This window comes from Haloarcula hispanica ATCC 33960, from assembly GCF_000223905.1.
Lineage (GTDB): Archaea > Halobacteriota > Halobacteria > Halobacteriales > Haloarculaceae > Haloarcula > Haloarcula hispanica.
In genome coordinates this window covers 109092-219492 of sequence record NC_015948.1, presented here as the reverse complement: position 1 = coordinate 219492, position 110401 = coordinate 109092, and the positions used below count along the sequence as shown (strand labels likewise).

Below are 110401 nucleotides of genomic sequence, written 5' to 3'. Positions count from 1 at the left end.
TGTCAGTGGTCGTTTGACCTCCCAGTAGACGAGCTCTCCGTTCTGGGTTGATTCGACGGAGCGATACTGAACAAACACGTCAGCCGAGGCCGTAAGGTCGCTTTCGTTGCTGGCGCTGTACGTGTACGTAAACGCGCCGTCCAATACGGGGGCGACCGTCCGGAGATACACAGGTTGATCTTCGAGCACTTCACCCTCTGGAAACGCCGAGGTACCGTTGCGAACTGTCGCATTGTGGGAGAACGATCCGGACGACTGCCACGACGACACCTGACGCGTAGTCGTGTCCGTTCCCGGAGCAACGTGGCCCGTATACGTGAGATATCCGCCAACCGCAGCGATGGCGATCAGACAAATCAGTAGCAGTTCGTAGTTGTCGACGACTGTCCGCCGTATTTCCCGTCCCAACAACCCCATTGCAACTGTAATACTGGTGCCGACAAATAAGAGTTGATACCGGGTCAGCAGCGTCATCCATCTTTCTCCGCCGCCCCCATCTCCGCTAACTCCAGCTTCGAATGTCCCGGGAACCAGTTTGTGGCCGTACACTATAGTAACAATCGAAACGATTTACACACTGATCGCACGACGGCAGTGCGATCAGGTGTGCATTGATTTTCAATGGCTACTATAGTTCGTGCGACCCCGATAGGTCGGGCGTTGCCCCGTCGAAAGCGGATTCCATGAGCGGCCTGCCCGTACTGTATTCTTCGATAGAGTCTTGATTCTGTGTGCAACCGTTTTCGAGCAACAGTTCACAACGTCGAGTCTATAGAGAAAGGCAGGTAACAGTTACGTACCGGCACTTCTCGGGGGTGTAAGAGACGAGGAAGCCAAGGGCCGGATTTGAACCGGCGATGGGCGGCTCTGCAGGCCGCTGCGTTAGGCCAGACTCTGCCACCTTGGCGCGAATAGAGGTAGTCAACTCGGTCGTTTAAGCGTAGCGAATTCGATTAGCCATTACTCTCTGCCTGATCCAGATCACCGTTCCCTCGACCGGGATAGTACTGTAGATTGATGATTGTCCCCGTCCAAAGAACCAAACTGCTCGCGTTGGCAAGTAGTGCGACCCGCGGCGGAATTAACGGCATACACGAGCCGTACATCGTCAAGATCCGCTCGGACCATCTCGACAGACAGCAGGTGCGACACCGTCGAGGAGTGCTGTGAATTCGTTCAATTCGACTTCACAAGTCTGCGAACTCTCGATCCAGCCACGTAGCTCTCGGTTTGTACAAATACAGAAAGCCCACTCGGGAGAGATACCTCTCCTGAGTGGGCTATGTAAGTATGAATGGTGGCGGCGAACCGCGTTTCCCAGAGGCTCGCGCACTCCAGTACTCCCCGGAACGCTGGTGGGCTTATCTTCCGTGTTCGGGATGGGTACGGGAGGCAACCCCACCGCTGTGGCCGCCTAACGTCGAGTCGTGGAATCGAACCACGAAAGTACCAGTCTCGATCGGGTCCACCGTCTGTCCGTGCGATCCAGTTTGCGCCTGGACTCGTTCAGCGACGAGTAAATCGTCGGTGAATGAGTCACAGTGCGTATGAATGATGGCTTTGGTCTGTTAGTGCTCGTGGGCTTAACGTCTCGTTACCTCGACGCGCACACCCCAAGTCTATCGACCGCGTCTTGTACGCGGGACCTCGGCGGTGTCTCTTTTCCAAGTGGGTTTCGAGCTTAGATGCGTTCAGCTCTTACCCCGTGCGGCGTGGCTACCCGGCACGTGCTCTCTCGAACAACCGGTACACCAGTGGCCACCAACCGTAGTTCCTCTCGTACTATACGGTCGTTCTTGTCAGACACCATAACACACCCAGTAGATAGCAGCCGACCTGTCTCACGACGGTCTAAACCCAGCTCACGACCTCCTTTAATAGGCGAACAACCTCACCCTTGCCCGCTTCTGCACGGGCAGGATGGAGGGAACCGACATCGAGGTAGCAAGCCACTCGGTCGATATGTGCTCTTGCGAGTGACGACTCTGTTATCCCTAGGGTAGCTTTTCTGTCATCAATTGCCCGCATCAAGCAGGCTAATTGGTTCGCTAGACCACGCTTTCGCGTCAGCGTTCCTCGTTGGGAAGAACACTGTCAAGCTATCTTTTGCTCTTGCACTCTTCGCCGGGTCTCTGTCCCGGCTGAGATAGCCATAGGGCGCGCTCGATATCTTTTCGAGCGCGTACCGCCCCAGTCAAACTGCCCGGCTATCGGTGTCCTCCTCCCGGAGTGAGAGTCGCAGTCACCGACGGGTAGTATTTCACTGTTGACTCGGTGGCCCGCTAGCGCGGGTACCTGTGTAACGTCTCCTACCTATGCTGCACATCGGCGACCACGTCTCAGCGACAGCCTGCAGTAAAGCTCCATAGGGTCTTCGCTTCCCCCTGGGTGTCTCCAGACTCCGCACTGGAATGTACAGTTCACCGGGCCCAACGTTGGGACAGTGAAGCTCTGGTTAATCCATTCATGCAAGCCGCTACTGATGCGGCAAGGTACTACGCTACCTTAAGAGGGTCATAGTTACCCCCGCCGTTGACAGGTCCTTCGTCCTCTTGTACGAGGTGTTCAGATACCTGCACTGGGCAGGATTCAGTGACCGTACGAGTCCTTGCGGATTTGCGGTCACCTATGTTGTTACTAGACAGTCCGAGCTTCCGAGTCACTGCGACCTGCTCCGTTCCGGAGCAGGCATCCCTTCTTCCGAAGGTACGGGACTAACTTGCCGAATTCCCTAACGTTGGTTGCTCCCGACAGGCCTTGGCTTTCGCCGCCATGGACACCTGTGTCGGTTCTCGGTACGGACACTATGCTCGTCTTTTCATGGGCCCCAGGTTGAATCACGTTTCCCTATACCGCCGTTCGTCCGCTTCGTACCATTACGGTTTCCACGGAGTTGGACGGTTCGACCGGGCGAAAACCCGGCGTGATCGACCCCAGGGCGTCAACTTTCACTGCATAGTGGCACGGGAATATTAACCCGTTTCCCATTTCGTCATAGTCGAGTTGCGGTATGACTTAGGACCGGCTAACCCTCAGCTGATCAGCAGTGCTGAGGAACCCTTATCCATTAGGCCGTCGGGGTTCTCACCCGACTATCGCTGCTACTATGGCCAGGATTTTCGTCACTAATCGGTCCACAGGAGCTCTCGCCCCCGCTTCCATCCAATTAGAGCGCCAATCTACTCGATTACCAGTATGAGTGGTACGGACAGGTCTCGGTGGTGGATTTGAGTCCCGATCATTTTGGGCGCCTCAAACCTCGGCCGGTAAGCTGTTACGCTTTTCTTAGAGGGTAGCTGCTTCTAAGCTCACCTCCCGGCTGTCTAGGGCTCGAGACCACCTTCAGAGGATTACACTTAATCCACACTTGGGGACCTTAACCTATCTCTGGGTTGTTCCCCTCCTGGTACACAGGCTTACCCCGCGCACCGGAATCCCCGCGTCAAACAGCGTCTGTAGGTTTGGAGTTTGACAGGTGTGCCGACTCCTCTCGGAGGCGGACACACCAATCGGTCGCTCTACCCCACAGACTACCTCGGCGGAGGTCATGCTTCGACATGTTTCGATTGGAACCAGCTGTTGCCGGACTCGATGGGCCTTTCACCCCTACACATAGATCACGAGAGGGTATTGTAGGACACCAACTCTAACAGACTTCCACGTGCCTTTCGGCACGCTTCATCTTGTCCATGCGTAGATCGTCCGGATTCGGGTCGTGTCCACATGGCTCCCCGCCCTTGAAGACGGCGGCCCTCGGGCAAAGCCCTGCGGCCATGTCGGTTTCCCTGTGCCTCCCCGGATGCTCCGGTTAGACTTGCCATACAGACACACTCCCTGGCTCGTTTTTCAAAACGTACGACAGAACATCGGCTTCCTGTAAGTCTTACTGGACGCTCGCGCGTCGGTCATTCGTTACAGGACCTTGTATGCCCTGTCGCTCGATCGCCAACTGATTTCATGCTCTATTTCGCCTCCCTTCTGAGGGTACTTTGCAGCGTTCGTTCACACTACTTGTTCACTATCGGTCTCAGGTTGTGTTTAGCCTTCGCAGTCGATGCCTGCGTTATTCGCGAGGGATATCCAACCCCCGCTACTCTGGCACTACCGCACAGCGTACTGGTCTTCAGTACGGGGTTGTCACCCTGTATCACGCTCTATTCCAAGAGACTTCGTGAAGACGGTCGGCTGATGAGAGGTAGCCCGGACACCACATTGCCCGTGAGGGCTTCGGTTTGGGCTGTATCGCGTTCACTCGCGGTTACTAACGACATCACGTTGCGTTTTCTTTTCCTCCCGATACTGAGATGTTTCAGTTCTCGGGGTTCCTCATTGCGCGAAGCAATTGTTAGAGAGATTCTCATTCGGAAATCCATGGTTCTTCGCCTCCGTGCGGCTCCCCATGGCTTATCGCAGCTTGGCACGTCCTTCATCAGCGCCTGAGCCGAGCAATCCACCAGCTGGCATAGTAGCCAACGTCGTTGTGACCCGTTCAACTGAACGAGTCCAGTGGACGCCTGGATCGCACGTACACACGGTTTCATATTCGCCCCCAAGGTGGAGATGGTGGGCGAATCGACCCTTCCCAGGCTCGGTTTCACCCGGCCTGGTGCATCTGTCGTCGTACCATATCCCATCGCCGTCCCACACTTAAGGGGCACGGTTCGGGGCTGGCACGTCGTATGGACCCACTGGGATTTGAACCCAGGGCCTCCGCCTTGCAAAGGCGGCGCTCTCCCGCTGAGCTATGGGCCCGGCAGATCCGCACGGTTGTTAGCCCTGATAGTTCATAGGTGCCCGGTCGACGGAGTTCTCGAACACCGAAAGGTGGGTCAGGCCAGAGGCCTGATCCCGATCAGTAGGAGGTGATCCAGCCACAGATTCCTCTACGGCTACCTTGTTACGACTTAAGCCCCCTTGCGGAGCCCAGATTCGACCGTCGCATGACGGCCTCATCCGGACCCCACTCGGGTGCTTTGACGGGCGGTGTGTGCAAGGAGCAGGGACGTATTCACCGCGCGCTTCTGACACGCGATTACTACCGAATCCAGCTTCATGCGGGCGGGTTTCAGCCCGCAATCCGAACTACGACTCCGTTTGGAGATTAGCGTCGCCTCTCGGCGTTGCATCCCACTGTCAGAGCCATTGTAGCCCGCGTGTTGCCCGGTCCATTCGGGGCATACTGACCTACCGTTGCCCGTTCCTTCCTCCGCTTTAGCAGCGGCAGTCCTCCTAGTGTACCCAACTACCTCAAGGGTATTGCTGGCAACTAGAAGTGCGGGTCTCGCTCGTTGCCTGACTTAACAGGACGCCTCACGGTACGAGCTGACGGCGGCCATGCACCTCCTCTCAGTAGCGTCGGGTAAAGTCGTCAACCTGACCGTCATTACTACTGTCGGGACCGGTGAGATTTCCGGCGTTGAGTCCAATTAAACCGCAGGCTCCTCCGGTTGTGGTGCTCCCCCGCCAATTCCTTTAAGTTTCATCCTTGCAGACGTACTTCCCAGGCGGCTCGCTTCTCGGCTTCCCTAGGGCGCAGCGCAGGCTCGTAGCCTACGGCACACCTAGCGAGCATCGTTTACAGCTAGGACTACCCGGGTATCTAATCCGGTTCGAGACCCTAGCTTTCGTCCCTCACCGTCGGGTCCGTCTTCCTGAGGTGGTTTCCCCATTGGTGGTCCGTCCAGGATTACAGGATTTCACTCCTACCCCGGACGTACCCCCCAGGTCTTCCGGCCCCAAGCCGGACAGTTTCCGCTGGACGCCGACGCGTTGAGCGCGTCGATTTCCCAACGGACTTGTCCGGCCGGCTACGGACGCTTTAGGCCCAATAATATCGGCCATCACTTGGACTGCCGGTATTACCGCGGCGGCTGGCACCGGTCTTGCCCAGTCCTTGTTCCTGTACCACCTTACGGTACAGAAAAGCGAGGGCTATATGCCCTCGCACTCGGAGTCCCCCTATCGCACTGTCGTGCAGTGTAAAGGTTTCGCGCCTGCTGCGCCCCGTAGGGCCCGGTATCTTGTCTCAGATACCGTCTCCGGGTTCTTGCTCTCACAACCCGTACCGATTATCGGCATGGTGGGCCGTTACCCCACCATCTACCTAATCGGCCGCAGCCACATCCTACAGCGCCGGAACGTTTCTAACTCTCGGCACTCCAGCCTGAGAGTTATATCCGCTATTGGCCTCAGTTTCCCGAGGTTATCGCGGTCTGTAGGGTAGTTTGGCCACGTGTTACTGAGCTATATGCCACGGGTCTAAGCCCGTGCGACTAGCATGGCTAAATCGGACTCCGATAGCAATGGCCTCCGGCAGGATCAACCGGAATGTATCCCGGCACAATGCCGGGGGGTTAGGCGGGATCACACCCATATAATGGGTGTGGTCGCTATCGAAGGGTGTTCGAGGACACCCGTCGACCGAGTGTCACCGAACTATCAGGGCTAACATCAGATCCCATCTTGACGGCGGACCGCAGGGGTGGAATCCTCATTTCTTCGGACCTGATTGTTGTCTCGAAGCCACCATAAAGGCTTCGAGTTTCGTTGGCGAGTCGATCCCGCCTGGTCCGTGTCGGCAGGGGTTCAACACCCCGACCGAACGTCGTTCGCGTTCATTCCGAGTGCCCTATTACACTTAAGGGCATCGGATGGGGCTCGCGTCGAACCGCACGACGCGAGCGACCTTCGCGTTCATTCCGAATGCCCTGTTACACTTAAGGGCGTCGGAACGAGTGCGTTCGTTCGGGGGCGTCGGCCCCTGTCCGCGTTCGCATTTCATTCCGATGGGTGAGCCACACTTAACCCCGTCGAAGGGAGTCGCCTACGGGACAAGATTACACGGGGGAGAGTGTTGCACACGACTGCAGACGGTCAGTACGGCGTGTCGGGAATGGGACGCCGAAACAGACGTCGACTCCGCGCGCGCACGAACAGTTACAGCAGCCGCTACCGGCCGGGCGTTGCACCGAAAATGTCGGGAATGCGACCTAGATCTCGTCTAGGTGTTCGACGCCCTGCTTCGAGACGTTCCCTTTCGTGATGTCGCCGGGCATCCAGTCGGGTTTGTCGTCGGGTGCTTCCTCGACCCATGCCCACGCCTCGTAGATGTGGACTTTGTGGGTTCCTTTCTCCCGTAGTCGTATCTCCTCAGGGTCAGCCTGATCTTCACCGTCGGCCGGCTCGAGTCGACGTGCTGCCTTCAGCGCAGCCTGTCGAGGTGTTCCGCCCGAGAAGACGCTCGATTCGTCACCGTCTTCGCGCAGTGCGAAGTTGCGCTTGTCACTGTCGGGTGCCATGGATTTCACCGCTCCATGCCAATTCAGCACATGGCAGAACATAAATATACCCCCCAATCCGCCCTCCGTCGGGGGGTACCTTTATAAATTGAAGCCATCACGTACCGGTTCAAACCAGCAAACCGGCCAGTTCAAGCCGAATATTCGGGTCGAAATCGTCACGCGCGTCCACAAAACCACCAGCCAGCGGCCGGCGGCACGGTAGACTTAAGTGTATCCTGCGGTGAAGTGCGGAGTAGGATAGCGCGATGGTGCGAAAGAAGAAGCTCAGCCCGAGTGGCGCCAAAGATGAGGACGGCGAGTACCACAACGTACATATCAACATTCACGAAGACGAGCTGGCCGTGGCCGGGATGGAGATCGGCGACGAGGTGTTCGTCCGCGTCCGTGACAACAAGATTATCATCCAGAAGGCCGACCCCGAAGAGGTCGAACACGACTTTTGAGGCACCATCGACGGTGACACAGTGCCACCGGGCGGAGATGCCGGAGCCATCGCCCGATATCAACCGGTCACCACTGTTTTTCGGGCCAACCGGACTACCATCACAATGAGACCCTACGATATCGCGAAACCACTCCTGTTTTCACTGCCAGCCGAAACTGCCAACCGGAGCGTCCACCGACTGCTGGAGGCAGTCGACGGAACGCGGGTCGCCGAGGCGATGGCCGACCGCTACACCGTCGCTGACGACCGACTCGCAGTGGAGGCGTTTGACCAGACCTTCGACAACCCAGTTGGGGTCGCGGCCGGCTTCGACAAGAACGCGACCATCCCCGGAGCGCTGGCGTCGCTCGGCTTCGGTTTCGCCGAGGTCGGCGGCGTCACGGCCGAGCCACAGGCCGGCAACGCCCGCCCGCGGATGTTCCGGCTCAGGGAGGACGAGGCCATCATCAACCGAATGGGCCTGAACAACGACGGGGCCATCGTCATCGGCGAGCGACTGAAGAACGTCGATGCGCCGTTCCCGGTCGGCGTCAACATCGCCAAGACCGAACACGTCGGAACGAGCGAGGCCCCCGACGACTACCGGACCACGTACGAACGCGTCGCCGAAGGCGGGGACTTCTTCGTCGTCAACGTCTCCTGTCCAAACTCGGAGGGCTTCGAGGAGCTCCAGAACCGCGACGCGATGGAAGCGATCCTCAGTGAGCTACAGGACGCTGGCGCGGCCCCGCTGCTCGTGAAGCTCTCGCCGGACCTCCCCGAGCCGGCAGTTGAGGATGCACTTGATCTGGTGACTGAACTCGACCTAGACGGCGTCGTCGCGACCAACACGACGACGGAACGGCCCGCCAGTCTGCGCTCGCCGAACGCGGTCGAGACGGGCGGCCTCTCGGGGAAGCCGATCGAGAACCAGGCGACCGAGATGGTCCGGTTCGTCGCCGAGCGCGTCGACGTGCCCGTCGTCGGCGTCGGCGGCGTCTCGACGGCGGAGGGTGCATACCGGAAGATTCGGGCCGGGGCTTCACTCGTCCAACTGTACACCGGCCTAGTGTACCGCGGCCCGTCCATCGCCCGCGAAATCAACGAGGGGCTGCTCGACCTGCTCGCGGAGGACGGCTTCGACTCGGCCGAGGACGCCGTCGGCGTGGACCTGTAGCCGGCGAATCTTGAAGTACAGTTACGGCGAACCGCCAGCATGGATGACAGTCCCCGCACCCTGCACATCGCCGCCTGGGACGACCGCTTTCTCGCGTGGCTCCTCGACATCCTGCTCGTCGGTGCCGTCCTCTCCGCACTTGGCGAGACCGCTGGCGTGTTCTCTCTCCTGGCCGGCGGCCTCTCGGGTACCACTCCGGTCACCGGCCTGAACGGGCTCGGGCTGTTCGTCTACTGGACAGTGCTCGAAGGCCGGCAAGGGCAGTCGGTCGGGAAAATGGTGATGAACATCGCCGTGACAGACGAACGCGGCAACGCCATCGATTACGGCACGGCAGCCATCGAGAGCTTCGGGAAGGCGTTCCTGCTCCCCATCGACATCCTCGTCGGCTGGCTTGCCTACGAGGAAGAGGGCCTGCGGCTGTTCAACAAGCTCTCCTCGACCATCGTGGTCGAAACCGACGAAGAGGCCACAGGAAAACCGAGCGACGTAGAGTACGTGTACCCGAGCGACAAGTAGAGCAGCGCGGAGAGAATTGGACGCTCACTCCGCTCGCAGTCGAAGCTATTCCAGCGCGTCCAGCCGGAACTCGAATGCTGCGACCGGCAGCTCCAGGTCGTGCTCGACGAGCACTTTCGGATGAATCTCGCCGATGACACCGGCCGATTCACCGTCGAGGACGACCTCGGCGGCGCGGCCGCCGATGAACGACGGATGCGTGGTTGGTGGCGTTTCGAGGTCCTTGTCGAAGGCGTCGGCGAGCGCCTGCAGGCGGGCCTTCGCGTCCTCGTATGAGGCGTCCGTGCGCGCGAGCGCGGCGGCAACAGTGCGGTGTTCGGCGACGCCGGTGTTCTCCGAGTCGTCGAGACCGGCGGCCAGCCCGATTTCGGCGAGGTCCTGCGGGTAGCTCCGGTGGGTGTTGTTTTCCAGCACCATCATGATGGACGGGAGCGCCCACGTCCGGAGAATGGTGTAGTCCTCGCTGTAGGGCTCCTGAATGGTGACCGGGTCGGTCTGGCCGACGACATCCCCGTCCGGGTTGTCGGGGTCAAGGCCCATTCGCTCGAAGTTCTCGGCCTCGTTTATCATGTGGAAGTTCAGCAAATCCTCGAAGCCCAGCCCGACCAGAGCGTCGCGGGCGGCGTCCTCAAGCCGAGACCGTTCATGCCGACCGCCGACCGTCGACACGTCGGGGTAAGTCGGTTCGAGGCTGTTGAATCCGAGCGCCCGGCCGATGTCGTCGATGATGTCCAGCGGGTGGATGACATCGACGCGGTACGGTGGGACCTCAACGTCGTATGCCACACCGTCGTCAGATTCAGTCTCGCTCGCGTCGAGGCCAGCGCGCTCGGCGTAGTCGATGACCTCGCGGCTATCCAGCGAGACGCCGAGGATGGACTCGATGCGGTCGTGCGTGACCGTCTTCGTCCGGACGGAGAAGTCCGGCCGTTCCAGCGTCTTGCCGGCGTACTCTCCGGGCGCGTCATCAGCGTAGGACACGTCGACCTTCTCGACCTGGCCGCCGCGGGCGGCGAGCGCGTAGCAGACGATATTACACATGTGGTCGATGGTCCACTGGTCGGTCCCGGTCATCTCGATGAACAGGTCCCGGGAGTCGACGCTGACCTCGGTCCGGCGGCCGTTGATGACCGGCGGGAACGAGAACAGGCCGATTGCGTCGTAGATGGCCGGGACGCGGTCGAAGTCGGCCACGAGGTCACCGTAGGTCTGGCCGGTTTCGTGAGACGCCATGACCTCGCTGGGGGTCATCTCCGCGTCGGCGTCCAGCGGGACGAACGTCGCCTCGTCCGGGTCGGCGCTGGTGTAGGTGATAGACTTGCCAGTCTCGTCCGTGACCGAGTCGCCTTTCAACATCGTCAGGTCGTGAACCCCAATCGCGCCTTTCGCCCGCTTGCGGCCCATCGTCGCGTGGAGCTTCTCCTGCAGTTGGATGAGCGACTCCAGCGCCGCTTCGTCCATATCCAGGCCGCGGACGATAGCGCCGGTGACGTAGGGACGCTCGTCGGGCTGGTCCTCGACCTCGATGCTCCAGTCGGCGCTGTTCGTGTTGGGGACCTCCACGCCGCGGTCGTCGCCGTAGTGGTAGCGCAGCGACCGCGCGACCCCCTCGACGGAAAGGCGGTCGAGTCTGTCGGGCGCGAACTCTAGCTGGAACTCGTCGTCCTCGGTCCAGCCCTCGAATTCCAGCCCGAGATTGAACAGGTCCGACTTGAGTTCGTCGTCGTCTTTTTCGTCGTGCCCAGTCAGATACCGTAGTTCATCGGGGTCGACGTCGACGACCGGCATCAGCGCATCACCTCCGTCTCCCGCAGCAGTTCAAGATCACAGAGCGTCCCGTGCACGTCGCGGATGTCCTCGAAGCCATACATGAGCATGAGTAGTCGTTCGAGCGAGAGGCCCCACGCCATCACGTCGCAGTCGACGCCGAGCGGCGTGAGCACCTCGTCGCGGAAGATACCGGAGTTGCCGACCTCGACGACCTCGCCGGTCTCGGGGTGGGTGCCGAACAGTTCGAAGCTCGGCTCCGTGTAGGGGTTGTAGTGGGGCTTGAATTCCAGATCAGTGATACCGAACTGTTCGTAGAACTCCGTAAACGTCCCCATCAGGTCCCGCACGGAGAGGTCCTCGGCCATCACCCAGCCTTCAATCTGGAAGAACTCGAGCAGGTGGGTCGGGTCGAGCGTGTCGTTGCGGTACACCTTCTCGACGCTGAAGTAGCGTTCGGGCGGGTCGAGTTCGCCGACCTGATGGCCCGAGAGATAGCGCATCGACAGCGAGGTGGTGTGGCCCCGTAGGTCCATCCCGCGGGCGATGTCCTCGGTCCACGGCGAGTGGTACCCCTCGCCGTCGGGGCCGACGCCGTCCCTGTGGGCCGAGCGGACCCGCTCGACGAGGTCCGGGGGGAGGTGGCCGATCTCCTCTGGCTCCTCCAGGGCGAACTGGTCCCAGTGGGTCCGCGCCGGGTGGTCCTGTGGCATGAACAGGCAGTCGTTGATCCAGAACTGGGCGTCGGCGTGGGGGCCCTCCATCTCGGAGAAGCCCATGCCGACGAGCGTGTCCTTCACGCGATTGGCCGTCTGGCGGAGGATGTGCTCCTTGCCGTGGCTCACGTCCTCGGCGTCGGCCTCGACGTTGTACTCGGTAAAGGCAACGTCCTCCCACTCGCCGCTGGTGAGCATCTCGGGGGTGAGCTGGTCAACCGTCTCGGCGGCTTCGACACCTTCCATCAGCGCGGTGACACCGTCGTCGGTGAGCTGGACCGAGCGGACGGTTTCCTCACGCACGTCGAGGAGCCCACGCCGTTCCAACTGCTCGAGCGCGTCCGCATCGGCGTCCTCGACACGCCCGTCTGCGACGGCCTCCAGTGCCAGCATCTCGGGGTCGGACCCGGGGTCGGCGTCTTGGTTGGCCGTGATTTCGCCGCTGTCGATCTCACCGTAAGCCTTGCGGGCGTAGTTCGAGAGCGCGATGTCGACCGCGCCGCCTTCGAGGCCAGACGCGCCGATGACCTGTCCCATCTGGACCGGACCATCAGCTGCGCCGGCGTCGATAGCTGCCTCGTAAAGGTCCTGTTCGGGCAGACTCTCGCGGACGTACTGGTCGCCTTCCTCGGTGAGTTCGTAGTGTTCCAGCGTCTCCTCGGAGACGGCAAGCAGTCCGTCGGCTTCGAGTTCGAACGCCGCTCTGGTGGCCGCTTCCGGCTTGAGGTCAGCCTCCGCAGCCACGTCGTCGATACGCCTGTCTTCCTGTGCGTCGGCGGCCTGCAGGACGGCCACCTGTGCCTGTGGTCGTTTCATACGGGTGTCTCGGTCTTGTGGGGATAACCGCGGGTCGCTCAGTTAACGGTTCTCACTTCCTGTTCGCGGTTTCGTCTGACCACGCCTCTCGACGCCGTCAGAGTCCACACACGATCAGGCAGCGAAGAAGAAGCCGAACCCCGGACTGTCGAGTGGCTGACGAGCGACGCCTGGGTGGGATTCGGGTGCCATATCTGAGCGATTGTGATTAGCGGCTAAAAGCGTTGTGCGTGTACTCGTCTCGACACGAAACATGTGTGGCGGCCCGGTTCTCAGTCCGCGCTCGTCGGCGCGCGGTCGGAGTCGAGGTCGATGTCGAGTTCCTCGAGCCTGTCTTCCCACTCAGCGCGTTTCTCCTGATGCTCTTCGAGGAACTGCTCCATCAGCTCGGCGGCCTGTTCTTTGCAGCCGCCACAGAGGCGTTCACCGCCGACGCACTCGTCGTAGACCTCTTTGGCGAACTCGTCGTCGTCGCCCGAGAGCAGATACGCGTACAGTTCATACACCGGGCACTCGTCGGCTTTGCCGCCTTTCTCCCGCTGTTCCTCGGCCGTGGAGCGACCGCCGGTAGTCGCCGATTTTACCTTGTCGTAGCCGTCCTCCGGGTCGTCCAGCAGCGAGATGTGGGAGGCTGGAATCGACGAGGACATCTTGCCGCCGGTGAGGCCGGTCATGAACCGGTGGTAGATCGAGGACGGCGGCTGGAAGCCGTAGCCGCCGTTGTCGAGTTCGACCTGGCGAGCCAGCTCCTCAGCCTCGGCGTGGTCCAGATCGAAGGTGTCGATGTGCTCGTCGTACACCCGTTTCTCGCCGTCGATGGCTTCGATGAGGGCCTCGAAGGCCGCCTCGGTGGCGTTGCGGTCGAGGAACCGGATTCGCGGGCGGAGCGGTTCCTTGCCCGCCTCGGCGAGTTTGGCGACGACGGACTCGCGGGCGTCGGCGGGCGCTGGCTGGTGGTCGCGCAGCCAGTCGGCGGCCTCGCCACACCGCGGCCGGTCGACGTCCTCGGCGTACTCCTCCCGAGCATCGTAGGCCTGCCGGAGCAGCGTCCGCTCGACGGCGTCGGCCTCGAAGCTGGCGAAGGCCTCCGTCACGCCGAAGAACCGCATCCGCGCGGCGAGGTCCCGGGCCAGCCGCATGTGCGGGTCCTGGTCCGGGCCGACGGGGATGACCGTCGGCTTCGGCCCGTCCAGTTGCGGGTAGAGGATGTCCGCCATCTGGGTGACGACCGACTGCATGTGGGAGACGTCCGTCTCGCCGTCGAAGTCGTAGATGGCCTGCAGTTCCGAGAAGTTCGCCTCCGCGCCGAGTTCGAACGCGAGGTCCTGCACCTCGCGGTTGTCGGACTGGCGGTACAGCGTCCCCTCATCGGGGTCGAATCCGAGCGCAAGCAGCGAAAGGACGTAGTCCGTCGCGTGCTCGTCGATTTCGTCCCAGGACAGCCCGCGGGCGCTGTGAGCTTCGAGGTCCGCGATGAGCGCATGTGCGTCCCCGCCCTGCTGTTGATGCCAGATGATTTCGTCGAAGACTAGCTTGTGGCCGATGTGGGGGTCGCCGGTCGGCATGAACCCCGACAGCGCGGCGAAGGGGTCGTCGTTGCGCATCGCTTCGGCGACCGGTCGGTAGTCTCGGTGGCCGAAGATGACGCCCCGCCGCATCAGGTAGTGGGGATTGGGAACTTCGGGGAGCACCTCGTCGAACGCCTCGATGCCGAACTGCTCGAACAGTTTGCGGTAGTCGGCGATAGTCGAGGAGCCCCAGGGGTCGAGCGTCGCCTCGTCGGCCCCTTCGGCCTCAGTGCCGCCGTCCGGTAGCACCGACTCGCCGCCGGAGCGGGCGTCAGGCTCCCGCCACGTTCCGCCCGACTGGCGGCGGTCCTCGTCGGGCGATGCGTCGTCGTGGTGGGAATCGTCTGTCGTCATGGATGTGCTCGGCTCGCGGTGAGCCACGTTACAGGTGCTTTGGTTCCGGTCGGCGCAAAAAGGGTTCGTTTCGGTGCGCCACACAGAGCGGCGTATCAGGGAACAGATGAATGACCACCGGCCGGTGAAGTGGCGACCAGATCAGGGCGTCAGCCGCTCGACGGCGATCCACTCGAGATCGTTGCCGTTGCCGCTATCGCCACTACCGTCGCCACCGTCCGCCGTGAGAGCGAACACCATCGTCTTCCGGACGCCGTGGGCCAGGCGAACGTCCAGCGCGAGGTCCCGCGGCTCGAAGCGGTGGTCGGCCGGCAGCACCCGCACCAGTAGCTCTGAGTGCCCAAGGTTCTCGGCACTTTCGACGTCGGCGTAGGTCCGGAAGTCCGCGCCGAATTTGAAGCCGGTCTTTGGCGCAACGCCGCTCGCTCGCAGCGCCGTATAGACGGCCAGCCGGCGGTCGAAGCGGTCGCCCTCGACCTCGCGACCCCGCCCGACGACAGCGTCGGCCCCGCCATCGACCGTGAGCAGCCCCTCCTGTGCGAGATACGCGGCCTCCACGAGCGAGAGCTGGACCGCGCCGTCGTCGCCAAGTTGCTGCCCGTAGAATGCCTGATCGTACAGCTCCGCCGGCGGTTCCCAGCACACCACCCGCTCTCCGAGCAGTTCACCCGCCGTCGCTGGGACGGCGGCGTCGCTGGTCCCGGAGACCTCGCGTCGGTCGGTATCGAGGTACGTCACTTCGCTCTCCTCGTCGACGACCGCCAGCACGCAGCCGCCCAGGGCCGTCGCGTCGACGGTATCACGCTCGCCGATAACCCGGACGCGGTAGGCCACTTCGTTGTCCCACGGCCCCTTTCCCCGCGGGTAGACCACGAAGTCCGCGCCCGCGGCGTCGTCGACCCATCCTTCGCGGGCGGGCGTGAGGTAAAAACCGCGGTCCCGCAGGTCTTTGTAGACGGCGAAATCGACCTCGGAGACGGCCGCCGACCCGAGGAACGCGCGGAAGTCCATCCCGTCGATGCTCTCGATATCTCCGCGGTAGAGGAGGTGTGCGGCCTCCACCGGGGACAGGTCGATGTCGCCGTTGCGGACCTTCCCGTAGCCGCGCGAGTCGTAGAACCGCTCGCGCGCCTCGTAGCCGGCCCGCACGACATCACCGTCGAGCGTCAGTTCCATGCTCTGACGTGGCTCCCGCGGCGACAAAGCCCCTGCGGGTCAGGTCTGTTTTCACAGTCGCGGACACAAAGGGCCAGAAAGCCCCGAGACGCTGGAGTCGGGGGCAGGTCTGCGCGCCTCGCTTCGCTGCGGTGCTTGAACCAGCCGCCTTCCGCCAGCGTCTCGCCCCTTTCATTCCCACCCAGTGTCGGTTGGGCAACACTGGCTAAGTAGACTCTCAGGAGGTTCAGAACTGTACCCCCAGCAAACACAGTCTTGAAACCTCACCCCAATTCCGAACAGGAGCTGTCCAGACACCGCGTTCCCCCGGCAGTTTCGAACAGCGGCAAGCCACAGTCACAGTCGCCGACGACGACGCCTGACGGGATCGAGAAGCCGGTGTCGCAGTCGGGGTAGTGCTCACAGCCGGCGAGCAGGCCGCCGCGGCGGAGCATCAACAGGTCACCGTCGCAGTTGGGACAGTCCCACTCGCGGTCGAAGGCCGCGGTGACAGCGTCGTCCAGCGAGTCACAATCCCGGTCAAGGCACAGTTCGAACGCCCGCCCGCGTTCCACCCGAAGCGTGGGGAGTCCGCAGTCGTCACAGCGGCCGCCGGTGACCGCGGCATCGCTCGGAATTCCGTAGGCGGCGTCACAGCCAGTACAGGTGACATCGCTTCGGGTGCGGACCAGCGTTCCGGCGCAGTCGGGGCAGTCACGCACCGGGACACCAGCGTTCGAGGCCGGATAGCGGGCACTGCCGTGTTCCTCGTGAGGGACCACCCGGAGGAGTTCGTCGCCGTCGCGGGCGGTCACCGCCCCGTCGTCGATGGTGACGCTTTCGGCGCGCGTGAGCCACGCGACCGGCTGATACCCTTCAGCATCATGAACGAGGACGGTATTGTCCGGCTTGACGACGACGAGCACGTCGCCGCGCTGCTCCCGCTCGCGCGTTCCCTCGAAAACGGTCGTACATTCGCCAGCTATCACACGGGTTCCGTCGTGCATGGGCCAACCTGGCCGGGTTCCGGTACTTAAACCCTCAGTCGGCGACAGGGCCCCGTCGAACGGTCACCGCTGCCGGAGTCGGAACAGCCAAAGCCGTCGCCGAGCGACAGGGGGGCAATGAGCGAACCACCGGCTGCAGTCTGTTTCGATATGGACGGCGTGCTCGTCCAATCCGAAGAGCACTGGGTCCGTGCCCAGCGCGAGGACATTCTTCCGACGGCCGCACCGAACGACGACATCCCTGTCGCCGCCATTACCGGTCGGAACTACCGGGAAGTGTATCCGGACCTCGATGCCGAGTACGACCTCGAAATCAGCCGTGAGGTATTCGAGAGTCTGTTCGAGAAACACGGCGAGCGGATTTACGGCGAAGAGGCGACCGTCCTCGACGGGGCACACGAGCTACTGGACGACCTGCGGGACGCTGGCGTGGCGCTGGCGCTGACGACCTCCGCGCCGTGGGCCTGGATCGACGTGGCCGACGAGCGCTTCGACCTCCTCTCGAAGTTCGACGTCGCCATCAGTGCCGGCGACATCGACGGCCCCGGCAAACCGGAACCGGACATCTACGAGCGAGGCGCGGCAGAACTCGGCGTCGCGCCCGAGGACTGCTGGGCCGTCGAAGACTCCACCGCGGGTGCACGCGCCGCCGTCGCCGCCGGGATGACGACCGTCGGATTCCGGGGCGACGGCGATGAGACGGACCTGTCGATGGTCCACGAGATCGCGGACGACGCCGCGACACTGCACGAGGTGCTGTTAGGCGGTGTATAACAGCCGAGTATAGTCTGTTTGCAGGGGCGGAGAGAGGGCAGACTCATACTCCGGCTGTAACTATTTCAAGAGATTCGCCACCCCGAAGTGACGATATTCGTCACAGACGTACAGCCGGCAGTATCAGGAGCGGTGGGTAATAGCGATCCGATACAGAACTGGGCCGGAGACCGGGAAGCGATACTGTTCGGGTATTAGTACGGTGTGCAGAGATTCGAGCGTCACGAAACAGCGTGAAATGCCGGCGTGGAGGGGAAAGACCCGGCCAGGTCAGGCGGGGTCACCGTATCCTCGGCCTGCCAGCAGGCCGAAGACGTTGAGGGCAACGACACCCACGAAGATGAGGAAGCTCTGACTGTCCAGCCCGCCCAGCAACAGCGGCGGATATGCCAGCGGCGTGACGATAGCCAGCCAGAACGCGATGAATTGCAAGGGACGAGTGAGTGACCGGAGGATGAGGCTACTGGGGGCGGCTTCCATCGGGGAACGGAAGGGCGATGCACTGGACATTGTGGGCTTCCTCACTTCTTCGTAAGAACCCATACCCCCATATAAACGCCAGACCCTTGGGGATAATTCGTGCTCTTTTCGGAATGTTAACCGGATTTCAGCACCTTTCAACGATATTTCACGGAGCGCTGTAACGCTTTTAGATTGCTTTATAAATTTTATCGAGCTATCTGATCGAGTTTCAGAGAGACAGTCGAAACGTCGATTACCGGACCAGCACGGATCGGGTTTCGGTAATCGTCGGGAGCGGTAGCGCGGGGAACGCGACTTCGACGGTGAACGTGAGTTCGTCCGCGTCCGCGCCGAAGACGGCAACCGGAAGCGTGGCCTCGCCGAGATACGACGGCTTGGCGGTCATCTCGCGCCCGTTAACCGTCACTCGCAGGCCCGCGCGGGCGCTGCCGCCGGTGTTCCTGACCGTCACCTCCCGCATGTCGTTGTCGCCGGGCGCGATTGTCCCGGGGAAATCGCCCCAGTCGATACTGATGACGGGGAGTTCCCGCGCGTTCGCGAGCACCTGTTCGGCGACGCCGTCCGAGAGTCCGGCACGGACGAGGCCGTCCTCGCCGGCTTCGACCACGTCGGCGGGCGACGTGAGCCCGGCGGCGGCGAGTTTGCCCGCTCGGCCGCTGCCGACGCCGTCGATGGCCGTCAGCCCCACCGCGTCGGCGCTGATGCCGTGTTCGACTCTGGCTTCGACCCGGCAGGCCAGGTTCGCGTAGCGGGCCGGCCCCAGCGTGTCGACGAACTCCCGCATCGCCGCGAGCAGGCGAAGGGCGTTCTGCCGGATGACCCACGCGTCGCTTTTGAGTTCCGTGGGCGTCGTCCCGGTCATGCCCGAGCGGAGGATGGCAAGCACCTTCCGCTGGCCGGCGTCGAGACTGTCGTCGACACTGTCTCCCAGCACCGCGTGGACAGCGTCCTCCTCGTCGGAGCGGGCGCTGACGCTGTCGAACTCCGTCGCGCCGGCCACCGCGGTCAGCAGGTCGTCCGCGTCAACGGAGACAGCGGAGTCCGGGTCGGCGGCGTCCTGACACCGTTCGGCGACATCCGCGAACCGGCGCGCGGTCGAGAGCCGGAGGTAGAACTTCGAGGCTAGCTGCCCGAGCCGCGTCGGTTCGACGTTGAGACCGTCCTGTTCGACGAAACCCTCGTCGACGAGTGCGGAAAGCGTGTCACTGACCCGGTTTCGGAGATCGCTGCCGGCGTCATACTCGTTGGGGGCCGACTGCGAGCGAGCATAGTAAAAAGTCGTGGAGAGCCAGTCCATCACGTCGTCCACGTCGTCGATGGTCCCGAGCGCGATTTCGGCGTTCAGGTGGGCGTCGAGTTCCGCCGCGAGCCGTGACTCGATCTCCTTGCCGTCCCGGAGCAGGCGGCGGTACTTGTCGGCGTCCGAGCGGTCACAGACGACCCAAGCGTAGCCCATGTCGTCGTAGCCGGGCCGACCCGCGCGGCCGAGCATCTGGAGCACGTCGAGCGGGCTCATGTCGACCTCGCCTTCAAGCGGGTCGTGGAGCTTCGTGTCCCGGATGACGACACAGCGGGCGGGGAGGTTCACGCCCCACGCGAGCGTCGAGGTCGAGAAGAGGAGCTGAATCTTCCCTTGCTTAAACCACTGCTCGACTTTGTTCTTGTCCTCGCGCGCGAGGCCGGCGTGGTGAAAGCCCACGCCGTCCAGCACGGACTGGCGGAGCGTGTCGTTCGAGAGGTCGGCGGCGTCGTTGTGGAAATCGTAGTCCCCGCGTGCGCCCATCGGAATATCCCGCTCGACAATTTCGTCACGGGCCTTCTTCGCGGCCTGGACCGTGTCCTGACGGGAGGAGACGAACACGAGCGCCTGGCCCTCCTCCCGGATGTGTGGCTCGGCGAGGTCAAGTGCCCGGTACAGCCGACGGTACTTGTCGGCAAAGGCGTTCTCGCCGTGGGAGTAGGTCTTCACGTCGGCGTTGAGTGGGACCGGTCGGTACTTCTCGCCGAAAGCAAAGGTCGTCTCGTCGGGAGCATCAAGCCAGTCGGCCACGTCGTCGATGTTCGGCATCGTCGCCGACAACGCCACGACGCGCGGGTCACAGAGCCGGCGGAGCCGCGAGACGGTGACTTCGAGCACCGCCCCCCGGCGGTCCGAGTCCAGCAGGTGGACCTCGTCGATGACACAGCAGTCCACGTCAGTGATGAACGAATAGCGGCTGGTCTCGTGTTTCCGGGTGGCCGAGTCGGCCTTCTCCGGCGTCATCACGAGGATATCGGCCCGCTCGGCGCGGCGGGGGTTCAGGTCCCGTTCACCGGTGACGACGTAGACGGAGTAGCCCATCTCCTCGAACCGCTCCCATTCGCTTTCCTTCTCGTTGGTGAGCGCGCGCAGCGGTGCGAGAAAGAGCGCGGTCCCGTCCTCGGCGAGCGTCTTGCAGATGGCCAGTTCCGCCAGCGCGGTCTTCCCGCTGGCCGTCGGCGCGCTGACGACGACGTTGTCGTCGCGGTTCAGCAGGGCCGGCAGGGCCGCCGACTGCATCCGGTTGAACTCCTCGAACGGGAAGGCATCGGCAAACTCGGGGAGCACCTCCGCGACCGCCACAGTCGGCTCGCTGTCGGTTCTGGATGACACGTCACAGTCGCGGTTCCGCGACGGCAAAGGCGTTTCTATGGGGGAGCGAACGTGTGTGAAAAGCGGATGCATTCTCTGGCTTCGCTGTGCAGTTCATCGGTGTGAGTGTCCAGCACACCTGGCAAAAAATTAACTCAGCTGGCTGATAGTGCGCAGGTGTGCCTCTCAGTGACCCCGAGGACTATTACGACGAGAACGACGAGAGCGAGTGGGACCGCCTGACAGCCACGCTACACGGGCAGTTGGAGTGGTCGGGGACCGTTGCACAGCTCGAAGCGAACCTCCCCGACACGGGACACGTTCTCGACGTGGGCGGCGGTGCTGGCCGGTACGCCGTCTGGCTGGCCGAACAGGGATACGATGTCACGCTTGTCGACCCCAGCAAGGGCCAGCGAGCTATCGCACAGGAGAAAATCGCCGAGCACGGGTACGAAGAGCGGGTGGCCGTCGAGGCGGGCGACGTGCGCGACCTCGGGTTTGACCGGGACGTATTCGACGCGACGCTGTGTCTGGGTGGGCCGCTTTCGCATATACTCGACGCTGACGAACGGGCAGCCGCCGTGCGGGAGCTTCACCGGGTGACGAAAGCCGGGAGTCCGGTGTTCGCCTCCGTCATGGGGCGGCTCAACTGGCTGGTGCTCTCGCTGGTCGGCGAGTCGGAACACCTCGTCAATGCGGCCGAACTCGCTGAGACGGGCGATTACGACCGCCCGTTCGTGGCGCAACTCGGGCACGACGCGGCGTTCACCGAGACCCATTTCTTCCGCGCCGATGAGTTCGAGGCGCTGTTAGAGGCGGGCGGAGTAACCGTCGAGACGCTGGTCGGGCTGGAAGGGCTGGCGTCAGTACTCGCCGCTCCATCGCTCCGAGAGACCGCTGCCGACCTGTCGGCACACGAGCGGGCCGGTGTTCAGGCGCTCGTAGACGAACTCCGGACGGACCGAACTGTCGTGGATATGTCCGCACATATGCTTGCGGTCTGCCGTGCCTGAGGTGGGCACGCGGGCAGTAGCGTTGATGTCCCTGAGTGCGCAGGTGGCGGTCGGTTCGGCTGAGCCGCCTAACCGCCCGACTGGCCTTCAACAAGGGATGTGACAGAGGACATGACCCCCGCACGTTTTTGACCGACCCAACCTAACTGCCGGTAATGAGTCGTTCGCGCAAGCCTGACTGGCTGAAGATGCGGCCACCGTCGGGCGAGCGGTTCACCGATATCAAGCAGACGCTCCGGGACCGCAACCTCAACACGGTCTGTGAAGAGGCCAACTGCCCCAACCTCGGAGAGTGCTGGAGCGGGCGCGACGGACCGGGGACGGCGACGTTCATGCTGATGGGCGACCGCTGTTCGCGGGGCTGTAACTTCTGTGATGTCGAAACCGGTGGGATGGACCCGTTAGACCCCGACGAGCCACAACAGGTGGCCGACGCCGTCGCGGAGATCGGGCTGGACTACGTGGTGCTGACCAGCGTCGACCGCGACGACCTGCCCGATCAAGGCGCGGGCCACTTCGCCGAGACGATCCGGGCCATCAAAGAGCGTGACCCGTCAATCCTCGTCGAGTGTCTCATCCCCGATTTCCAGGGCGAGCCGGAGCTCGTACGAAAGATCATCGACGCCGATCCGGACGTCATCGCGCACAACATCGAGACGGTCGACCGGCTCCAGTGGCCGGTCCGGGACCGCCGGGCGGGCTACGAGCAGTCCCTCTCGGTGCTTCGGCAGGTCGACCGCGAGAGCGATTGCTACAGCAAGACCAGCCTGATGCTGGGCGTCGGCGAGTACGCCCACGAGGTGTACCAGACGCTGTCGGACCTCCGGCAGGCCGGCGTCGACGTGGTCACCTTCGGCCAGTACCTCCAGCCTTCCCGCTCGCATCTGGAGGTCTCGGAGTACGTCCATCCGGACGCCTTCGACACCTGGCAGCGGGTCGCCGAGGAGGAATTCGACTTCCTGTACTGCGCCTCGGGACCGATGGTCCGGTCGTCATACCGGGCCGGCGAACTGTTCGTCGAGAGCGTCCTGCGTGAGGGCCAGAGTGCAGACGAGGCGCGGGCGAAAGTGCGCGCTGACAACTGATACATCGGAGTTATCACTAATAAATTGGGCAGATTTTAAACCGACTCAGAATGTCTTAGGCACCCATATTCCCAGTAATACCTACGTCGGAGATGTTTTTCAGCCCCGCGAAAGCTCTAAAGGTAGTGCGAGTGAACAGTCGTCGTATGCCACTTCGACGGAGGCGGTTTCTATGAGTGTCCTCCAGCGCGACCCAGCGGACAGGGTACAGATTCTCGATGAAGACGGGACAGTGGTCGACGGCGCAACGGTGCCGGACCTCTCGGACGACGAACTGGTGGAGATGTACCGGTATCTCAAACTTGGCCGGCACTTCGACCAGCGGGCGGTGAGTTTGCAACGACAGGGCCGGATGGGAACGTACCCCCCCATGTCGGGACAGGAGGCCTCGCAGGTCGGCAGCGCCTTCGCGCTGCGAGACGGCGACTGGGCGTTCCCGAGCTACCGGGAACATCTCGCAATGTACGTCAAGGGATGGCCACTGTCGGACGACCTGTTGTACTGGATGGGGTCGGAGTCGGGTAATTCGCCGCCGGAAGACGTTCAGGCGTTCTCGTTTGCGGTCCCGATTGCGACACAGATCCCGCACGCGACCGGGGCCGCGTGGGCATCGAAACTCAAGGGCGATGACACCGCTGCCCTCGTGTACTTCGGTGACGGTGCGACCTCCGAGGGCGACTTTCACGAAGGCCTGAACTTCGCTGGCGTGTTCGATGTGCCAGCGGTGTTTTTCTGTAACAACAACCAGTGGGCGATTTCGGTGCCACGGGAGCGCCAGTCGGCCAGCGAGACGCTCGCCCAGAAGGCCAACGCCTACGGCTTCGACGGCGTCCAAGTCGACGGAATGGACCCGCTGGCGGTGTATCAGGTGACCCGCGAGGCCGTCGAGAAGGCACACGACCCGCCCGAGGACGGGCTCCGCCCGACGATGATCGAGGCAGTGCAGTACCGCTTCGGCGCGCACACGACCGCCGACGACCCGTCGGTGTACCGCGACGACAGCGAGGTCGAGCACTGGAAGCAGAAAGACCCGATTCCGCGGATGGAGGCGTTCCTCAGAGACCAGGGCCTGCTCGACGACGAGCGGGTCGACGCCATCGACGAATCGATTCAGGAGGAGGTGGCCACAGCTATCGACGAGGCAGAGGCGACCGAGCGACCGGAACCGGAGGAGATGTTCGCGGACGTGTACGCGGAGATGCCACAGCGACTCGAACAGCAACTGGACTACCTCGAAGACCTGCGCGAGCGACACGGTGACGAGGTGCTACTGGAATGAGTACACAGAACGCAGACACACAGAGTTTGACGCTCGTACAGGCCGTCCGTGACGGCCTCTACGGCGAGATGGAACGGAACGAAGACGTGGTCGTGATGGGGGAAGACGTCGGGAAGAACGGCGGCGTCTTCCGAGCGACACAGGGGCTCCACGAGGAGTTCGGTGACGACCGGGTCATCGACACACCGCTCGCGGAGGCCGGCATCGTCGGGACGGCTATCGGCATGGCCGCCTACGGGCTCCGGCCGGTGCCGGAGATGCAGTTTTCCGGGTTCATGTACCCCGCGTTCGACCAGATTGTCAGTCACGCCGCCCGACTTCGGAACAGGAGCCGCGGCCGATACAATTGCCCGCTCACCGTTCGCGCGCCCTACGGCGGCGGCATCCGCGCGCCGGAACACCACTCCGAATCCAAGGAGGCGTTCTACGTCCACGAGGCGGGGCTGAAAGTCGTCGTCCCGTCGACGCCGAAGGAGACGAAGGGGCTACTGACGGCGGCCATCCGGGACCCGGACCCCGTCATCTTCCTCGAACCGAAGCTCATCTACCGGTCGTTCCGCGAGGAGGTCCCCGACGACCCCTACACGGTCGAACTGGGCGAGGCGAAGGTCCGTCGTGAGGGGAGCGACGTGTCCGTGTTCACCTGGGGCGCGATGACCCGGCCGACGGTCGAAGCCGCCGAGGAACTGGCCGAGGAGGGCATCGACGCAGAGGTGATCGACCTGCGAACGCTGTCGCCGATGGACACTGACGCCATCGTCGAGTCGTTCAAGAAGACCGGGCGAGCGACTGTCGTCCACGAAGCCCCCAAGACCGGTGGGCTGGCCGGCGAGATTATCGCCACCATTCAGGAGGAAGTCCTGCTGTATCAGGAGGCCCCCGTTACGCGGGTGACCGGCTTCGACGTGCCCTACCCGCTGTACGCCTTAGAGGACTACTACCTCCCCGAACCCGCCCGCATCAAAGACGGTATCAGAGAGGCAGTGGAGTTCTGACGCATGTTCGAGTTCAATCTCCCGGACCTCGGTGAAGGGGTCGCAGAGGGTGAGGTGCTGACCTGGCACGTCTCGCCGGGCGACGCCGTCACCGAGGATCAGGTCCTCGCGGAGGTAGAAACCGACAAGGCCGCCGTCGACGTGCCGTCGCCGGTCGACGGCGTCGTGCAGGAACTGCACGCCGAAGTCGGCGAGATGGTACAGACCGGCGAGGTGCTCATCACTATCGACGAGGCGGGCGATGCCGAAGCGGCCGACGCGGCGGCTGGCAGTGCGGCCGACGCCGAATCGGCAGAAGCTACCACAGAGGCAGTAGCCGACGACACTGCGAGCGAAGCCACAGCGGCCGATGCGTCGGACCAGTCGGACGCAAGCACGGCCGACGGCCGCGTGTTCGCCTCGCCGAGCGTTCGCCGACTCGCCCGTGAGAAGGGGGTCGACATCGCGGCCGTCGACGGGAGCGGGCCGGGCGGTCGCGTCACCGAGGGGGACGTCGAGGCGGCCACGGCGTCAGCCGATGAGACGGCTGACAGTGACGACGGCCCCACGTCGGTCGTTTCGGAGGCGTCCGACGACGGGGACGGCCCGACCACAGCAGTTTCGCAGGTCGACGATGCGGACACAGACGACGGGAATGCTGTCAAGTCAGCCGTCAGAAGTGTCTCCGGTGACGGACAGGCGGCCGCCAATCGCGACCAGACGCTGGCGACGCCGGCAACCAGAAAGGCCGCCCGCGAACTCGACGTGAACATCGACGCCGTCCCGACCGACCAGACCCGGGACGGCCAGCCCTACGTCGACGAGTCGGCCGTTCGGACGTACGCGGAGGCACAACAGGCCGCGCAGGCGGCTGATGCCGAAGCCGTCAGCGCCGAAGGTGGTGCGGCGGGAACGGCAGCCGAGGCGGGCGGCGCTGGGGCCGAAACGACAGCCGTCGAGACAGGCGACGGCGAGCGCCGCGAACCGTACCGTGGCGTCCGTCGGTCCATCGGCGAACAGATGGCTCGGTCCCGGCGAGAGGTGCCCCACGCGACCCACCACGACCAGGTCGACGTGTCCGGCCTCGTCGAGGCACACGAGCGACTACAACCGCTCGCCGAGGAGCGCGACGTCACGCTGACGTACACGCCCTTCGTGGTGAAATGCGTCGCCGCGGCGCTGGACCAGCACCCGGTGCTCAACACCGCGCTTGACACCGAAAACGAGGAAATCGTCTACAGGGACGTCCACAACATCGGCGTGGCGGCAGCGACCGACCACGGACTGGTCGTGCCGGTCGTCGACGACGTGGACGGGAAGTGCCTGGTCGAACTCGCAGACGAGATCAACGACCTCGTCGGGCGGGCCCGAGAGCGTGACATCGAGCGGTCGGAGATGCAGGGCGGGACGTTCACCGTCACGAACTTCGGGGCCATCGGCGGCGAGTACGCCAGCCCGATAATCAACGTCCCAGAGACGGCGATTCTCGGGATCGGGGCGCTGAAGGAGCGGCCGGTGGCCGAAGACGGCGAGGTCGTCGCAAAACCCACGCTCCCGCTCTCGCTAGCAATCGACCACCGCGTCATCGACGGGGCAGACGCCGCACGCTTCGTCAACACGCTCAAGGAGTACCTGACGGACCCGACGCGACTCCTGTTAGAGTAGCCACTCGGGTTCGCAATCGAAACCGAAACGGGTCACTGGAACGACAGGGCTGGTGATGCCCTCCACGAGAGACACATGGGTCTGGTACGGATTAGCCGCGCTGTTCGTCTTGCCGCCGGGGTGTATGGCCCTCTCCCGGCTGTCGATGGACCTGTTCATATCGTCAGGGTCGGCCGGTGAAGCGAGTCTCGGAACGTTCCTCGGCGCGTTTGCTCTGACCGTCCTCGCCAGTTGGGCGAGTGTGCTGTTCAGCCTGCTTCTCACGGTCGGCCTCTTTCTCGACAGTCGACAGCTCCGGCGGACCGACGGCGACTGGTCCCCGACACCGCTGTATGCCCTCGCCGGCATCGTCCACGGGGTGGGATCGACACTGCTCGCGGCGTTTGCGGTGTCGGTACCGGTCGTCGGCTATTATCTGTATCGCCGGCGCACGCGAGACACGACAGCGAGGTGAAGGGCGATAGCTTTTCACGGACCCGGACGAGGCACCGGTATGGTCGTCGGAGATGTCACTACGGGAACCGAACTGCTTGTTATCGGCGGCGGTCCGGGCGGCTACGTCGCCGCGATCCGGGGCGCGCAACTGGGACTGGACACGACGCTCGTCGAGCGGGACGCCTACGGCGGGACCTGCCTGAACCACGGCTGTATCCCCTCGAAAGCGCTCATCTCGGCCTCGGACGTCGCCCACGACGCCCGGCAGGCCGAATCGATGGGTGTGTTCGCGGACCCGGCCGTCGACATGGCCGGGATGACAGAGTGGAAAGACGGCGTCGTCACACGGCTGACACGGGGCGTCGAGTCGCTGTGTGAGAGCGCCGGCGTCAATCTGGTGGAGGGGACCGCCGAGTTCATCGACGACGGGACGGTCCGGGTCGCCCACGGCGGCGATGGGCAAGGCTCGGAGTCGCTGTCGTTCGAACACGCCATCGTTGCGACAGGGAGCCGACCGATGGCGGTCCCCGGCTTCGAGTTCGACGGCGGGCACATCCTCTCTTCGAAGGACGCGCTCGCGCTCGAATCGGTCCCCGAGAAGCTGCTCGTCGTCGGCGCGGGCTACATCGGCATGGAGCTCTCGACGGTGTTCGCGAAACTGGGCGCGGAGGTCACGGTCGTCGAGATGCTCGGCGACGTGTTGCCCGGCTACGAGGACGACGTCGCGGCGGTCGTCCGCGACCGCGCCGAGGACCTGGGTATCGATTTCAACTTCGGCGAGGCGGCCGACGACTGGGACGAGACAGAGGAGGGCATTCGCGTCCAGACCGTCGACGAAGACGACGCGGTCACCGAGTATAACGCCGAGAAATGTCTTGTCGCGGTCGGGCGCGAACCGGTCACGGACACGCTCGCGCTGGAGAACATCGACCTCCAGACGGACGAGAACGGCGTCATCCCGACCGACGACCAGTGCCGGACGGCGTACGAGTCGGTGTTCGCAGTCGGCGACGTGGCCGGCGAGCCGATGCTTGCCCACAAGGCGATGGCCGAAGGCGAGGTCGCTGCGAGAGCCGCCGCCGGCGAACCCGCCGCGTTCGACCATCAGGCGATTCCCGCCGCAGTGTTCACCGACCCCGAAATCGCCACCGTCGGGATGACTGAGAGCGAGGCCGAGGCGGCGGGCTTCGACCCGGTCACTGGGCAGATGCCGGTACGGGCCAACGGCCGCGCGCTCACGGTCAACGAGAAGGAGGGCTTCGTTCGCGTCGTCGCTGATGCTGACGAGGAGTTCCTGCTCGGAGCACAGATCGTCGGCCCGGAAGCGTCGGAGCTTATCGCCGAACTCGGGCTGGGTATCGAGATGGGCGCGCGGCTTGAAGACATCGCCGGGACGATCCACACGCACCCGACGCTCTCCGAAGCGGTCCACGAGGCGGCCGCGGCGGCACGCGGCGAAGCCGTTCACACGCGCTGAGAACGTGTGGGGCTGGTTCACGAAGGCCCAGTCAAACACAACTCTGTGGGTGTTTACTGACAGAGAGACAGAATCTTGCGCCGTGCAAAAGGGTTATATTGTGGATTGAGTAAACTGTCGGTGACTAGGAACCGGTAAGATATGTCTACTGACTCAGAGCCCGACGATACCATCGCCCAGGCGATCATTTCGGGGTCGACGTACGAGCGACTCCGTTATGAACGCCACTCGTATCTCAGACAGACCGTCCCGCGAACGCTCGCACTCCAGAGCGCCCTGCTTGGTGCGCTGGCACTGTTACTACCGATCTACGGTCTGTATCCGGACAGCACCGCGGCGTTTCTCCCGGCAGTTGACCCCGCCGTCGCCTCGCCGAAGGTGCTGTTGCTCGGGCTGTTCGGCGGGTTCTTGCAGTTGTTCGGTGCGACGTTGCTCGTCGGGTCAGTCCTCTACCGAGTCCGGCTTGCCCCGCTGACTGAGCGACAGGCGCACGCGGCGCTCAACGCCGAGGACTTCGCGCGCTACGTCGGCCTCGGGACCGGCGGACTGGCAATCGTGCTCTCGCTTTGCCTGTTCGCTGTGGGGCTTGGCGGCGGTGACGCAGTGTCCGCATACGTCGCGTTCACGGGTCGAAACCCGTTCGTCGACTCCGGGTTCGGCCTGTCGGTTGCAACGGTCTCGCTGCTCGCCTTCGTCGCCAGCGTGACGGTTTTTTACGCCTCGCGATACCTTCTCGTTCACCTCGCGCTGTTCCACCGTAGCAACGAGTGAGGAGTGTCACCGGTAGCGATACAGCAGTGGCGAAATTCCACGTCCGTGAAAAGTCGAGGACGCCGTCAGTTAGTCGCAACGTCGTTGATACCTGACTGTATCAAGAACCACGAAATGGGACCGAAGACGACGAACAGCAGGAACAGGACCACACCACTCTGGTCGGTGACGGCTTCCGCCGCGTTTGAGATCTGCCAGATCCCGATGATGTTTACGAGAGGAATGACTGCCAAGATAGGAGTCAGGTTCTGGTCTGTCCCTGCATCGAGTTGCTTGGCGGTCTTGTACAGCCAGTACAGGCCATAGAGCGTTCCAGTCACGACAAACAGGACGACCTGCAGGCCGAGCGATCCGTCTTCGAACGCGGTTGCGTCAGTCACTTGCGGTGATGCTGACATACAGTCGCTATTCGCTCACGCTTGCTGAAAAAAGTACACCCGCTGTAGATTCGCAAGCAGTCGGACGGGTGCCTGTCTGGCACGGCACTGACGAGGACCTGGCACGGTTGTCCTGAACGGCGGCTGACGCCACCGAGACAGCGTCAGACGGATACCGCGACCGCCCCGGCACAGCGCTTGCCGATGACCACGGTTCTTTTGGTTCCCACCGCTGTACCCCGGGTATGACCACTGTTACCCTGGGTCCCGAGGGGACCTACTCCCACCGCGCCGCACAGGCAGTCACCGACGACGAGATATCCTTCTCCGAGTCGGTGACCGCCATCGTCGAAGCCGTCGCCAGCGGCGAGGCCGAGCGCGGCGTCGTCCCCGTCGAGAACAGTATCGAAGGCTCCGTCACCGAATCGCTCGACGCCTTCGCGGAGTACGACGTTGCCGTCGTCGAGGAGATTATCACGCCGATCCGCCACGCGCTGCTCGCACAGGACGAGTCGTTCTCGCTGGTGGCCAGCCACGCCCAGGCGCTGGCCCAGTGTCGCGGCTGGCTCGACGAGCACTACCCCGGCGTCAACGTCGAGGCCGTCGCGTCGACGGCCCGCGGCGTCGAACGCGCCCGCGGCGACCCGGACATCGCCGCTATCGGCCACCCCGAGAACGCGACCAACGGGACCGAACTGAAGGTGCTCGCCGAGGACATCCAGGACCGGTCCTCGAACGCCACCCGCTTCGTTGTCGTCGCCCCGAAGAGCGAGCGCAGCGAGGCCGGCGGCAAGACCTCCTTCATCGTCTACCCCGACGTCGACTACCCCGGCCTGCTACTGGAACTGCTGGAGCCCTTCGCCGACCGCGACATCAACCTCACCCGCGTCGAGTCCCGGCCCAGCGGCGAGCGCCTGGGCGACTACGTCTTCCACATCGACATCTCGGCCGGCCTCTACGAGCAGCGCACGCAGGACGCCCTCGCCGACATCGAAGACATCGCCGAGAAGGGCTGGGTCCGCCGGCTGGGGTCGTACGACTCGCAGACGGTCGTCAACTGAGTCAGCGGGACACCGCCGGCCCCGTTCAAGCGTTAAGTCCCGGGCCCGTGTACCCCCGTGTATGTCTGACCGCGATCCGTTCAGCGAGATCGAGCGCGCGTTCGATATGCTGGGAGAGCAATTCGGCGTCGACATGGGCGCTATTCCAGTGGATGTCGTCGACGAGGGCGACGCTTTCGTCGTCCACGCGGACCTCCCCGGCTACGAGAGCGAGGACATCGATGTCCAGCTCGTCGAGGACCGCAAGCTCACCATCAGCGCCACGTCGAGCCAGGAGCGGGAATCGACTGACGGCCAGTATGTCCAGCGCGAGCGCCGCCAGCAGTCGATGAGTCGGTCCGTTCCCCTCCCCGAAGCCGTCGACGACGATGAGACCACCGCGAGCTACGACGACGGCGTCCTCACCGTTCGGCTGGCGAAGGTCGGACACAGCGAGGACGATAACGGGACGGATATCCCCGTAAACTGACGATGGTACTCGAACCCGGCACGGACGTGCCGACGATCAGGGCGACGAACCAGCACGGAAACCCGGTCCAGCCCAGCTTCGAGCAGCCGACAGTGCTGTACTTCTATCCGGCGGACGACACGCCGGGGTGTACGACGGAGGCGGAGCAGTTCGAGGAGCACGCAAACCGGTTCGAGGACGCCGGCGTTTCAGTGTACGGCGTCTCGACCGACGGCGTGGAGAGTCACCGTGACTTTGCGGAAAAGAACCACATCAGTTTCGATCTGCTAGCCGACCCCGAGGGACGGCTGTGTGAAGCGTTCGACGTGCCGCTGGTCGACGGGCGGTGCCAGCGGACGACGTACGTCATCGCGAAGGAACGCGTCGTCGCCGTCTACGAGCGGGTCGGCCCCGACGGCCACGCGGCGAGCGTCTTCGAGGACCTCATTGACACCGGCCTGGTCAGGGCCGAGTAGGGCTCAGAAAGCGATAGCACGCCGACGGGCTACTCGTCGATGTCGATGGCCGGGCGACCGGGACCGGCTTTGCCGACGAGGTCGGGGTCCGCTTCCGCTGGTCCCTGCACGACCACGTCAGCGCCGAACTCTCGTTCGACGAGCCACGCGGCACGTTCGAGCGCCGCCTGTTCGCGCTCGGGTGGCAGTTGCTCGTCCAGCGACTGCGCGCGGCCGGCCAGTTCCTTGGCGAAGTCCGCGGCCGCCTCGCCCTGCTCGCGCAGGTCCTCGTCCTGCATGACGGTGCCGACGACGTTGCCGTCGGCGTTCCGAGCGAGGTCCAGCACGCGGTGCTTCCACTCCGGCGCGACCGCGAGCGTGATGGTCTGTGGGTCCTCGATGCCGACCGTGTCGACGATATCGCGGATGTCCTCGCGGGTGTTCTCGACCAGCCGGCGCTCCATCTCGTAGTCTTCGGGGGCTTCAGCAGCCGGCCACTCGGCCTCTGCGATGAGGTCGTCGTGGCCCAGTTCGGCCCACATCTCCTCGGCGGCGTGGGGCGCGACCGGGGCGAGCAGTTTCGCCGCCGTCGCCAGCCCGCGCTCGAAGGTGTCGGCGTCGGGGGTGGTCGCTTCCTGATAGCGGCGCAGCAGCGACACCAGTTCCCGCACGGCCTGGAGCGCGTGGTTGAAGCGGAAGTCCTCGAACTCGACCGTCGCGTTCGCCGCGGTGGCGTCGATTTCGCGGGCGACGTAGTCCGCGATGTCGTCACCGTTCGCCAAGTCTGTGGCTGTCTCCGCCTCGCCGTTGGCGTATTCCGAAACCAGCGTGTACACGTTCTGGAGGAAGCTATGAGCAGATTGGACACCCTCAGGACTCCAGGCGAACTCCTTCTCTGGCTGGGCGGCCTCCATGATGAACAGCCGGGCCGTGTCCGCGCCGTACTCCTCGATGATGCGCTGGGGTGAGACGCCGTTATCCAGGCTCTTCGACATCTTGTTGCCGTCCTCGCCCAGCACCATCCCCTGGTTCGTGAGGTTGGTGAAGGGTTCGCGGACGCCGTCGACCATGTCGAGGTCGTCCAGCACCTTCGTGAAGAAGCGGGCGTACAGCAGGTGCATCACGGCGTGTTCGATACCGCCGACGTACTGGTCGACCGGCATCCAGTCGCTGGCCCGCTCGGCGTCGAAGGGGGCATCCGCCATCTCCGGCGAAGTGTATCGCAGGAAGTACCACGAAGAGTCGACGAAGGTGTCCATCGTGTCCGTCTCCCGCACCGCGTCGGCCCCGCAGTCGGGGCAGTCGACGTGTTTCCACTCCTCGGCGGCGTCCAGCGGATTCCCGGTGGTGTGGACGAACTCCGGCAGTTCGACAGGGAGGTCCTCATCGGGGACCTCGACGTAGCCGCAGTCGTCGCAGTGAATCATCGGAATCGGGGTGCCCCAGTAGCGCTGACGGGAGATACCCCAGTCGCGGAGGTTGTACTCCGTGCGGTGCTCGCCGTCGAACTCCTCAACGAAGCGGTCGCGGGCTTCGTTACTACTGAGCCCGTCGAACTCGCCGCTGTTGACCAACAGGCCGTCTTCGGGATACGCTGCCTCTTGCACGTCGATGTCCTCGGGGTCGGCGTCGGCGTCCTCGGTGGGTTCGACGACCTGTACGATGTCGATGTCGTGGGCCTCAGCGAACTCGTGGTCGCGCTCGTCGTGGGCCGGCACGGCGTACAGCGCGCCCGTCCCCACATCGGTCAGCACGTAGTCCGCGACGTAGACCGGAATCTCATCGCCGGTAGCAGGATTGACGGCGTACTCGCCGGTGAATACGCCGGAGGTCACGTCGAGTTCGTCCTCGTCGGCCTGTTCGGCCGTTTCGATGTACTCCGCGACTTCATCGTTGCCCTCGGCGATTTCCTGTGCGACAGGGTGGCCCGGAGCCAGCGAGAAGAACGTCGCCCCGTGGATGGTGTCCAGACGGGTCGTGAAGATGTCGACCTCGCCGTAGTCGCCGACCTCGAAGGCGACGCTCGCGCCCGCCTGCTTGCCGATCCAGTTGCGCTGCATCTCCCGGACGTTGTTCGGCCAGCCGTCGAGGTCGTCTAAGTCCTCCAGCAGTTCCTCGGCGTAGTCGGTGATGGTGAAGAACCACTGGTCCATCTCGCGGGCCTCGATGGGCGTGTCACAGCGCCAGCACAGTTCTTCCTCGCCCTCGACCTGCTCGTCGGCGAGGACAGTCTCACAGGAGGGACACCAGTTCAGCTCGGCGGCCTGTCGCTCGACCAGCCCCGCCTCGCAGAACTGTTTGAACAGCCACTGGTTCCACTGGTAGTAGTCGGGTTCACAGGTCGCGAGTTCGCGGTCCCAGTCGTAGCCAAAGCCCATCTCAGTGAGCTGGTCGCGCATCGAGTCGATGCACTGCATCGTCCAGTCCCGCGGGTTGGTGTCGCGTTCCTCGGCGGCGTTCTCAGCCGGGAGGCCGAAGGAGTCCCACCCCATCGGGTGGAGGACGCTCTCGCCGCGCATCCGCTCGAAGCGGGCGTAGGCGTCCGTGATAGTGTAGTTCCGGACGTGGCCCATGTGGAGGCTCCCGGAGGTGTAGGGGAACATCGCCAGGACGTACTCCGGGTCGCTCTCGTCGTCGTCGATCCGGAACACGTCGGCCTCGTCCCACGTGCGCTGCCACCTAGGTTCGATCTCCGTGTGATCGAACCCCCGCTCGCGTTCCTCACCGGTCGTGGTCATGATATCGGAACATCCGGCAGCGACCGTGCTATACCTTTCCCTTCGGGAGGCTATCAGGGGCCGCCGCACGAGCCCACAAGCCGAATGGATGTGAATCCGGGGGACCGGCGTACCACAGAGCGGTAACGTCGCCACAGGTCGACCAGCCGCCCGCTATGCCTGACAGTCGACGTTGCCGATGTCGAATCGAGCGCCGCCCGACTCGCTCTCGGACATGGAGATCGTCCAGCCGTGGTCCGCGGCGACCCGGCGAGCGACGTAGAGTCCGAATCCGGTGTTCTCCGGGACAGCGGTGTGGCCCGCGTCGAACACGCGCTCCGGCGGTTCGACATCGATGCCCGGGCCGTCGTCGGCGACGAAGAAGCCGTCGGCCGTCGTACCGACGGTGACGGTAACCGACGGGCCAGCGTGTTCGAGCGCGTTCTGGAACAGTATCTGGAGCAACAGCCCGGCGGACTCCTGATCGGCGACAATGCGGGTGTCCCCGTCGAAAGTCAGGCACGCCTCACTGCCGGCGAGGGTGTCCCACACCTCCCGACTGAGACGGGAGAGCCAGACGTGTTTTCGCTTCGGGACCTGTTCGATCTCGTCGCGCTGGCTCGAGCCATTCGGATCGCTCGTGGAGAGTTCGACCACGGTATCGATAATCGTCGAGATCTGGGAGAGCGACTCCTCGATGTCGGCGGTCGAATCGTCACAGTCAGCCAGTTCTTCGAGTCGCCCGTAGGCGATCTGGAGTTCGTTTCGAAGCTCGTGAGACGCCACGAGTGCGACTTTCACCATCCGTTCGTGCTGGCGGCGAAACGCGTGCTCGCGGAGCTTTCGCTCCGTGATATCCTGAGTGTGTCCGACGATTCCCCGAACGTTCCCAGCGGAATCGTACCACGGCATCTTGCGGGTGCGGACGTACGACGCGTCGAGATCGAGGAACTCCTCCACTTCGATCCGGTCCGTGTCGCCCTCGATGACGTCCATCTCATCACGCAGGGCCGCTCTCGCGTGTTCATCGGCCAGTTCCGGGACCTCGACGTCGGTGAGGCCAAGCCGGTCGGTCGGCTCGTTGAACCCCCGACCCAGCAGGACGTGTCGTGCCTGCTCGTCTTTCGCGTACAGGTGGTCCGGCAACTCGTTGAACAGGGAGAGCAACAGCGTCTCCATCGGGGACGGCGGGCGTCCGGCAACAGTCGGTGGCTCAGCGTCGAGACTGTTCCGGAGGGCCTCGGCGACGGTGTCTTCGAGACGTGTCGACGCCTCGACAGCCGTCACGTCGAGGGTATCCGGGACCGCCGCCGGGTCCTCGCCAGCGACGATCACCGGCAGGTCGGGAAACAGCTTCCTGACGCCGTACGCGATATCGGTTCCGGACTGGCCGTCGACTGTTTCGGGTAGAACGAGAGCGTGGAACACCGAATGGGTGAGCGTGTCAAAGAGGTCTGTGAGGTCCGACAGGTACGTGATCGAAGCCGGCGTCTCAGCGAGAGCGGATTCGAGAGTCCCAGTATCCAGCCTGTCGGCTGCGACGACGAGCACAGATTTGCTACCCATGGTGCGTTCCCAGTGAGCAAACTATTGCGTGTGGTGGATTGTCACTGTTTCGGGTGTTTCGAAGGCCAGACGCCGCTCAGGACTGCCAGTGCAGCGATGTCGCCCGGACTGTCGAGCCGATAGCGTCGCCGGTACTCCGGCCGAGAGAGCGGCGCCCCACACAAGATTTTTGCCGGTCTCGGCTGGTGTCGGGAGTGTATGGTACACTGCCCTGACTGCCAGACCTCGCTGGAAACGGCCGACGACATCGAGTTCGTCGAAGTAGACGCCAAGACCGGCTTGATTAAAGCCTCCAAGCGCTTTTACACCGCCAACTGCGCGGCCTGTGGCGTCACTATCGGTAGCGGCGTCGCCGGCGCAAAGTCCAACGGAGGTGCGGCCTGATGGTCCACTGTCCGGAATGCGACGCGGAGATGGCCGACCAGGACGATGTAGAGTTCCTCGACATGGATTCGACGACCGGCTTCTTCACCGCCTCCAAACGCTTCTACCTCGTGGCCTGTGGCGAGTGCGGGGCCGCAATCGGTAGCGGCGTTGCCGGCGCAATGTAGTTACACCGGGGCCTAGGCTTATACACGTTTCAGTGCAAGAGAAAGTATGTCTGAATCACCTGACGACGACACGAAGGACAGCGGACGACTGCCGGCACCGCTCCGGTCGGTCACGCCGGGGACGCGTAGCCGTCCCAACGAGGGGATGGACGTGATCGGTTGGGGGATGCTCGCCGGCCTGTTCGTCCTGCTGATGCCGCTCCTTCCGTTTATCATCATCGTCTGGGGCATCTCGAAAGTGACCGAGATGCTCACGCCCTCGTCGTGATCAGGACGTGTCGGTGTCGACGAGCGAGAACGGCGTCCCGTCGCCATCATCGCTTGCGTTCTCGTAGACGACGTGGGCGGCCGCGACATCCTGAATGGCCAGCCCCGTCGAGTCAAAGAGCGTGATGCCGTCGTCGTCGGTCCGCCCCGAGAGGGTGCCCGCGACGATGTCGCCGAGCTCCCCGTGGAGGTCGGTATCAGTCAGGACGCCCTCGCCCCACGGGACGTTGATCTCGCCGGAGTGGGTGCACTGTTCGTAGTTGTCGATGACGAGTTTCGCGTCCAGCAGCGTGCGTTCGTCGTGTTCTTGCTTGCCGGCGGCGTCGGCACCAATGGCGTTGATATGCGTGCGCTCGCCGAGCCACTCCCGGTTGACGATGGGGGATTCGACGGGCGTAATCGTCGACAGCACGTCACAGCCGGCGGCGTCCTCGATACTGCCCGCACGTACGTCGAACTGGTCGGCGAAGGCGTCGACGAACGCCTGCTGTTTCTCCGCGTCCCGGTCGGCGACGACCACCGTCTCGATGTCCCGGACCGACGAGATGGCGTCCAGTTGCGTGTACGCCTGCGTGCCAGCCCCGACCAGACCAAGGGAGTCCGCGTCGGCGACGGCGAGATGGTCGGTGGCGACCGCCGCGGCCGCCCCGGTCCGCAGGCGCGTCAGGACTGTGCCGTCCATCACGGCCAGCGGGAACGCCGTCTCGGGGTCCGAGTAGATGAGCGTCCCGAGGACGGTCGGCAGGTCGTGGTCGCGGGGGTTGTCCAGGTGGACGTTCACCCACTTGACCGCGGCGGCGTCCCACGTTTCCGCGTTGACGTAGGCCGGCATCGACCTGAAGTCGCCGTTGTACTGCGGCAGGTCGACGTAGGACTTGGCCGGCATGATGGTGTTCTCCCTGGCATCGGCGGCGAAGGCCGCGGCGACCGCGGCGATGACTGCTGGCATCGCCGCGTGGTCCTCGACCGCGTCCGCGCCGAGAAGTAGCGTCTGCATACGGCATGTTGACACTCGACAATATTCAGCCCTCCGCCGTCACAGGGGTTATATCGCCACACGACCAGTCACGGGTATGCGTCGCGGGGTGGCGATTGCCGCGGTCTGTCTCTGTCTGCTGAGCGCCGGATGTACCGGTCTGTTCGGGGACGGCTCGGCCGCCAGGGAGACGGTGACACCGGCTCCAGTCCCGACTGCAGACGCACCGACGAGTCCGGCGCAACGCGCCCCGGGCGTCGTCGGCGACCGCGTCGTCAACGCCACCGCGCTCGGCCGCGCCCACGTCGCCCAGCTCTCGAACACCTCCTATCGCGTCCACCACACCAGGACCGTCATGAACGGCAGCGGCCTGCACAGCCGCGTCCGGACCCGTGCCAGCGTCAGCGCGGGCTACGAGTCGTACACGGCCACCCGAACGATATCCGGGGAGAGTGTGACAGCGCGTGAGATCCATAGCACCTGGCGGGACGGCCGCGCGCTCAGTCGGACGACCGTCAACGGGTCGACGTCGGCGGAAGTAGTCGCGGACAGCCGCGGTATCGGTGGCCCGCCACGCCCACCTCGGGCCGCGCTGTTCTTCGAACCCACGTTCAACGGGCGTCTCATAGCGCTGCTTTCCGCCACTAACATCACATCCATCCGCCCCGGCGACGAGGTCATCAAGCAACTGTACGGCGTTCCGTTGTATCGCATCAAAGGAACCGGGTCGGCCGACGACAGCGCGGTTGCCACCCGTCCCGTCGACCGTGTGACCAACGTCTCCCTCTCGGCGACCGTGACGCCCAACGGCGTCGTCCGAGGCTACGCGCTCCAGTACACGGTCGTGAACGGAACGGATACCCACAGAGTGACCGAGATTCTCCGCTACAGCGACCTCGGAACGACGGACGTGGTGTTCGAAGACCGACAGCGGACCGAACGCCATCGAAACCGAACAGCGCGTCCCGAATGACGCGAGCGACGGCTGGACGCCGTCGAATCAGTCACAAAACGGAGAGAGGCCCCCACCCGCTGTCACCAGTCCGTCCCACCAAACGGACCGGGACAGTCGATACTTCGCAGAGACGTACCTAACTGTTTCTCCGGTTTCACGTCTCGATATACACGCTGGGATGACTCGGCGCGTTACAGAATCGCAAAAAAACCGAACCGCAAACGGCGATTCGCTCGTTCGGAGGTCTCTCCGGTCGACCTCCCTGCTCGCGTGTCGCTACGCTCCCGCTCGCAATTCGAGGGCCCTCACTTCGTTCGGCCCCTCGCTTACATCATGCCGCCCATACCGCCGCCCATGCCGCCCATACCGCCAGGGGCGCCACCGGGGCCGCCGGGGCCGCCTTCGTCGCCGCCGGAGGTCGAGAGCTCGCCGGCAGCGATGATGTCGTCGATCTTGAGGACCAGGTTCGCGGCCTCTGCAGCCGAGGAGACCGCCTGTCGCTTGGCGTGGGCTGGCTCAACGACGCCGGTGTCGAGCGTGTTCTCGACGTCACCGGAGAAGACGTTCAGGCCGGCGCTGACATCGCCGTCCTCGTGGGCGGCGCGCAGGTCGACGAGCGTGTCGATGCTGTCGAGACCAGCGTTCTCAGCGAGGGTGCGCGGGATGATCTCCAGCGCGTCGGCGAAAGACTCGATAGCGAGCTGTTCGCGGCCTTCGACGCTGTCGGCGTAGTCGCGGAGCCGGCGGGCGACTTCGACTTCAGGTGCGCCGCCGCCACCGAGGACGCTGCCGTTGGCAACCGTGGACGCGACGACATCGAGCGCGTCCGTGACGCCGCGTTCGAGTTCGTCGACGACGTGGTCGGTCGAACCACGGAGCAGGAGCGTGACGCCGTGGGCTCCGTCGCCGCTGCCCTCGACGTAGAACAGGCCTTCGGCGTCGTCGCGGGTGACAGAGCCGTGACCCAGGTCTTCCGCGCTCGCGGAGTCGAGATCGGAGACGATGCGGGCACCCAGAACCTCTTTGAGGAACTCGATGTCGGACTTCTTGGCGCGGCGGACGGCCAGAATACCCTTCTCGGCGAGGTAGTGCTGGGCCATGTCGTCGATGCCCTTCTGGCAGAAGACGACATCAGCGCCGGTGTCGGCGATCTGGTCGACCATCCCCTTGAGCTGCTCTTCTTCCTTGTCGAGGAAGTTCTGGAGCTGGCTCGGGTCGTCGACGGAGAGCTGCGCGTCGACTTCGGTCTCGTCGAGTTCGATGGCCGTGTCGACGAGGAGGACGTCGGCGTCCTCTGCCTCGGTTGCCATCTCTTCGTGGACCGGGTCCTTGTCGATGACTGCGCCTTCGAGGAGTTCGGAGTTGCCGGCGGAGCTGCCGGTCTGGGTCTCGATGTTGAGGTACTCGAGGTCGGCAATGACGGAGCCGTCCTCGGCCTCGACGGTCACGGCGTTGACCGCGTCGACGATGAGCTGGGCGAGTAGCTCCTTGTTGAGCTCCGCGCCCTTGCCCGTCATCGAGGTTTCGGCGACCTTCTTCAGCAGTTCCTCGTCGTCGGGGTCGACTTCCGTGGCGATATCCGCGATTTCGTCCTTGGCCTGCGTGGCGGCCATGTCGAACCCTTTGATGATCGCCGTCGGGTGGATGTCCTGTTCGAGGAGGTCCTCGGCGTTCTTGAGGAGTTCGCCTGCGATGGCGACGGCAGAGGTGGTGCCGTCACCGGCCTCGTCTTCCTGTGTCTCGGCAACCTCGACGATCATCGAGGCTGTCGGGTTGTCGATGTCCATCTCCGAGAGGATGGTGACGCCGTCGTTCGTGACGGTCACGTCGCCCATCGAGGAGACGAGCATCTTGTCCATCCCCTTCGGGCCGAGCGTCGAGCGTACTGACTCGGCGACCGCGCGAGCGGCCGAGATGTTGTGTTCCTGTGCAGACTTGTCCTTCATCCGCTGGGAGTCCTCTCCCAGGATGATCATCGGCTGGCCCTGCATCTGGCGTTGGCTCATAATCAAGCGAAGATTGCATGTGGTTCTATATAAAAGTATGGGTTATGGGACGTTCGTCGGTCACCCGTTGAGACAGCCAGAACAGGTGAAACCACCAGACAGAGGGAGTACGGTCCGTCGGTAATGGTAGCTGTTGGCACGCCCCATCAAGCGAGCGACGACCTGTTTATATATTCACTCGACGGGTTCCGTCCAGTGGACCGTGACCGACCCGACGACGAAGGCGTCCTTCGAGTCGGTGTCCCGTCGGAACTGGATCGTGTTCTTGCCGAGGTGCAGTCGCTCGGGCGCAATCGTGTCCATCCAGAGCTGCCACCCCTCGCCAGGCGCGATGTCGAACCCCGACAGCGCCTCGCCGTTGACCACGATCTCGTGGTCAAAGTCCTCGACGTCGAACACCTGCATCTGCACGTACGGGTCATCCGGTGACGAGGTGGGGATGTCGAAGGAAACCGGATCGGTCGAATCACCGGTGTACTCGGCCCAGGGAACGTCGAGCGAGTCCGCCGACGGGCCGAGGAGCTGCTGGAACTGACAGAGCGCGTAGTTGGCACGACGTGACATACGGGTTACGTCTCCCGGGCGGTATAAAAATCAGTGGTCAGTTGCGGTCGCAGTGTCACCCAGAGCGAACAGAGCACGCACAGGAGAGCGGAGCGCCTATGAGTGGCCGGCTGTTGCCCATCGGTATGGACGCTGCGCTTGGCCCGCCAGAGAAGATGGCCGAGCTCGAGGAGGACCTGACGCCGATGATGGCACAGTACTACGAGCTGTGCCGGCAGTACGACGACGCCCTGGTCCTCTTTCAGGTCGGGGACTTCTACGAGGCCTTCTGTGCGGCCGCACAGCGGGTCGCCCGGCTGTGTGAGATCACGCTGACCCAGCGCGAGGACTCGACCGGCGAGTACCCGATGGCCGGCATCCCCATCGACAACGCCGAGTCCTACGTCGAGACGCTGCTGGACGCGGGCTACCGGGTCGCCATCGCCGACCAGGTCGAGGACCCCGACGAGGTCAGCGGCGTGGTCGAGCGGGCGGTGACGCGAATCGTCACCCCCGGCACACTCACGGAGAGCGAACTGCTGGGCGGGGCGGACAACAACTACGTCGCCGCCCTGACCGCTGGCGAGCGATACGGGCTGGCGCTACTGGATATCTCGACCGGCGACTGCTACGCGACCAGTGTCGGCTCGGAAAGCGCCGTCGCCGACGAACTCAGCCGGTTCGGCCCGGCGGAAGCCATCGTCGGGCCGGAGGTCGACGTGGATCGGGACGCCGTGTTCGGTCCGGCCTGTCTGGTGACGCGCTACGACGCGGCCGCCTTCGACCGGGAGCGCGCCGAGGACCGCGTGGGGCAGTACTTCGGCCCGCCGGAGCGCCTGCTCGCCGGCGACGCGGAAATCCGGGCCTGTGGCGGCCTGCTGGCCTACGCTGAGTACACCCGCGGCAGCAGCGGCGCGGTCGGCCCCGACGGCGAACCGGTCGACGCGGACGTGGACCCCGCCGGCACGCTCGACTACCTCAACCATCTCACGCGGTACGACCCGCGGGAGTACATGCTGCTCGACGCCGTCGCCGTCGAGAGCCTCGAACTGTTCGAACGGCGCTCGGTCCGGGGCCACGAGAACCGGACGCTCGTCGATACAGTCGACGAGACGGCGTGTGCCCTGGGGCGGCGGAAACTGACCGACTGGCTCCGGCGACCGCTGCTCGATGCGGACCGCATCGAGGCCCGCCACGGCGCGGTCGCGGAACTCCAGCGCGACCCGGCGACCCGCGAAGGGCTCTCGGACCTGCTCGCGGACGTGTACGACCTCGAACGGCTCATCTCGCGTGTCTCTCGCGGCCGGGCGAACGCCCGTGACCTCCGGTCGCTGGCCGCCACACTGTCGGTCGTGCCGGACATCCGGGACCATCTGGCCGACGCCGACGCCCGGCTGCTCGCGGACCTGCACGCCACGCTGGACCCGCTGGTCGACACCCGCGAGGAAATCGAGGCAGCGATCCGCCCGGACCCGCCACAGCAGGTGACCGAGGGCGGCGTCATCCGCGAGGGCTACGACGAGGAACTGGACCGGCTGCGCTCGACCGAACAGTCGGGCAAGCAGTGGATCGACGACCTCGAAGCCAGCGAGCGCGAGCGCACCGGCATCGACTCGCTGAAGGTGGGCCACACCTCGGTGCACGGCTACTACATCGAGGTGACGAACGCCAACCTCGACGCCGTGCCCGCGGACTACCAGCGCCGCCAGACGCTGAAAAACAGCGAGCGCTACTACACGCCGGAACTCAAGGAGCGCGAGGACGAGATTCTGCGCGCCGAGAGCGCGGCCGACGACCTGGAGTACGACCTGTTCTGTGCGGTCCGGGACGAGGTGGCCGACGAGGCCGAGCGCGTGCAGGCGCTTGCCGACCGTCTCGCCCGCCTGGACGTGCTGGTCTCCTTCGCCGAGGTTGCGGCGCAGTACGACTACTGCCGGCCGACCGTCGGCGGCGACGGCATCGACATCACCGCCGGCCGCCATCCGGTCGTCGAGCGGACCGAGGACGCCTTCGTCCCCAACGACACGCATCTCGGGAGCGGGCCAGTCCGAGCGAGCAGAGACGGAAGCGACGACGGTGTCACCGCGGACGATATACAGCCCTTCCTCGCCGTCGTCACGGGACCGAACATGAGCGGGAAATCGACGTACATGCGCCAGGTCGCGCTGATCTGCCTGCTCGCACAGGCGGGGAGCTTCGTCCCCGCGAAGGCGGCCGACCTCCCGATTCTCGACCGAGTGTTCACCCGCGTCGGGGCCAGCGACGACATCGCCGGCGGCCGCTCGACGTTCATGATCGAGATGACCGAACTGGCGACGATTCTGGACGCAGCGACCGAAGACTCGCTAGTCCTGCTGGACGAGGTCGGCCGCGGCACGTCGACGGCCGACGGGCTGGCTATCGCCCGCGCCGTCACCGAGCATCTCCACGACGAGGTGGGCGCGTACACGCTGTTCGCGACCCACCACCACGACCTGACGGCCGTCGCCGCGGCGCTGCCCGGCGCGACCAACCGCCACTTCGAGACCAGCCGCAAGGACGACGACGTGCGCTTCGACCACGAACTCGCACCCGGTCCCGCGGCGGCCTCCTACGGCGTCGAAGTGGCGAGCATGGCCGGCGTCCCCGAATCCGTCGTCGAACGGTCGCGGGACCTCCTGACAGATGCCGAGACGGCTGACTCCGACACGGATTCCGCCGCCGCGGAGATAGGACCGACGGAAAACGGAACAGCGGTGGCCCCGGCCAGCGAGGGTGGAGCGGACGGCCACACACAGGAGGCGCTTCGGACGAACGGGTCGACTCCCGAGGCCGAACTGCCGGCGGGCGTGGCAGCGCAACTGGCGTCGCTGGATGTGGCGACGATGACGCCCATCGAGGCGATGAACGCGCTCGCGGACCTGCAGGACCGACTTGAATAACAGCCGCGATCAGCTATCGCTGGCAGTGGCCCGTTCGTCGTGCGGGCAGGCGAACATCGTCGCGACGAGTTTCTGTTCGGCGGCCCGCAAGTGCTTGTGCAGCGTTGGCTCCGAGATGTCGAGGAGTTCAGCTAAGTCCGCGGCCGTCGCCCCGCGGGGCCAGTTGTAGTACCCCGCTTCGTGGGCCGTCGCGAGAACCTCCTGCTGTCGGTCGGTCAGTGGCTCGGTGTGGGACGCGTAGTTCTGGAACCCGAACAGCGGCACGATGGACTCGCGCTGTTTCTTCGCCGCGAGTTCGGCATCCGAGTGGGCCGTCAGGAACGAATCGATAACCGCGGCCGTATCGGTTTGGCTCGGGACATCGGCTACGATAGTCCCCTGTCCATCGACGCTCCGGGCGGTCTGTGGTACTGCCCCGGCGTCCGCAAGCGAGACAACGGGACAGTTGTCCCGCACGTTGATTTCGACGAGCCCACCGTCGCTGGTGCACTCAATCACCCGCGCCGTACCGCCGTTTTCGTCCTCAATGCGTTCGACAAGCCGGCCGGGGCGAGCACCCTCGACCGAAAAAAACTCGGCGTACGTGTCGTCTGTCTGGGGGAGACATTTTTCGAGAATCACGGAACACGATTCGGCTGCAGACACCGAGACGAAGGGATACGACCCATCAGAGAGGGCAAACTCCACGCGGGTGACCGCCCGGCCGTTACCAGACTGTTGGGACATAGGTAAATGCAATCAGCATACTGTGAAGAGTGTTGGCATATATCGTGTTTCGGCGTTTACTATGCTAGCCACACTGAACTTTACATCTACAAGACAAATACAACATGAGGTCAGAGAACCGTGTCCGGAATATCACCAACCGTTATAGAAGTCCACGGCGCCGACCAGTCCATCGTCACGGCAGTCGTTCGCGCTGTCGCGACCGCGGAGAGACGGCCGGTCGAGACACTCCCTCCACTGGCCGACAGTATCAATCCGGATGCACTGACGACGTGCATCGCTGATTCGAACACCGACGGTCATGTGGCGTTCGACTACAGCGGCTACCGCGTGGTCGTTGACACCGATGGAACGGTTACTGTAGACGGATAACTGCGTCATCCAACCGTGTGACGACAGCGGCAGTCAGTACGGGCGCGAGACTGACAGCTCCCAGAGAAGAGGAGAAAATAGCGGTTATGGCGGCTCGAGCGAGACGAACTCCAGCCCTTTCTCGGCGAGCAACTGACGCGCTCGGTCGGTCACCGACGGAGCGACGAGGATACCTCGGACCTCGGTGTCGGCGTGCAGGTCGCGCTCCAGGGCATCGACGTACCGACCCAGTTGGCCGACGGCGTCGGGACCCACGCGCCGGCGCTTGAGTTCGAGTATCGTCGTCCGGCCGTCGGCGTCCTCGCCGTAGATGTCGACCGCGCCGGCGGGGGTCTCGCGTTCGGTCGCAAGCGGCGTAAAGCCCGACTCCACCAGCGCCGGCTCGTCGAGGATGCGGTCTTTCAGATCGGCCTCCGTGCCGGTGAGTGCGAGGTCCTTGGAGTCGGTCACGTCGAAGGCGGCGGCGTGGGCGACCGTTTCAAAGGCCACTTCGAGCGACTCCTCGGGGGTCGACCGCGTGGAGCGGACGACCAGCGAGCCGTCGTCGACGCTGATGCTGTGCTCACAGCCCGGCGGCTGCCAGTTCACCGGCTGTTGGCCCTCGTCGGTGTGGACCAGCGCGGCCCCGTCGGGCTTGAGCATCACATGGCGGTCACCGAGCCCCAGCGAACTGGCCGCTCGGCCCTCGTACTCGACCGTACAGGTGCCGACAAGCGTCACCAGCGCGCCGCGGTCGGCGTTGCGCGACGCGAGGTCCAGCGCGTCAGCGGGGTCGGGGTAGGTCAGCGTCTCGACGGCGGTCACGGGTGGCGGTTAGCGGTCCCCGCGTAAAAAGGACGCGTCGTCGGGGCAGTGGACGGACGAAGCGTGGTTTCGGAGCGACGCGAGTAGGGCGCACCGAACAGTTGTCGGGTCGCAGCCGTTGCTATCGAGAGCGCGACAGGCCTCGTCCTTGCGCCCGACCCACCACGTCCGGAACGCATCCGGGTCGGCAGTGCGGGCCAGAACGATATCGTCGAGGTCCGACAGCGTCGGATCGAGCCAGCAAACGGTGTAGGTCCGGACCGACCCGTCAAGCACGACCAACCGGTCGTGGGTAGCATCGATGGCAGCGAGAACAGCCGACGCCGTCCAGTCGTTCCCCAGCGGCCGGGACTGGGCGATGGGGTCGGCGTCGACGCCCCAGTGTGCGATGCGGCAGTCGTAGCGGCCGTCGGGACGGGTGACAGCGACGAGCGTTCGACGACCCATCAGGGACCACCGAGCGTGTAAGCGGGCATGGGGTTCCGTGGCTCCGTGGTCCTATTTGAACGCTGGCCTACAGGATCCCTATCGAGTGCCCGCCAGCGTAACCGAAACCACCGACCATTGGTAACCCAGCACAACCCTCAAGTAGTACGTTCACGTATCATTACATATGATGGTGAGCGAGTGGCTCTACGGCGCTATCGCGCTTCTCGTGGGGCTCCATGTCCTGACCATGCTGTATGCGTACCGGCACCGGGGTGACCCCGCCGGTGCGACCGGGCAGGGCGATACCGAAGGGCGCCGTGGCAGCGCCACCGACGACAGCACTGAATCCATCGACTGTCCCCACTGCGGGGCGAGGAACGAGCAGGACTACCAGTTCTGCCGGCAGTGCGTCGCCGACCTGACGAGCGGGAGCCCGCAGCGTCAGCCGACGGACCGAAGCCAGCCGTACTGACCGTTTACAAGGCCGGGGTCGAATCAACCGGATTGAGCGCTGCTGTCGGCCAAAGTATTTATTTCTCCGAATATATATTTGAATATACTGACGAACGGGGGTAGACTGTGGAAACCGTTATCGACGTACGCTCCTCGGGTCGACCGGAGATATTCGAGCGGGCGAACACCGACGGGCTGTTCGGACGCACACGCCGGCTCGAGCAGCCGCTGGGGCAGTATCTACGGGCGGCAGAGACGCCACGATATCTCGCGTACAACGACCGGTCCGGCGTCGTCGCTGGCCGGGGAAACGATAAGTCGCTCACGCCGGCCGGCGACTACCGCGCGTATCTGCTTGCAACGAACATCCGGGTCGTGTTCGTCGTCGGCGACGACAACGGCGACCGGACCATTTCGCTCCCTTGCGAAGACATTGTGGCCGTACACTGTCAGTCGGGGCTCCGTACGTCGACACTCGAAATCGTCACCGTCGACGAAGACCGCTGGGCGTTCGAATGCAAGGGCGATCTAGCGCCAGTACGGACGTTCATCGACGAAGCCACACAGGTCTGGACCCGTACGCTGACCGAGCTTGACCGGGCAGAATCTCAGGTCGAGGCTGCAACGGCGGCACTGGAGGCGGCGAACCCCGACACAGCAGCCACGCACATCACGGCCGCACAGGAGGCACTCGATAGCGGACGGGAACGGGTCGAATCGCTGGGGGAGGGGGCGACAGCGACCATCGATGCACGCCTCCAGTCAACGCAAGCACAGATCGACACCAGCCAGCGCCGACGGCACGTCAGGGCGGCCGAGGAGCACCGCGACGCGGCCCGGCACGCGTGGGAGGACCGGGCGTACGAGCGGGCCGCGGATGCGTACGCACAGGCCAGCGTCGAGTACGAACGAGCACTGGCGGTAACGGCACCGGAGCCGTCGGCAGAAGCCATCACGGACGCACGGGACGCAGTCGAGGCGGAATACGCCGAACTCCTGTCGGCCCCGGTCGACGCGGCACAGGCGGCTGCGGGCGCGGCCAGAGCCGCGACGGACCCGGCAGCGCGGGCCACACATTGGGAAGCCGCCCTCGACCGATACCGGACGGCGTACGAACTGGACTGGGGTCGTGACCGCCGCTTCGACGGCGACCGGGCGTCGCTCCGACAGGCGCTCGCGGACATCGCCGTCGAACTGGTCGATGCACACCGTGAAGCGGGGCAAGAGGCGCTGCGTGAGGGCAGCGACGAGTCAAAGCGAGAGAGTGCCGGGGCCGCGTGTGACGGTGCGGCGGCCCACTTCGAGCGCGCACGCGAGGTGGCCGCCGAACTCGTGCCCGACAGACGCGAGCCGCCAGCGGACGGACTGGCCGCCGTATCCGAACAGGAAGTCAGCGTCGAGTCAGAAGCGAAAGGTCGGTAATTGTTTATCAACGGAGAGTCGGGTATCGGTATGCGCTTTGGCATTATTTCGACGGCGAAAATCGCACGCAAGGACGTGATTCCGGGCATCCAGAAGTCGGACCACACGGTCGCGGCGATCAGCTCCAGAACCCGGGACCGTGCCAGCGAGGTCGCCGGGGCCCTCGATATAGACAGTGCCTTCGGCGACTACGAGACGATGTTCGCCGAGGCGGATATCGACGCGGTGTACAACCCGCTTCCGAACGCGCTCCACGCCGAGTGGAGCCAGCGGGCCGCCGACCACGGGCTCGACGTGCTCTGTGAGAAGCCACTGACCGTCGACACTGCCGGGGCAGTGGACCTCTTCGACTACTGTGCCGAACAGGGCGTCACGCTGATGGAGGCGTTCATGTATCAGTTCCACCCGCGGACCCGGCGGGCAAGGGAAATCGTCAAAAACGAACTTGGCGAGGTACACACCGTCGACGCGTCGTTCAAGTTCTCGCTCGGCGACGCCAGTAACATCCGGCTGGACCCGGAACTGGCCGGCGGGAGCCTGATGGACGTGGGCTGTTACGCCGTCAGCGCGGCCCGGGGCTTCCTCGGCGAGCCGGACCGGGCGTTTGCCCATGCCCGGGATTCCCGGGACAGCGGTGTGGACACGAACCTCAGTGGCATCCTCTCGTACGACGACGGAGGGGTCGCCTCGGTTTCCTGCGGGTTCGACGGACCGAGACGGGAGTACTACCGGGTCGAGACCGACGACGGCTGGCTCGAAGCGCCGAACTGCTTCGGCCCGGAACACGACGAGTCAGTCTCGCTGACGTACAGCGTCGACGGCCGCGAGGTCACAGAGACGTTCGACCCGGTGGACCACTATCAGTTGCAGGTCGAGGCGTTCGCGGACGCCGTCGAGAACGGCGAAGCGCCGCCGATTGACCGCGCCGAGACGCTGGGGAACATGCGCGCCATGGACGCGCTGGCCCGGAGCGCGGACACCGGCCAGCCGGTCGACATCGCCAGTCCCGAGTGAAACGTAAATCGGGCGTGTGCCACGACACGACGAGCGCGAAACGGTTTTGACTGCGGCGGATGAGGCACGTACTGTGACACCCCCAACAGTGACGCTTCCGAGTGGCGACGAACTGCCGATGGTCGGCGTCGGGACGTGGGACATCGACGGCGACACCGTACAGGAGTCCGTTCGAGCGGGGCTCGATGCGGGCTACGCCCACGTCGACACCGCCGAAGGCTACCGGAACGAGGCCGAAATCGGCGAGGCCCTGGCCGACTACGACCGCGAGGACGTGTTCCTCACGTCGAAGGTGCTGCCCAAGCACCTCGATTACGAGTCCGTCATCGAGGCCTGCGAGGCGTCGCTCGACCGCCTCGGGACTGACTACCTCGACCTGTATCTCGTCCACTGGCCAAACCCCGCGACTTCCATCCGCGAGACGATGAACGCGATGGCGACGCTCCACGACCAGGGGAAGATCCGCAACGTCGGCGTCTCGAACTTCAGCGCGTACCAGCTCGGGGCCGCTCAGCACGTCGCCGACGTGCCCATCGCCGTCAACCAGATCGAGTACCACCCCTGGAACACCCAGGACCAAGTCGTCGAGTTCTGCCGCGACACTGACACCGTCGTCGAGGCGGCCGCGCCGCTGGGTCGGACCGAGGTGTTCGCCGACGACGTGATTCAGGAGTTAGCCGGGGAATACGACAAGTCGCCGGCCCAGATTATCCTGAAGTGGGCGGTCGAGAACGACGTGGTGGTGCTACCGAAGTCTTCCTCTCCCGAGCACGTCCGCCAGAACCTCGCGTTGTTCGACTGGGAACTCGACGCCGCCGACCGCGAGCGAATCGATGCCATCGAACGCGAGCAGGCGGTCTACGACACCGGCGTCAACGACTGGGACAACGATACTTACGGCATTTCACAGTAGTCCCAGATGGTCGATCCGCCCGCACTGGACCGCTGGGACGCCGCAGCCGCGGCAAGCATCGCCGTTTTGCTTGTCGTGGCGTACGTTCTGATTCCCGACCCAACAGTCCAGTACGGGACGTGGCTGGTCATATTCTGCGTCTGGATGGCCTGGTTCGTCTCTTTCGGTGCCAGATGGTTATACGGCCCCTAGAGAGGGTCGTTGAAGCTTTTACTCGATTCCGTGTCAGCGGAGATTTATTTACTCCCGCTCTCTATACACACTCGATGCCCCGTATCGAAGTCTCGGAAAACCTGTACCGGCAGATCGAGAGCGAAGCCAACAACGACGACTTCAACGACACGCTGTGGAAGATGGTGGGCTCCTATCGGCGGACGAACAACCCGGAAGCGGACCAGACGTAAACGCACGTATCGCAGTCGTCGACGCCCCGTAGCGAGACAGTTCCGAATGGCCAGTTATCTCCGATAGCCGCTGTACCCGCGCCTGCTTCGACGCCGGTGTCCCGTCACTGTGAGCGGCAATCACTACCGTCAGTACGTACGTTTTTACCGTTTGAGCCGCTGCATACTGGTAATGAGGCCACGGATCGCCCTACTGAACGCGGCCCACGACGGCGATGACAACCGCCGGAACTTCCGGCGGGAACTCGACGCCGACCTCGTGGAATACGACGTGACCGAACGCGAACTGCCCGACACCTTCGCGTTCGACGGCTGTCTGGTCACGGGCAGCCGCGCGTCCGTCTACTGGGACGAGCCCTGGATACGGGACCTCGAATCCTGGGTGACCGACGCGGTCGACCGCGACATCGCGTTCCTGGGCGTCTGTTTCGGCCACCAACTGCTGGCGCACGCGCTCGGCGGGACCGTCGAGGCGATGGACGAGTACGAGATCGGCTACCGAACCGTCGAACACGACGGCGAGAACGAACTGCTCGCCGGCGTCGACGAGTCGTTTACCGTCTTCACGACGCATTCGGACCGTGTCGCCGAGGTGCCGCCGGGTTCGACCACGTTCGCCGAGAACGACTACGGCGTCCACGGGTTCCGGAAAGAGAACGTCTTCTCGGTGCAGTTCCACCCCGAGTACGACCCCGAGACGGCCGAGACGGTGACGAAAGGCAAGGACGAGCAACTCTCCGACGAGCGCATCGAGGCGGTGCTGGACGGCGTCACGGAGGAGAACTACCGCGCCGCCTGCGAGGCCAAGCGACTGTTCGACAACTTCACCGAGTTCGCCGCGCGTCAGACTGGTGACGCGACCGGCACCGCCGCTGCTTCCGATGACTAAGCCGTCGAAGTACCTTCTGACGGTCAGGTGAACCGGCCGGTCTCGGCGTCACATTCCTCACAGCGTGTCACCAGCGCGTCCCGGTCGTCCGTCATCTCGACGTAGTTGTGCGTGCGACCGCCACACTCCTCGCAGTGCCGAAGCATGTCCGTGTCGCCCATCTCCTGTGGCGCGCCGAGCGCAAGCGCAACGACGCGCTCGTCGCCCTCGTTGTGGCCGCGTTGCCACTCACCGGGGGCAAAGCGGATGGCCTCACCGGCTCCGACGCGCACGTCGCCGTCCTCCGTCTCGAACGTCGCTGTGCCCGACTGGACGAGAAACACCTCCTCCTGGTCAGGGTGGCGGTGGTAGCCGAAGCCGAAGGACTCGCCCGGTGCCAGTTCGTAGTAGTTCAGCGCGATGGCGTCGGTGCCGAGCGGCCCGGCGAGCGCCCGCTTGACCGACGCCGGCCCCATTCGCGACTCGACGGCGTCGAGACTGACTTTCTCCATAGTTGCCATGTACAGCGGACAGTCCTTAACCGTTAGTCAGGGCGAGTCACATCGGTGCCACTGGGGCACGCCACGGCAGAAGCAGCAAAACGGAGCGTCGGTCACTCGCGTCGGTCGATGTCGAGTTCTTCGTCGAGGTCTTCGAGCCAGTCGGCGTCTTCCAGTTCCGCCATCTGTTCACGGAAATGCGTCTTGCAGACACCGACCTTGATGCCGTCGCTCTCGACGGCGATGTCGGCTTCACGGTCGCAGTAGTGACACTGCATACCTGAATAGTAGCCCCGGACGACATTGAACCCTCGGGTTCCGTCTGCCGGTTGTCAGACGCTGAGCGCTGTTTCGACCCTGCCCCAGGCGGCGGCGTCCAGACCGGTGTCACCCAGCGTCTCGCCGTGAGCGTCGCTGCCGCCCGTCGGCACGAGGTCGTATCGCTCGATAGCGTCGTCGACGAGGCTGTCGTCGACCGTACGTCCGTAGGGGTACCACCGTTCGACGGCATCGAGCGACGCACACTTGGACAGCGCGGCCGCCGTATCAGGGTATCTGAACGGATGGGCGAGGCCGACCAGTCCACACGCCTCCGAGAGGACTGCACAGCCGCGCTCGAAGGACGGGACCTCCCGGGAGACGTAACAGGGACAGTCGTCGCCAATTAGCTCGTCGAATGCGGACTGGAAGGTGTGATCCGACACCTCGGCGATCCCGTGGGCGATGTGGGGGCGACCCAGGCCGTCACGCGGTTCGACGGGGAGCGAGACGCCCAACCGGTCCTCGACACACTCGATGATGCGCGCGCCGCGCTCTCGGCGGTTCCGCTGGATGCGCTCACACTCGGCCCGGAGTTCGTCGGTCGGGTCGACGCCGTAGCCCAGCAGGTCCAGTCGCTGGGTCCCGGTTTCGACGCGGAGTTCGATGCCGTGGAGCAGCGTCACGCCGTCCCGGTCGGTAACGGGGCTGTCGAGTGCAGGCTGGAGTCGGTCGTGGTCCGTGAGGGCGACGACCTCGACGCCCGCTCGTCTCGCGGCGGCCGGGACCTCGTCGAAGGAGAGCGTCCCGTCGGAGCGGGTCGTGTGTACGTGCAAGTCAGCGACGACCATACAACACCCACAATCCCCAGCAGCAAGCCGCTTCTGGTCGAGCCATGTGTCGTGGGCACACGAAACGTGAGTTCCTTATACGCATTAATGGATATTATGATTATCTATAGTGAAGGTTTATTATCGACCATGAACTTTCGACACATATGCGAATGCTAAGCAACGCGACGGACGCCTTCCAATCGTATGACTACCCGGTTTCCGCCGAAGAGATCATCGAGGGCGACGGCGACATGGAGCTAGAACTGCCAAACGGCACCGAACGGCTGGGCGACGCGCTGAGCCGGTCGGCCCCGGAAACCTTCGAGAGCGCGGAAGACGCCGAGTTCGCGGCGTTCGCGGGCGTGTCGAGCAAGGCCATCGGCCGAAAGGGCTACTCCGACCGCGACCCGGTCTGCATGGGCGAAGACGGGCCGGACCAAGTCTCCTTCTAACGGCCCAGCACTACCTGCGGCCACCCCAGCTCTGGACGGGTTTCCCGTCTCCTTCGTTTTTACACGGGCGAGCAGCAGCGCTATCGCTGTCGGTGAGTGCACACACTGGAGCCAGCTACCTGTCGAGAAAGTCCGGTCTGTCGACGGCGTCAGTGCTGTCGATCGACTGCCTGTCGAGCAGTTCCGAGGAGTCGAGCGCCGACGGCAGACCGTCGCGGCCGCTGGTCGGCACGTCGTCTTCGTCGATGTACGTCTTCTCGCCGTTGATCAGGTCGGCCCAGAGGGCGTCCCGGTCGGCGTTGGTCGTCTCCGCCGCTTCCTTCGCTTCGTTGCGGCCTTCGTCGTACGCGAGTTCGACCATGCTCTTGTGGTACGCCGAGTTCATCTCGGCGTAGATGGCTTCGAGTTCCTCGCGGTTGTACTCCCCGAGGCGCTCGGCAACGCCGATGGCGTAGGCCCGGTCGGTCGCCTCGTCCTTGTCGAGGGTCTCCCAGTCGGTCCCGAACTCGCGCTCGTAGCGGCTCATGTCTCCACTTTCCGGTCGGCGTGGACCTGCAGTCCGGCGTCAGAGAAGGATATCTCCCGAATGTCACAGTCGATGGCAGTGCCTCGCATCTTGATAACCTGGACGCCGCGGGTCATGCTCCCGTTTTCGAGGAAGTTGTGGAAGAAGACGACGCCGTGTGCGAGGTAGTGTTCGTCGCTGTAGGAGGACGGGTCGGTCATCTCAGAGATGAGCAGCGTCGTCGCGTCCGTCTGTTTCAGCGCGGAGAGAAAGCCCGTGATCTCGTCTTCGACGTCGTTCATGAAATGCTGCAACAGCATCGTCGAGTCGATGACGACCCGCTGGATGTCGTTCTGTCTGATATAAGCGACGAGGCGGTTCGTCAGGCCGCCCTCGCTGCCGAACTGCGTGATAGTTCGCTTTCCGCTCTCGGTGACGAGGTTGAGGAACTGGATGGCGTCGGACTGCATGGCCCGGTCGAACCCGAACTCGTAGCCAGCCATGTCCTGCATCAACTCCGTCTTGGTCTCGTGCATCGTCACGTACAGGCACGTCTCGCCCTCTTTGACGCCCTGTGTAATGAACTGTGAGCAGAAAGTAGTCTTCCCGCTGCCCGGCGGGCCGCTGACCACATAAAGACGATTCGGGAGTAGCCCCCCCTCAATGAGTTCGTCGAAGCCGGGGACCCCACTAGAGAGACGCATATCAGCTACCTGAGTCCGTCTGGACATATGCTTTCACATTCTATTTTCACCGGTGATAACTCATTCGGCTGCCTCAGCGTTCGAGGGCGCTGGGGTGGCTATCAGCCAGTTCGAGCAGTCGCTCCGTGCCAGCCTCGTCGAACCGCATCGGCCGTCGCCACCACGGCCCCTTCCCCGAGTCGGACGACAGTTCGGTGACCAGTTCGTTCGCGTCGGTGCCGCCGCTCGGTGCCGACAGCGGGACGACCGTGTCGTACAGTCGTGACTCGTCAGTGTTGCCGCGAATGAGAACGCGAGCGTCGAAGGGGTCGCGTTTCACATGGGCGTTCGAGGCGAACTGTGCCTGTTCCTCGGACGGGAGGTCCCGGTACTCGTCGCCGGTCACCGCGTCACGAGCGAGTTGGAAGTGACCGATGACGTGGGCACCCCACTTCGGCGACGCCCAGGCCGAACGCTTGTCGGCCATCGACAGCGTCGCGTAGAAGAACAGGTAGTCACCGGCCGACAGCTCCGAGAGCGGGCCGGCCTTCACGCCGTGTTCGTCGCCGTACGTGTAGCGCTCGCCGCCGGCCTCGGGAAACTCCGGGTCGAAGTGGACCGGCTGGTCGGCCACCGCAGAAACGTCGGTCCGCAGGTCGAGGTCGCCGTAGGTCGGCACTGGCTCGCTGGTCGGTTTCGATTCGGGAATGGGAATATACTCGAAGGTGCCGTCGGAGAACAGTGGCCCGCGAAAGCCGGGCTCGTTCGTGTTCGCTCCGACGTTGATGGCGACGCTTCGCATACCAGGGGTTCGGTCGGTGCGGCAAAAGGACTGCCGGCGTGGCCGCACCGGCTACTGGCGGTCCGGCGGCGAGAGGTCCCGCTGGAACTCGTCGAACTGCTCCAGATTATCGGGCAGGGTAACGGACAGTTGCCGTTCGGCACGGCGGTCGACGTTCGCCCCTTCAATGGGCTCTGCGACGGACTCCCAGCCGTCCTTGACCGTCAGGGACTTCGCCGGCGTGCCGGCGGCGATATGATGGGCTGGGATGTCCTTGCCGGCGATGGACTTCGCCGCGAGGATGGCGTTTTCCCCGACTTTGACGCCGGCCCGGACCATCGAGTCGTAGGTCAGGCGCACGTCGTCTTCGATGATGGTGTGGTAGTTGTCGACGTGGGTCTGGTCGACGGCGTCGTGGTCGTGGCTGTAGACGTGGGTATCGTCGGAGATAGAGACGCGGTCGCCGATTGTGAGTTTCCCGCGGTCGTCCAGGTGGACGTCGTCGTGGACCACGACGTTGTCACCAACCTCGATGTTGTGGCCGTAGGTGAACGTGATGCCCTTGAAGAAGCGACAGCCCTCGCCACAGGAGTCAAAGAGGTGGTCGGCGAGCATCCGCCGGAACCGGAGCGCGAACTCGACGTTGTCCGCCATCGGCGTCGCGTCGAACTGCCGCCAGAGCCACTGGAGGTGTTTCGAGCGTTTGAACCGCTCCTCGTCTTTCTCGGCGTAGTACTCGCTTTCGAGGGTCGTGTTACAGGGGTCATACCCCTGAAGCCGGACCCGCTCGGCCGGGGAGATATCCGCGCCGTCCTGCCAGCGCTCGTAGGCGTCCCGGTCGCCGTGGAGGTCGACCAACACGTCAGTGACAACATCGCAGGTGTCCTCGTCACCGGAAAGGCGCTCGTCGACCTCGTCGATGAACGCCCTGAGCCCCTCTTCAGCGAGCGGTGGCAGCGACACGTGACGCTTCGTCATGTCGAGTACGTGGCTTCGCGGGCAGATAGGGGTTTCCGTTACCTGAAACCTACCCAGTAACACCCGTGTCACGACACCATATACCACGGAATTCGGCGAGCAAGCCACAGTTAAGACGCCGCCGTTCCAGACGACGACATGGTCAGGTCGGATTTCATCATGGAGATACGGCGCTACATCGTCAATCCCTCCGAGCGCCGGCTGCGAGCGCCGTGGCGGGTCACACTGTGGGTGTTTCTCGCCGGATTCGGCCTCGTTCTGCTCTCAGGAGTGGTCGCAGTGGTGTCGTCCGTGGTGGGCGTGACGCCAGCGGTCGCAGTTGCGCGCCAGATTGCGCTCTTTGCGGCCGGAACCACCGTCGCTGTCGTACTCGGCTATCTGCTGGACCGACGGACGCTCTCTGACTACGGGTTAGGGTTCGACCGACAGTGGTGGCGCGACGCTGCGTTCGGCCTCGCGCTCGGGGCGGGGCTTCCCACGCTCGTCCTGCTTGTCGAGCTAGGCGCAGGGTTCGTGGAAGTCAGCGTCATCTTCGCTACCGTCGACAGCGGGCCGCTCCCACTGACCGCGTTCGGACCGCCGGTCGCTGTCCTCCTCTTGGGAGCGTTCTTCATCGTCCAGGCGACTGCAGAGGAAGTGCTCGTCCGTGGCTACCTGTTGACGAATGCGGCCGAGGGGCTCGCTGGCTGGGTCGGGAAGCGCCGCGCGGTCATCGCCGCGACGGCGCTGACCGGCGCGCTATTCGGCGTTCTCCACTGGACGAACCCCAGCGCGTCGCTGCTCAGCGTGACCAACATCACCCTCTACGGCCTCCTGCTCGGTGCGTGTTACGTCCTGACCGGGCGACTCGGGGTCGCCAGCGGCTTCCACGTCGCCTGGAACTACACGCTGGCACTGCTTGGCTTCCCCGTGAGCGGCCTCCGCATGGGTGTCTCCCTGCTCTCAACCGATGCGACCGGCCCGACGCTGGTGACCGGCGGCAACTTTGGCCCCGAAGGCGGCCTCATCGCGCTCCCGCTGCTTGGCGTCGGCGGAGCCGCGCTATACTGGTGGGTCCACCGCGAGTACGGCACGGTCGAACTGCTCGATGCTATCGCCACCCCCGAGCTCCGGATTCGGACGCGGTCCGACACCGCAAACCAAGACGGCTAAGTGGACAGCGCCGCTACAACGGGTATGGAATACGCGACACTCGGAAACTCCGGCGTCGAGGTCTCGGAAGTCGGATTCGGTGCCTGGGTCGTCGGCACGGACTGGTGGGGCGACCGCACCCGCGACGATGCTATCGACATGGTCCAGCACGCACTCGCGGAGGACGTGACGTTTTTCGACACCGGCGACGTGTACGGCCACGGCGACAGCGAGGAGATCATCGGCGAGGCGCTGGCGGAACACCGCGACGAGGTCACCGTCTCGACGAAGATCGGCTACGACTTCTACAACAACCCCCAGGCCGGCCACGGCGAACTCCCGAAGAAGGTCACGCCCGAATGGGTGCACACTGCTGTTGACCGCTCGCTCGACCGCCTTGGCATGGACCACGTCGAGCTCCTGATGCTCCACAACGCCAACGTCGACGAGGTCGACGAGGACGTGCTGGAAGCGCTCGACGAACTCCGCGAGGAGGGGAAGGTCGACGCCATCGGCTGGGCGCTTGGCCCCTCTATCGGTTGGCTCGCCGAGGGCGACGCCGCAGTCGCAAACGAGTTCGACGCGCTCCAGACCGTGTTTAACCTCTTCGAACAGACCCCCGGCCAGCACTTCATCGACACCATCCGCGAGCAGAACGCCGACACGTCGGTGCTGGCTCGCGTCCCTCACTCCTCTGGGCTGCTGAACGAGCAGGTGACCCCCGAGACAGAACTCGGTAAGGGCGACCACCGCTCGCACCGACCGAGCGAGTGGTACGAGACCGGCTGGGAGAAGGTTGAGGAAATCCGGTTCCTCGAACGTGACGGGGCACGCACGATGGGCCAGGCGGCCATCCAGTGGCTCCTCTACAACGACGAGGTGGCGTCGGTCACCCCGACGTTCCGGACGAACGCCGACATCGACGAGTGGGCCGGCGCGCCCGATACGCCGCCGCTCAGCGACGAGGAGTACGACCGCGTGCAGGAACTGTACCGGGACAACTTCGGTATCGACCGCGACGACGGGATGGACGCCCTGCGCTCGTCGGTCGGCGGTGCGGACCTCGAAGAGACCGGGATGAAATCTGCCGGGGACTGACGGCGAGGTGTCGGAGCGCCGACGCACAGGCCACGGCAGATCAGCGGGCGACTGATTTTCTCGCTGTCCACCGACTTTCGTACCGTCCAAACATGGCGGTTGGACTCTGACATCTCCAGTCGACAACTGACCCCTGGAGAACATCGACGACCAGACAGCTGTCTGTCGGTTCCCGGCTGTTACCCCTCTGTTTCGACAGGAGATGTACCGCCGTCTTGCGGTTGGGGTGGCGAAGTTTCACATTCACCACGGTGCGTCTGACGGCCGCAAGACGCGGGACGGAAGGCGGTTCGAGATGAAATGAAGGGGTTCGAGGCGCGGGAGCAGTCCACATGCCAGTTCGGGCGGACGCTGTTGCGGGTCTCGAAAACCGCCGGAGAAAAAGTCTGGAATCGTCGCGTCGGTAGTAGTCCTTAGGACTCGGGCTACTCGTTCAGCAGGCCGTCTTCTTCGACGCGCATGACGCCCTCGCCGTCTGGGAGGTTCGGCGCGTCGACGAGTTTGACGATGCGCTTGTTCCCCTTGGACTTGCGGAGGTACATTCGGAACGTGGAGGTGTGGCCGAGGATGTTGCCACCGATGGGCTGGGTCGGGTCGCCGAAGAAGGAGTCCGGGTTGGAGGCGACCTGGTTCGTGACGACGACGGCGGTGTTGTTGAGGTCGCCGACCCGCATCAGGTCGTGGAGGTGCTTGTTGAGCTTCTGCTGGCGGTCGGCGAGTTCGCCACGCCCGACGTACTCGGCGCGGAAGTGGGCGGTCAGCGAGTCGACGGCGAGCAGGCGGACGGGGAACTCCTCGTCCTGGCTCTCGCTTGCGATTTCCTGGGCCTTCTCGGCCAGGAGAATCTGGTGGTTGGAGTTGAACGCCTTCGCGACGTGGATCTTCTCCAGCACGGAGGCGACGAGGTCATCGAGCAGGTCCTCATCGGTCGGGTCTGCGTCGTCCCCCTCCTCAACGATGCCGTGGAGGACCATCGTGTCTGCCAGTACCTCGTCGGCGAGGCCCTTGACCATCTGTTCGATACGCTCCGGTCGGAACGTGTCCTCGGAGTCGACGAAGATGGCGCTGCCTTCCAGTCCGCCGTGTTCGGCCGGTAACTGGACGTTGACCGAGAGCTGGTGGGTTACCTGGGACTTGCCGGCCCCGAACTCGCCGTACACCTCGGTGATGGACTGGGTCTCGACGCCGCCGCCGAGCAGGTCGTCGACCTCGTCGACGCCCCAGGAGAGCTTCCCAATCTGCTCGCGGCGTTCGAGCACCGTCGACCCGGTTTCGAACCCACCGATATCGGCCGCTTCGCGGGCGGCCTGAATGATGTCGGCTGCCGACGACTCGCCGATGTCGGCCGTGTTCGACAGTTCGCCGGGGGAGGCGACCGCAATCCCCTGGTATGAATCGTAGCCGTTGTCTTCGAGTTTCTCTGCTGTCGCCGGACCGACACCCGGCAGCTCTTCGAGGTCCTCACTTGCGGACATGGACGTGCCTTGTGCGTCCGGGGGTATAAAGCCTCGTTAACACCAGAGTGAAAGTGAAAGTGTGGGACGGCAGCGGTGTCGTTCGAGACGGAATCGGGAGTTTTAGATGGGAAAGGGGAAAGAGCGCGTCGTCCTACTCCCAGGGGTGGTAGCCGGGACGGTCGGGCCACAGCGGATACCAGTACTCCTTGTCGCCTTCCACGGTAATTTCGTCGCTGAGGTTGCTGTCCAGTTTGAACTCCGCGGACGTGTTGCGTTCGTGGCTGTCGTGAGGGTCCGGCGCGAACGGGTAGTACGCGCCCCGGCGGAACGAGTACACCCAGTAGACAGTCTGGTTCTCGCGCGCGTGCTCGAACGCGAACAGCGCTGCGAGCAGGCGCGACCCGTAGCGCCGCTCGACGAGCGTGTCCGCGGCGAAGTGGATCGACGTGAGCAGGTCCTCGAAGTCGTCGTCGTGCAACACGACCCACTGGTAGCCGTGGTCGTCGGTCTCGAAGGTCGCCCGCGTGCCCGTCTCGACCATCCCGGCGTCGAGAATAGATTCGACCTCGTCGACGGCGTCCTGGAAGTCCGTGCTGTCGACGTCGGCGAAACACAGTGCCGCCTCGCCGGTCGGCTCGTACCCCAGGTCGGCCTCCATCGTGACGTAGGCGGTACTCATCCCGAACAGGTCGTCGGGGTCGGCGTCCCGTGTCGCGTCGGCCTCGGCTTTCACCCCGAGGACGCTCTTGAGTCCGTCGAGCAATCCCATATGCTCGTCTCTATGGGCCGGGGACCAAGGTGGTTTGTGTCTCCGTTGGTGAATCGGACTGTGTGAATTAGACTTTTCACAGCCAGAAAGCCCCGGCTGTCTGAACTCGGGGGACTCGCTGTGCGCTTCCTCGCTCCCGATTGTCGCTCGTGCAGTGCTTGCGTCGTCCGCTTTCGTTCAGACAGCCACCGGGAGACCGAAGGTCTCCCGAGCAGTCGGCGCGTAGCGCCGACGACGCCCCTTTCAGTCCCACCCGTAGCCGGTTGGTCAATCCAGGCTGGGTGGGACTGAGAGGGGCCGTGCTCTTGGCGAACCCCGGCGTAGCAAGCACCTACGGAGTGCAGCAAGCCGCGGGTCGCGAGGGACCGAAGGTCCCTCGTCTTGGTGAGCGGTGAAACCGCGAACCAAAGCCGAGAGCGCGGGGGCTTTCTGGCTCTGTATAACGGTCACTGCGGGAATCCGTATAACTCCAGAGGCGACGATGAAAAAGCCAACCGACCCTAGCGCCCTTCGAGTTCGCGTTCGAGGTCCTGCAGGCGGTCGATACGTTTCTTCGTCGACGGGTGGGTACTGGCCAGGCGGCCGATCCACCCGACGTCGATGGGGATGATGAAGAAGGCGTTCATCTCCGCCTGGTCGCGCATATCCTCCTTCGGAACTTTGTCCATTTGGCCGTCGATCTTCATCAGCGCGTTGGCGAGGGCGGCGGGCTTGCCGGTAATCATCGCGCCGCCGCGGTCGGCGGCGTACTCGCGGTAGCGGCTGAGCGTCCGGATCAGGAGGAACGAGATGACCCAGACGACCAGCGAGATGAGGATGGCGACGATGACCGGTACCTGCTGGCCGCCACGTTCGCGGCCGCCGCTGAACAGCCAGCCCCACCGGACGATGAGGAAGGCAATCGTCGAGAGGAACGACGCGATGGTCATCACCATCACGTCGCGGTTCTTGATGTGGGCCAGCTCGTGGGCCAGCACGCCCTCCAGTTCGTCCTGATCGAGCGTGTCCATGATGCCCGTCGTCACGCAGACGGCCGAACTGTCTTTCGACCGGCCGGTGGCGAAGGCGTTGGGCACCCGAGAGTCGGCGACGGCGACCTTCGGCTTCGGGAGGTCGGCCTGCTGAGCCAGGCGGTCGACAGTCCGGTGGAGTTCGGGGTACTCTTCCGGTTCGACCGTCCGGGCTCCCATCGAATACAAGGCGAGCTTGTCGCTGAAGAAGAACTGCGCACCGAGGAACAGTCCCATGACGACCACGATAAGCGCGAGGTTCTCGAAAGCCACAACGAGCACTCCGAGGAAGACGATGTACAGCGCGAACAGCAGGAACATCGTCAGGGCCATTCGGCCTCGGAGCCCCCAGTCTGTTTGCCACTCCATGCCCAGTGATAGACGGTCGACACTCTAAAACCTCGCTATCGTGGGAAAGTGCCACACGTCGGGGCCAGAGGACCGTCAGCGGGGCAACTGTCCACACACATTTACTCTCAGGGCAACAACCGGATGCATGAGCGACACAGTCGTCGTCACTGGCGGGCTCGGGCGTTCGGGGCGCTGGATCTGTGACCACCTCGCCGGCGAGTACCACGTCGTCTGCGTGGACCTGGACCACCCGGGCTGGGAAATCCCGACGCGGGAGCACATCGATTTCAAAGCCGTCGACGTGACTGAGGGCGTCGAGGTCCGTGACCTGTTCAGCGAGATCGATCCAGACGCCGTCGTCCACTGGGCCGCGTTGCCGGCGCCGGAGCGCCACGCGGGCACGCGAGTGTTCGACACCAACGTTTCCGCGACGTACAACGTCGTCGACGCGGCGGGTCGGGCCGGCGCGGACGTCGTCTGGGCGTCCTCGGAGAGCGCCTACGGACTGGCCTTCGCCGAGGAGACGCCGCTCCCGGCGTATCTCCCGATAGACGAGGCACATCCGACTGCGCCGGAGGACCCGTACGGCACATCGAAGGTCGCCGGCGAAGAAGTAGCGAAGATGGTCGTCCGGCGTGACGGCGTCAACGTGGCGTCGATACGGCCGTCGTGGATTCAGTACCCCGGCGAGTACAACTGCCGGGACGTGGCCACGGGGGACCTCGCCGGCGGCACCGGTAACTGCTGGTCGTATGTCGATGTGCGCGACGTGGCGACAGCGGTCGCGGCGGCGCTCGATGCCGACATCGGCGGTCACGAAGCGTTCAACGTCGCCGCCGCCGAGAACTACGTCGGCCGGCCGACGGCTGACCTCGTGGAAGAGCAGTGGGGTGAGCTTCCCGCAGAGTGTGAACTGGACGACGACCAGTCGGCGCTCTCAACTGCGAAAGCGCAGGGCCTGTTGGACTGGGAGCCGGAATACGACTGGCGTGAGGCCGTCGACGCCGACATTGCAGCGCCGACCCTCACGGGTGAGTGAGCGCTTGGGAGCAGTGCTGGACCTGCCGACGGCGTCCTGCCGCGGCGGCGGAACACACGGCTTAAACAGTTCAGTACAGTAAGGCCGGTAATGAGCCGGTCGGGAGAGTTCTGTCCACGCTGCGGTGACGAAATACCGGAGGGCACCGACGAGCGCCCGGAGTTAGCGGGTGCCGGCGGTCAGCGTAACTCCGAGCACGTCCTCTGTGACGCCTGCTACTTCGAGGAGTTCGACCTGGTGGACGCCCCCGACACCATCCAGGTTCGGGTCTGTTCGCGGTGCGGCGCGGTCCACAAGGGAAACCGCTGGGTCGACATCGGCGCGGAGGACTACACCGATATCGCCGTCGAGCAGGTCAGCGAGGCGCTCGGTATCCACGTCGACGCCCAGTCGGTCGCCTGGCAGGTCGCTCCCGAGCAACTCGACAAGAACAACATCCGGATGCACGCGGAGTTCTCCGGCGTCATCCGCGGGACGCCAGTCACCGAGGAAGTGACCGTCCCCGTCCGCATCTCCCGGCAGACGTGCAAGCGCTGCGGGAAAATCGCCGGCGGTTCCTTCGCCAGCATCGTTCAGGTGCGGGCCGACGGGCGCGACCCGACCGACGACGAGCGCGAGCGGGCCGAAGAAATCGCAGAAGAGTACATCGCCGCCCGTGAAGCGACCGGCGACCGCAACGCCTTCATCACCGAGACGAAGTCCGTCGACAACGGGCTGGACATGAAGATCTCGACGAACCAGATGGGGCTTGGCATCGCCAAGCGCATCACCGCCCAGCTTGGGGGCTCCTACTCCGATTCGCGGCGTCTCATCTCCGAGGACGAGGACGGCCAGGAGCTGTACCGGATGACCTACGCCGTCCGCCTGCCCCGCTACCGACAGGGCGAGGTCATCGACCCGGAGGACGGCGACGGGCCGGTGCTGGTCCGTTCGGTGCAGGGGAACCTCAAGGGCGTCCGCCTGACGACGGGCGAAGACTACGAGGCCAGTTTCGAAGAGGGCGAAACGCCCGACGCCCGCCGCCTGGGGTTCCGCGAGGACGCCCAGACGACCACTCTCGTCGCCGTCGAGGACGACAACGCCGTCCAGGTGTTAGACCCCGAAACCTTCGAGAGCAAGACCGTCCCGCGGCCGGACTACCTCGACACCGACACCGACACCGACACCGACGAAGTTCCGGTGCTGAAGAGCCACGCCGGGTTGCACATTCTCCCGGCCGAGGGAGACAACACGGATACCGATGAGTGAGGACGGAGCCAGACGCGAGTCGAGCGAGACGGACGACCAGCAGCTAGCCGCTGTCGTCGCCAAGCCTCGCTCGCAAGTCGCTATCGAATCTTTGCGGGCCGAGGGCGTCTACGACGATACCAGAAGCATCACCGAGTGGACCGCGGACAGCGTCGCGGTTCCGGTGACGGCTCCGCCACAGGAGACGCAGTTCCGGGAGGTCGTCCGGCAGGTCGGCGAGCGCCGTCTCCGAACGCTCGATGACCACCTCCGGGAGCGCGGCTGGAGCGACGAGGAGATCGCTGCCGCGCCGAGTTCCTGGGCCGTCCTCGGCTCCGTCGTGCTGGTCGACATCGGCGACAGCCCTCGGCCGGCGGAAGTCGGCGAGGCGCTGCTGGCGCTCCACGGCGAGGCCGAAACGGTGCTGGCCCGTCACGGCATCTCCGGCGAGCACCGCGAACCCAGCGTCGAAGTCATCGCCGGCGACGGCGACACTGAGACGGTCCACACCGAACACGGCACGCGCTACGCGATGGACCTTGCCGAGGTTATGTTCTCGCCCGGCAACAAGGCCGAGCGGGCGCGGATGGGCGACATCGTCGTGGCAGACGAGCGGGTGCTGGACATGTTCGCCGGCATCGGCTACTTCACGCTCCCGATGGCCCGTGCCGGCGCGCAGGTCACCGCCGTCGAGCGCAATCCCACGGCGTTTCGCTTTCTGGTCGAGAACGTCATGCTGAACGACGTGGACGAGCGCGTTCACCCGTATCGGGCCGACTGTCGAGATGTTGTGCCGGGGTTCGCCGAGGATGGACGGGCCGACCGAGTAGTGATGGGGTACTACGAGGCCTCCGCGCCGCGCGCGGATGACAGTCGGGCTCCGCCCGACGCTTCCCACGAGTACCTCGACAGCGCGCTCGACGCGCTCGCGCCCGGCGGCGTCCTCCACATGCACGAGGCCACGCCGGACGCGCTCGTGTTCGACCGTCCCATCGAGCGACTGGAGGCGGCCGCCACCGAGGCCGGCCGGGACGTCGAGATTCTGGATACCCAACGCGTCAAGGAGTACAGCGAGGGCGTCGCCCACGTTGTCGTCGACGCTCGGGTGCAGTAGGGCGTCTTTACGCACGCAATCCAGACGAGTGAGAACAGGTAGCATGCCCCGGGCAGACGGTCGTAACGCCTAATTAGGCGAGTAGTCAAGAGAACGGCATGGACAGACAGCAGATTATCGCCATCATTCTCGTCGGTCTGATGGTCGGGTCGTCAGTGGTCTACGGGTTAGCCTTCGCCTTCTTCTAGTCCCACACGTCCGAAAGCGGGTGGTTTCCGTCCCCGGACCGCGAGCGCGAGCGGTCGTGCCGGCGTTTCGTGCCCGAACTGAGTGCCGAAAGCGCCTGGTCCGGCGCGAACCGCGGCAAGTCGGGCGCTGAGAGGCGGTCGACCTGGGCGCGGAACCAGTCGGGCATATCGTGCTCGGCGCGCTCAAACAGGTCCAGCAGCGACGAGTCCGCGAGGTAGGTCGCGCCATAGTCGTCAGGCGCGCGGACGACGCGGCCACAGGCCTGGATGACCGTCCGCAGTGCCGTCCGGTAGTACCAGCCCCACTGGTCGTCTTCGAGCCGTCGGGCGACGCGGGAGTCGCGGGTGTTTGGATAGGGGGCCTTGCACAGCACCTGCCAGCGACAGAGATCGCCCTCCAAGTCGAGGGCCTCCTCCATCTTCACCGAGAGGAACACGTCGGGGTTGTCGCTGCGCTTCCAGGCGGACAGCGCCCCATCGCGTCCCTCTTTATCGTGAGTCCGGACGCGTGCGCCGACGCCGAAGTCGTCGAGGAGGTCCTTCAGTTGCTCCTGAATAGCGTAGGAATGGCAGTGAATGAGCCCCTTCTCGTCCGTGTGCTGTGCCATGATGCGAACGACGGTCCGGGCGATGTCGGGCAGCGTGTCGTCGCGGTGCTCGTAGGTCATCTTCCCCTGGGCCACGTCGTACAGCGGCCGGTTCTCGACGGGGAAGGTGTGGCCGACCTCGACGAGCGCGACGTTACTGGGATCCAGACCGACGTTCGCACAGAACGCCTCCTTGTTGAGGATGGTCGCCGACAGCAGAGCGAAGCGGTTGCCGCGGTCCCAGACGGTGTGTTTGAGGTACCGCTCGGGGTTCATCGGCTTGATCGTCACCGGGGCGTTCTCGCCGTCGGCCTGGTCGACGACCCAGGTGGTCGCGCTCTCGGTGTCGGTGTAGTCCTCGCGGAACCACCCGAGGTCCTGTCGGAGCGTGTTCAGCGAGTCACGTTCGGCCACCTCGTCGCCGGTGAGTTCCGCCTTGTTCCGCAGTTCCTTCACCCGGCGCTCGGCGAGGTGTTCGACCCGTTCAGTGAAGGAGACGGCCTCGTCCAGGCCGTCGATGTCCGGCACGTCGATGTCGTTCCACATCGGGATGGACTGCGGCGAGAGGTCGATGGTGGCGTACATCTCCGCCCACTCGCCCAGGCCGTGGGCCTCGTCGATGACGACCACGTCGCGCTTGCCGAACACGTCGCTGCCGGCGGTCTGCATGAAATAGGCCAGTGTCATCGCGGCGATGCGGCGGTTCGAGGCGATGGCGCGGTCCGAGAAGTACGGACAGCGGTGTTTGACCTGGCAGTCGAACTTCCGTTCGCGCACGCACGGGGCCTGGTTCACCGGCGTGTCCGTCTCGCCGGGGAGGATGCAGTCGTAGTTGTTCTTCCCGCGGATGACACAGAGGTCCTCGAGCAGAGCGTCCTCGGCCACGTCGTCCAGCTGGGAGACCTGCGGTGTGGTGTAGTAGGCGTCGATGACCTGTTCCGGGGCGGCCTCACCCGCGGTCCGGGCACAGCCGGCGATAGCCCGAGCGAGCAGGGACTTCCCGCTCCCAGTCGGCGCGCGAACGAGGACCACGTCCTTGCCGCTCTCAAAGGCCGCACGGATGTCAGCGAGGGCCTGCTTCTGGTTGCCCCGGTAGGACGGGGCCGGGAACTCGTCGGTAATCCGCGCGGGGTACACGCGAGAAAGCAACGGACGAGGCGGCCTAAACCTTTCTTGTCGTTGGATGAGCGTCGGCGGCTAGCCGAGATGACGGGGGTGGGTCGTGTTCACAGGCACACGGTCGTGGTACTGATACTCTCGGAACTCTTATACATATACCCCCTGTACGTATATTTGCAATGGCAAACGGTAAGGTTGATTTCTTCAACGACACAGGCGGTTACGGTTTCATCTCGACTGAGGACGCGGACGATGACGTTTTCTTCCACATGGAAGACGTTGGCGGCCCTGACCTCGAAGAAGGCGAGGAGATCGAATTCGACATCGAACAGGCCGACAAGGGCCCCCGCGCGACGAACGTCGTCCGCAACTAAGGCAGATTTCCGGTCGCCTTAGGGCGACCACATCTGACACTTGTTCTTATCTGAAGTCACTCGACGAACAGCGCGTACAGCACGGCACAGAGCCCTGCGACGGTCACGAGACCCCTGACGAGCAACACAATGCCAGCCCCAGCGCCCGCCCAGACAGCGATGGTGGCAGTGGCGTAGACGCCGGCGGTCAGCGACCCGATTCCGACGGCGAGCCACCACATCTTCGGCGCATCGTTGCGCCGGTAGCCCCGGTAGGCCAGCGACGCGACGAACAGTCCGACGACGGCCGTCAGGGCTCGCGAGAGTTCCGCGACGGCGTCCGGCGCGAGCAGGTCGAGCGGGACCGTCACGACGACTCACCCCCGTAGACGGTCCACAGGATCGTTCCGAGCCCGAGCAGTTCGCAGGCGCTCACGAGGAGCGAGCGTCCGACGACGCCGACGCCGGTGGCCGTGGGGAGCGCGATGCGGAGGATCTCCGGTACAGTCGTGAGCAGGAGAAGCCCGACGGCGAGCGTCAGCATGCCCGTCCGACCCGGCCCGCGACGATAGCCGTGGACGAGGACGACAGCGATGGCGGCCGAGAGCAAGACAGAGAGTATCGACAGCGCGACGACGGCCAGCGCAATTTCCGGATCGGTCCCACCCGTGCGTATCTGCAGTAGCGTCGCGAACATCTCAGGACAGCCCCTCGAACAGGTCGGTGAATCGGTCCGCCGGATCCGACGAGGACCGTGAGACAGCCACGTCGTACGACCCGTCGGCGAACGTGACGGTCACGTCCTCGACGGTCGCGACATAGCGCTTGTAGTGGTGTCCGTCGGGGTCGACGGCCTGCCGTTCGGCGACGAGGTCGGCGGCTTCCAGTCGGTCGAGGCGGCGGTACGCCGTCGGGTCGGACATCTCGCAGGCCGTACAGAGTTCGGAGACGGACATCGGTCCGGTGGTGAGTTCGGCGATGATGGCCCGCGCGTACTCGTCTTCGAGCAGCGCGAGCAGTTCATCGTCGCCGACCGCGTCCATGCTCGCTGGAAGCGAGCGAGACGCAATAAAATCGGTCCACTGGCTTCCGAATCAGAAGCAGTGCCCGCGGTGATACGTCGGTCCCGGCCGGTCGTCCGGACATGCCACCGAAGTCACCGGAGCAAAGAGACAGCCGGACGACCCCGAGCGTCGTCGAGCGGACTGTCTCTCGCCTCGTCTGGCCGATCTGGAACAGCGCGGACGGCAGGCTCAGAGCGCCACTGCGTGCGGTTCTCCCGGCGGTACTGTCGTTTCTCGCCCTCGCGGCGCTACAGAGCGTCGTTCGGGCCCGATTCACGCACCCCATCCGAGAACCGCTCGAAGCGGCCGGGATCGGGGCAGTCCTCGTCGCCACGGTGTTCGTCAGCGCGCGGGTCCTCGACCGCCGACCTGTCGGCGAGTACGGCCTGTCGCTCGACCGTCACTGGTGGCGGTCATTCGCCGTCGGCGGGGCGATAGCGACCGTGATCAATGCCGGCGCGCTCGCCGTCGCAGTCGGCGTGGGCTGGGCCACTGTCGTCGGCGTCGCGGAGGGAGCCGGCGATCTCCCGTTTCTGCCGGCGATGGCCGTCGTCTTCACCTACGTCGCCCTCGCGTCGGCGTGGGAGGAGATCGTCTTCCGCGGGGCGATGCTGAAGAACCTCGCCGAAGGGGCCGACGGGCCCGTCCCGCGGTGGGCCGCGGTCGGCGTGGCGGTGCTCGCGAGTTCGCTCGTCTTCGCCTTCCTGCACGGCGGGAAGGTCGACCACCCGAGCCAGTACGGCTATTACCTGCTCGCCGGACTGGTCCTGAGCGGCGCGTACGTCCTCACCGGCGACCTCGCCCTCCCGATCGGCTTTCACGCCTGGTACAATTTCACCCAGAGCGCGGTGTTCGGTCTCGGCCACTCACAACGGACGCCCGAGCTAATCGCAGTCGATATCGTCGGCCCCGCACGCTGGGTGGGCGAAGAAGGGATCGTCTACTCGCTCTTCGTGGTCGTCGGCGGCCTCCTGCTACTGACGTTTCTCCGCTGGCGCGACGGCCGCCTTGGAATCGACGAGCGCGTGACGCGGTGGACGCCCGGATTCGAACGGGAGACGTGACGACTTAGAGGGCGGCCACGTCCGCCGCCGTCACCTCGCGGTCGTCGGGAAGCTGGTCGATGCAGTCGTAACAGAGGAAATGCTCGGTGTCGTCGCCGAGTTCGAGGACGATGCCCTCGGTCGGTCTGGACTCCTGCGACCAGATGTTGGCGATACCGCCGGCTATCGAAACGTTCGTATCGCACCCGTCGCAGGCTCTAGAGGCCATTAGCGAGTTTTTATGCGCTGTATACACTTCAAGGTAGCTGGCCCCTTCGAACAGTTCAGTACAGTTAACTCTCGACATACTTTTGTCGTCCGATGGCCACCGTCCAGATAATGCAAATACTGGTCACAGGGGGTGCCGGGTTCATCGGCGGCCACCTGGCACAGCGGTTCGCCGCCGACAGCCACGATGTGGTCGTATTGGACAACCGCGACCCGTTCTACGATCTGGATATCAAGCAACACAACATCGAAGCTGGACAGGCGGCCGCCCGGAACAGCGACGGGAGCTACGAGTTCATCGAGGGCGACGTGCGTGACGCGGAGCTAGTGACGGACCTCGTCGCCGACGCCGACTACGTCTACCACCAGGCCGCCCAGGCCGGCGTCCGCCCGAGCGTCCAGAACCCCCGCAAATACGACGAGGTCAACGTCGACGGCACGCTGAACCTCCTCGACGCCTGCCGCGACGAGGGCATCGAGCGGTTCGTGATGGCGTCCTCCTCCTCCGTTTATGGCAAGCCAGAGTACCTGCCCTACGACGAGCAACACCCCACGACGCCCGTCTCACCCTACGGCGCGTCGAAGCTCGCCGCCGAGCGCTACGCCTGCGCCTACAGCGAGGTGTACGACCTGCCCGCCGTCGCGTTGCGATATTTCACCGTCTACGGCCCGCGGATGCGCCCGAACATGGCCATCTCGAATTTCGTCTCCCGGTGTCACAACGGCGAGCCGCCGGTCATCTACGGCGACGGCACGCAGACCCGCGATTTCACCTACATCGAAGACGTCATCGACGCAAACATGACGCTGCTTCACGAGGACGCCGCCGACGGCAAGGCCGTGAACATCGGCTCGACGGACAACATCGAGATCAAGACGCTCGCGACGGAGATCCGGGACCAGATCGACCCGGATCTCGACCTGGTCTACGAGGAACGCCACGACGCCGACGCCGAACACACCCACGCCGCGACCGACCGCGCCGAGGAACTGCTCGGCTACGACCCGGACCACACCATCCGGGAGGGCGTCGCGAAGTTCATCGACTGGTACCGCGACAACCGCGACTGGTACGAGCCGCTCGTTCGACAGTCCTGACGGGCGACACGAACAGGCCACGGTTTTAACCCCGTCCCGTCCTGCAGGAAGGGTATGCACGTCCTCGTGACCGGTGCGACGGGGTTCGTCGGGGGCCACCTCGCCCCGGCGCTCCTCGCGGCCGGCCACAGCGTCCGCGTGCTCGTTCGCGACCCGAGCGAGTACGCCCCGCCCGACGGCGTCGACGTGGCGACAGGCGACCTGCTCGACGCGGGCAGTTTCGACGCCGCCCTCGCCGGAATCGACGTCGCGTACTACCTCATCCATTCGATGCGTGCCGGGACCGACTACGCCGAGCGGGACCGGCGCGCTGCGCGGAACTTCCGTCGGGCGGCCGACGCGGCCGGCGTCGACCGAGTCGTCTACCTCGGCGGCCTCGGCGAGGACGACGAGACGCTGTCCGAGCACCTCCGGTCGCGCCGCGAAGTCGAGTTCCTCCTCAAGGAGGGCGAGTACGACCTGACGACGTTCCGGGCGGCCATCATCATCGGCGCGGGCTCGGCCAGCTTTCGGATGATACGCGAGCTAACGACGCGGCTGCCGGTGCTGGTCACGCCGCGTTGGGTGCGCACGGACTGTCATCCCATCGCTATCGACGACGTCATCGCGTATCTGGTCGATGTGCTCGACACGCCGGAGACGGCCGGCGAGACCTACGAGATTGGCGGCCCGGAGGTGTTGACCTACGCGGAGATACTGCGGCGGACAGGGCGAATCATGGGCACGGGCGAGCCGAAAATCGTGCCAATACCGGTGCTGACGCCGAAGCTGTCTGCGTACTGGGTCGGTCTACTGACCGACGTGCCATCGAGCGTCGCCCGGCCACTCATCCACGGACTGAAGACGCCAGTGGTCGCGGACACCGAGGCCGCTCAGGCACAGTTCGCCGTCGACCTGACGCCGTTCGCGGACGCGGTCAGGCTGGCCCTCAGTGAACCGCGGAGTCGCGAAACGGCGCAGGCGGCCGCGGCCACGGGTGGTGCAGGCAGATGAGCGGGGATAGCGCCCGTCCGGAATACGGCGAAACGTGGGTGTACGAGAGCATCATCGGCGCGCTGCCGGGGATTCGGCTACCGACGTGGGCAGCGATGGCGATACAGCTCCTCATCTTCGAGGTCGCCATCGTCGCTCTGTCGTGGTACTACGAGGTCTGGAGCGCCGCAATCGCCGGAACGGTCGTCGTGTTCGTCGCCACCATCGGAAGCGCCGAGATGCTCCGAATCAGCACGCTTATCCGCCGTATCGACGTTCCACCGACCTACCGCGCGCTGCTGTTCGCCTCGAACGTCGAGGTCGTGCTGTCCGTCCTCGCGTACGTGGCGTTGCTCACCCACCTGTTCGTCTTCGACCCGCAGGTCAGCTCGACGCCACTTCTGGGCCAACTGTTCGGGTCGGAGCCGCCGGTACTGGTGGTGTATCTGACCCTACTCATCCTCTGGGACGTGAGCTACCGTATCGGTACGGGCTGGTGGGCCAGCGTCACGGGTCTGTGGCGATCAGCGCGCTACCGGTTCGACCCCGAGACGGCGCGGGTGTTCATCCGGGCCGACCTGGAGATCTGGGGCTTTGGCGTCCTCCAGCTCGTGCTCGTTCCGTTCGTGCTTGACCAGCCGGTACTGCTCGCGGCGCTGGTCGGTCATGTGATAGCCGTCACAGCCGTGACGGCCGCCTCTGTCGGGCTATTGCGCTACCGGTCGAGAACGGCCGCCGTCAGTCAGAGTTGATCTGCTTGAACTGGTCGAGCAGCTCTTCTGTTGACTCGTCACCGTCGTAGTCAACACTCCCGTGGTACGTGCTCCGGTCGTCGTCTTCCGACAGGTCGACCTCGCTGTTCTTGCGTTCACGGCGTTCGTGTTCGTCGTCGTCGTACGCTCCCATCGACATAGGTTACCACGGTGAAACTTGGCTGGTAGTGACTATCAATGTAACGGTGGTCCCAGAAACCGTACCACACGACCTACAGAGTGTGCGAGCAGTCCGAACCGGGGTGTCTCGATAGGGCGGAACGCCCAAGACCACTGACCGTCTACACGGCCCTGTGGCTGGTCCCTTACGTCTGCGACGGTCGAACGAGCGATGGAGCGAGAAGCGGGTCCGGACAGACCTGCTGACACCGCTGCAGAACACCTTCGGTGCGACGATGAACGGTCCGTGGTTCGCCCCACCGGAGGGGTGGGCCGCGCGCCGACTGGAGATGGACAACGGCGATCTGGCGCTGTTTTGCTGGAACGGCCAGCGCGCGTACTGGGTCGGGAACACCGAGACCCCGGAGACGCTGTGGCGAACGGAGAAGTACACGTTCGACGAGGTGCCCGACAAGATTAGCGAGTGGGTCCAGCGTGAGCTGTTCGCCCAGTTAGAGGTGGAGGACCCGTGGCTCACCGAGTACGAGACGCTGGCGCACTTCTTCCTGCCCGTGTTTCTCTCGAAGGACGGCCGGGAGTCGACACGGACGTTCTTCCGGGACCACGCCAGCGGCTTCCCGGACGCCGACCGGGCGGACGGGCTGGCGTTTTACGACGACTTCCTCGCGACTGGCGAACTCGACGACTACCGCTACACGATGGCGAGCAAACTCGGGACCAGCGAGGGCTTTGACCTCTCGCGGATGCGAGCGACGATGGGCGAGTTCAACGTCGCCAAACTGCTCGTCGACGCGGGCAACGACATCAGACCCGAGGTCGAACTGAACTCGGGCCACTCCGTCGATTTCCGAGTCGAGGACACGCTCGTGGAGGTCACCCGCCCACGGCCGCCGTCCCGACGGCAGGTCAACACCGGTATCGCCGCGGTCAAAGCATCGGGTGACGCGAAGACTCGCGACCAGCTAGCGGCCCACCCCGGAGCCGTCCTCGTCGTCGACTGCAGTTCCTTCCCGGACGACGACTGGCGGCGGGTCTACGGCGAACAGCCCGATGTCGGCTACTCGCCGACCATCGTCTTCCGCGCCCGGCCGGACGGCAGCATGGAAGGGTACGCCTACGGCTCGGTTCCGTTCCCGCTCCCGTTGTAGTCAGTTCGCAACTGACGGTAGGTCGCGTTATCTTCCCCGAAATTCGGGGCGTAACATATAACGCGCCGGACGGGCAACACTGAGAGAGATAGCCGTGGTGGACGACACAGAGCAATCGGGGACCAGCGGCGCGGGTCAGTCGGTTTCCGAGGTAATGGACCGGCTCGAATCGCTCCGGTCCGAGGAAGAAGAACGTTCCGAGAGCGCCACCGCCGGCGTGTTACTGGACCAGTTGCAGGAGGTCGAACAGCGACTATTGGCCTTCGGCGAGGCGCTGGGCGGGACCGCCGATACCGTGACAGACCTCCCGTTTACCGAGGAAGCCGGGCTGGACCACATGCCCGAGCCGCTGTACGTCCGCCACGACACCGAGATGCTGAATCAGGTCACGTCCTGGCTCCTGCAGGACCAGCACATCGGATTAGTGAGTCCCTACGGCACCGGAAAGACGGCCTTCCGGGAAATCGTCCTGCGTGACCTTTCGAAACACGAGGGCTTTGTCATCACGCATCTGGACAATCCACGCGAGACGACGCCGCGAAAACTGTACCAGACGGTGCTAACCGCCGCCTACGCCGCGGGCTACTCCATCGACCAGCGCAACTACTCGCAGGTCCGAGACGGGATTCCGTGGGCGACCGCTGAAGCGAAAGACGCCGTCCACGAAATCGTCCGTCGCGTACGCGAGGACGGCAAGACGCTTCTGCTGGTCGTCGACGAAATCGAGGTGCTGGAGGCGGACCTGCTGTCGCCGCTGCAGGTGGCCGGCGACGCCGGCGTCCGGCTGTTCCTCACCGGAACACCGGAGGGGAAGCGGCGGGTGGCGGAGATCCGGGGAACGCTCGACTCACGGCTTCGCTACTACGAGGGCATCGACCCGTTCTCGCCGGACGACGTGGCCGAGTACGCCGCTCGCTCGCTGGCGTACTTCCGGGGCGACCCCTACGAGGGGCAGGCCCCGGACCTGTTTACGCGGGCCGCAATCGAGGACATCCACGAGCGGACCGAGGGCAACCCCCGTGAGGTCCGCATCGAGTGTCGCGAACTGTTCACCAGAGCGGCGTTTGTCTGGTACCGAACCGGCCAGGACATCTCTCGCATCCAGATTACCCCCGAACTGCGCCACCGGCGGTTCGGAATGGGCCGCTGAGCGCCCCTGAAAGGGTATATAAACCACCTACGTGATACGGTATCACACCGACGAGTGTGGCATGTAGTCGGGCGATACAGCGTCCGGCACCACAGCTTTTATATAGAAGCACATTCAATCATCGTTTGACTATGGCTCAACAGCAGATGGGCAACCAGCCCATGATTGTACTTTCCGAGGAGTCCCAGCGGACATCCGGAAAGGACGCGCAGTCGATGAACATCACGGCCGGGACGGCCGTCGCCGAGGCCGTTCGGACGACACTGGGTCCGAAGGGCATGGACAAGATGCTCGTCGACAACTCGGGCTCAGTCGTCGTCACGAACGACGGCGTCACCATCCTCGACGAGATGGACATCGAGCACCCCGCCGCCAACATGATCGTTGAGGTCGCCCAGACCCAGGAAGACGAAGTGGGCGACGGCACGACCACGGCGGTCGTCATGGCCGGCGAACTCCTCTCGAAGGCCGAGGAACTCCTCGACCAGGACATCCACGCCAGCATCCTGGCTCAGGGGTACCGCCAGGCCGCAGAGAAGGCCAAGGAGATTCTCGAGGACAACGCCATCGACGTCGACGCCGACGACACGGAGACCCTCGAAAAGGTCGCCGCGACGGCGATGACCGGCAAGGGCGCGGAGTCCTCCAAGGACATCCTCGCCGAACTCGTCGTTCGCGCCGCACAGTCCGTCGTCGACGACGACGGCAGCGTCGACACAGACAACATCCAGATCGAAACCGTCGTCGGCGGCGCAACCGATGAGTCCGAACTCGTCGAAGGCGTCATCGTCGACAAGGAACGCGTCCACGACAACATGCCGTTCGCCGTCGAGGACGCCGACGTGGCCCTGCTCGACACGGCCATCGAGGTTCCGGAAACGGAACTCGACACCGAAGTCAACGTCACCGACCCCGACCAGCTCCAGCAGTTCCTCGACCAGGAAGAAGAGCAGCTCAAGGAGATGGTCGATCAGCTCAAAGAAGCCGGTGCTGACGTCGTCTTCTGCCAGAAGGGCATCGACGACATGGCCCAGCACTACCTCGCTCAGGAAGGCATTCTGGCCGTGCGCCGCGCCAAGAAGTCCGACATCGAAGCGCTCTCGCGCTCGACCGGCGCGCGCATCATCTCGAACATCGACGACATCGAAGCCGACGACCTCGGCTTCGCCGGCTCCGTCGCCCAGAAGGACATCGCCGGCGACGAGCGCATCTTCGTCGAGGACGTCGAGGACGCCCGCGCTGTCACGATGATCCTCCGCGGCGGCACCGAACACGTCGTCGACGAAGTCGAGCGCGCCATCGAGGACTCGCTCGGCGTCGTCGCCGCTACGCTGGAGGACGGCAAGGTCCTGCCCGGCGGCGGTGCCCCCGAGACGCAGCTCGCCCTCGGTCTCCGAGACCACGCCGACTCCGTCGGTGGCCGCGAGCAGCTCGCCGTCGAGGCCTTCGCCGATGCCATCGACGTCATCCCGCGCACTCTCGCGGAGAACGCCGGTCTCGACCCGATCGACTCGCTGGTCGACCTCCGAAGCAAGCACGACGGTGGCGCAGTCACCTCCGGGCTTGACGCGTACACGGGTGAGGTCGTCGACATGGAAGAGGACGGCGTCGTCGAGCCCCTCCGTGTCAAGACCCAGGCCGTCGAAAGCGCAACCGAAGCAGCCGTCATGATCCTCCGCATCGACGACGTCATCGCTGCTGGCGACCTCAAGGGTGGCCAGGGCGACGACGACGAGGACGAAGGCGGACCCGGCGGCCCAGGCGGCGCGCCCGGCGGAATGGGCGGCGGCATGGGCGGCATGGGCGGCGGTATGGGCGGCATGATGTAAGCGAGGTTTCGAAGAAACCTCGGCACGCCGAGCGGGGAACGAAGTGACCCGCGAGGCAAGCCACATTGGCGAAAAAGGCGGAATCGCCGCAAAGCGGCGATTCCGAGAACCGCGGCCTTCGGCCGCGGATGCCTGCCTCGCCCGTCGACCTCGTGAAGAATCGGTGCGATTCTCTATTTTTGTTTTCAGTATAGGTGGATAACGACGCTATGACGATAGCGTAGCCGCGGTGAACGCCGTCTCGCCCCTAAGAATCCTACTATCACGAAGTAGACGCCACGGTCAAACCGACGTATCCCTTTGAGTCGGTATGGACCTGACACGGACCGAACGGCGGTTGCTGTGGGTCGGAACAGCACTAGCGGGCGCGCTTCATCTGCTCGTTCCGGGGCTGTTACTGTCGCTGGCGCGGCTGGGCTATCGCTGGGTGCTGTCGGTGGAGTTCACGCCACAGGACGGGGCCCATCGTCGGGTCAGGCTGCTTGGCGTTGGGAACCTCGTTGTTGCGGCGGTACTGAGACGGCTACTCGACTGAAACGACGGCTACTGCACGGCAGACTCAACGTATGCGACAGCCTCGGCAGGGGTGTCGACGTGTTCGATGGCGTCGCCGTCGGCCACGCCGTCGAGGCGGTGGGTACCGAGCCCGGCGACTGGGCGATTTATGTCGAGGGCGTGGCCGAGTTCCGAGAGCGTTCCGGTGCCGCCGTCAACGGCGATGACGGCCGCGCCGTTCATCACGACGAGGACGTTTCTGGCGTTTCCCATCCCCGTCGCGATAGCTGTCTGGACGTAGTCGTTCGCGTCGGCCCGGCGCTCGCCGGGTAAAATACCGAGAGTGTGACCGCCCGCCTCGCTCGCACCGCGACAGACGGCTTCCATCACACCCGTGAGACCGCCACAGACGACGTCGTGGCCGTGCTCACCGAGTAGTTTCCCGACCTCGCGTGCCTGTTGGTACTGTTCGTCGGTAACTGTCGAGCCGCCGATGACCGAGACGCGCATAGCTGGTCGTGCAACGGGAAACAGAAAAACGCCGCCGGATTACAGTTGGTCGAGCCAGTCTTGCGCGCGGGATTCGGTGGTTTCGGCGATATCGGCCAGTTCGGCCGCGTCGTACTCGGCCAGGTCCGCGACGCTGTGAATGCCGGCGGCGTGCAGCCGTTCGGCGTAGGTGGGGCCGATACCGGAGACGCTATCGACGTCGGCGGGTTCGTCGGCTGCGTCGGCGTCGTCCTCGGTAGCGTCGGCATCGACATCGTCAGTCGCGTCAACCTCGATATCAGTGGATTCCGACTGGTCCACTGTGTCGTCTTCAGGGGACTCGACCTCGATATCGACTTCCTCGCCCCCCGTGCTGCGCTCGGAGTACCACTCGGCGACCTCGGGCCAGAGGTCAGCGTGGGTCGACGACGAGACGGAGAGACCGATGTGGCCCGTCGAGAACTCGATGGTTCGCGTGTCGTCGCTGGCGATGACGTCGTTGAACGGCTTGGAGGCCTCCGGCGGGATGAGGTGGTCGTACTCGCCCATGAGCTGGAGGACGGGCATGTCGATGTTGTCCAGGTCGACGTGCTTGCCGTTGAGCTCAAGCTCGTTCTTGTAGAGTTTGTTGTCCTGATACACGTCTTCGAGGAACTGAACGTAGGCCTCGCCGGCGACGTCGATACCGTCACCGAGCCACTGCTCCATCCGGCCGAAGTTCTCGACGAAGCCCTCGTTCTCCATGTTCTCCGCGAACCGGATGTACTTCGTGACGTAGTTCTCGACGGGGTCCATCAGCGCGAAGCCGATGTCGAGCATGTCCGAGGGGACGTTGCCGAACGTATCGACGACGTCCTGCGGGGAGTAGTACTCCTCGGAGCCCCACTCTTCGAGGACGCCGCCGGTGTGATCGAAGCACAGCCCAGCGGCCATCAGGCCCAGGGTGTTGACTTTCTCCTTGTGGAGCGCGGTGTACATCACCGACATCGTGCCGCCCATACAGTAGCCGAGGATGTTGATGGCGTCCTGGCCGGAGCGCTCGCGGACCACGTCGACGCAGTTATCCATGTATCGGTTGACGTAGTCATCGAGCGTGAGGTGCTGGTCGAGCCGCGACGGCTCGTTCCAGTCGATGAGGTACACGTCGTGGCCCGCCTCAAGCAGGCGTCGGACGACCGACCGCTCTTCCTGCAGGTCGAGGATGTACGGCCGGTTGATGAGCGCGTACACGATGAGAATCGGCACGGCTTCCTTGTCCTCCTCGGCGACCTCGATGCCGGTGGCCTCGGCGTCGTAGTGGAGGAGTTCGAGCTTGTTCTCCTCGTAGACGACGTCGCTGGGCGTCTGGCCGACTTCGACGGACTCCATCAGCTCCAGTCGCTCGTCGGCAATCTGACTCGTCTCGGCGGCGTCGGTCATGTTTTCCAGCGTCTTGCGCTGCCAGTTGAGCGCGGCTTCGAACGGATTAAACGGGTTGCTGGACATGAGTTACTCTTCCAGGTGTTCGAGAACGCGGTCAAGCTTCTGTTCGACCGCGTGCTGACGGCGCTCCAGTTCGATGAGCCGCTCAGCAACTTCGTCGACATCGTTGCGCGTTGGGAAACCCATCTGCTCCAGAGCGTCCTGACTCAGGTCGTCGGCCTCCTGTTGCATCTCCATCATCGACTCGACGAGCTGGCCGTTGGCGGCCGCGAAGGCCGAGGTTCCCATGACGTGTTTGAACGCCTCGTTGGCGGACTGCAGCCAGATATCACGGAACTCGGCGGGGTCGACATCCTCGCCCTGCGCGGCGTCGGTCGAGCGCTCGACCATCTGCTCGGCGGCGTCGATCCACTCTTCGTAGGCGCGGTTGTAGCCATCCATCCCGTCGGCAAGGTCCTCTTCTTTGGGAATCGTGTCCTCGACGGCGTCGGCCCACGACTCCACGAAGGCCGCCTGTGCCTTCATGTTCTGCTCCATCGAGTCAGCGACCGCATTGTTCATCTCCTCAACCATCTCCGTCCATTCCTCCTGAATGTTGTTTGTATTACTCATAATAGTACCTCGGCGGCGGGCGCACAAAAAAACCGACTGTCGTACTTACGCTTCGACGTCGACAGCGTCGGCGGCTTCGGCCTGCACTTCCTCGACCTGTTCCTGAATCTCTTCGACCTGCTCCTGCACTTCTTCGAGTTGCTCGCCGAACTGCTCGGCGGCCTCGACAGACTGCGCTTCGAGTTCCTCGTGGGCCTCGACGAGCATATCGACCTGATCGTTGACGGCGGTGACGTACTCGTCGGTCATCTCGTCGTAGGTGTCAGCGCCCTCTTCGAGCTCCGTTTCCATGTTGTCGAAGACTTCGGCGTGGTTCTCGAGCAGGAAGTCGAACTGCTCGTCGACGGTCTCGCGGATCTGCTCGACAGTCTCGGTCATGCCGGGCATCGTCGACGCCATCGCGTCGAGATAGCTGTGGAACGCGGTCTGCTGGAGCTCGACACCGCGGCGCTGTGCCGACTCCTGTGTGTCGAGGCTGTCGATGACCGCGCTGTTGACGTTTTGCTGGAAGGAAACGCTCTGTTCGAGCGCCTTCTGGCTCTGCTCGATCGTGGTACGCTGCATCTCGAACGCTGTCGTGACGGGGGTTGTGTAGTCTACCATTGTTGGATTACTCGCTGTTGTTGTTAGTGACCGGGAGGACGACGGCTTGAACGATATCGCCTTCGTCGATGCCCAGCGCCTCTCGCTCCGCATCGGGGATGCTGATCCGACCCCCGCTTTGCACGCGGGTCTTGAACGTCGCCATCTGGCTCATGGCACCGAGCTGATTCATATCGAAACTCGGCATGCCACCGCTGGCGAACATCTGTTTCATCAGCTGCTGTTGCTGTTCCATCGCGTTCTCGCTTGCCTGTTGCATCCCCTTGAACATCGGAGGCCACAGCAGGCCATCATCCTCGTCGGCCATCGGTCAACTACATGTACTCTCCTCAACAATATAAACTTTCCGCTGAAACCCATTGAATACCATTGATTGGTAGAGAATGGTATTACCGATTGAGGAGCGTCGAGGGACGTGCTACGCTCTGTAGCACCGATAACTTCAACCCCAGATACACGTCTGACGCCCGTTAGACGGTATTTACCGACATCTGAGGCGAAACCAACACCAAGGTTTAATACTCCGACCAATAAATTAGCAGAACAGATGAGTTCTGAATCGCCACGAAACCCGCTGTTAGACACATGGACTGAAACATCGTCACATATGTTCAACAGCGTCGTCGCAGCTAACCGGGCAGCGTTCGCTGCGTTCGGCGTCCAGCAGGAGGACGAGAACGGCGTCACGCCCGCAGACCGTATCGAGCCGGACGAAGATCTCCCGGAATGGCACGTCTCGATCTCCGAAGACCACCCGGGCCGCCTCGGCGTCGGCGACCACGTCGATTTCACGAAGACGATCTCGGAGAACGACGTGCAACAGTTCGCCGCCGCGAGCGGCGACACGAACCCGCTTCACCTGGACGACGAGTTCGCAGAGCAGACGCGCTTCCGCGGCCGCATCGCCCACGGGACGCTCGTCGGCAGCCTCATCAGCGCGGCCCTGGCACGCCTGCCTGGGCTGACGATCTATCTCTCACAGGACCTGGAGTTCCACAACCCGGTCCGTATCGGCGACCGACTCACCGCCGAGTGTGAGATCGTCGAGGATCTCGGCGACGAGCAGTACCGGCTAACCACGCGGGTCCTCGCGGACGACGAAGTGGTCATCGACGGCGAAGCGGTCGTCCTCATCGACGACCTGCCAGAATAGTCAGCAGAACGCTCGAACGGCCCGGTTGAAACGGTCGGGGTGTTCCCGCGGCGGACAGTGCCCGCAGTTCTCGAAGATTTTCAGCGTGCTATCAGTGACCGTCCCGGCCGCCTGCTCGGACCACCGACGGGGGAGCAGTGGGTCGACGGCCCCGTGAATCAACATCGTCGGCACGTCTATTTCCGCTAACCGGTCGGAGTAGTCGGTCCGGAAGCCACACCACTGGAACTCGCTGCGCTGCCAGCGCCGCATCGCCCGGACCGTCTGCCGGTCGACGACGCTGTCGACGTCCTCGACCAGTTGCTGGGGTGGCTCCCCGGGACCCATGCTTCGGAGACTGTTTCTGATCGCCGACTGGGACGATCCCACACCCTGCCAGAGCATATTTCCGAGTATCGGTGTCTGCAAGACGCTGCTGGCCGCTGTGCGCCAGTAGGCGTCGGCTCCCAGCCCGTAGCTATCGACCAGTACCAGCCGCTCGACCGGACCGCCGTCGAGCGCGTGTCCGAGCGCGATTGCGCCGCCCATCGAAAGGCCGGCCAGCGCGGGTTCCTCGATACCGAGCGCGTCGATGAACTCGGACAGAGTCTCGAGATAGTAATCGGTCGTGTACGCGCGGTCAGGCTTGTCGCTGTCGCCGTGGCCCGGCAGATCGAGTGCGTACACCGTCCGTTCCGGCGCGAGTGCGGGGAGTGCGTGACGCCACGAAACTGTCGCGGCGTCCAGCCCAATGCCGTGGAGAAACACCAAAGGCGGCCCCTCGCCGCCGGTCCGGTAGTGAATATCGACGTCCTCACCGTCGACGGACAGTTCGACGCGCTCGGACGAAATCCCTGTCGTCATCGGCGTTCGTTCGGGACCGAGGGCGTATGAGCCTTTGTATCCGCCCAGTTATCACGGCGGGAGCGTCCGAAATCGGTCACTCGGGTCGCTCGTACGCACCGTCTCGCTGGAGTCGGGCTTGCTCGCGGACGATAGCCGGCGTCCGACAGCGACCCGGTTCGCCGGTGACCTGCGGGACAGTGCAGTTGTTACAGCTCTCACACAGCGCGTCTGCGCCCTTGAGCAGGCGAGCGCCGAGCCGCGGCTCCGCGTAGAACGGGCGAGCCATTCCGACCGCATCGGCGGCGGGGACGGTTCCAGTCGCTCCGAGGAACCGATCGCAGTCGGCCCGCGTCCGAAGTCCGCCCTCCAGCAGAACCGGCACGTCCACGCGCTCGCGGACCGCCCGGCAGAAGTCGGCGTTCCACCCCGGGTCGCGGCTGAAACGGCAGGCTTGCAGGCGATTAAGCAACTGAACGGCACGCGCTCGTAGTCGGCCGCCGAAGACTGCTGCGTAGTCGTCCTGCAGGTCACTCGCGTCCCAGGCCCGGTCCGGAAACGCACCACGGACAATGCTCATGTCCCAGAACGGGGACACCTCGACCGGAACGAGACCATCATAGCCGATAGCCGCCGCTCGCGTCGCGATAGCCACGCCATCCCTCCGAGTGAGATGCCGTCGAACGAAACTCGGCGCAGCGGTCTCAGCTGGGACCTTCGTGACCAGCGGCACGTCGCCGGCGTGTTCCCGAACGGCGTCGTGGATTGCTTCGAGGAAGCGGACGCCGTCCCGGAACTGGTCGTTCCGACGGTTGTAAAACGGCGAGAGGAACTGCTGGATAAGGCTCATGTTCGCCGCAGAAAGGTGGATGCCGTCGTATCCCGCCTCGACGGCGTAGCCGGCACAGCGCCCGAACTGCTCGGCCAGGGCCCATACCTCCTCTGTCGAGAGCACATCCGGCTGGAGCGAAATCAGGCCAAGCCGGTCAAGCATCTGGAGCTGCCACGGCGGGTGGCTGACGGCGAGCTGGCGCTGGTCCGGGTGCTGTCGGCGGTACTCGGTGTGCCACGTCGCCATGCTCCGGAGACCGCCGTGGGCCAGTTGCAGGAAGACCCGGCCGCCGTGGTCGTGAATCGCACCGGTGAGCCGTTCGAGGCGCTCGACGAAGGCCGGGTCGTGGACACGCGTCATGTTCGGCGCGGCACAGCCGCCGCGGTCGGTGACGATGCTCGCCCCCTGAAAGAGGAGGCCGACACCGGAGGCTGCCGTCGGTCCGAGTTCGTCGATAAGCGTGTCGACTGCGGCCGCGCCGTTGCCCGCACACTCCAGTACCGGTGCGCGGTACAGCCGATTAGGGACCTCGACGCCGCCGATCCGCAGCGGCGTCTCCAGGTCGGTCACGACTGTTCGCGCTCGTCAAACGTCGCCTCGGTACGGCTGCCCTCCTGTGGTGTCACCTGCCGGATGGCCGCCCGGACCTCCGTCGGCGAGTCGAACTCACCGTCGGTGCCGCCCTCGATCGCGGCCGAGAGGTCCCCGGCGGGCGGGTCGGCGCTGCCGTACTCGTCTGCCAGTTCCTCCACGCGGACCGGGTACGCGGCCCCACCGGTGGTGCGGTCGACCGTCGCCTCGACCCGGCGGGCGCGCTCGCTGGCCCGCTGCCGTGCCGTCCGCTGTGGATCCATGTGTGAATATAACACGGTCGTTGTCAAAAATACTGTCGCTACTTCTCGACCGGCAACAGCGCGACGCGCTCTCGGACGGCGTCGGGAATCCCGCCCGCCGTCGCTGCGAGCTCGGTGTCCGTCACGTCGAAGAACGACCGGACGCGGTCTTCGTCGTACGCGCCAAGCGTCGGCCGGGGCGTGAGGTGGTCACGGACCTCGTCCACAGCTGCCGCGATAGCGTCATCGCCCTCATTTCCTTCGTGCGTATCTCCAGAGTCGGGGTCGACGACGGCCACGACGACGGGACAGGTCCCCTTGCTGACGCCCATCGTCAGCGCGCGGTTGATCTGGCGGCGACCGGCCGCGTACAGCAGGATCTCCACGCCGAAGTCCTCGGCGATGCCTTCGCCCCGGTCGTGGGCCCGCGTCGCAAGTTCGACGGCCAGTTCGAGGTGGGCCTGGTCCACGACGTAGCGGGCGTCGAACGCCTGTACCGTGACATCGTGGCGGTCACCGATTGCACTGAGCGTCTCCACGAACGCCCCCACGTCGTCGATATCGGCAGTGCCCTCGACGACCCGCATCAGAAATCACCCAGGCTCGACTGGTCCTCGTTCGCCGCCGCTTCGGCGTTCGTGTCGGTGTCCGCCTCGTCGTCGAGGTCGACGGACACGTCGGCTGCGGGTTCGACGCCCTCCATCGACGGGTCGCGGTGGCCGGCGTTCTCCAGCACGTTCTCGGCCGTTTTCCGGCGGCCCCGGAGCGCCGCCAGGACGACCGACTTATCGGCGTCCCGGAGCTGTGCGCGGTCGGTGATACCGGCCTGAAACAGCCGGCGGGCGCGCTTGCGGCCGACGCCGCGGACGCCGGCCAGGTCGACCAGTTCCTCCCGGACGCCGTGTTCGACGCGGATGCGGGCCTCGCTGATGGCCCGCGCAGCGTCCAGATCGACCTCGCTGGCCAGCGATTCAGCGGCCCCGAGCAGCCACTGGGCGGTTTCGACTTTCCCGCGGATGTCGCCCGGGCCGACGCCGTAGCGCTCCGTGATCGTCGCCTCGTCGACCTCCGTCGCCCAGTCTTCGAGCAGGCGGGCGGTCTTCAGCGCCGAAAGCCAGTCCTCAAAGCGGCCCTCCTCGAACTCCGAGGGGGTGGGGCCGAGCAGTTCGTCCTCCCGTTCGAACAGTTCCATCTCGTACTCCTCCCGGTCGCCCGACCGGAGATACAGTTGGTACATGTCCGGCGTCCGTGAGACGAGGTGGTACAGGCCCAGCGCGGAGATGTCATCCGGGTCCGCGTCGGCGTCGTCGCTCCCATCGGCATCCTCGGCCAGTTCGCTGGCGGTGGTGAAGCCGCTGTCTGCCGGCGGTTCAGCGGGTGCGTCAGCCGGCGACCCGCTCGCGGAGGTGCTGTCACTTGCGCCGCGCTCCCAGTCCCGGAGGCCGTCGACGATTTCGGCGGCGCTCATCGGGTCAAGGTAGAGCCGTGAGACAGTGTGGCCCAGCGAGGTAGCATCCAGCTCTCCGCCCTCGATTTCGAGGAAGTCGTTGCGCTGGAGGTACGTGAGCACGTCGTCGACGACGCGTTCCAGTTGGCCGCTGTCGTCGGTCTGGCTGGCGTACAGCGTCTGTTCGAGGAACTCCAGCAGCCCCTCCCGCGAGCGGGCGAAGCCGGAGGCGACGGTCGCGAGGATGTGGGTCCGCAGCGCCGGTTCGGCCGCGAGTTTCGACCGGACCGGCTCCGGGTCGGCCCAGACGTAGCGCTCGAACAGCTCGTCCACTTCGTCGTGGCTGGACGCGATGAGAACAGCCTCGCCGTAGGGGTCGAGTCCCGGGCGGCCTGCCCGCCCCATCATCTGATGCACTTCGAGCACCGAGAGCGGGGCCATTCCGCCGGCCGAGCCGTCGTAGCGCCGCCAGTCGCGGACGACGACGCGCCGCGAGGGCGTGTTGACGCCGGCCGCGAGCGTCGGCGTCGCGCAGACGACCTTCACTAGCCGGTCCCGGAAGGCGTCCTCGACGAGTTCGCGGTGGCCCCGGGAGAGGCCGGCGTGGTGGAACGCCGCCCCGTCCGCGACGGCGTCCGCGAGGTCGTCGCTCGTCTCCGTGTCGCTCACGTCGCGGATCTCCTCGGCGATGTCGGCCAACTGGTCCCGCTCCTCGGCGGTAAGGTGGGGCCGGACGGTGTTCGCCAGTCGGCCCGCCGCCGCCTCGGCGTTGCGCCGGGAGTTGACGAACACCAGCGTCGACCCGTCGTCTTCCAGCGTGTCGCGGACGATTGCCGCCGTCTGCTTCTCGTTGTTTTGTACCGAGAGTCGCTGCTGGCTCCCGTCTTCGAGGTGCAGCGCCTGCCCGTAGTGGACCCCCTTCTGGAGGTCGATAGGCCGCCAATCAGAGTCGACGAGCCCCGCATCGAGCCACGTCGCCAGCGCCTCGGCGTTGCCGATGGTCGCCGACAGCGCGACGGTCTGCAGGTCGGGGTTGAGCCGCCGGAGCTTCGCCAGCGTCACCTCCAGTGTCGGCCCCCGCTCGCCGTCGTCGACGAGGTGGACTTCGTCGGTGACGACGCAGGTGAGGTCCTCGATCCAGGGGGCGTCGTTGCGGACCAGCGAGTCAACTTTCTCGCTGGTGGCGACGACGATATCCTTGTCCGCGAGCCACCCACCTTCCGACTCGTAGTTGCCCGTCGAAACGCCGATGTCGAGGCCGTACTGTTCGAACTCCTCGAAGTCGGCCTGCTTCTCGCTGGCCAGCGCCCGAAGCGGGACGATGTACAGCGCCTTGCCGCCGCGGGCGACCGAGGAGAGCATCGCTAGCTCGGCGATGAGCGTCTTCCCGCTCGCCGTCGGAATCGACGCGACCAGGTTCTCCCCCTCGGTGACGCCGGCCTCGACAGCCTCGGCCTGGGGCGGATACAGCTCCTCGATACCGTCGTCGCGCAGGTGGTCCGGGAGCCACTCGGGCACGCCCGGCAGGTCCGCAACGTCCATTACACCCCGCTTGGGTCCTGTCCCGATTTAAACTGTCGCACTGCAACCGCATCGACTCACTGGCGGATCGAGCACCGAGGGGGAACGCCTTTGCCCGCGAGCGGCCAACACGAGGTATGCGAGTCGAGTACGACTACGACACCTGTATCGGGATGTTCCAGTGTGTCGCCGAGTGGGACGCCTTCGAGCGCGACGAGGACGCCGGCAAGGCGGTGCTGGCGGACAGCGAGGAACGCGAGGAGGACGTGTTTGTCCGGGAGGTCCCCGACGACGCCGAACTGGACGCGAAGTTCGCGGCCCGGTCCTGTCCGGTCGACGCCATCACGATTTACGACGACGACGGCGAACAGCTCATTCCCTGATTATTCCCTCGACAGTCGCTTCGAGCACGACGGTGTCAGCGGTGTCGCCATCGGTCGATTTCGCCGCGGCTGTGTCGGCCTGACTGGGTTCGTCGCCGCGATTGCTGCGCCGGACGGTCACGTCGCCCACGAGAGCGACGCCGGCGTCGGGACGTGGGTCAACGTTCACTACCGTCAGCTCGCAGACTAGCGTCTCACCGGTGTACACCGGGCGCTGGAACTGCAGGTCCATCTGCGAGGCGAGCACTTCGAGGTCGCCGCCGATACTGGTCAACAGCGACGCGGTGAGCAGCCCCTGAACCATCCGCCGACCATCTCCGTCAGGCTCCGTGTGGCGAGGCTGGTCGTCTCCGGAGAGGGCAGCGAACTGGTCGACATCTTCGGGCTGGAACGTCCGCGTCTCGGTGAACGTCTCGCCGGCTTCGACGGAAGGCATGTGCTGGCCTGTCGGCGTTACGGGAGAAAAGTCTATGGCCTCGTCCCGAAACCCACAGGGGGCTGGACTTCCCAGGTCAGAGCGATGTCGACTGGTGGTCGCCTCCGTCGTCTTCTGACTGCGTTCCCGGCATTGCTGGCCAGTGCAGGGCTCGTCGACCGAGAGAAGGCGACTGCCGCGACAGATCTCGCCGCGCCGGTGATGGTCACCGGCGGGCTCCGGATCCTGCTGCGCCTCGCCGACTTCCTGATGGTCGGCCTGGCGCTCGGTGACGCGGCTATTGCCGGCCTCGAACTCGGCTTCCAGTACTACTTCGTCGGGTTCGGGCTCTCGCTGGCGGTCTCCTCCGGGACGATAAGCGTCGTCTCACGGCTGCAGGGAGCCGACCAGCCCGAGCGCGCGAACCTCGCTGTCAAGCAATCGCTGTGGATCGCGTTGCTCATCTCCATCCCGCTGTCGGCGCTCTGCTGGCGCTATCCGGATCTTCTGGTGGGGGTTCTCACCGACGATCCGGCGACCATCCGGTTCGGCGCGACGTATCTGGCTATCGTGATGCTGTCGCTGGCCCCGCGGTTCTGGAGCATGGTCGCCGCCCGCGCGCTGGCCGGCAGCGCCGACACGAAGACGCCGATGTACGTCCGCCTGCTCACGCTGCCGACGAACGTCGCGCTCAACGCCGTCCTCATCTTCGGGGTGGGCCCGTTCCCCGAACTCGGCATCGCCGGTGCGGCGTGGGGGACGGCCATCGCGAACACGCTCGCGGCGGTGATTTTCCTCGGACTGTTGCTGTCCGGGCGCTACGTCGTCACGCTCCGGCCCGGCGGAACACAGTTCAGCGCCGACCTCATGCGCGAAATCGTCCGCGTCGCGCTCCCGCTGTCCGGAATGCGACTGCTCCAGACGTTCGCCCGCTTTCCGTTCCTGTTCATCCTCGGCGTGCTGGGGACGCCGACGCTCGCGGCCTACGCCATCGGCCGCCGGGTCATGCTGCTCGCGCTGATGCCGGCGTGGGGCTATGCGACCGCCGCGTCAACGCTGGTCGGGCAGTCGCTGGGTGCCGGTGACGAGCGGGAGGCGACCGCCTACGGCTGGCAAACGCTTCGCGTCGCGCTCGCCGTCCAGCTCGTCGCGGCGGTCCTGCTCGTGGTGTTTGCCCGCCCTATCGTCGCCCTGTTCGGGACGGCCTACCCCGATCTGGCGGCAGCGTTCGTCCGCGTCTTCGGCCTGCTCGTCGCCGGCTTCTCCATCTCCCGGACGATGCGGGGCAGCCTTCGTGGCGCTGGTGACACCCGCTGGCCGCTGTACGGGACGTTTCTGGGCGGCTACTGCTACCGGCTCCCGGTGGCCGCGCTCGCCCTCCCATCGTCGTTCATCGTGACGGTCCCACTCGTCGGCGTCGCCGTCTCGCCGGGCCTCGGACTCGGACTACCCGCAATCTTCGCTGCGCTCGTCGGCGACTTCTACCTGAAGGCCGCGGTCAACGCGGGGCGGTTCTGGTCCGGCGGGTGGCGCGACGTTGCCAGACGGGCGGGCGTCGGTGCGACTGACGACTGACGCCGGAGGCTATCAGCCACACCGGCCCGCTGTCGACCGCGTCACTCGACCTGCGCGACGGCTTCGACCTCGACGACGGCCTCGGGTGTTGCCAGTCCGCTCACCTCGACCATCGTCGCCGCGGGGCGCACGTCGCCGAAGAACTCGCTGTGGGCCTCGCCGACCCGCTCCTGGTCGTCGATATCGGTGACGTACATCCGGGTCTGGACCACGTCCTCAATAGCGGCGTCGAGAGAAGCGAGCGCGTCCTCGACGATACCGAAGGCGTGTTTCGTCTGTTCGTACGGGTCTCCCGGCGCGACGACCTCGCCGTCGTCGTCCGTGGCGATGGTACCGGCGACGCGGACGGTGTCGCCAGCGCGTATCGCTCGCGAATAGCCGACTTGCTGTTCCCAGTCTGTGCCCGTGGAAACGCGTTCGCGGCGCATACCCGATGGACGGCTCGGACCTGGAAAATCGTTTCTCAAGTTTTAATGTCCGGCCCGAGATACTCATTGGCATGAGCAAGGCCACGAAAATCGTCCTCGGAACAATCGGCGTGTCAGCACTGCTGTCAATCGGCATCGTCATCAACCTCGTCCTGTTCTCGGCGTAGATGTTCACCGAGCGTTCACTGACCGGCGAACTGCCGGCAGTACGTGCGGCCTACGCCCCTGAGACACTCGTACTGAACTGCGACCGTGACTTCGAGACGCTGGACCCCGCAGTCGCCGAGGAACTCCTGCTGGTGACTGACAGCCTCGACCAGATTTCTTACGACGGTGCGTGGCTGCCGACCACAGCCCCGGAGGTACTACAGGAGTACATCGGCAGCGACCTGACTATCGGGATGCCGGGGGACGGCGGTGTCGCCTGGACACACCAGACAGTCCCGCCCTGCGTGTTTGTCAAGCCACGGCTGGAGACCTCGCCGGACGACTTCGTCTCGTTTCTCATCGCCGAGGCGCTCGTCGAGGTCAGTCTCGACGAACCTGAGCATTTCCTTGGCTTCTTCGGCGAGCGCTACCCGGAGTTCGTGGCCGCCACCGAGGACCACCTCGACGCCAACGCCCGGTACCAGCTCGCAGCGGCGGTGTACACAGCGTATCTGGGCCTCCAGACCCGCGCGGAGTTCGCCGACTGGGCCGACGACTACCCCGAGCTGTACGCGGCATGGGAGGATGCCGGCGAGCGCCTCCAGCCCCGCCTCGAAGACCTCCCCAGCGAAATCGCCCAGGGCCAAACGGAGTTCGCCGCGGCCGCCGAACTCGCCTGTAGCGGCGTCAAGCACGGACTCGACCTGCCCGCGCCGTTTGCCGCGCTCGACACCGACGCCTATCTGGAGTACGGCGCTGACTACGCCGTCCAGTGGGCCGAAACGACGTTCGAGAAGATGGACTGACTCGGTTCCGTTTTGCCGATAGAATACGTTTTCCGACGTTGTATTACAGTCGCTCCAGCACCGCATCGGCGTCGTAGTTGAGCGTCAGCTCCCGCGACCGACCGCGACCCTCGACGTTGGTGTAGTCGGCGTCGATGATGTCGAGCTGGTCGAGCTTGTTGATGATCTCGGAGTACCGGGTGTAACCCAGGTCTGTCTGCTCGGAGAAGGCGTCGTAGATGTCGCCGGCTTGCTGGCCGTCGTGGGCGGCGATGACCTCCACGAGCGCGGTTTCCGAGTCTGACAGTTCCCGCAACCGGCGGGAGAGGTGGACGTATTTGGACTTGTCGTAGGCCTCCTCGACGTCCTCCGTTTCGACAGAGCGGGAGGCACGCATCTCGGCGTTCATCCCGGCCCGGCGCAGGAGGTCGATACCGACCCGGAGGTCCCCGCCCTGTTCTTCGGTCAGTTCGGCGACGCGGTCAAGCACCGTGGGGCCGACGACACCTTCGTTGAACCCCCGGTCGGCGCGCTCGCCCAGGATGTCCGCGATTTCGGCCTGTCCGTAGGGGTTGAAATACACCTCCTCCGGGCGGAACACGGACTGGACGCGGGTATCGAGGGCGTCGATGACGTCCAGTTCGAGGTCCGAGGAGACACAGATAACGCCGATTTTCGCGCCGGAGTGGGCCTCGTGGGCGCGCAACAGCGAGTACAGCGTGTCACTGGCCTCGCTCTCGTAGAACAGGTAGTTCACGTCGTCAAGGGCGACGACGAGCACCTCGTCTTCCTCGACCAGTTTGTCGGTGATCTGTGAGAACAATTTCTTGAAGGAGATGCCCGAGGACGGTGGTTCGTAGTCGAATATCTCGGCGAACAGGCGCGAGAAGACGGCATAGCGCGTCGAGTCCATCTGGCAGTTCACCCGCACGGTTTTCACGTCCGTCTGGGCGGTGAGTTCGTCGAACAGTATCTGGACGGCCGTCGTCTTCCCCGTTCCGGGCGGTCCGCGGGCGATGACGTTGAGCGGGCGCGACCCGCGGACGGCCGGCCGGAGCGCGTACTTCAGCGTCTCCATCTGGGTGTCCCGGTGTTTGAACGTCTCCGGGAGCCAGTCGATTTCGAAGACGTGTTCGTCCCGAAAGACGGACTCGTCCCAGCCGAGCATCCGGTCCTCGGGGTCGTCGCTCATCACTTTCACCGAGCTTCGCGGCCCACTTAACCATTTGCCACAGCTTCACGAGCAGTGACAGGTACACGAGGGGGCGCGGTTTCGCCGGCCGTCGCTACTCGAACTTCCCGAGTAGATCACTGTAGAACCCATCGGCATCGTCGGCACCGTCGTCGGCGAGCTTCTCGACGATGAGTTCCGGCGTCGAGCGGGCAAGTTTCCCCTTGACAGGCGAGCGCTCGACGCGCAGTTCGCCGTTTTCCAGCCCCTTGGCTTCGATGCCGTCGATGCTGATGTCGGTCTCGGCGGCCTCGCTGATGTCGCGTGCGAGGTGGGAGACGAAAATCGCCGTGGCCTGTCGTTCGCCGAGCGCTTCGAGGATGCCGGCCATAATCTTCGCGCTGGCCCCGGGTTCGGTTATCGACTCGAGTTCGTCGACCAGCACCATCACCGGGCGGTCGTCGGTCCCGGCCGCTGGGCCGTCGGTAGCGGCACCGTCGTCTCGTCCCGGGTTGCGGTGATCGACGTCCGCGACGAGGTCCCCGAACTCCCGCAGCGTGGCCTCGAACGCGCCGGCGTCCAGCGTGCCCTGGGTCTTGGCGTGGTAGTGGAGTTCCGAAACCCGGCCGACGCGGGCAGACTCCGCCGGGACGGGCAGGCCCATGTGGGCGAGCGTCGTCACCAGCGCCACGAGGTCCAGCGTCGAGGTCTTGCCGCCGCTGTTGACCCCCGAGAGGACGGTGACGCCCTCGACAGCGTAGTCGACGGGCTCGACTGTTTCGAAGGGCACGTCGAGCAGCGGCGAGCGCCCGCCCTCGATGGCGACGCCCTCGGACTCGGTCAGGTCCGGCATCGTGCAGTCGAAGTCCGCGGCGAAGCGGGCGATGGCCAGCTCCACGTCCAGTTCCAGCGTCGCGTCGACCAGCGACTCGGCTGCCTCGCGCATCTCGGCGAGGTCGTCGGCCAGCTCCCGTTTCCGGCGGGTCGCGCGCTGGTCGCGCGCGGCGGTCAGTTCCTCGCGGAGACGGGCGACGACGTCCTCGCTGTGTTCGACCGGGTAGGCCGGCTCGTCGGGGAAGGCCCGGCGCGCCGTCGCCTCCATGTCTCGGAGCGCCAGCGCGTCGACGAGGTGGTCGCGGGCTTTCTCGACGGCGGCGGCGTACTCGTCGGCCAGTTCCCGCTGGAGCAGCGAGTCGACGCCCGCGCCGCGTTCGACCAGCGACAGCAGGTCCGTCCCCTCGATGGTCACGTCCTGCTCCTCGATGGCCTCCCGGAGGTGGTCGTTGGCGACGCTTTCAGCCGTGGAGACCGCCGCGTCGAGGTCGTCGACGGCGGTGGCGAGGCGGTCGAGCTCCTCGTCGCCGCTGACGCTCCCGTCCTCGTCGAGCTGGTCGAGCGCCGACAGGAGCGTCTCCAGGTCACACGGCGAATCGAGGTCGGCGACGCGGTGGACCTCGGCAGCGGCCCGTATCCGGTCGCGGTTGCGAGCGAAGAAGGTGAGCACGCGTTCGGGCACGACGGATTCGGGCTCTTCGAGCGCGTTCGGTTCTACCCGGACATCGCCATCCACGTCAACACCGGCGAAGGCCTCGTCCAGCGCGACGACCGTCGAGTACGAGCGGGCGAGTTCGGCCAGCTGGCGGGCGTCGTCGACGACCTCGACACTGACCTCCGGAATCGCGGCCTGCGCGTCGGCGTAGCGCTCGGCGTCGCGGGTCGCCAGACAGCGGTCCCGGACCCGCACGTCGCCGGGTTCAGAAAGCGGTTCGACGGCCGACAGGGCGTCGAGAACTGCCGGGTCGGGGTCGCGGGCCATCGCCGACTCGGCGAACGCCCGGACCTCCTCGATGCGGCTGCGGACGCCGCTGGGATAGATCGTCTCCAGTCGCTTCGCGGCGTAGTCGGTCACTGTCCGCTCGGTCAACAGGGCCAGTGCATCCTCGTGGATTTCCCGGGCGCGTTTCGTCGCGGTGAACCCACCGGGGTCGTCGTGTTCGGCCCGGATCGCACCGCGAGCGATGCGGGCGGCCCGACCCTCGCTGATGCCCGGTGCGTGTGCGAGCGACGCCACGTCGCCGTCCCGGAGTGCCGCCTCCGGATCGTCTAGTTCCCGGAGCGCCGCGGCTGTCTTTGCCCCGACGCCCGGAACCGATTCGAGCTCCATCTGCCCGCCCATTCGACGCCAGCGAGAAAAAACCCGTTGCCAGCGGCTCCGGCGGCGGAGTGGGTAGTCGACACCGCTTCGACTACGTCAGCTAAACACCGAACGCGAAGGCGTTTTTGCGCTCCACCGAGAAAGGAATCCCATGTCTGCTGTTTCGGAGAAGCTAGCGGCCGCCCGCGAAGACCTCAAGTCGCGAGACGGCGTGCTTATCGCCTTCTCCGGTGGGGTCGATTCGAGTGTCGTCGCCGCACTGGCTTACGACGCCCTCGGCGACGACGCTATCGCCTGTACCGCCAAGTCCGAGACGCTCCCCGCTGCCGAACTGACGGACGCCACGCGCGTCGCGGAGGAGATCGGTATCCGTCACGAAATCGTGGAGTTCTCCGAACTCGACAGCGACGAGTTCATCCAGAACGACGACATGCGGTGTTACCACTGCCGGTCGATGCGCCTGGGCGCGATGTACGACCGCGCCCGCGAACTCGGCATCGACGTGGTGTGTGACGGGACGAACGCCTCCGACGTGGGCGAGGGCCACCGCCCCGGCCTGCGCGCCGTCGAAGAACTGGACGCCTACTCCCCGCTGCTGGAACACGACATCGAGAAGTCCGAAGTCCGCGAAATCGCCCGCGAGTACGACCTCTCCGTAGCCGACAAGCCCTCGATGGCGTGTCTCTCATCGCGGATTCCGACTGGGCTCGAAGTCACGGAGGAACGCCTCTCCCGCGTCGAGAAGGCCGAGCGCCTCCTGCGAACGTGGGGCTTCGAGCAGTTCCGCGTACGCGACCACGACGGCCTCGCCCGCATCGAAGTCGGCGAGGAAGAGCTCGAAACGGCGCTCGACCCCGACTTCGTTCGCACCGCCCGCGACCACATCGAGGACTGTGGCTTCGATCACGTAACGCTGGACCTCCACGGATACGAAACCGGCAGTGTGAGCCCCGAAACGGAGGAGCCAGCTGAAGCGGAGACCGAGGACGTGGTCAGCAACGTCTTCGACGCCGACTACCCGTCCGTCGACTGAGGGCTCAGTCAAGCAACGTCCGCCAGCCAGTCAGTTCCTCGCCGACCAGTTCGGGGCTGTCCCCATCGAGCCGAATCTCGTTGACGGCGCAGTTCGCCTGTGAGTGTTCGGCCAGCGCCGCGTCCGGGTCTATATCCGTGAGTTTCGCCAACAGGACCTTGATGACGCCGCCGTGGGTGACCACCAGCGTGGTTTCACCGGCGTCGGTCGTCGCGATTGCCCGGTCCCAGGCCGACTCGACCCGTCCGCGGAAGGTCGGAATGCCCTCGCCGCCCTCCGGGGCCGCATCCAGCGAGATGACGCTCGCGTCCCGGTCGTGGTCGGGGTACTCATCAAGTAGTTCGTCGGCGTACAGGCCCTGCACGATTCCGAAGCCGCGCTCGCGCCAGTCGGTGTCGAACTCTGGGTTGGGCAAGCCGCCGTAGCCGTCACCGACCGCGGCAGCCGTCTCACGGGTGCGCCGGAGGTCCGAGGCGAAGACGCGGTCGACGCTGTAGCGGTCGTCAAGCCACGCCCCGAGCGCCGTGGCCTGCTCCTGTCCCTGGTCGGTCAGCCGACTCGGCGCCCATCCCTGGATGCGCCCGTCGCGGTTCCACGTCGTCTCGCCGTGCCGGGCGACGAGGAGGGTTCCCATCTTATTCACCCCGGTTTCGCCAGCGCGCGACGGCGATGGTCCCCTCGTAGAGGAGGACGAGGCCGGCGGCGACAGCGATTGCGGCGTTTCGCGGGAGGCTGAACTGGTTCACGAGGCGGAACAGCGTCGGGTCGGGGCTGCCGAGGTAGCCGACGACGATGGCGACGGCCCACACCGGCAGGCGTGCGGCCCGGAACCCGCGCCAGAGCCTGACCGAGCCGTAGTAGTTCTTGTTCACGTACGCCAGCGCCTCGAACAGGACGATCATCCCGCCGCCGACGAGCATCGGCGTGGCGTTCCCGAGGCCGACGGCCGCCAGCGTCTCGGTGACGGTGGCCGGAAGCCGCTCGTAGTAGCCCGTCGGCACCGGCGCGGGGCTGAGCAGGTAGCCGGCGATACCGAAGACCAGCCACGCGGCGGGACGGCGAGCGGCGAGGTCGTCGGCCGTCGGCACCGGCGACGTGCTGCCGGTCCAGCGGAGGAGCAGCAGGGTCCCCTCGAACAGGCCGATCATCGTCACGGCGACCATGAGCGGGGCCATCCCGGTCGGGTCCGGGCTGAACAGGAACGCCACGGCGGCGAAGCCACCCCAGAAGTACAGCCGCCGGTCCTGGAGCCACTGGCGCGTCGTCACGCCCATCATCACCGCGAGCATCACGAACAGCGGAATCTGGAAGATGAGCGCGAACAGCCCGAGCATCAGGATGATGAGGTTGAACGTCTCGCTCAGGCCGAAGGCCAGGTCGGCCGCGCGGTCGGAGTAGGTGATGAAGTAGTCGAACATCGCCCGCAGCACGGCGAAGTACGCGAAGCCGACGCCGACGGCTGCGAGGACCAGACTGGTCGGGACTGCCGCGAGGTAGTAGCGCCGCTCGCGGGGGTACAGTCCCGGCCGCATGAACAAGTACGTCTGGTAGACGAACACCGGCAAGGCGGCGATGAAGCCGACTAGCGAGGACACTTTCAGCCGCGCCAGAATCAGCGCGAGCGGGTTGTACACGTTCGGACAGTCCGCCCCTTCGACGACACTGCCATCGGCATTCGTCGCGACCTGACCGCATTGGCTTGCCGGGCCATCGAGGAAGGAGTACCACAGGAAATTGATGAGTTCGTCGGAGTACGGCAGGGCGATGACGGCGACGACGGCCATCACGCCGACGACGACGAACAGCCGCATCGCCATCTCCTCGACGTGGTCGGCGAGGGGCATCTCCTCGTCGTCGGGCGCGCCCTCGTCGACGATGTCCTCATCCGGGTCGTAGGTGGGCGCGTTCCCGCCGCCGGTCGTCGGCGCGGAACCGCCGGCACCAGCCGGTGACGGCGTCGACTTGCCCCAGTCGGTCGGAACGTCCGCCGGCACAGCGGCGGCAACGTCCGACGCGTCCCGGTCGAACAGCCCGGCGTTGGATTCGGATTCAGTCGGCGTGGCGTGAGAGCCAACGGTATCCTCATTGCCGCCGGCCGGCGCGGGACCGGGGCTCGTTACTTCGTCCGTCTCCCGATCGGCATCGGCCTCGGCCACGGGGTCGGTGGGGATCGACGACTCGTCGGATTCGTCGTCGGACGGTAGTGGCGGCTCTTCGGACCCGCGCCGCTCGTCGTCTGCGTCACCGTCCTCCATCTGTCCCGGGCTTAGACGGTGGGTGTTGTAAACTTTCTTTTCGAGCAGTGGCTGTCACCGGGATGAATAAATTGATAACGCCCACTGGGCTAGGCACAGAGAAGATGGCGAGTGCTATCGACGAGGACACCGTCCAGACGGTTCAGAGCGGGCGCGCCACGCTCGGCGCGATGCTCCGTTCGGCGCAGGTGCACCTCCAGAAGGTGTTCATCGTCTTCGTCATCGGGATGATCGGCACGATCATGGGACTGCAGTACGGCGTCTGGGACACGCTACGCGCCGATCTCCTGTACTCGCAGATGGACCTCACCACGCAGGAGGCCACGAGCATCGTCGCGGTCACGCCCTTCGACGTCATCCTCCTGCAGGTGAAAATCGGCGCCGTCATCGGGATTCTCATGTCGTTGCCGCTGTTGATCTACTTCGGCCGCGACGGACTCCGCCAGCGCGGCTGGTGGCCGGCCGAGCACATCCCGACCTGGAAGGGCGCGCTGTTCGTCACGATCAGCTTAGGTCTGTTTTTCGGCGGCGTGGCTTACGCCTACGAACTGTTCTTCCCGCTGATGTTCAACTTCCTCGCCGGGGACGCGTTCAAGGCCGGCTTCACGCCACAGTACTCCATCGTCAAGTGGTTCCAGTTCGTCTTCCTGCTGGCCGTCTCCTTCGGACTCGCCGCCCAGTTGCCCCTCGTGATGACGGTGCTCTCCTACACCGAGATCGTCCCCTACGAGACGTTCCGGGACAAGTGGCGCTACGCGGTAATGGGGATTTTCGCCTTCGGCGCGCTGTTCTCGCCGCCGGACCCCTTCACCCAGATTATGTGGGCCGCGCCGCTGTGTGGTCTCTACGGCATCAGCCTCGCGCTGGCGAAGCTCGCGATGCTGGTCAGGCGTTCCGGTGACCTCGTCAGTACCAGCGCCGTCGCTCGCGGGCACTGGAACACGATTCTCGGCGGTGCAGTGCTGGGCGGCGGCGTGGTGTACTACGTCCTGGCGACGCCGGCATTTCAGTACGTTCAGCGGTTCGCCGAGGTGTTCCCCTCCGACCGGCTCACCGGCGACATCCAGCCGCCGGCGCTGTTCGGACTCCCAGTCGAGAGCACGGCACTGCTTCTCGCTGCCGTGTTCGGTGTCATCGGTGCTGTCGTCGTCCTCTACTACCACGTCCTGACCGCCCTCTCGGAGAAGGCCGGTCCCGGTCAGGTCGGTGACCCGACGGCTATCGACATCGACGAACTCAACGCCTCGGCCGTCGAGGTTGCTCCGCCGGAAGTGTTCGAGGAGATGACCGAGGACGAGGCGCTCGCCCACGCCGACCGCGCCCTCGCGGACGACAACAAGGAGAAAGCCCAGGCCGTCCTCGACCGGTGGGACATGGCCCACGAGGACGACTCGGAGGGTGACGGTGGCGACGGCGCGGACGAGACCGCCGAAGCGGACGAAGAAGAGGCAGGCGTGTTCACCTCGACGACCGCCGGCATGGTCGATGCCTTCACCGAGGACGAGACTACGGAAGACGAAATCGGCGGCTACTACTACGACATTCAGTTCATCCTCAGCGCGCTGGCCTCCCGGGCGTTCGTGATTCTGGGCATCTTCGGGGCAGTGCTCGCCGCCGCGTTCCTGTTCCTCTATCAGGGCGGCATCGGGTCGATACAGCGGACGTTCGTCAGCCGGCTCCCGCCGGAGATGGCCGCCGACGTGAGCATCGTCACGCTCCACCCCGTCGAGCACCTGGTGTTCATCGTCAAGTTCTCGACGATACTCGGGGCCGTCTCTGTCATCCCCGTTGTGCTGTACTTCGCGTGGCCGGCGATGCGCGAGCGCGGCCTCGTCATCGGCAACCGCAACATCCTGGGCATCTGGGGCGGGACGCTGTTCGCCGCGCTCATCGGCGGGAGCCTGCTCGGCTTCCTCTACGTGGCCCCGATGACCATCTCCTGGATCGCCTACGACCAGCTGAACTCGAACATGGTCATCGCCTACCGCGTGAGCAAGTTCGGTTGGCTCGTGTTCTTCCTCACCATCGGCATCGGCCTGCTGGCGGAGATCCCGGTGACGATGTTCCTGTTCCACAAGGGCGGCATCATCCCGTTCCACCTGATGTACGAGCGCTGGCGGGAGGTCGTCATCGCCATCGTCGCCCTCTCGGCGATTCTCTCGCCCAGCGGCATCTTCACGATGTTCATCGTCGGCATTCCGACGGCGCTTTCGTACATGCTCGGCCTCGGCATCCTCTGGGTGTACACGCTCGGCGGCCGGCGGACGACGAACCGCCGCAGCGAACCGGCTGACTGACCGCAGCCACGGACGCTTGGAATCGTATTCGACGATGATTACGCCGTCGCCGCTGTCATGGAACGTACGAAGATACTCGTAGCGGTCGGTAGCAGCGCTATCACCACGAATACAGCGACGAGCCCCCACCGCCAGCGGTAGACATCCGAGCGTTGCTTGCCGCTTCAATCTGCGGGTATATTCCACAACAGTAACTGCAAAACAAAACGAGTCAGATAGTCATCCCGGCGCATGCCGTCTACGTAGAGACAGACGGTCGTCGAACCACAGTACATATGCTCACCCCTGATATATTCCTCAGATATGCCCAAGATAAGCGTGGAGGTCCCGGCCGAACTGCTGAACGACATCGACAAGCACGTCGGCGAAGACGGGAAGTTCGTCAACCGAAGCGAAGCCATTCGGGCCTCGGTGCGGAAAACGCTCGACGTGCTTGACGACATCGATGAACGGCAGGGGCGACTCGACGATGACCAGTGAGCGGTCGGAGGCGGTGCGCGTCGGCCTCGTCGCGCTGTTCGTGACAGCACTGGTCACTTCACAGGTGACCGCCTCGAAGCTGCTCGCGTTCTCGCTGCCGTTCTCGCTCCCGCTTGCCGGGTCGACGCTCGTCCTGCCCGGGGCCGCGCTGGCGTACGCGCTGACGTTCTTCGCCTCCGACTGCTACGCCGAACTGTACGGCCGGCGGGCCGCGACGGTCGTCGTCAACGTCGGCTTCGCCATGAACTTCGTCCTGCTGGCGCTGGTCTGGAGTACCATCTTCGCCCCCGGGCTCCCGCAGGCGGCCCAGCCGGTGGATCTCGCGGCGTTCCGGAACGTGCTCGGGGCCAGCACGGCCATCGTCGTCGCCAGCCTGTCGGCCTACGTCGTGAGCCAGAACTGGGACGTGTTCGTCTTCCACTGGCTTCGGGACCGAACCGACGGCGAGAAACTCTGGCTCCGTAACATCGGCTCGACGGCTACGAGCCAGCTACTGGATACGGTCATCTTCGTCGGCGTCGGCTTCATCCTGTTTCAGGGCGTCCCGCCGGCCGAGGCGCTGGCGCTCATCGTCGGCCAGTACTTGCTGAAGCTCGCTATCGCCGTCCTCGACACGCCCTTTGTCTACGCCGTCGTCGGCTTCGCTCGGCGGAACGACGTCGCACCGACCCCGGCACGGGCCGACTGAAAAACGACTGCCAGCGGCTCACTCGACCGGTTCGGCGAACGCGTACCGGGGCTTCACGTCGTCGATGCGGACCTCGACGGTCTCACCCGCTTCGACGCCGCTGACGAACACAGTGAAGTTCTCGACTTTAGCGATACCGTCACCCTCCTCGCCGATGTCGTCGATAGTGACTTCGACGATGTCACCCTCGCGGACCGGCCCGGTCAGGCGGTGTTTCGCAACCAGATACAGCTCCGAGGAGGAGTCACGGGAGGCGTCGGGGCGGACCTCACGGACGTACTCGAACTCCGGTTCGATATCGGCGATGAGGTCGTCGAGGTCCTGTCCGTCGAACACCTTCGCACAGAAGTCCCCGCCCGCGTCGAGCAGGTCCGTCGCGACCTCGAAGGCCTGCCGGACCAGGTGGACCGACCGGGCGTGGTCGAGGTCGTACTGGCCGGTCATATTCGGGGCCATGTCGGAGATGACCACATCGACCGGGCCGCCGCTGCCGTCGCTCTCCCCGACAATTTCGCGGATTTCGTCTTTCGTGCTGTCCTCGGTCATGTCGCCGCGGACGTACTCGACGGTCGGTTCGGGGTCCTCCAGCTCGTCGATGGTCTGGCGGTCGACGCCGACCAGCGTCCCGCGCTCGCCGATCCGCTCGGCCGCGACCTGCATCCACCCGCCGGGGGCAGCGCCGAGGTCCACGACGGTCCGCCCCTCGCCCAGCAAGCCGGCCGTGTCGTCTAGCTGCTGGAGCTTGTAGGCCGACCGCGCGCGGTACCCCTCCTGCTTCGCTCTGTTGTAGTAGTCGTCTTTGCCCGACATGGTTACCACACACCGCGCTGTGACACGTTTTGAGCGCCGAAATGCGGCGAAATCGCAGTCATAGTAGTGGGAAGGCGGTCAGCGCTGAAATGGATGCCGACTCGAAGTTTCCGGCCGAGCCACGGCACGACAGTCGCCAGTCGATTGCCGCACCGACAATCAGGGCAAGCGCCAAGGACGTGACTACGTGCTTTACCATCAAGCCGAACACGTTCAGAGCCATTCTTACCGCGCAAGAACGCGTCTCAGCGGCTGAGATTTGCCGTCCCCATATATACAGGTCACGCGCTGAGTCCTATCTGTAGGAAGTGACCTCCCAATGTCAACCATTCCGACGGCGACGCGGAGGCGGGTGTTAGAAGCCCTGGGCGTCGGCACGGCCGCGCTTGCGGGCTGTGCCAGCGCACCGGGCGCAAAAGAGCAACCGACCGAGGCGAAGACGACCCCACAGGAGCCAGCTATGAACGCCGCACAACAGACTGACGTCGACCGTATTGCCGCGGACCCGACCGCAATCCCGGACCCAATCGACCGGTCGGAGCCAAAGACCGTGTCGGTCGAGATGACCACCAAAGAGCAGGTCGCAGAGATTGAGCCGGGCGTCACCTACACGTACATGACCTTCGGCGACCAGATTCCCGGCCCGATGATCCGAGTCCGCCGTGGCGACACCGTCGAACTCACCATCACGAACGAGGAGGGGAACTCGATGCCCCACAACATCGACCTCCACGCGGTCCGCGGCCCCGGTGGCGGTGCTGAGGCGTCGATGGTCACGCCGGGCCAGACCAAGACGTTCCGGTTCAAGGCCACCTACCCCGGCGCGTTCATCTACCACTGCGCCGTCCCGAACCTCGATATGCACATCTCCTCGGGGATGTTCGGGATGATACTCGTTGAGCCGAAAGAGGGGCTGCCCAAAGTGGACCACGAGTTCTACTTCGGCCAGCACGAACTGTACACCACCGGCGACACCGGCGAGAAGGGGCACCACGACTTCGACATGGAGGCGATGGCGGCCGAAGAGCCGACGTACGTCCTGATGAACGGCGAGAAGTACGCAATCACGCCGGACGTTCACGGCGCGCCCAGCATGCAGGTGGGTGAGACAGCCCGGGTGTACTTCGTGACCGGCGGTCCGAACCTCGACTCCAGTTTCCACCCCATCGGCTCCGTCTGGGACGAGGTCTGGCAGCAGGGCTCTATCGCTGGGCCGCCGAACAAGTACGTCCAGACCACGCCGGTCAAGCCGGGGTCCTGTGCCATCGCGACCCTCCACGCCGAGGTGCCTGGACCCATCAAACTGGTCGACCACGCGCTCTCCCGGGTCGCCCGCAAGGGCATGATGGCTGTCATCAACCGTGAAGGGGCGGCAAACCCCGACGTGTTCGAACCGGAGGTCTGACCGCTTCGCCGGAGTAACGCTCCGCACTGCCGCTTCGCGTTCGGCCCGATTACTCGATAACCGGTGTCGCTCGTAACCGCTGGCCCGTCCTCGGTCGCTCGCGCGCACGCGGTTTCAATGAGGGACTTTTTAATGGATGGGGGCATAGTCCGGTTCAAGATGTTCAACGCCATCGTGAGCGCAGACACGCTCCAGGCGACTCTCGACTCTGTGAGCGTGCTGGTGGACGAGTGCAAGATCCACCTCGAAGAAGACGGGCTGGAAATCCGGGCAGTCGACCCGGCAAACGTTGGAATGGTCGACCTGCGACTCGACGCGGCGGCGTTCGAGTCCTACGAGACTGATGGTGGGCTCATCGGCGTCAACCTCTCCCGCCTCGAAGACATCGCCGGCATGGCCGACGCCGGCCAGCTCGTCCACCTCGACCTGGACGAGGAGACCCGAAAGCTCCACATCTCTATCGACGGCCTGGAATACACCCTCGCCCTTATCGACCCCGACTCCATCCGTCAGGAGCCCGACCTCCCGGACCTGGACCTCTCGGCGAACATCGTCATCGAGGGCAAGGATATCGACCGGTCGGTCACCGCCGCGGACATGGTCAGCGACCACATCGCGCTGGGCGTCGACGCGACAGAGGAACTGTTCTACGTCGACGCCGAGGGCGACACCGACGACGTCCACCTCGAACTCACCCGCGACGACCTCATCGACCTCACTCCCGGGGACGCCCACTCGCTGTTCTCGCTGGATTACCTGAAGAACATGAACAAGGCCATCCCGAAGGACGCCGAGGTCGAGATGGAACTCGGCGAGGAGTTCCCGGTCAAGATGCACTTCAGCTTCGCCGAGGGGCAGGGCCGAGTCACGTACATGCTCGCACCGCGCATCCAGAGCGAATAACGACGGATGGGGTCCGCGCCGCCGATCCCGGCCACCGACTGGCTGCCCGAGGACTCCGAGACGGAGTCGATCTCACTCTCTGACGGTCGGCGGCTGGCCTACGCCACCTACGGTGACGCCGACGGCTATCCGGTCCTTTTCTGTCACGGTACCCCCGGATCACACGTCGCCGCACGGCTGCTCGCCGCGCCGGCTCGCGAACGCGGCATCAACCTCATCGCTCCGGACCGGCCGGGCATCGGGAACTCCGAAGACGCAGCTATTACGTTCGAGGACTGGCCGGACGACGCCGCGAACCTCCTGTCCCATCTCGATGTCGACGCGGCTGGTGCCGTCGGCTTCTCCGGCGGCGGCGCGTTCGCGCTGGCCTGTCACCGACTGCCCGAGATAGAGCGAATCGCGCTCCTGGGCAGCAGCGGCCCACCGTCAATCGGTTCGACGGGGCGCGTCCAGCAGTTCGTGGGGGCGCTGTCCCGACACGCTCCGTGGGCGCTCGGGCGACTCTTCCGGCTGCAACGATGGTTCGCCCTCCGCCGGGATCCGTCCTACGCTGTCGGGTTCGTTGCCGAGGAGACACCGGAAACAGACGCCCTGGCAGCCGAGGAGGTGGCTCGGGTCGTCCGTGCGGATATGCTCACGTCGATGGCACGCGGTCCAAGCGGGATCATCCGCGAGCAGCGACTCCTCTCACAGCCATGGCCGTTTGCCCTCGAAGACATTTCAGTGCCGGTTACTGTGTTTCAGGGACGAAACGACGCCAACGTCGCCCCGTCGACGGGGAACGCCCTCGCACAGCGGCTTCCGGACGCTTCGTTTGAATCGGTCGACAGCGACCATCTCGGTACGTTGACAGCTGCTGGCGACGGCGCGCTGGCCGCCGTACAGCGTCGCACACGCGTCTGACGTACCGTTTTGTGGGTCGGGTGCCAACGGGCCGGTATGGAGAATCTCGGGGACGCGTACAACGACCGGCGCTGGGAGGGACGCGATCCCCGCCGCGTCGTTGCCGGTGCGACCCTGGGGTTCGTCGGCGCGCTGGCGGTGGTCGTGGCGATACTTCTGGTGACGACGCCGCTGTCGGCAGTCGTCGGCGCAACTGCACCCCACGCCGCCGAGAAACTCGGCGGGACGCTGGGTGGGCTGGGAATCCCCGCAATGTTCCTGAGTGTCGTCGCCGTGCTCCCCTCGAGCCGCCGGGAACAGAGCGGTGTCACCGTCGGCGCATTCCTCTGTCTGGTCGGCGTCGGGCTGTTTCAGGTAGCATATCCCTACAACTGGACGGTGGGCGGACAGACGCTGGCGTTCGAAACGACGATGGCGTACTTCATCGGGACGTGCGTGGCGTTCTGGTTCGTCTTCACGGCGATGGCGAGCTTCCGGCGACGGAACAACCCACACGGCACCGTGAAACTGGAAATTTCGCACAAAGGCGAGACCAAGACTGTCCAGGTGTCTCCCAAAGAATACAAACGCTACACGCAGGCGGTTCGCGGCGACGGCGGGACGACCGACGAGGTCATTCAGGAACTGGAGTCCCGAATCGAAGACTAAGCGTAGCTGAGCGTTACTCGGCGGCCGTCGTTTCGTTGCCGCGCTGGTCCGACTCCGTCATCGAGTCGCGATCCGTTTCCTCGGTTTCCGTCGTCTCGACTTCGGTCTCCTCGTCGTCATCGTCATTGTCGTCGGCATCTGTACCTTCGCCGACTTCCTCCACCTCAACGTCCTTGCCAGCGACGCCGCTCTCCGAGATGACCGGTAGGAGGTTGTAGCCGCCGTTGCCCTTCTTGACGACGTTGATGTCGAAGACGAAGTCGACCGATTCGCCGGCGACGACTTCGAACGGCTTGGTGAGCTGGAGCTTCTCGCTCGGGATCTTCACGTCGACCGACGCCCCGTCGACGACCCCGTCGACGGATTCGGCGTACAGTTCGATCTTGCTGTAGCGGCCCGCTTCGAGTTCGCCGTCGAGGACGCCGATGGCCTTGTCGCCGACGACCTCGGTGAGGTCGACGGTCGCGCCGTCGAGGTCGCGGACGACGAAGCCGTTGTTGTCGTCGCCCTCCTCGTCTTCCGTCTCATCTTCGTCGGCTTCGTCCTCCGGCTGGTCTACGTCGTCCATCTCCGCCGTCTCGGTCGGTTCGGCCGTTGCAGTCTCGTTTGTCTCTGTCGCCTCCGTCGTGGCAGTTTCGTTCGTCTCGGTTGCCCCGGCCGACTCCGTGGCTTCGGTCTCACTCCCTGTATCCTCCCCGCCTGCATGGAAGATGCGGGCCCGTGAAAAGGACACGTCGAGCGAGTCGAAGTCGCCGATAGCCGCGGGCTGGTCGCTGATCAGCAGCCGGAACGTCCCAACGGTTCCGCCGTCGTCCGTCATCGCGTCCTCGTCGGTGGAGCCGCCGTCACTGGTTCCGTCACCGCTGGTCCCGTCAGACCCGCCGGAGTCGCTCGACCCGGAACAGCCGGCGAGGAGACCGACCCCGACGCCCGCGCCCGTGGCGATGAATCGTCGTCGTCTCATTGGCGTCGCTCCCCGTTCTGCGCCGCTATCATTACTGTCTCTGCTGTTGCGAACGAAATCATTCCATGACGTGGGATGGGACTGGTGCGTATATGCCCCGCGATAGGTCAAATCGATGTACGGCCCTTTGAACGGAATGAACGGTCTGGCCGTATCTGAACGGTTTTACCCCCGTCGCTCCACGTCCTGATAATGGCAAACTCGAACGCGAAGGGCGACCGCCGCGAGCGCGAACTGGTCAACGCACTCGACGAGGCGGGCTTTGCGGTGATGCGCGCGCCGGCCAGCGGCAGCGCGACCGAGCGGGAACTGCCGGACGTGCTCTCGGGCGACGGCGAGACGTTCTACGCTATCGAGGCGAAATCCAGCGCCGGCGACCCCATCTATCTCACCGGCGAGGAGGTCGAGGCGCTACTGTTTTTCGCCCGGAACTTCGGCGCGAAGCCGCGTATCGGCGTCCGGTTCGACCGCGAGGACTGGTACTTCTTCCACCCGGCGGACCTCCACACGACCGACGGCGGCAACTACCGCGTCAAGAAGGAGAAGGCCCTCTCCGACGGGACTGACTTCGACGAGTTCGTGGGTAACTCCGAGAAGGTCACGCTGGACGAGGTGGGCGACGACGGCCCCGACCAGAGCGTGCTGGACGTGCTGTCGGCCTTCGAGCGCGGCGACCTCGACAAGGAAGAAGCTGCGGCGATGCTGGAGTAGCGGTTCGCAGGCGTTCGATTACTGGGTCTCACTGCCGATGAGTTCGGCGTCCTCGACGCGGCGGAGCCGCGACAGGGGAAAGGCGTACTCTCGCGGGTCGGTCGCGCGGACAGCGTCCGAGAGATACGTCACCAGCACAACGAGGTCGTCGGATGGGTAGCCATCGTTGGTGTCGTAGTCGGCGACTGTCTCGCCCGTTGCCTCGATGGTCCAGTCGTCGGCCGACGTGTCGGTGACGGCCGTCACGACGAGTCTGTCGCCCGTCTCGCGGTCCCGCACGATGTCGCCGGTCTCCAGTCGGCAGTGCCCACAGAGATGCGGCGCCTGTGCGTCCGCGGCGACGAAGGTGACGGTACCACAGGCGTCACAGGTCGCCCGTTCCTTCCCGGGCGGCGCGATCCGCTTGGCAGTGATTTCGATGGCGACGCGCCGGAGGTGTTTGCAGTGCTCGCCGCGGATGCGGTTGTCGGGACAGGTACAGGAGTGCTGTGCGACGTCGACGAGGTACGTGCTTTCGCTCTCCGTCGTCACAGCGTACGTACTGCCCGCTCGCGGGCGCACGGCCATGCGCTCGGTCCAGGCGCGGGCTGCCCGGTCCGGGAGGGAACGGAGGTCCGGTGCAAGTGCGGTACTGTGCCGGTCAGCGGAAGGCTCGATAAGCGTCATAGGTGCGGACGCGGCTGTATTTTCCAATGCGTCCAGTTGAAACGTAGGTGCTACACGGTCCTAAATGGCTCGGCCAGCGGGCTCCGGCGCTTCGATACCCTTTTTGCCGGCCCTGTGAAACCGCAGAGCATGGATATCGAGCGGGAGACGCTCCTGCAAATCGTCATCTCGGCGGTCGCCGTCGTGCTGTTCGTCGGCGCAACTATCACCGCCTCACAGATGTATCTGGACGGGTCAACCGTAGAGGCGACGGGCGGCTACGCGCTCATCGGCGCAATCGGCCTCTTCGTCGTGTTTATGACCGCTGCCGGCCTCTGGCTCGAACGCCAGCAGTTCTAGGCGTCGGCCTCTTCGTCGCCCTCGTCCTCGCGCCAGTCGACCAGTTCCTCCTCGTCGGTGTCGTCTATCTTCTGCTCGTAGTAGCCCATCGGGTGGGAAATCGTCTCACAGAGGTCGTCCATGTTGACACAGTCGCCGTAGGACTGCATGGTCGAACACGCCGGCGTCGAGTACTCCGTCGGGCTGGTCTCCCCGCGGATGTGGTCAACCTGATACCGGGTCGCCTCCTCGCCGAAGCCGGGGTTGACCTGGAACAGGTCGACGATTTCGTCCGTCGTCATCCCGATGCCGATGAGGAAAGTCGCGATAGCAAACCGGGAGTGGTGTTCGAGATGTTCGCCCTTCTGCACCCGGTCGAGGAGGGACTTCATGCAGGGCGGGAACAGTTCCGGGACAACGGTGTCGATTTCGCGGGTGAGTTCCAGTTCCGAGAGCACTTCCTCTAAGCGGTCGACTTCCTCTGTTAGCTCATCGGCGATAGCGTCGGGGACGGTGAACGGCAGGCCGTCAGTGACCCGATGGCGGATGGCCTGTTTCAGGAGGACGTTCAGTTCCTCGGCGGTGACCCTGACCTCGCCGTCGGCCAGTGGCCGATTGACCAGCCGCCAGGAATCGCCCCGCTGGTCGGCCGCCAGGTCGAGATACGCGCCGACCTCGACGCGGTAGCCGTCACCAGTGTCGCTGACGGCGCTCGCGAGGTCGAACTCCGCGAGGAGTTCCGTGCGGTCCAGCGTCTCGCGCTGGGTCGATTTCAGTTCCGTCGTCGTCGCGAACTCCTCTGTGAACCGGTCGTAGGCCGCCTCGGCCTCCGCCTGGGCGTACTTCCGGGTGCAGATGTGCACGTCGACGAGCGACACCAGCACGCGGGCGACCGGGTACGACAGCAGTTCGACGCGGGTCCGCCGTGGTTCCCCGACAGTGCCGTCCGTGATTGCTGATTCGACCCGCTCCAGCGCGCGCGCCGTGACCGTCTCGTCAGTGGCGACGATCTCGCCCAAGTCCACCGCCGCGGCTTCGACGGCCTCCCGCGACCGCGCCAGAAAGGGGTAGCGTGCGTGGAGCGGTTCCATTGCCACCACCTTTCGGATGGGAGTGAATAAAATTGCCGTCACCGGGACGGTCGGTGTCGGATTCCCGACATCCGTTGCGAGAGTCAGTGTGGCGATATTGCGAGGCTATACATATAGTCCCAGGCGGGCGGCGGGTGAATACAGCTAGTAGACAAGCCGATACCTGCCAACCCCTACCAACAAAGTGTGGTAAGGACGCGGGTCGGCGACTGCACACGGTTCGGTCGGGGAACCGGACCAGTGCAGTCATGCCCGACGAGGGAACTGCCAGACGAGACACGGAGCACATCGATGACGCACGAGCACGATACCGATTCACAAGAGAGCATCAGAGCGACATTCGAAGAGTACGACGTCGGCGTGGACACGGTCGCCCACATCGGCGACCCCGAAAACCCGTCTGCGTGGATTCAGTCGACGGTCTTCGTCGACGTAACCGAGTAGGGCTAGTCGACGGTCTATCG

General features: G+C 64.7%; 113 protein-coding genes, 2 tRNA genes and 3 rRNA genes (1 of these 118 running past the window's edge). 59 read left to right on the top strand and 59 right to left on the bottom strand.

Annotated elements, in window-relative coordinates; all coding sequences use genetic code 11:
- From HAH_RS01135 to HAH_RS01105, 7 genes are all read right to left on the bottom strand, one after another.
- Nucleotides 1–417, bottom strand: the 5' portion of a protein-coding gene (locus HAH_RS01135) for a DUF5305 domain-containing protein (RefSeq protein WP_044951588.1). Its footprint begins 696 nt before the window's first position; only the first 417 of its 1113 coding nucleotides appear in the window; it begins with the start codon at nt 415–417; its stop codon lies off the left edge, out of view.
- Between the two features lie 414 nt (nt 418–831).
- Nucleotides 832–907, bottom strand: a tRNA-Cys gene (locus HAH_RS01130).
- A 388-nt stretch (nt 908–1295) separates the two neighbouring features.
- Nucleotides 1296–1418: ribosomal RNA gene (gene rrf, locus HAH_RS01125) — 5S ribosomal RNA — on the bottom strand.
- A 130-nt stretch (nt 1419–1548) separates the two neighbouring features.
- A 23S ribosomal RNA gene (locus HAH_RS01120) occupies nt 1549–4479 on the bottom strand.
- A gap of 201 nt (nt 4480–4680) precedes the next feature.
- Nucleotides 4681–4752, bottom strand: a tRNA-Ala gene (locus HAH_RS01115).
- Between the two features lie 105 nt (nt 4753–4857).
- Nucleotides 4858–6329, bottom strand: a 16S ribosomal RNA gene (locus HAH_RS01110).
- The 16S, 23S and 5S rRNA genes sit together here with 2 tRNA genes alongside, the layout of an rRNA operon.
- Before the next feature lie 660 nt (nt 6330–6989).
- The gene (locus HAH_RS01105) at nt 6990–7298 is read right to left on the bottom strand and encodes a non-histone chromosomal MC1 family protein (RefSeq protein ID WP_004516406.1); all 309 of its coding nucleotides are present in this window, start codon (nt 7296–7298) and stop codon (nt 6990–6992) included.
- Nucleotides 7299–7546: 248 nt separating this feature from the next.
- On the opposite strand from HAH_RS01105, the gene HAH_RS01100 reads away from it, so the two are divergent.
- From HAH_RS01100 to HAH_RS01090, 3 genes are all read left to right on the top strand, one after another.
- Nucleotides 7547–7744, top strand: coding sequence for a hypothetical protein (locus HAH_RS01100; RefSeq protein WP_004516407.1), 198 nt, complete (start codon nt 7547–7549; stop codon nt 7742–7744).
- Between the two features lie 105 nt (nt 7745–7849).
- On the top strand, nt 7850–8902 hold the full coding sequence (locus HAH_RS01095; protein WP_014039241.1) for a quinone-dependent dihydroorotate dehydrogenase: 1053 nt from the start codon (nt 7850–7852) through the stop codon (nt 8900–8902).
- A 39-nt stretch (nt 8903–8941) separates the two neighbouring features.
- Nucleotides 8942–9421, top strand: a complete 480-nt coding sequence (locus tag HAH_RS01090; RefSeq protein WP_014039240.1) for an RDD family protein — start codon at nt 8942–8944, stop codon at nt 9419–9421.
- Nucleotides 9422–9466: 45 nt separating this feature from the next.
- Here the strand turns inward: HAH_RS01090 and pheT are convergent, their stop codons facing one another.
- From pheT to HAH_RS01065, 5 genes are all read right to left on the bottom strand, one after another.
- The gene (gene pheT / locus HAH_RS01085) at nt 9467–11209 is read right to left on the bottom strand and encodes a phenylalanine--tRNA ligase subunit beta (protein WP_014039239.1); all 1743 of its coding nucleotides are present in this window, start codon (nt 11207–11209) and stop codon (nt 9467–9469) included.
- A complete protein-coding gene (pheS, locus tag HAH_RS01080; protein WP_014039238.1) occupies nt 11209–12720 on the bottom strand; it encodes a phenylalanine--tRNA ligase subunit alpha in 1512 nt (503 codons plus the stop codon). Before pheS ends, pheT begins: the two co-directional genes overlap by 1 nt.
- 272 nt (nt 12721–12992) lie before the next feature.
- Complete coding sequence (locus tag HAH_RS01075; RefSeq protein ID WP_014039237.1) at nt 12993–14642, bottom strand: tryptophan--tRNA ligase; 1650 nt, start codon at nt 14640–14642, stop codon at nt 12993–12995.
- Between the two features lie 141 nt (nt 14643–14783).
- Nucleotides 14784–15818 carry a tRNA-intron lyase gene (gene endA / locus HAH_RS01070; protein WP_014039236.1) on the bottom strand — a complete coding sequence of 345 codons (1035 nt, stop codon included), beginning with the start codon at nt 15816–15818 and terminating at the stop codon, nt 14784–14786.
- A gap of 263 nt (nt 15819–16081) precedes the next feature.
- Nucleotides 16082–16804, bottom strand: a complete 723-nt coding sequence (locus HAH_RS01065; protein WP_014039235.1) for a topoisomerase DNA-binding C4 zinc finger domain-containing protein — start codon at nt 16802–16804, stop codon at nt 16082–16084.
- A 117-nt stretch (nt 16805–16921) separates the two neighbouring features.
- Between HAH_RS01065 and HAH_RS01060 the strand changes: the two genes are divergently transcribed.
- On the top strand, nt 16922–17578 hold the full coding sequence (locus HAH_RS01060; protein ID WP_014039234.1) for an HAD family hydrolase: 657 nt from the start codon (nt 16922–16924) through the stop codon (nt 17576–17578).
- A gap of 270 nt (nt 17579–17848) precedes the next feature.
- Here the strand turns inward: HAH_RS01060 and HAH_RS01055 are convergent, their stop codons facing one another.
- Nucleotides 17849–18088: a hypothetical protein gene (locus HAH_RS01055; RefSeq protein ID WP_225306736.1), complete on the bottom strand. Its 240-nt coding sequence runs from the start codon at nt 18086–18088 to the stop codon at nt 17849–17851.
- A gap of 205 nt (nt 18089–18293) precedes the next feature.
- Complete coding sequence (locus HAH_RS01050; RefSeq protein WP_014039232.1) at nt 18294–20663, bottom strand: DEAD/DEAH box helicase; 2370 nt, start codon at nt 20661–20663, stop codon at nt 18294–18296.
- A 188-nt stretch (nt 20664–20851) separates the two neighbouring features.
- Here HAH_RS01050 and HAH_RS01045 point away from each other — a divergent pair, with 188 nt between their 5' ends.
- The 8 genes from HAH_RS01045 to HAH_RS01010 all read left to right on the top strand — a co-directional run bounded on the left by HAH_RS01045 (nt 20852) and on the right by HAH_RS01010 (nt 29371).
- Entirely contained in the window at nt 20852–21685 is an 834-nt protein-coding gene (locus HAH_RS01045) for a class I SAM-dependent methyltransferase (protein ID WP_014039231.1), read from the top strand.
- Between the two features lie 155 nt (nt 21686–21840).
- Entirely contained in the window at nt 21841–22770 is a 930-nt protein-coding gene (gene lipA / locus HAH_RS01040; RefSeq protein ID WP_023843075.1) for a lipoyl synthase, read from the top strand.
- Between the two features lie 172 nt (nt 22771–22942).
- Nucleotides 22943–24049: a pyruvate dehydrogenase (acetyl-transferring) E1 component subunit alpha gene (gene pdhA / locus HAH_RS01035; RefSeq protein WP_014039229.1), complete on the top strand. Its 1107-nt coding sequence runs from the start codon at nt 22943–22945 to the stop codon at nt 24047–24049.
- Nucleotides 24046–25044 (top strand): alpha-ketoacid dehydrogenase subunit beta, encoded by a 999-nt coding sequence (locus HAH_RS01030; protein ID WP_014039228.1) that lies wholly within the window; start codon nt 24046–24048, stop codon nt 25042–25044. Before pdhA ends, HAH_RS01030 begins: the two co-directional genes overlap by 4 nt.
- A 3-nt stretch (nt 25045–25047) precedes the next feature.
- Nucleotides 25048–26688 (top strand): dihydrolipoamide acetyltransferase family protein, encoded by a 1641-nt coding sequence (locus HAH_RS01025; RefSeq protein WP_014039227.1) that lies wholly within the window; start codon nt 25048–25050, stop codon nt 26686–26688.
- Between the two features lie 145 nt (nt 26689–26833).
- A complete protein-coding gene (locus HAH_RS01020) occupies nt 26834–27142 on the top strand; it encodes a hypothetical protein (RefSeq protein WP_044952118.1) in 309 nt (102 codons plus the stop codon).
- A gap of 39 nt (nt 27143–27181) precedes the next feature.
- On the top strand, nt 27182–28600 hold the full coding sequence (gene lpdA / locus HAH_RS01015; RefSeq protein WP_014039225.1) for a dihydrolipoyl dehydrogenase: 1419 nt from the start codon (nt 27182–27184) through the stop codon (nt 28598–28600).
- Between the two features lie 141 nt (nt 28601–28741).
- A complete protein-coding gene (locus HAH_RS01010) occupies nt 28742–29371 on the top strand; it encodes a hypothetical protein (RefSeq protein WP_014039224.1) in 630 nt (209 codons plus the stop codon).
- A gap of 65 nt (nt 29372–29436) precedes the next feature.
- On the opposite strand, the gene HAH_RS01005 is transcribed toward HAH_RS01010, so the two are convergent.
- Complete coding sequence (locus tag HAH_RS01005; protein ID WP_023843073.1) at nt 29437–29769, bottom strand: DUF4234 domain-containing protein; 333 nt, start codon at nt 29767–29769, stop codon at nt 29437–29439.
- Nucleotides 29770–29993: 224 nt separating this feature from the next.
- Here HAH_RS01005 and pheA point away from each other — a divergent pair, with 224 nt between their 5' ends.
- The 3 genes from pheA to HAH_RS00990 all read left to right on the top strand — a co-directional run bounded on the left by pheA (nt 29994) and on the right by HAH_RS00990 (nt 31733).
- A complete protein-coding gene (pheA, locus tag HAH_RS01000) occupies nt 29994–30809 on the top strand; it encodes a prephenate dehydratase (RefSeq protein WP_014039223.1) in 816 nt (271 codons plus the stop codon).
- A gap of 61 nt (nt 30810–30870) precedes the next feature.
- The gene (locus HAH_RS00995; RefSeq protein WP_014039222.1) at nt 30871–31278 is read left to right on the top strand and encodes an Hsp20/alpha crystallin family protein; all 408 of its coding nucleotides are present in this window, start codon (nt 30871–30873) and stop codon (nt 31276–31278) included.
- Nucleotides 31279–31280: 2 nt separating this feature from the next.
- Nucleotides 31281–31733, top strand: coding sequence for a peroxiredoxin (locus tag HAH_RS00990; RefSeq protein ID WP_014039221.1), 453 nt, complete (start codon nt 31281–31283; stop codon nt 31731–31733).
- A gap of 29 nt (nt 31734–31762) precedes the next feature.
- Here the strand turns inward: HAH_RS00990 and leuS are convergent, their stop codons facing one another.
- Nucleotides 31763–34450: a leucine--tRNA ligase gene (gene leuS, locus HAH_RS00985; protein ID WP_014039220.1), complete on the bottom strand. Its 2688-nt coding sequence runs from the start codon at nt 34448–34450 to the stop codon at nt 31763–31765.
- Nucleotides 34451–34603: 153 nt separating this feature from the next.
- Entirely contained in the window at nt 34604–35995 is a 1392-nt protein-coding gene (locus HAH_RS00980; protein WP_014039219.1) for a sensor histidine kinase, read from the bottom strand.
- A gap of 198 nt (nt 35996–36193) precedes the next feature.
- Between HAH_RS00980 and HAH_RS00975 the strand changes: the two genes are divergently transcribed.
- The 3 genes from HAH_RS00975 to HAH_RS00970 are packed head-to-tail and all read left to right on the top strand — an operon-like array spanning nt 36194 to nt 36814.
- Nucleotides 36194–36379: a hypothetical protein gene (locus HAH_RS00975; RefSeq protein WP_014039218.1), complete on the top strand. Its 186-nt coding sequence runs from the start codon at nt 36194–36196 to the stop codon at nt 36377–36379.
- Nucleotides 36379–36546: a hypothetical protein gene (locus tag HAH_RS19810; RefSeq protein WP_014039217.1), complete on the top strand. Its 168-nt coding sequence runs from the start codon at nt 36379–36381 to the stop codon at nt 36544–36546. The genes HAH_RS00975 and HAH_RS19810 overlap by 1 nt, the downstream gene beginning before the upstream one ends.
- Before the next feature lie 46 nt (nt 36547–36592).
- The gene (locus tag HAH_RS00970; RefSeq protein ID WP_014039216.1) at nt 36593–36814 is read left to right on the top strand and encodes a DUF7535 family protein; all 222 of its coding nucleotides are present in this window, start codon (nt 36593–36595) and stop codon (nt 36812–36814) included.
- On the opposite strand, the gene HAH_RS00965 is transcribed toward HAH_RS00970, so the two are convergent.
- On the bottom strand, nt 36815–37810 hold the full coding sequence (locus tag HAH_RS00965) for an alanine dehydrogenase (RefSeq protein ID WP_014039215.1): 996 nt from the start codon (nt 37808–37810) through the stop codon (nt 36815–36817).
- Between the two features lie 76 nt (nt 37811–37886).
- On the opposite strand from HAH_RS00965, the gene HAH_RS00960 reads away from it, so the two are divergent.
- Nucleotides 37887–38762 (top strand): hypothetical protein, encoded by an 876-nt coding sequence (locus HAH_RS00960; RefSeq protein WP_014039214.1) that lies wholly within the window; start codon nt 37887–37889, stop codon nt 38760–38762.
- A gap of 308 nt (nt 38763–39070) precedes the next feature.
- On the opposite strand, the gene thsB is transcribed toward HAH_RS00960, so the two are convergent.
- Complete coding sequence (gene thsB / locus HAH_RS00955; RefSeq protein ID WP_023843072.1) at nt 39071–40750, bottom strand: thermosome subunit beta; 1680 nt, start codon at nt 40748–40750, stop codon at nt 39071–39073.
- A 174-nt stretch (nt 40751–40924) separates the two neighbouring features.
- Entirely contained in the window at nt 40925–41314 is a 390-nt protein-coding gene (locus HAH_RS00950) for a DUF7383 domain-containing protein (RefSeq protein ID WP_014039212.1), read from the bottom strand.
- A gap of 125 nt (nt 41315–41439) precedes the next feature.
- Between HAH_RS00950 and mutS the strand changes: the two genes are divergently transcribed.
- Nucleotides 41440–44214 (top strand): DNA mismatch repair protein MutS, encoded by a 2775-nt coding sequence (mutS, locus tag HAH_RS00945; RefSeq protein ID WP_023843071.1) that lies wholly within the window; start codon nt 41440–41442, stop codon nt 44212–44214.
- Between the two features lie 9 nt (nt 44215–44223).
- Here the strand turns inward: mutS and HAH_RS00940 are convergent, their stop codons facing one another.
- Entirely contained in the window at nt 44224–44940 is a 717-nt protein-coding gene (locus HAH_RS00940; RefSeq protein ID WP_023843070.1) for a helix-turn-helix domain-containing protein, read from the bottom strand.
- Between the two features lie 120 nt (nt 44941–45060).
- On the opposite strand from HAH_RS00940, the gene HAH_RS00935 reads away from it, so the two are divergent.
- On the top strand, nt 45061–45312 hold the full coding sequence (locus HAH_RS00935) for a HalOD1 output domain-containing protein (protein ID WP_014039209.1): 252 nt from the start codon (nt 45061–45063) through the stop codon (nt 45310–45312).
- Between the two features lie 84 nt (nt 45313–45396).
- On the opposite strand, the gene nucS is transcribed toward HAH_RS00935, so the two are convergent.
- Nucleotides 45397–46116: an endonuclease NucS gene (gene nucS / locus HAH_RS00930; protein ID WP_014039208.1), complete on the bottom strand. Its 720-nt coding sequence runs from the start codon at nt 46114–46116 to the stop codon at nt 45397–45399.
- Nucleotides 46117–46125: 9 nt separating this feature from the next.
- Entirely contained in the window at nt 46126–46563 is a 438-nt protein-coding gene (locus tag HAH_RS00925; RefSeq protein WP_014039207.1) for a DUF6735 family protein, read from the bottom strand.
- Nucleotides 46564–46729: 166 nt separating this feature from the next.
- Here HAH_RS00925 and HAH_RS00920 point away from each other — a divergent pair, with 166 nt between their 5' ends.
- The 7 genes from HAH_RS00920 to HAH_RS00895 all read left to right on the top strand — a co-directional run bounded on the left by HAH_RS00920 (nt 46730) and on the right by HAH_RS00895 (nt 51640).
- Nucleotides 46730–47017, top strand: a complete 288-nt coding sequence (locus HAH_RS00920) for a zinc ribbon domain-containing protein (protein WP_004590026.1) — start codon at nt 46730–46732, stop codon at nt 47015–47017.
- Between the two features lie 107 nt (nt 47018–47124).
- Complete coding sequence (locus tag HAH_RS00915; protein WP_014039206.1) at nt 47125–48420, top strand: hypothetical protein; 1296 nt, start codon at nt 47125–47127, stop codon at nt 48418–48420.
- A 30-nt stretch (nt 48421–48450) separates the two neighbouring features.
- Nucleotides 48451–49434, top strand: coding sequence for a Gfo/Idh/MocA family protein (locus HAH_RS00910; RefSeq protein WP_044951584.1), 984 nt, complete (start codon nt 48451–48453; stop codon nt 49432–49434).
- 118 nt (nt 49435–49552) lie between these two features.
- Complete coding sequence (locus tag HAH_RS00905) at nt 49553–50347, top strand: aldo/keto reductase (protein WP_044952113.1); 795 nt, start codon at nt 49553–49555, stop codon at nt 50345–50347.
- Nucleotides 50348–50353: 6 nt separating this feature from the next.
- Nucleotides 50354–50539, top strand: a complete 186-nt coding sequence (locus HAH_RS00900) for a hypothetical protein (protein ID WP_014039203.1) — start codon at nt 50354–50356, stop codon at nt 50537–50539.
- 74 nt (nt 50540–50613) lie between these two features.
- Nucleotides 50614–50751, top strand: coding sequence for a hypothetical protein (locus HAH_RS19805; RefSeq protein WP_004516449.1), 138 nt, complete (start codon nt 50614–50616; stop codon nt 50749–50751).
- 172 nt (nt 50752–50923) lie between these two features.
- The gene (locus HAH_RS00895; protein ID WP_014039202.1) at nt 50924–51640 is read left to right on the top strand and encodes a type 1 glutamine amidotransferase; all 717 of its coding nucleotides are present in this window, start codon (nt 50924–50926) and stop codon (nt 51638–51640) included.
- A gap of 23 nt (nt 51641–51663) precedes the next feature.
- Here HAH_RS00895 and HAH_RS00890 read toward each other — a convergent pair whose 3' ends face one another.
- The 3 genes from HAH_RS00890 to HAH_RS00885 form a co-directional block, all read right to left on the bottom strand.
- Nucleotides 51664–52131 (bottom strand): cupin domain-containing protein, encoded by a 468-nt coding sequence (locus HAH_RS00890; protein WP_044951581.1) that lies wholly within the window; start codon nt 52129–52131, stop codon nt 51664–51666.
- A 101-nt stretch (nt 52132–52232) separates the two neighbouring features.
- Entirely contained in the window at nt 52233–52397 is a 165-nt protein-coding gene (locus HAH_RS19800) for a DUF6757 family protein (RefSeq protein WP_014039200.1), read from the bottom strand.
- Nucleotides 52398–52451: 54 nt separating this feature from the next.
- Entirely contained in the window at nt 52452–53228 is a 777-nt protein-coding gene (locus HAH_RS00885; protein WP_014039199.1) for a PHP domain-containing protein, read from the bottom strand.
- A 146-nt stretch (nt 53229–53374) separates the two neighbouring features.
- Here HAH_RS00885 and HAH_RS00880 point away from each other — a divergent pair, with 146 nt between their 5' ends.
- Nucleotides 53375–53662, top strand: a complete 288-nt coding sequence (locus HAH_RS00880; RefSeq protein WP_023843068.1) for a DUF5789 family protein — start codon at nt 53375–53377, stop codon at nt 53660–53662.
- A gap of 115 nt (nt 53663–53777) precedes the next feature.
- Here the strand turns inward: HAH_RS00880 and HAH_RS00875 are convergent, their stop codons facing one another.
- The 4 genes from HAH_RS00875 to HAH_RS00860 all read right to left on the bottom strand — a co-directional run bounded on the left by HAH_RS00875 (nt 53778) and on the right by HAH_RS00860 (nt 56609).
- The gene (locus HAH_RS00875; RefSeq protein ID WP_014039197.1) at nt 53778–54188 is read right to left on the bottom strand and encodes a hypothetical protein; all 411 of its coding nucleotides are present in this window, start codon (nt 54186–54188) and stop codon (nt 53778–53780) included.
- Entirely contained in the window at nt 54185–54871 is a 687-nt protein-coding gene (locus HAH_RS00870) for an RAD55 family ATPase (protein ID WP_044951579.1), read from the bottom strand. The genes HAH_RS00875 and HAH_RS00870 overlap by 4 nt, the downstream gene beginning before the upstream one ends.
- A gap of 73 nt (nt 54872–54944) precedes the next feature.
- A complete protein-coding gene (locus HAH_RS00865) occupies nt 54945–55652 on the bottom strand; it encodes an Nmad3 family putative nucleotide modification protein (RefSeq protein WP_014039195.1) in 708 nt (235 codons plus the stop codon).
- 51 nt (nt 55653–55703) lie between these two features.
- Nucleotides 55704–56609: an acyltransferase gene (locus HAH_RS00860; protein WP_023843066.1), complete on the bottom strand. Its 906-nt coding sequence runs from the start codon at nt 56607–56609 to the stop codon at nt 55704–55706.
- Between the two features lie 138 nt (nt 56610–56747).
- Between HAH_RS00860 and HAH_RS00855 the strand changes: the two genes are divergently transcribed.
- Both HAH_RS00855 and HAH_RS00850 read left to right on the top strand, forming a co-directional pair.
- Nucleotides 56748–57761: a CPBP family intramembrane glutamic endopeptidase gene (locus tag HAH_RS00855; RefSeq protein WP_014039193.1), complete on the top strand. Its 1014-nt coding sequence runs from the start codon at nt 56748–56750 to the stop codon at nt 57759–57761.
- A 24-nt stretch (nt 57762–57785) separates the two neighbouring features.
- Entirely contained in the window at nt 57786–58838 is a 1053-nt protein-coding gene (locus HAH_RS00850) for an aldo/keto reductase (protein WP_014039192.1), read from the top strand.
- 425 nt (nt 58839–59263) lie between these two features.
- Here HAH_RS00850 and radA read toward each other — a convergent pair whose 3' ends face one another.
- The 3 genes from radA to htpX all read right to left on the bottom strand — a co-directional run bounded on the left by radA (nt 59264) and on the right by htpX (nt 62443).
- Nucleotides 59264–60313, bottom strand: a complete 1050-nt coding sequence (radA, locus tag HAH_RS00845) for a DNA repair and recombination protein RadA (protein WP_014039191.1) — start codon at nt 60311–60313, stop codon at nt 59264–59266.
- Between the two features lie 133 nt (nt 60314–60446).
- The gene (gene pspAB, locus HAH_RS00840; protein WP_014039190.1) at nt 60447–61064 is read right to left on the bottom strand and encodes a PspA-associated protein PspAB; all 618 of its coding nucleotides are present in this window, start codon (nt 61062–61064) and stop codon (nt 60447–60449) included.
- Nucleotides 61065–61564: 500 nt separating this feature from the next.
- Complete coding sequence (gene htpX, locus HAH_RS00835; protein WP_014039189.1) at nt 61565–62443, bottom strand: zinc metalloprotease HtpX; 879 nt, start codon at nt 62441–62443, stop codon at nt 61565–61567.
- A gap of 127 nt (nt 62444–62570) precedes the next feature.
- Between htpX and HAH_RS00830 the strand changes: the two genes are divergently transcribed.
- The 3 genes from HAH_RS00830 to HAH_RS00820 all read left to right on the top strand — a co-directional run bounded on the left by HAH_RS00830 (nt 62571) and on the right by HAH_RS00820 (nt 65805).
- Nucleotides 62571–63464: an NAD-dependent epimerase/dehydratase family protein gene (locus HAH_RS00830; RefSeq protein ID WP_014039188.1), complete on the top strand. Its 894-nt coding sequence runs from the start codon at nt 62571–62573 to the stop codon at nt 63462–63464.
- A 90-nt stretch (nt 63465–63554) separates the two neighbouring features.
- Complete coding sequence (locus HAH_RS00825; RefSeq protein WP_014039187.1) at nt 63555–64712, top strand: 60S ribosomal export protein NMD3; 1158 nt, start codon at nt 63555–63557, stop codon at nt 64710–64712.
- A complete protein-coding gene (locus HAH_RS00820) occupies nt 64705–65805 on the top strand; it encodes a class I SAM-dependent methyltransferase (protein WP_014039186.1) in 1101 nt (366 codons plus the stop codon). Before HAH_RS00825 ends, HAH_RS00820 begins: the two co-directional genes overlap by 8 nt.
- Before the next feature lie 184 nt (nt 65806–65989).
- Here the strand turns inward: HAH_RS00820 and HAH_RS00815 are convergent, their stop codons facing one another.
- A complete protein-coding gene (locus HAH_RS00815; RefSeq protein ID WP_014039185.1) occupies nt 65990–67717 on the bottom strand; it encodes an ATP-dependent DNA helicase in 1728 nt (575 codons plus the stop codon).
- Nucleotides 67718–67878: 161 nt separating this feature from the next.
- On the opposite strand from HAH_RS00815, the gene HAH_RS00810 reads away from it, so the two are divergent.
- The gene (locus HAH_RS00810) at nt 67879–68073 is read left to right on the top strand and encodes a cold-shock protein (RefSeq protein ID WP_004516469.1); all 195 of its coding nucleotides are present in this window, start codon (nt 67879–67881) and stop codon (nt 68071–68073) included.
- 56 nt (nt 68074–68129) lie between these two features.
- Here the strand turns inward: HAH_RS00810 and HAH_RS00805 are convergent, their stop codons facing one another.
- The 3 genes from HAH_RS00805 to HAH_RS00795 are packed head-to-tail and all read right to left on the bottom strand — an operon-like array spanning nt 68130 to nt 69095.
- Complete coding sequence (locus HAH_RS00805; protein ID WP_014039184.1) at nt 68130–68423, bottom strand: DUF7521 family protein; 294 nt, start codon at nt 68421–68423, stop codon at nt 68130–68132.
- Nucleotides 68420–68749, bottom strand: coding sequence for a hypothetical protein (locus HAH_RS00800; protein ID WP_014039183.1), 330 nt, complete (start codon nt 68747–68749; stop codon nt 68420–68422). Before HAH_RS00800 ends, HAH_RS00805 begins: the two co-directional genes overlap by 4 nt.
- Before the next feature lies 1 nt (nt 68750).
- Nucleotides 68751–69095 (bottom strand): ArsR/SmtB family transcription factor, encoded by a 345-nt coding sequence (locus HAH_RS00795; RefSeq protein ID WP_014039182.1) that lies wholly within the window; start codon nt 69093–69095, stop codon nt 68751–68753.
- Nucleotides 69096–69196: 101 nt separating this feature from the next.
- Between HAH_RS00795 and HAH_RS00790 the strand changes: the two genes are divergently transcribed.
- A complete protein-coding gene (locus HAH_RS00790) occupies nt 69197–70180 on the top strand; it encodes a CPBP family intramembrane glutamic endopeptidase (RefSeq protein ID WP_014039181.1) in 984 nt (327 codons plus the stop codon).
- A 4-nt stretch (nt 70181–70184) separates the two neighbouring features.
- Here the strand turns inward: HAH_RS00790 and HAH_RS00785 are convergent, their stop codons facing one another.
- Nucleotides 70185–70388 carry a DUF7561 family protein gene (locus HAH_RS00785; protein WP_008306949.1) on the bottom strand — a complete coding sequence of 68 codons (204 nt, stop codon included), beginning with the start codon at nt 70386–70388 and terminating at the stop codon, nt 70185–70187.
- Between the two features lie 110 nt (nt 70389–70498).
- Here HAH_RS00785 and HAH_RS00780 point away from each other — a divergent pair, with 110 nt between their 5' ends.
- Genes HAH_RS00780 through HAH_RS00770 form a run of 3 tightly spaced genes read left to right on the top strand, consistent with a single transcriptional unit; the run spans nt 70499 to nt 73209 of the window.
- Nucleotides 70499–71485, top strand: a complete 987-nt coding sequence (locus HAH_RS00780; RefSeq protein ID WP_044951575.1) for an SDR family oxidoreductase — start codon at nt 70499–70501, stop codon at nt 71483–71485.
- Nucleotides 71486–71539: 54 nt separating this feature from the next.
- On the top strand, nt 71540–72478 hold the full coding sequence (locus HAH_RS00775) for an NAD(P)H-binding protein (protein ID WP_014039178.1): 939 nt from the start codon (nt 71540–71542) through the stop codon (nt 72476–72478).
- Nucleotides 72475–73209, top strand: a complete 735-nt coding sequence (locus tag HAH_RS00770; protein ID WP_014039177.1) for a DUF7530 family protein — start codon at nt 72475–72477, stop codon at nt 73207–73209. Before HAH_RS00775 ends, HAH_RS00770 begins: the two co-directional genes overlap by 4 nt.
- Here HAH_RS00770 and HAH_RS19795 read toward each other — a convergent pair.
- A complete protein-coding gene (locus HAH_RS19795; protein WP_004516474.1) occupies nt 73196–73369 on the bottom strand; it encodes a DUF5786 family protein in 174 nt (57 codons plus the stop codon). The genes HAH_RS00770 and HAH_RS19795 overlap by 14 nt on opposite strands.
- A 154-nt stretch (nt 73370–73523) precedes the next feature.
- Here HAH_RS19795 and HAH_RS00765 point away from each other — a divergent pair, with 154 nt between their 5' ends.
- The 4 genes from HAH_RS00765 to HAH_RS00750 all read left to right on the top strand — a co-directional run bounded on the left by HAH_RS00765 (nt 73524) and on the right by HAH_RS00750 (nt 78012).
- Nucleotides 73524–74498 carry a DUF5784 family protein gene (locus tag HAH_RS00765; RefSeq protein WP_014039176.1) on the top strand — a complete coding sequence of 325 codons (975 nt, stop codon included), beginning with the start codon at nt 73524–73526 and terminating at the stop codon, nt 74496–74498.
- A 154-nt stretch (nt 74499–74652) separates the two neighbouring features.
- Nucleotides 74653–75648, top strand: coding sequence for an ATP-binding protein (locus HAH_RS00760; RefSeq protein WP_044951571.1), 996 nt, complete (start codon nt 74653–74655; stop codon nt 75646–75648).
- A 146-nt stretch (nt 75649–75794) separates the two neighbouring features.
- Nucleotides 75795–77477 (top strand): thermosome subunit alpha, encoded by a 1683-nt coding sequence (gene thsA, locus HAH_RS00755; RefSeq protein ID WP_008306969.1) that lies wholly within the window; start codon nt 75795–75797, stop codon nt 77475–77477.
- 310 nt (nt 77478–77787) lie between these two features.
- Nucleotides 77788–78012, top strand: a complete 225-nt coding sequence (locus tag HAH_RS00750) for a hypothetical protein (protein WP_014039173.1) — start codon at nt 77788–77790, stop codon at nt 78010–78012.
- Between the two features lie 8 nt (nt 78013–78020).
- Here HAH_RS00750 and HAH_RS00745 read toward each other — a convergent pair whose 3' ends face one another.
- Genes HAH_RS00745 through HAH_RS00725 form a run of 5 tightly spaced genes read right to left on the bottom strand, consistent with a single transcriptional unit; the run spans nt 78021 to nt 81405 of the window.
- Nucleotides 78021–78482 (bottom strand): TIGR00725 family protein, encoded by a 462-nt coding sequence (locus HAH_RS00745; protein ID WP_014039172.1) that lies wholly within the window; start codon nt 78480–78482, stop codon nt 78021–78023.
- Nucleotides 78483–78521: 39 nt separating this feature from the next.
- Nucleotides 78522–79946, bottom strand: coding sequence for a poly(3-hydroxyalkanoate) polymerase subunit PhaC (gene phaC / locus HAH_RS00740; RefSeq protein ID WP_014039171.1), 1425 nt, complete (start codon nt 79944–79946; stop codon nt 78522–78524).
- 3 nt (nt 79947–79949) lie between these two features.
- Nucleotides 79950–80495 carry a poly(R)-hydroxyalkanoic acid synthase subunit PhaE gene (locus tag HAH_RS00735; RefSeq protein ID WP_014039170.1) on the bottom strand — a complete coding sequence of 182 codons (546 nt, stop codon included), beginning with the start codon at nt 80493–80495 and terminating at the stop codon, nt 79950–79952.
- A 45-nt stretch (nt 80496–80540) separates the two neighbouring features.
- Nucleotides 80541–81098, bottom strand: a complete 558-nt coding sequence (locus tag HAH_RS00730) for a hypothetical protein (RefSeq protein WP_014039169.1) — start codon at nt 81096–81098, stop codon at nt 80541–80543.
- A gap of 7 nt (nt 81099–81105) precedes the next feature.
- A complete protein-coding gene (locus tag HAH_RS00725) occupies nt 81106–81405 on the bottom strand; it encodes an AbrB/MazE/SpoVT family DNA-binding domain-containing protein (protein WP_014039168.1) in 300 nt (99 codons plus the stop codon).
- Nucleotides 81406–81705: 300 nt separating this feature from the next.
- Between HAH_RS00725 and HAH_RS00720 the strand changes: the two genes are divergently transcribed.
- Nucleotides 81706–82251 carry a MaoC family dehydratase gene (locus HAH_RS00720; RefSeq protein ID WP_008306979.1) on the top strand — a complete coding sequence of 182 codons (546 nt, stop codon included), beginning with the start codon at nt 81706–81708 and terminating at the stop codon, nt 82249–82251.
- Here the strand turns inward: HAH_RS00720 and HAH_RS00715 are convergent, their stop codons facing one another.
- From HAH_RS00715 to HAH_RS00695, 5 genes are all read right to left on the bottom strand, one after another.
- The gene (locus HAH_RS00715; protein ID WP_014039167.1) at nt 82252–83094 is read right to left on the bottom strand and encodes an alpha/beta fold hydrolase; all 843 of its coding nucleotides are present in this window, start codon (nt 83092–83094) and stop codon (nt 82252–82254) included.
- A 76-nt stretch (nt 83095–83170) separates the two neighbouring features.
- Nucleotides 83171–84475, bottom strand: coding sequence for an oxidoreductase (locus HAH_RS00710; protein WP_014039166.1), 1305 nt, complete (start codon nt 84473–84475; stop codon nt 83171–83173).
- Nucleotides 84472–84759: a hypothetical protein gene (locus HAH_RS00705; protein ID WP_014039165.1), complete on the bottom strand. Its 288-nt coding sequence runs from the start codon at nt 84757–84759 to the stop codon at nt 84472–84474. The genes HAH_RS00710 and HAH_RS00705 overlap by 4 nt, the downstream gene beginning before the upstream one ends.
- A gap of 38 nt (nt 84760–84797) precedes the next feature.
- Entirely contained in the window at nt 84798–85325 is a 528-nt protein-coding gene (gene cgi121 / locus HAH_RS00700; protein WP_014039164.1) for a KEOPS complex subunit Cgi121, read from the bottom strand.
- Entirely contained in the window at nt 85325–87727 is a 2403-nt protein-coding gene (locus HAH_RS00695; RefSeq protein WP_014039163.1) for an ATP-dependent DNA helicase, read from the bottom strand. The genes cgi121 and HAH_RS00695 overlap by 1 nt, the downstream gene beginning before the upstream one ends.
- A 116-nt stretch (nt 87728–87843) precedes the next feature.
- On the opposite strand from HAH_RS00695, the gene HAH_RS00690 reads away from it, so the two are divergent.
- Nucleotides 87844–88089, top strand: a complete 246-nt coding sequence (locus HAH_RS00690) for a ferredoxin (RefSeq protein WP_014039162.1) — start codon at nt 87844–87846, stop codon at nt 88087–88089.
- On the opposite strand, the gene HAH_RS00685 is transcribed toward HAH_RS00690, so the two are convergent.
- The gene (locus HAH_RS00685) at nt 88079–88525 is read right to left on the bottom strand and encodes a MaoC/PaaZ C-terminal domain-containing protein (protein WP_014039161.1); all 447 of its coding nucleotides are present in this window, start codon (nt 88523–88525) and stop codon (nt 88079–88081) included. The genes HAH_RS00690 and HAH_RS00685 overlap by 11 nt on opposite strands.
- Nucleotides 88526–88609: 84 nt before the next feature.
- Here HAH_RS00685 and HAH_RS00680 point away from each other — a divergent pair, with 84 nt between their 5' ends.
- Entirely contained in the window at nt 88610–90079 is a 1470-nt protein-coding gene (locus HAH_RS00680) for an MATE family efflux transporter (protein ID WP_014039160.1), read from the top strand.
- 41 nt (nt 90080–90120) lie between these two features.
- Here HAH_RS00680 and HAH_RS00675 read toward each other — a convergent pair whose 3' ends face one another.
- The gene (locus tag HAH_RS00675) at nt 90121–90507 is read right to left on the bottom strand and encodes a RidA family protein (protein ID WP_014039159.1); all 387 of its coding nucleotides are present in this window, start codon (nt 90505–90507) and stop codon (nt 90121–90123) included.
- A gap of 71 nt (nt 90508–90578) precedes the next feature.
- Between HAH_RS00675 and HAH_RS20540 the strand changes: the two genes are divergently transcribed.
- Both HAH_RS20540 and HAH_RS00670 read left to right on the top strand, forming a co-directional pair.
- Nucleotides 90579–90674, top strand: a complete 96-nt coding sequence (locus HAH_RS20540) for a hypothetical protein (protein ID WP_008306998.1) — start codon at nt 90579–90581, stop codon at nt 90672–90674.
- The gene (locus HAH_RS00670; RefSeq protein ID WP_014039157.1) at nt 90675–91460 is read left to right on the top strand and encodes a DUF7089 family protein; all 786 of its coding nucleotides are present in this window, start codon (nt 90675–90677) and stop codon (nt 91458–91460) included. It abuts the gene before it with no gap.
- 43 nt (nt 91461–91503) lie between these two features.
- Here HAH_RS00670 and HAH_RS00665 read toward each other — a convergent pair whose 3' ends face one another.
- Both HAH_RS00665 and HAH_RS00660 read right to left on the bottom strand, forming a co-directional pair.
- A complete protein-coding gene (locus HAH_RS00665) occupies nt 91504–92631 on the bottom strand; it encodes an ORC1-type DNA replication protein (RefSeq protein WP_008307001.1) in 1128 nt (375 codons plus the stop codon).
- A gap of 94 nt (nt 92632–92725) precedes the next feature.
- Nucleotides 92726–94774: a helix-hairpin-helix domain-containing protein gene (locus tag HAH_RS00660; RefSeq protein WP_014039156.1), complete on the bottom strand. Its 2049-nt coding sequence runs from the start codon at nt 94772–94774 to the stop codon at nt 92726–92728.
- A gap of 142 nt (nt 94775–94916) precedes the next feature.
- Here HAH_RS00660 and larE point away from each other — a divergent pair, with 142 nt between their 5' ends.
- The gene (gene larE / locus HAH_RS00655; RefSeq protein ID WP_014039155.1) at nt 94917–95798 is read left to right on the top strand and encodes an ATP-dependent sacrificial sulfur transferase LarE; all 882 of its coding nucleotides are present in this window, start codon (nt 94917–94919) and stop codon (nt 95796–95798) included.
- A gap of 4 nt (nt 95799–95802) precedes the next feature.
- Here the strand turns inward: larE and HAH_RS00650 are convergent, their stop codons facing one another.
- Together HAH_RS00650 and HAH_RS00645 are read right to left on the bottom strand one after the other, a co-directional pair.
- Nucleotides 95803–96432 carry a histidine phosphatase family protein gene (locus tag HAH_RS00650; RefSeq protein ID WP_014039154.1) on the bottom strand — a complete coding sequence of 210 codons (630 nt, stop codon included), beginning with the start codon at nt 96430–96432 and terminating at the stop codon, nt 95803–95805.
- Nucleotide 96433: 1 nt separating this feature from the next.
- Nucleotides 96434–98053, bottom strand: a complete 1620-nt coding sequence (locus HAH_RS00645) for a twin-arginine translocase subunit TatC (protein WP_014039153.1) — start codon at nt 98051–98053, stop codon at nt 96434–96436.
- Nucleotides 98054–98157: 104 nt separating this feature from the next.
- Between HAH_RS00645 and HAH_RS00640 the strand changes: the two genes are divergently transcribed.
- The 3 genes from HAH_RS00640 (at nt 98158) to HAH_RS00630 (ending at nt 101518) form a co-directional block, all read left to right on the top strand.
- Nucleotides 98158–100350 carry a twin-arginine translocase subunit TatC gene (locus tag HAH_RS00640; protein WP_014039152.1) on the top strand — a complete coding sequence of 731 codons (2193 nt, stop codon included), beginning with the start codon at nt 98158–98160 and terminating at the stop codon, nt 100348–100350.
- Nucleotides 100351–100653: 303 nt separating this feature from the next.
- Nucleotides 100654–100830, top strand: coding sequence for a ribbon-helix-helix domain-containing protein (locus HAH_RS00635; protein ID WP_008307016.1), 177 nt, complete (start codon nt 100654–100656; stop codon nt 100828–100830).
- A complete protein-coding gene (locus HAH_RS00630) occupies nt 100820–101518 on the top strand; it encodes a queuosine precursor transporter (protein WP_008307018.1) in 699 nt (232 codons plus the stop codon). The genes HAH_RS00635 and HAH_RS00630 overlap by 11 nt, the downstream gene beginning before the upstream one ends.
- 18 nt (nt 101519–101536) lie before the next feature.
- Here HAH_RS00630 and HAH_RS00625 read toward each other — a convergent pair whose 3' ends face one another.
- A complete protein-coding gene (locus tag HAH_RS00625) occupies nt 101537–102328 on the bottom strand; it encodes a 23S rRNA (uridine(2552)-2'-O)-methyltransferase (protein WP_014039149.1) in 792 nt (263 codons plus the stop codon).
- A 319-nt stretch (nt 102329–102647) separates the two neighbouring features.
- Between HAH_RS00625 and nirK the strand changes: the two genes are divergently transcribed.
- The 4 genes from nirK (at nt 102648) to HAH_RS00600 (ending at nt 106187) form a co-directional block, all read left to right on the top strand.
- The gene (gene nirK / locus HAH_RS00615; protein WP_014039148.1) at nt 102648–103733 is read left to right on the top strand and encodes a copper-containing nitrite reductase; all 1086 of its coding nucleotides are present in this window, start codon (nt 102648–102650) and stop codon (nt 103731–103733) included.
- Nucleotides 103734–103892: 159 nt separating this feature from the next.
- Nucleotides 103893–104636 carry a DNA polymerase sliding clamp gene (locus tag HAH_RS00610; protein ID WP_004516027.1) on the top strand — a complete coding sequence of 248 codons (744 nt, stop codon included), beginning with the start codon at nt 103893–103895 and terminating at the stop codon, nt 104634–104636.
- 6 nt (nt 104637–104642) lie between these two features.
- Nucleotides 104643–105539, top strand: coding sequence for an alpha/beta fold hydrolase (locus tag HAH_RS00605; protein WP_014039147.1), 897 nt, complete (start codon nt 104643–104645; stop codon nt 105537–105539).
- Nucleotides 105540–105575: 36 nt separating this feature from the next.
- Nucleotides 105576–106187, top strand: coding sequence for a DUF7139 domain-containing protein (locus HAH_RS00600; protein ID WP_014039146.1), 612 nt, complete (start codon nt 105576–105578; stop codon nt 106185–106187).
- Nucleotides 106188–106200: 13 nt separating this feature from the next.
- On the opposite strand, the gene HAH_RS00595 is transcribed toward HAH_RS00600, so the two are convergent.
- Complete coding sequence (locus HAH_RS00595) at nt 106201–107151, bottom strand: DUF4382 domain-containing protein (protein ID WP_014039145.1); 951 nt, start codon at nt 107149–107151, stop codon at nt 106201–106203.
- Nucleotides 107152–107343: 192 nt separating this feature from the next.
- Here HAH_RS00595 and hjc point away from each other — a divergent pair, with 192 nt between their 5' ends.
- Nucleotides 107344–107862: a Holliday junction resolvase Hjc gene (gene hjc, locus HAH_RS00590; protein ID WP_014039144.1), complete on the top strand. Its 519-nt coding sequence runs from the start codon at nt 107344–107346 to the stop codon at nt 107860–107862.
- 18 nt (nt 107863–107880) lie between these two features.
- Here the strand turns inward: hjc and HAH_RS00585 are convergent, their stop codons facing one another.
- Entirely contained in the window at nt 107881–108528 is a 648-nt protein-coding gene (locus tag HAH_RS00585; protein ID WP_023843060.1) for an SWIM zinc finger family protein, read from the bottom strand.
- Nucleotides 108529–108657: 129 nt separating this feature from the next.
- On the opposite strand from HAH_RS00585, the gene HAH_RS00580 reads away from it, so the two are divergent.
- Nucleotides 108658–108867, top strand: coding sequence for a DUF7472 family protein (locus HAH_RS00580; protein ID WP_014039142.1), 210 nt, complete (start codon nt 108658–108660; stop codon nt 108865–108867).
- Here the strand turns inward: HAH_RS00580 and priL are convergent.
- Nucleotides 108864–109937, bottom strand: coding sequence for a DNA primase regulatory subunit PriL (priL, locus tag HAH_RS00575; RefSeq protein WP_014039141.1), 1074 nt, complete (start codon nt 109935–109937; stop codon nt 108864–108866). The two genes, HAH_RS00580 and priL, sit on opposite strands and share 4 nt — an antisense overlap.
- 291 nt (nt 109938–110228) lie before the next feature.
- Here priL and HAH_RS19790 point away from each other — a divergent pair, with 291 nt between their 5' ends.
- Complete coding sequence (locus HAH_RS19790; RefSeq protein ID WP_008307040.1) at nt 110229–110381, top strand: hypothetical protein; 153 nt, start codon at nt 110229–110231, stop codon at nt 110379–110381.
- Nucleotides 110382–110401: the final 20 nt, after the last annotated feature.

What these genes read in the sequence shown, in the direction of transcription:
- HAH_RS01105 (WP_004516406.1), bottom strand. Translation starts at nt 7,298, where the DNA reads ATGGCACCCGACAGTGACAAGCGCAACTTCGCACTGCGCGAAGACGGT.
- HAH_RS01100 (WP_004516407.1), top strand. Translation starts at nt 7,547, where the DNA reads ATGGTGCGAAAGAAGAAGCTCAGCCCGAGTGGCGCCAAAGATGAGGAC.
- HAH_RS01095 (WP_014039241.1), top strand. Translation starts at nt 7,850, where the DNA reads ATGAGACCCTACGATATCGCGAAACCACTCCTGTTTTCACTGCCAGCC.
- HAH_RS01090 (WP_014039240.1), top strand. Translation starts at nt 8,942, where the DNA reads ATGGATGACAGTCCCCGCACCCTGCACATCGCCGCCTGGGACGACCGC.
- pheT (WP_014039239.1), bottom strand. Translation starts at nt 11,209, where the DNA reads ATGCCGGTCGTCGACGTCGACCCCGATGAACTACGGTATCTGACTGGG.
- pheS (WP_014039238.1), bottom strand. Translation starts at nt 12,720, where the DNA reads ATGAAACGACCACAGGCACAGGTGGCCGTCCTGCAGGCCGCCGACGCA.
- HAH_RS01075 (WP_014039237.1), bottom strand. Translation starts at nt 14,642, where the DNA reads ATGACGACAGACGATTCCCACCACGACGACGCATCGCCCGACGAGGAC.
- endA (WP_014039236.1), bottom strand. Translation starts at nt 15,818, where the DNA reads ATGGAACTGACGCTCGACGGTGATGTCGTGCGGGCCGGCTACGAGGCG.
- HAH_RS01065 (WP_014039235.1), bottom strand. Translation starts at nt 16,804, where the DNA reads ATGCACGACGGAACCCGTGTGATAGCTGGCGAATGTACGACCGTTTTC.
- HAH_RS01060 (WP_014039234.1), top strand. Translation starts at nt 16,922, where the DNA reads ATGAGCGAACCACCGGCTGCAGTCTGTTTCGATATGGACGGCGTGCTC.
- HAH_RS01055 (WP_225306736.1), bottom strand. Translation starts at nt 18,088, where the DNA reads ATGTCCAGTGCATCGCCCTTCCGTTCCCCGATGGAAGCCGCCCCCAGT.
- lipA (WP_023843075.1), top strand. Translation starts at nt 21,841, where the DNA reads ATGAGTCGTTCGCGCAAGCCTGACTGGCTGAAGATGCGGCCACCGTCG.
- pdhA (WP_014039229.1), top strand. Translation starts at nt 22,943, where the DNA reads ATGAGTGTCCTCCAGCGCGACCCAGCGGACAGGGTACAGATTCTCGAT.
- HAH_RS01030 (WP_014039228.1), top strand. Translation starts at nt 24,046, where the DNA reads ATGAGTACACAGAACGCAGACACACAGAGTTTGACGCTCGTACAGGCC.
- HAH_RS01025 (WP_014039227.1), top strand. Translation starts at nt 25,048, where the DNA reads ATGTTCGAGTTCAATCTCCCGGACCTCGGTGAAGGGGTCGCAGAGGGT.
- HAH_RS01020 (WP_044952118.1), top strand. Translation starts at nt 26,834, where the DNA reads ATGGACCTGTTCATATCGTCAGGGTCGGCCGGTGAAGCGAGTCTCGGA.
- lpdA (WP_014039225.1), top strand. Translation starts at nt 27,182, where the DNA reads ATGGTCGTCGGAGATGTCACTACGGGAACCGAACTGCTTGTTATCGGC.
- HAH_RS01010 (WP_014039224.1), top strand. Translation starts at nt 28,742, where the DNA reads ATGTCTACTGACTCAGAGCCCGACGATACCATCGCCCAGGCGATCATT.
- HAH_RS01005 (WP_023843073.1), bottom strand. Translation starts at nt 29,769, where the DNA reads ATGTCAGCATCACCGCAAGTGACTGACGCAACCGCGTTCGAAGACGGA.
- pheA (WP_014039223.1), top strand. Translation starts at nt 29,994, where the DNA reads ATGACCACTGTTACCCTGGGTCCCGAGGGGACCTACTCCCACCGCGCC.
- HAH_RS00995 (WP_014039222.1), top strand. Translation starts at nt 30,871, where the DNA reads ATGTCTGACCGCGATCCGTTCAGCGAGATCGAGCGCGCGTTCGATATG.
- HAH_RS00990 (WP_014039221.1), top strand. Translation starts at nt 31,281, where the DNA reads ATGGTACTCGAACCCGGCACGGACGTGCCGACGATCAGGGCGACGAAC.
- leuS (WP_014039220.1), bottom strand. Translation starts at nt 34,450, where the DNA reads ATGACCACGACCGGTGAGGAACGCGAGCGGGGGTTCGATCACACGGAG.
- HAH_RS00980 (WP_014039219.1), bottom strand. Translation starts at nt 35,995, where the DNA reads ATGGGTAGCAAATCTGTGCTCGTCGTCGCAGCCGACAGGCTGGATACT.
- HAH_RS00975 (WP_014039218.1), top strand. Translation starts at nt 36,194, where the DNA reads ATGGTACACTGCCCTGACTGCCAGACCTCGCTGGAAACGGCCGACGAC.
- HAH_RS19810 (WP_014039217.1), top strand. Translation starts at nt 36,379, where the DNA reads ATGGTCCACTGTCCGGAATGCGACGCGGAGATGGCCGACCAGGACGAT.
- HAH_RS00970 (WP_014039216.1), top strand. Translation starts at nt 36,593, where the DNA reads ATGTCTGAATCACCTGACGACGACACGAAGGACAGCGGACGACTGCCG.
- HAH_RS00965 (WP_014039215.1), bottom strand. Translation starts at nt 37,810, where the DNA reads ATGCAGACGCTACTTCTCGGCGCGGACGCGGTCGAGGACCACGCGGCG.
- HAH_RS00960 (WP_014039214.1), top strand. Translation starts at nt 37,887, where the DNA reads ATGCGTCGCGGGGTGGCGATTGCCGCGGTCTGTCTCTGTCTGCTGAGC.
- thsB (WP_023843072.1), bottom strand. Translation starts at nt 40,750, where the DNA reads ATGAGCCAACGCCAGATGCAGGGCCAGCCGATGATCATCCTGGGAGAG.
- HAH_RS00950 (WP_014039212.1), bottom strand. Translation starts at nt 41,314, where the DNA reads ATGTCACGTCGTGCCAACTACGCGCTCTGTCAGTTCCAGCAGCTCCTC.
- mutS (WP_023843071.1), top strand. Translation starts at nt 41,440, where the DNA reads ATGGACGCTGCGCTTGGCCCGCCAGAGAAGATGGCCGAGCTCGAGGAG.
- HAH_RS00940 (WP_023843070.1), bottom strand. Translation starts at nt 44,940, where the DNA reads ATGTCCCAACAGTCTGGTAACGGCCGGGCGGTCACCCGCGTGGAGTTT.
- HAH_RS00925 (WP_014039207.1), bottom strand. Translation starts at nt 46,563, where the DNA reads ATGGGTCGTCGAACGCTCGTCGCTGTCACCCGTCCCGACGGCCGCTAC.
- HAH_RS00920 (WP_004590026.1), top strand. Translation starts at nt 46,730, where the DNA reads ATGATGGTGAGCGAGTGGCTCTACGGCGCTATCGCGCTTCTCGTGGGG.
- HAH_RS00910 (WP_044951584.1), top strand. Translation starts at nt 48,451, where the DNA reads ATGCGCTTTGGCATTATTTCGACGGCGAAAATCGCACGCAAGGACGTG.
- HAH_RS00905 (WP_044952113.1), top strand. Translation starts at nt 49,553, where the DNA reads ATGGTCGGCGTCGGGACGTGGGACATCGACGGCGACACCGTACAGGAG.
- HAH_RS00900 (WP_014039203.1), top strand. Translation starts at nt 50,354, where the DNA reads ATGGTCGATCCGCCCGCACTGGACCGCTGGGACGCCGCAGCCGCGGCA.
- HAH_RS19805 (WP_004516449.1), top strand. Translation starts at nt 50,614, where the DNA reads ATGCCCCGTATCGAAGTCTCGGAAAACCTGTACCGGCAGATCGAGAGC.
- HAH_RS00895 (WP_014039202.1), top strand. Translation starts at nt 50,924, where the DNA reads ATGAGGCCACGGATCGCCCTACTGAACGCGGCCCACGACGGCGATGAC.
- HAH_RS00890 (WP_044951581.1), bottom strand. Translation starts at nt 52,131, where the DNA reads ATGGAGAAAGTCAGTCTCGACGCCGTCGAGTCGCGAATGGGGCCGGCG.
- HAH_RS19800 (WP_014039200.1), bottom strand. Translation starts at nt 52,397, where the DNA reads ATGCAGTGTCACTACTGCGACCGTGAAGCCGACATCGCCGTCGAGAGC.
- HAH_RS00885 (WP_014039199.1), bottom strand. Translation starts at nt 53,228, where the DNA reads ATGGTCGTCGCTGACTTGCACGTACACACGACCCGCTCCGACGGGACG.
- HAH_RS00880 (WP_023843068.1), top strand. Translation starts at nt 53,375, where the DNA reads ATGCGAATGCTAAGCAACGCGACGGACGCCTTCCAATCGTATGACTAC.
- HAH_RS00875 (WP_014039197.1), bottom strand. Translation starts at nt 54,188, where the DNA reads ATGAGCCGCTACGAGCGCGAGTTCGGGACCGACTGGGAGACCCTCGAC.
- HAH_RS00870 (WP_044951579.1), bottom strand. Translation starts at nt 54,871, where the DNA reads ATGCGTCTCTCTAGTGGGGTCCCCGGCTTCGACGAACTCATTGAGGGG.
- HAH_RS00865 (WP_014039195.1), bottom strand. Translation starts at nt 55,652, where the DNA reads ATGCGAAGCGTCGCCATCAACGTCGGAGCGAACACGAACGAGCCCGGC.
- HAH_RS00860 (WP_023843066.1), bottom strand. Translation starts at nt 56,609, where the DNA reads ATGACGAAGCGTCACGTGTCGCTGCCACCGCTCGCTGAAGAGGGGCTC.
- HAH_RS00855 (WP_014039193.1), top strand. Translation starts at nt 56,748, where the DNA reads ATGGTCAGGTCGGATTTCATCATGGAGATACGGCGCTACATCGTCAAT.
- HAH_RS00850 (WP_014039192.1), top strand. Translation starts at nt 57,786, where the DNA reads ATGGAATACGCGACACTCGGAAACTCCGGCGTCGAGGTCTCGGAAGTC.
- radA (WP_014039191.1), bottom strand. Translation starts at nt 60,313, where the DNA reads ATGTCCGCAAGTGAGGACCTCGAAGAGCTGCCGGGTGTCGGTCCGGCG.
- pspAB (WP_014039190.1), bottom strand. Translation starts at nt 61,064, where the DNA reads ATGGGATTGCTCGACGGACTCAAGAGCGTCCTCGGGGTGAAAGCCGAG.
- htpX (WP_014039189.1), bottom strand. Translation starts at nt 62,443, where the DNA reads ATGGAGTGGCAAACAGACTGGGGGCTCCGAGGCCGAATGGCCCTGACG.
- HAH_RS00830 (WP_014039188.1), top strand. Translation starts at nt 62,571, where the DNA reads ATGAGCGACACAGTCGTCGTCACTGGCGGGCTCGGGCGTTCGGGGCGC.
- HAH_RS00825 (WP_014039187.1), top strand. Translation starts at nt 63,555, where the DNA reads ATGAGCCGGTCGGGAGAGTTCTGTCCACGCTGCGGTGACGAAATACCG.
- HAH_RS00820 (WP_014039186.1), top strand. Translation starts at nt 64,705, where the DNA reads ATGAGTGAGGACGGAGCCAGACGCGAGTCGAGCGAGACGGACGACCAG.
- HAH_RS00810 (WP_004516469.1), top strand. Translation starts at nt 67,879, where the DNA reads ATGGCAAACGGTAAGGTTGATTTCTTCAACGACACAGGCGGTTACGGT.
- HAH_RS00800 (WP_014039183.1), bottom strand. Translation starts at nt 68,749, where the DNA reads ATGTTCGCGACGCTACTGCAGATACGCACGGGTGGGACCGATCCGGAA.
- HAH_RS00795 (WP_014039182.1), bottom strand. Translation starts at nt 69,095, where the DNA reads ATGGACGCGGTCGGCGACGATGAACTGCTCGCGCTGCTCGAAGACGAG.
- HAH_RS00790 (WP_014039181.1), top strand. Translation starts at nt 69,197, where the DNA reads ATGCCACCGAAGTCACCGGAGCAAAGAGACAGCCGGACGACCCCGAGC.
- HAH_RS00785 (WP_008306949.1), bottom strand. Translation starts at nt 70,388, where the DNA reads ATGGCCTCTAGAGCCTGCGACGGGTGCGATACGAACGTTTCGATAGCC.
- HAH_RS00780 (WP_044951575.1), top strand. Translation starts at nt 70,499, where the DNA reads ATGCAAATACTGGTCACAGGGGGTGCCGGGTTCATCGGCGGCCACCTG.
- HAH_RS00775 (WP_014039178.1), top strand. Translation starts at nt 71,540, where the DNA reads ATGCACGTCCTCGTGACCGGTGCGACGGGGTTCGTCGGGGGCCACCTC.
- HAH_RS00770 (WP_014039177.1), top strand. Translation starts at nt 72,475, where the DNA reads ATGAGCGGGGATAGCGCCCGTCCGGAATACGGCGAAACGTGGGTGTAC.
- HAH_RS19795 (WP_004516474.1), bottom strand. Translation starts at nt 73,369, where the DNA reads ATGTCGATGGGAGCGTACGACGACGACGAACACGAACGCCGTGAACGC.
- HAH_RS00760 (WP_044951571.1), top strand. Translation starts at nt 74,653, where the DNA reads ATGGACCGGCTCGAATCGCTCCGGTCCGAGGAAGAAGAACGTTCCGAG.
- thsA (WP_008306969.1), top strand. Translation starts at nt 75,795, where the DNA reads ATGGGCAACCAGCCCATGATTGTACTTTCCGAGGAGTCCCAGCGGACA.
- HAH_RS00750 (WP_014039173.1), top strand. Translation starts at nt 77,788, where the DNA reads ATGGACCTGACACGGACCGAACGGCGGTTGCTGTGGGTCGGAACAGCA.
- HAH_RS00745 (WP_014039172.1), bottom strand. Translation starts at nt 78,482, where the DNA reads ATGCGCGTCTCGGTCATCGGCGGCTCGACAGTTACCGACGAACAGTAC.
- phaC (WP_014039171.1), bottom strand. Translation starts at nt 79,946, where the DNA reads ATGTCCAGCAACCCGTTTAATCCGTTCGAAGCCGCGCTCAACTGGCAG.
- HAH_RS00735 (WP_014039170.1), bottom strand. Translation starts at nt 80,495, where the DNA reads ATGAGTAATACAAACAACATTCAGGAGGAATGGACGGAGATGGTTGAG.
- HAH_RS00730 (WP_014039169.1), bottom strand. Translation starts at nt 81,098, where the DNA reads ATGGTAGACTACACAACCCCCGTCACGACAGCGTTCGAGATGCAGCGT.
- HAH_RS00725 (WP_014039168.1), bottom strand. Translation starts at nt 81,405, where the DNA reads ATGGCCGACGAGGATGATGGCCTGCTGTGGCCTCCGATGTTCAAGGGG.
- HAH_RS00720 (WP_008306979.1), top strand. Translation starts at nt 81,706, where the DNA reads ATGTTCAACAGCGTCGTCGCAGCTAACCGGGCAGCGTTCGCTGCGTTC.
- HAH_RS00715 (WP_014039167.1), bottom strand. Translation starts at nt 83,094, where the DNA reads ATGACGACAGGGATTTCGTCCGAGCGCGTCGAACTGTCCGTCGACGGT.
- HAH_RS00705 (WP_014039165.1), bottom strand. Translation starts at nt 84,759, where the DNA reads ATGGATCCACAGCGGACGGCACGGCAGCGGGCCAGCGAGCGCGCCCGC.
- cgi121 (WP_014039164.1), bottom strand. Translation starts at nt 85,325, where the DNA reads ATGCGGGTCGTCGAGGGCACTGCCGATATCGACGACGTGGGGGCGTTC.
- HAH_RS00695 (WP_014039163.1), bottom strand. Translation starts at nt 87,727, where the DNA reads ATGGACGTTGCGGACCTGCCGGGCGTGCCCGAGTGGCTCCCGGACCAC.
- HAH_RS00690 (WP_014039162.1), top strand. Translation starts at nt 87,844, where the DNA reads ATGCGAGTCGAGTACGACTACGACACCTGTATCGGGATGTTCCAGTGT.
- HAH_RS00685 (WP_014039161.1), bottom strand. Translation starts at nt 88,525, where the DNA reads ATGCCTTCCGTCGAAGCCGGCGAGACGTTCACCGAGACGCGGACGTTC.
- HAH_RS00680 (WP_014039160.1), top strand. Translation starts at nt 88,610, where the DNA reads ATGTCGACTGGTGGTCGCCTCCGTCGTCTTCTGACTGCGTTCCCGGCA.
- HAH_RS00675 (WP_014039159.1), bottom strand. Translation starts at nt 90,507, where the DNA reads ATGCGCCGCGAACGCGTTTCCACGGGCACAGACTGGGAACAGCAAGTC.
- HAH_RS20540 (WP_008306998.1), top strand. Translation starts at nt 90,579, where the DNA reads ATGAGCAAGGCCACGAAAATCGTCCTCGGAACAATCGGCGTGTCAGCA.
- HAH_RS00670 (WP_014039157.1), top strand. Translation starts at nt 90,675, where the DNA reads ATGTTCACCGAGCGTTCACTGACCGGCGAACTGCCGGCAGTACGTGCG.
- HAH_RS00665 (WP_008307001.1), bottom strand. Translation starts at nt 92,631, where the DNA reads ATGAGCGACGACCCCGAGGACCGGATGCTCGGCTGGGACGAGTCCGTC.
- HAH_RS00660 (WP_014039156.1), bottom strand. Translation starts at nt 94,774, where the DNA reads ATGGAGCTCGAATCGGTTCCGGGCGTCGGGGCAAAGACAGCCGCGGCG.
- larE (WP_014039155.1), top strand. Translation starts at nt 94,917, where the DNA reads ATGTCTGCTGTTTCGGAGAAGCTAGCGGCCGCCCGCGAAGACCTCAAG.
- HAH_RS00650 (WP_014039154.1), bottom strand. Translation starts at nt 96,432, where the DNA reads ATGGGAACCCTCCTCGTCGCCCGGCACGGCGAGACGACGTGGAACCGC.
- HAH_RS00645 (WP_014039153.1), bottom strand. Translation starts at nt 98,053, where the DNA reads ATGGAGGACGGTGACGCAGACGACGAGCGGCGCGGGTCCGAAGAGCCG.
- HAH_RS00640 (WP_014039152.1), top strand. Translation starts at nt 98,158, where the DNA reads ATGGCGAGTGCTATCGACGAGGACACCGTCCAGACGGTTCAGAGCGGG.
- HAH_RS00635 (WP_008307016.1), top strand. Translation starts at nt 100,654, where the DNA reads ATGCCCAAGATAAGCGTGGAGGTCCCGGCCGAACTGCTGAACGACATC.
- HAH_RS00630 (WP_008307018.1), top strand. Translation starts at nt 100,820, where the DNA reads ATGACCAGTGAGCGGTCGGAGGCGGTGCGCGTCGGCCTCGTCGCGCTG.
- HAH_RS00625 (WP_014039149.1), bottom strand. Translation starts at nt 102,328, where the DNA reads ATGTCGGGCAAAGACGACTACTACAACAGAGCGAAGCAGGAGGGGTAC.
- nirK (WP_014039148.1), top strand. Translation starts at nt 102,648, where the DNA reads ATGTCAACCATTCCGACGGCGACGCGGAGGCGGGTGTTAGAAGCCCTG.
- HAH_RS00610 (WP_004516027.1), top strand. Translation starts at nt 103,893, where the DNA reads ATGTTCAACGCCATCGTGAGCGCAGACACGCTCCAGGCGACTCTCGAC.
- HAH_RS00605 (WP_014039147.1), top strand. Translation starts at nt 104,643, where the DNA reads ATGGGGTCCGCGCCGCCGATCCCGGCCACCGACTGGCTGCCCGAGGAC.
- HAH_RS00600 (WP_014039146.1), top strand. Translation starts at nt 105,576, where the DNA reads ATGGAGAATCTCGGGGACGCGTACAACGACCGGCGCTGGGAGGGACGC.
- HAH_RS00595 (WP_014039145.1), bottom strand. Translation starts at nt 107,151, where the DNA reads ATGAGACGACGACGATTCATCGCCACGGGCGCGGGCGTCGGGGTCGGT.
- hjc (WP_014039144.1), top strand. Translation starts at nt 107,344, where the DNA reads ATGGCAAACTCGAACGCGAAGGGCGACCGCCGCGAGCGCGAACTGGTC.
- HAH_RS00585 (WP_023843060.1), bottom strand. Translation starts at nt 108,528, where the DNA reads ATGACGCTTATCGAGCCTTCCGCTGACCGGCACAGTACCGCACTTGCA.
- HAH_RS00580 (WP_014039142.1), top strand. Translation starts at nt 108,658, where the DNA reads ATGGATATCGAGCGGGAGACGCTCCTGCAAATCGTCATCTCGGCGGTC.
- priL (WP_014039141.1), bottom strand. Translation starts at nt 109,937, where the DNA reads ATGGAACCGCTCCACGCACGCTACCCCTTTCTGGCGCGGTCGCGGGAG.
- HAH_RS19790 (WP_008307040.1), top strand. Translation starts at nt 110,229, where the DNA reads ATGACGCACGAGCACGATACCGATTCACAAGAGAGCATCAGAGCGACA.